Here is a 90,346-nt window from a genome sequence, read left to right on the forward strand (position 1 = left end):
CTAACTTGGGACCTGCATCGGGAGGACAAACGGTGACGATTACTGGTAGCAACTTTGTTGTTGGGGGTACGAGTGTTAGTTTTGCAGGCAGTCCCGGTACCAGCGTAAATGTGAGCAGCTCGACCCAATTGACAGTAGTAACTCCGGCAGGAACTCCAGGCTTTGCCAATGTGGTAGTTACGACGATAGGTGGTAGTGTAAGCAATACTAATGCATACACTTATCTATCTGCTGAAATTCCATCTAAGAAGCAAACACAGATGCAGACCACGGCAACGTATTTAGGGGGGGGGCTGCTGTGGTATCCGGTACGCTATTGTTAGTAAATACGAATAGTGTGGCTGGGCTCACTTCCCCTGTTGTGAGTCAATCCTCAGTTTCTGTTTCTTCCCTCTCAGGTAGCGTAAGAGGAGGAAATACAGTTAAGCTTAAAGGTAATTTTGGGGTACCTACGAGAGTTAGTTTCGGAGGCAAGGCAGCAAAGATTATTGGCAAGCCATCAACTGGTATAGTCACTGTAGTTACCCCGGCACATAGTCATGGTCCGGTAGACATAAAAATTACAACCAACAAGGGTATTGTTATTGCTCAAAAGGCGTTTATTTATAATCAATATGGGTAATCACTTTCTCTATGCCATTTTCTTAACTATAAATATGATGAGTTATTCATTATCAATGACTACGCCAGCTTGAATTAAAGTTGAGAAAAGTCATTTGTAAGGAATGAGCATAAATTTATATTAAGATTTAATTAATTTCTGCTTTAAAAGTTGTAGAATCGATAAAATACAATAAACATCAACTATCATTGTTTTAATGAAATCAAACCCCTTATTAAAAATTATTCTTGCCAGCGCATCTCCACGGCGCTTGCAAATTTTGCAAGAACACGGATTCATTGCTGAAGTGATGCCTGCTGATATTGAAGAGGTACTAAAAAAAGACGAGGAGGCTAAAGCGTATGTCACTCGGTTGGCTAAGGAAAAAGCTCAGGCTATCTTGGATCGAGCTGCAGTAAGTAGCGCGGATATGATTTTGGCAGCAGATACTACAGTGGCTTATCAGAATCATATTTTAGAAAAACCCCGCAATTACGAAGATGCGTATAGAATGTTACATATGCTTAGCGGTAATTCACATGAAGTTTATACGGGTTATGCTTTAATTTTCCTGCCAGAACAACAGTGGTACATTGATTATGTGACAACCAACATTACTTTTCACAATCTTACAGAGCAGCAAGTACACGATTATATTGACTCAGGGGATCCTTTCGATAAAGCTGGAGGTTATGGCATCCAGAAAGTGCGTGAGACATTTGTTAAAGAGATTAGAGGCTCTTATTACAATGTAATGGGTTTGCCTATTGAAGAAATTTTAAAAAAAATTACTCTTAGGTGCTCTTCTATTAATGCATAATACTGCTATTTATATTACGCTTCCATGGAATGATAAAGTAATTGCGTTGCAAAGATTGCTCCTCCACGAAAAAATGTGATTCCTGGTAAGTTTCCGGGTTAACGGGCAACTCCACTTGAGAGGACATGAATAATCTAAGGGAGTAGGGGAATGTTAGCTTGGCTGTATAATTTTCCAAATGTGTTAATTATTATTTTCTTTATTGCATTTATTGTTTCAATACTTATCTGCATACAAAGACTTGTAAAACGAGTGATACCTCGTGGAGATCGCGAACATGAGCCTATATTAAGGATTTTTGTAGGTTTGGCGGTTACTCTAACGTTCCTGCTGAGTTTTTCTATGAATCAAGTGATGAATTCTAACCAAAGAATTCAATTGATGATTTCTCAGGAGGCTTCGCAGCTGAATAATCTCGATAATTTATTGCTTCGATTGGGATATGCTGGAGTTCAAAAAATTCATCAGGATTTACTAGCCTATATTGAGTCTATCATTGAGGATGAATGGCCGGCTCTTAAAAACGGCATAGGGAGTGAGCGTACTAGGCGTTTGTATGCATCAGTTAGTGACGGGGTCTATTCATATGTCCCTCAAACCCCAAAAGAGCAAATACTTTATGAGCATGCTGTGCGATTAGTGGCTGATATTATGGATTCAAGGGATCAGAGAATTCAGAATGCCCAAATCACATTGAATCCGATTTTTTGGTTCACGATAAGCCTTGTATTGCTTGCAACTTTTTTTACAATTTCATTTATGACAAATGCATTATTTGATGCAGTTTTGTCTAGGACGTATGCTCTTGCAATGGCTTCATTAATCGCGCTTGTTTTTATTTTTGATAAGCCATTTAAAGACGATATCGTGAATTATAACCCTTTATACAAGGCGTTGCAGACAATGCGCGTACGTTAGTTGTTAGTTAGAAGTGGATGATTATTATGCAGATTAAACTGTGTAAATTAATTAAAAATATGGTTATCTGTTGTATGGCAACATTGGTTATTTCATGCAATGTCAGCAACCTTTCATCTAAAAAAACTGTCAAGATAGGCATTTTGCATTCCTTATCAGGAGTTATGGGGAATTCTGAGACAGCCTTGAAAGAAATGTTAATCATGGAAATCAATTTAATAAATCAGGCTGGAGGGATTTTAGGATACCAATTAGAGCCAGTAATTGAGAATCCAAAATCCGATTGGTCGTTATATGCTAAAAAAGCGAAAAAATTATTGTTACATGATAAAGTGGCAGTGATTTTCGGCTGTTGGACATCCGCTTCAAGAAAAGCAGTATTGCCTATTCTTGAGCAATATAATGGGTTGTTGTTCTATCCAGTTCAATACGAGGGGAATGAACAGTCAAATAATATTTTTTATACTGGTGCAACACCGAATCAGCAAGTAATCCCCGCGGTGGAATATTTAATGAGGGAGTCAGGAGGTACCACTAAGCAATGGATTTTGCTAGGAACGGATTATGTTTATCCTCGAACAACCAATAAAATAATCCGCAAGTTCTTAAATTCAAAAGGTATTGAAGATAAAGCAATAAAAGAAATTTATATTCCTTTTAAGTATATAGATTTTGATCCGATTATCGCTCAAATTAACTCATCTTTGCAGGAGGGCCCTACAGTAGTCATATCTACAATTAACGGCGAAGCAAATTTTTATTTTTACCGGGCATTAGATTATGAGTATTTAGAGACTGAGCCGCTTAGAGTAATGGCTTTTTCCGTAGGTGAAGAAGAATTTCGTGGCTATCACAATAAGTCTCTGATCAATGTGTTAACTGCATGGAGCTATTTTATGTCGCTTAAAAATCCCATGAATGAGGAGTGGATTAATCAGTGGACTAAATATTCTATTGCAAATCATTTACAAGGAGAGGACCATCCGTTAACTAACGATCCTATGGAGGCAACACGTACGGGAATTCGTATGTGGAAATCTGCTGTGGAAGAGGCTGGTACGTTTGACGTGGATGCTGTGAGAAAATCGATGATAGGTCAAAAGCAGATGACTCCGAGTGGATATATTGAAACGATGGAGGCTAATCATCATTTGGCTAAACCCGCGATGATTGGTATCCTGCAGCGCGATGGTCAATTCAAGGTAATCTGGCAATCAAAGTCTGTTATTCTGCCCCAACCGTGGTTTGATCTTAAATAGTAAAACCATTTTTCCTAATTAAATACAGAGCTTCATCAGTGATGTGCAAAATGGGTAAAAAAGGTCATTTTATGATCAAAAAACGATGTTTAGAAAAAAATTATTGATATAGCATTCGTTGCGTTTAGCAATTTTTTCATAGATTATCTATCTTTAAATTACATTCCTGAAAAATGAGTTTCTAAGATCATTGAAATGGTCGTCTAACGTTCAAGGAAGAGCTATGAATAGAATTACCCTAAGGCTTTTTTCAGGCTTAGCGTTTTTAACTCTGATCTTTTTGTCCGCATCTTGTGAAGAAAAGAGCTCTCAAACGACCATTCAACCTAGAGCAGTGAAGGCAATTCAGATAAGTAATGTGGATTCTTTTAATAAACGCAGTTTTCCTGGTCTTGCTAGAGCTTCCCAAGAGGTAAATTTGTCCTTTAATGTGGCTGGTACTTTAATTAAATTGCCTATTAAGATTGGTGATAAGATTACGAAGGGTAGTCTAATCGCGCAACTCGACCAAAAAGAATTTGAAGCAAAATTAAAGTCTGCTAAGGCTGAGTTGACTCGGGATAAACAAAATTTTGATCGCGCAAAGGAACTGGTTAAAGATGGTAATATTTCAAAATCAGACTATGACCTAGTGAAAGCAAAATGGGAAGTGTCACAAGCTAATTTGGATTTAGCAGAAAAAGCGATGGTGGACACGATAATAAATGCGCCATTTGATGGGCAAATTGCAAATCTTTATGTTGAAAATTATCAAACAGTTGCGAAGCAGCAAGTTATTGCACGATTGCTGGATACTTCTCAAATCGAGATGACCATTCAAATACCAGAAAATGCTATAAGCCTTATTCCCCAAGTAAAAAATATTATGGTTCAATTTGATTCTTTCCCGACTCATAATATACCAGCCGAGATTAAAGAAATCAGTAACGAAGCTTCCCCTGAGACCCGTACTTATCCAGTGACTATTATCATGCAACAACCTAAAGATATAGAAATCTTGCCTGGTATGGCAGGAAAAGTAAGCGGTCAAGTGGAGGGGAAAGACAGTATTAAAAATAAGCTTACAGTACCTGCTGAGGCGGTCTTTACTGAAGATACAAATAATAAAACATACGTTTGGATAGTGGATAATAATAAAGTCCATCGTCGTCAAATTACTATAGGTGAGTTGACTTCTACAGGAATATCGGTTCTTAGCGGGCTAACATCGGATGAATGGGTGGTTATTGCAGGAATACATAGTTTAAAAGAAGGGGAGTCAGTTATCATTTTAAATCAAAAGGCAAATTAACATGTCTCTAGCTGATTATGCAATTCAAAATAAGACAGTTACGGGATTTATGCTTTTGCTATTAACGGTGGCAGGACTGATTTGTTTCTTTGGTTTAGGACGTCTGGAAGACCCCGAGTTTACAGTAAAAACAGCGATTATTACCACCCATTATCCGGGAGCAAATGCCGAACAAGTTGAGTTAGAGGTTACCGATCTTATTGAGAAAAAAATCCAAGAAATGTCTGAGGTAAAGGATATATCTTCTATTTCCAGACCAGGATTATCCATCATTAAAGTGAATATCAAAAATGAATATTGGTCTGACCGGTTACCTCAAGTCTGGGATGCCTTAAGAAAAAAAATAAACGACATAAAAGACAGTCTACCTCCAGGTGTGCACCCTCCCATTGTGGGTGATGACTATGGCTATGTATTTGGCTTTTTACTGGCGGTGAGTTCGGATGGTTTTAGTTACGCAGAGCTTGAAAAATATACAAAACATTTGCAAAAAGAACTGAGTATTGTCCCTGGCGTGGCACGTGTTGATTTTTGGGGGGCGCAAGATAAAAGAATTTACTTAGAGATCACCGATGGCCAATTTTCCCAACTGGGAATCACCTTATCTGATTTGGAAAGTACTTTAAAACTACAAAATCAAGTGGTTAATGCGGGTTCTGTTGATTATCAATCACAACGAATGAGAATGGCCCCAACGGGAGAATTTAAAAGCGCTAATGAAATTGGCGAGCTTTCTATCATTCCACGCTTAAGATCAGCCGACAATCAAAAGAGTAATGAAATTATTCGAATTCGTGATTTTTTTAGCGTAAAAGAAGGGTACCTGGATCCACCACAACAATTAATGCGCTATTCAGGTCTTCCGGCCATTGGCTTGGCTTTAGCTCCACTCTCAGGGGTGAATGCTATTGATGTTGGTAATGCTATCAGCAAACGTATTGATCAAATTCAAGCGACCTTACCAAGAGGAATCGAAATTCATAAGATTTCTTGGCAATCGGACATTGTTACCGAATCCATTAATTCTTTTCTAATCAATTTATTGGAGGCAGTGTTAATTGTTCTTATAGTTTTAGCACTAACTATGGGGCTTAGAGCAGGGATAATAATTGGAGTTTCTGGGTTAATTTTAGCGATTCTTGGTACTTTCATTGTGATGAAAGTGTTGCATATTGACCTTCAACGCGTCTCATTAGGGGCATTAATTATTGCTATGGGGATGATGGTTGATAATGCTATTGTGGTCGTTGATGGATTTATCAGCCGATTACAGCAGGGGAGTTCTAGAGAAAAAGCTGCTGTTGAGGCTGCCAAAGTGTCAGCTTGGCCTCTGCTAGGTGCAACCATTGTGGCCTCTATGGCCTTTTTTCCAATCTTTGCTTCTACCTATGATACGGGTGAATACGCAGGAAGTTTATTCACAGTGATTGCAGTATCTCTAATTTTAAGTTGGATTTTATCTCAGACTGCAACACCACTGTTGTGTTTGTATTTTATTCCCTCACCTAAATCCAACGACATTAAGCAAGAAGAATATAGCAATCGATTTTATCAAAGCTATCGATCTATGTTAGAAACAATACTCCAGTATCGTCTTATATTTGTACTGTTGATGTGTGGATTATTAGCCCTTTCTATTTTTGGCTTTCGGTATGTCTCTATCATTTATTTTCCTGATTCTACGCGATTGCAGGTCATGATAGATTACTGGGCACCGGAAGGTACTCAAATTCAGACGGTCTCTTCTGATCTTAAAAAACTTGAAACAAAGCTATTAAAAGATCCAGGTGTAAGCAGTGTTAGCACCTTTATAGGTCAAGGTCCGCCACGTTTTTACTTGCCGGTGGAATCAGAGTTTCCTTACTCTTCTTACGCCCAACTCATTGTTAACGTAAAGGATATTAAAGATGTTGATCGTTTGGTGGCTACATTACCAGACTGGAGTAAAAAAACTTTTCCACAATCTTTGGTAAGGGTGAGAAAATATGCTGTAGGTGCTTTTAACAATTGGAAATTAGCCGCAAGATTTAGTGGTCCAGCCAATGCGGATCCGGCCATTTTACGTAATTTAGCTGATCAGGCTATGGCTATTTTAAAGGCCAATCCTAATGCCATTGATGTTAGAGCGGATTGGCGGGAGAGGATTTTGCAAATCGTTCCAGATTATCAACAGGAACGTGCTCGTTGGGCCGGTATTTCACGGCTTGATTTGGCTCAAACTTTAAGTCGTGCCAGTGATGGAATCCCTTTAGGTCTGTATCGTGAAGAAGATGATTTAATTCCCATCGTTTTACGACAGCCACAATCAGAGCGCAATGCTGCAGCCGTTGATTTACCTTTACTGCAAATCAACTCTCAATTTAGCACTAAAACAATCCCTGTTGCCCAAGTTGTTAGTGGCATTAATTTAGAATGGACTAATCCAATTATATGGCGATGGGATAGAAAGCGGGCTATAACCGTACAATGTTCTCCTTATCAGGTAACGGCGAGTACATTACGTAATAGTATCCTGCCTGAATTTGAGAAGATTAAATTACCCCCAGGTTATACTTTAACATGGGATGGTGAATACAAAAGCAGTAGAGAGTCCGCCGATGCATTAAAACCAGGGTTATTCCCAGCTGTCGTGATTATGCTGTTAATTATTGTCATGCTGTTCAATGCTTATCGACCTCCTATTATCATTATTACTGTCATCCCTTTTGCAATGATTGGTGTTACTGCTGGTTTATTAATAACAGGCGTTCCTTTTGGATTTATCGCGTTATTAGGGGCGATGAGCTTGTCAGGGATGATGATTAAAAATTCGGTCGTATTACTTGATCAAGTGAATCTTAATTTGGCTAATGGGCTGAAGCCTTATGATGCTGTTCTTTCAGCCTCTTTAAGCCGTTTGGCACCTGTTGTGAATGCAGCAGTAACGACTATTTTAGGTGTTATGCCTTTATTGCAAGATGTATTTTGGGTATCTTTAGCTGTCACTATTGTGTTTGGTCTAACCTTAGGCACAGCTTTGACTATGTTTTTAGTTCCTGTTTTTTATTGCATTCTGTATCGAATAAAAACGGAACAAGACACGAAAACAATTTCGCGTTAACCTACGATATGATATCCACTATCAATATAGATGGTATCGCCGGTAATATTTTTCGCATAGTCGCTTGCAAGAAAAACAACCATTGCCCCCACATCATCGATGTCCACTAATGTTTTAAGAGGGGATTTATTTTTAGCATCATTTAATAAATCATCAAATTTCCCAAGACCTGAAGCGGCCCTCGTTTTAAGAGGTCCAGGGGATAGTGCGATTACACGTATATTATGATCCCCAAGTTCTACCGCCATGTATCTCACAGATGCTTCAAGTGCCGCTTTTACAGGCCCCATGACATTGTAATTGGCAATTACTTTTTCTGCGCCATAAAAAGACATTGCAAATAAGGAGCCTCCAGCTTTCATTAGAGGTTTGGCAAGCTTGGCCATACGTATAAAGGAATGGCAGGAAACGTCCATAGCCAAGAGAAAACCTTCTTTTGAACAATCCACTACATCTCCTTGCAAGTCAGATTTAGGAGCAAAGGCAATAGAATGAATAACAATGTCTATTTTACCCCATTGCTGCTCTATGGCTGAGAAAACCTGATTCAAATCGTTATCAATGGTGACATCGCACGGCAGGTAAATCGAGGGTTTCAATTCTTCAGCAACTTTATCCACGAAGGGTTTTGCCTTGTCGTTTAAGTAGGTAATTGCCAAATCGGTACCTGCCGCTTTTAGCATAGATGCGCAGCCATAAGCTATCGAGCTGTCATTGGCAATCCCTATTACCAATGCTTTTTTTCCATTCAATAAAGTAGTATCCATAACTATTCCTAATTAATCAGATGGTAGCAATGATTTGCTATTATCCATTCCTCATCCGTGGGAATTGCATATATATCCACTAAACTTAAATCTGTGCTGATTTTATGGCTATTTTTCTTGTTTAAATGTGGATCTATTTGGATCCCTAACCACTGACTCTTATGACAGACAGATTCTCGAATTTGCCAAGAATTTTGACCTATACCGCCGGTAAATACTAACATATCAAGACCGCCTAAAACTGCCGTAAGAGCGCCTATTTCTCGTTGTATCCGATAAATGAATACATCTATGGCCTCCTTAGCTGCTTGGTTTTCGCTTGCTAATAACTGTTGCATATTTGAAGAAATTCCCGAAATACCGAGTAAACCGGATTGCTTGTATAGGACTGTTTGAACTTCAGCTGCAGACATTTTCTTAGATTTTAATAGGTATAAAATTACTCCAGGATCTAAATTTCCACAACGACTGCCCATAACGAGTCCATCTAATGCCGTAAACCCCATGGTACTATCGATAGATTGACCATTTTTTACAGCACACATACTCGCACCATTACCAAGATGAGCGATGATAATCCGACCATTGTATTTTTCCGTGTCCAATTCCTTTAAACGATGCATTATGTATTCATAAGACAAACCATGAAAACCATATCGTTTTACTCCCTCTAAGGACAAGGAGCGAGGAATACCGAAGGTATCTGCTTTGAATGGATGTGTTGTATGGAATGAAGTATCAAAGCAGGCAATCTGCTTCAGATGGGGGTATAGTTCTGAAATAATACTTATAGCTTCAAGATTATAAGGTTGGTGTAAAGGAGCAAACGGGATCAATTCTTTTAATCGTTCCACAACCTCATTTGAAATAATAACTGGGGTTTTAAAATTTTTTCCCCCATGAACGACGCGATGCCCGACGTATTCTATATCGAAGCCAAATTGGTTGTGTTTGAGTGAGGAGAAAAGTAGTTCGTAAAAAAAGTGATAATCTGTATCCTGATCAAACGCTCGTTTATTGAGTAACTGATTATGCTCATTAAATAATTTTAAAGAGGGTTTGATATGTATATTCTCCACCACCCCATGCAAGCGCTTCTTCAATAAGGAGGAGAAATCATAAACGGCAAATTTTATACTGGAAGATCCAGAGTTGATGACAATAATCTGTTTGCTGTCCATCGCTCAGAAAGAATTCCGTAATTGTATTAAAAATTATAGCTCAGCTTGTTGCGTAAAAATAATTGAAGATGTCCTATACTTTATAGACAGTAGGGGTTCTATAGGTTGCAGCAAATTAAGCGGGACCTTATCTGTTGCAAATCCAATGGATAGTCGTTCAAATAGGGAAGATGACTGCGATGACTGCAAAGGGACTTGATATTGATAAATTAGCAAAAAATTTTCTTCATAAATGCCAGTCTCTGCCTAAAATTCGTGTTGGTGTAGTGTTCCCTTGTACTAAGGATTCTCTTGATGGCGCCGTCGAAGCCGCAGAATTAGATTTAATTGACCCCGTTTTGATTGGTCCTAAAGTTGAGATTCAACGTATAGCAGACAAAAACAATATTGATATAAGTCCTTATGAAATTATAGATATTAGCCATAGTATCCATGCTGCAGAACACTCTGTGAAGTTAGTTCATGAAGAGAAAGTAGGTGCTTTAATGAAAGGAAGTCTTCACACTGATGAAATCATGCACGAGGTGATTCGAAAAGACGGCGGGTTACGAACAAACAGGCGTATTAGCCATATTTTTTTGATGGCTATCGAAAAATATCATAAACCCTTTATGGTCACGGATGCTGCTATCAATATAGCACCAGATTTACTCACCAAAAGAGATATCGTACAAAATGCGGTCGATCTTTTTCATGCCTTTAATCAAAAAACGACACCAAAGGTTGCTTTGTTATCAGCCGTAGAAACAGTAAATCCAGCTATGCCTTCTACCATTGACGCTGCTTGTTTAGCCAAAATGTCAGAGAGGGGGCAGATTAAAAATGCCATAGTGGATGGTCCATTTGCTTACGATAATGTTTTTAGTATGCATGCTGCTAAAACTAAAAATATTGAATCTCCTGTAATAGGTGATGTGGATATCTTTGTGGTTCCTAATTTAGAAGCAGGAAATATTTTAGCAAAGCAGCTTGTTTTAATTGGGGATGCTGTTTCAGCTGGTATCATTTTGGGAGCTACTGTGCCAGTTATTCTAACCAGTCGAGCGGATGGTATCCGCTCTCGGATTGGTTCATGCGCTGTGGCACTGTTAATGGCTAATGCTCAGAAAATGATGAGAGAAAAGAATGAGTATGATTCATTATAGAAATATACGCGAGATTACCGGCGATATTCTTAAAGTTTCGATACCCCATGTGGATGCCTCAGATTCGGTTATTGTCCCAAAGTTAGACGATTTGGCTTTAATCCATACAACGTCAGGAGAAAGCTTCCTGGCTCAAATTACTCGTCTGGAAGAGAATCTTGTTACTTTACAGGTATTTGGTAGTACGAAAGGTTTGTCTACTGACTCTTCTGTGAGTTTACTAGGTCACCCAATGAAAGTTAATTACTCGCCTAATATCTTAGGTCGAGTGTTTAATGGAGTAGGGCAAACTATCGATGGGGGACCAAAACTGGATGAAAATGATAATACATCGATTCATACGTCAACAGTTAATCCTACTCGGCGTACTTTAGCATCAAAAATGATTCGAACGAATATACCGATGATTGATATCTTCAATTGCCTGGTAGAAAGTCAAAAGATCCCTGTATTTTCAATCGCAGGAGAGCCCTATAACGAGCTGCTGGCGAAAATTGCTATTCAGGCGGATGCAGATATTATTGTGTTTGGAGGCATGGGCTTATTATTTGATGATTATTATGCTTTCCGTAAAACCTTCGAGGATCATGGGTCTATTGCTCGCACCATTATGTTTGTTAATCAAGCTTCTGATCCTATTTTAGAGCGTTTACTTATTCCGGATATGGCTTTGGCTGTTGCTGAAAAAATGGCAGTTGAAGAAGGAAAACGAGTTCTCGTATTACTGACTGATATGACAGCTTTTGCAGATGCTTTAAAAGAGGTTGGAATCGCGATGGAACGAGTTCCCTCAAACCGCGGCTATATGGGCGATTTGTATTCTCAATTAGCAAGGCGCTATGAGAAAGCTTGTGATTTCCAGGGGGCAGGTTCAGTTACGATTTTGTCGGTAACGACTATGCCGGGCAATGATCTCACCCATCCAGTCCCTGACAATACGGGATATATTACTGAAGGACAACTTTATTTACATTCCGGAACCATCGATCCCTTCGGCTCTTTATCTCGCTTGAAACAGCATGTTATAGGTAAGCAAACTCGAGATGATCATGGACAAATAATGAATGCCATGATTCGTTTTTATTCGGCAGCATGTGAGGCGGAGCAAAAGCAAGCTATGGCTTTTGAAATCTCAGAACTTGATGAGCGACTATTAAAATTTGGTCACTTATTTCGTGAGCGTTTTATGAATATTCAGGTTTCTCTGCCCCTAGAAAAAGCATTGGATTTGTGTTGGCAAACACTAAAGGAATGTTTTCGAGAAAATGAATTATTGATTAAAGACGAGTTAATCAGTAAGTATTTTAATTCTCAAGGACGAGGAGAAGAGACTTATGACCCAAGTCAAATTGAATAAGGCTTCTTTAAGTCTTAAGCAGAGGGATTTAAAAAACTATCAACGCTATTTGCCTTCTCTGGAATTAAAACGAAAAAAGTTATTGTCTGAACGTAATGTTTTAGATGAGCAAATCATTGCGCTTAAGGCAAAAAAAAATCAGCTACAAGATCACATTCAATCTAATTTTCCCATGGTTGCTGAAAGCATCAATCTTCTGAAGCAATTTATTCAAATTGAACATATTGATATTAGCGAAGAAAATATTGTAGGTGTGAAATTGCCTATCTTTAATTCTGTAAAATTTAAAATTGCAGATTATAGCTATTTAAATTCGCCTCACTGGTTTGATCCCTTTATTAATTCGATTTGTTCTCTTGTCGAGATTGATTTGCAAATTAACGTAGCATTATCCCGCTCGCAATTGCTGGCAAAATCGATTCAAACGGTTACGCAGAGGAAAAATTTATTTGAGAAAGTTTTAATTCCGACCACGGTAAAACATATTCGATTAATCCAGATTTTTTTAGCAGATAACGAACGTGCGGCTGTGGTTAGATCGAAACTTGCTAAAAAGAAGAGGCAATTAATGTGAGTATTGCATCATTCAAAAAAATCAGCGTTTTAGGATTGACTCGATGCAAAGAAGAGATACTGAATGCTTTGCAGGAATTAGGTTGCCTGCATTTAATTTCGGTGAAATCAGGGAAACCCAATTTAATTGCAGTATCGACAACTCTAGTTGATAACATAAAAAATGCTTTGCGCTATCTTAAAGATTCCCCTGAGCAAGGACGCCAACGTCTGATATGGAAAGATTTTAACGCTGAAGAATTAGTTAATAAGATTTTAAAGAATAAAAAAGCGATGCAGGAGTGTATGGATAGGCATGATTTTTTAGCAAATAGGATTCGTGAACTGTCGGAATGGGGGCATTTTGAGTTGGCTTCTGAGGATTTTAATGGAATTAAATTATGGTTTTATAAAATTAATCTTAAGGACCGATCGATTATTCCTGAAGATGTACCTGCTTTAGAACTTTATCGCAACCATCGTTTTATTTATTTGGTGATTCTTTCTAAAGAGGAGCCTAAGGAAGATACTGTTTCTCCATACCGGATTCACACGGGCTCGGTAGCTCTAAATTTCCTTCTTGATGAATTAGAAACCATTAAAGATCAAATGGAAGATCTAAAAGTTGAAAGACGGAATTTTACCCGATATCGATATTTATTGTCTCAGGAAGTTGCTCATTTTGTCGATCGAACACAATTTAAAAAAGCTTCTGACAAAACGCTTGATAAGAAGGAGTTCTTTTTATTGCAAGGATGGCTCCCTGATTCCAAACTGTCAGATATTCAACAATTTTGTGAAAGTAAGCAATTAGGTTTCAGTATTGAGGAGCCGCAGCAAGATGAGTTACCTCCTACCTTACTTGACTCTCCTTCAAAAGCAGGACAGGAGATAGTGAAATTTTATCAAACCCCCGGCTATCATTCATTAGATCCTTCAATCATTGTATTTTTTTCATTTTCTATCTTTTTCGCGATGATCCTGGCAGATGCCGGATATGGGATTATTTTAGGCCTCATGACGCTTTTGAGTTGGAGACGATTGGGTAAGAATAGCTCGTTTGCTTGGCTGAAATCTTTTCTGGTTAGTATTAGCGGTTTTTCCATAATTTATGGGGTGCTCATAGGGAGTTATTGGGGAGTACCACCTAAGCCTGGAAGCTTTTTATCTGCATTAAAGATCATAGATATCCATAATTTTAATGCCATGATGGCGCTTGTTCTTTGTATCGGTTGTTTTCACATCATGATTGCCAGCTTTATGAGAGCATGGTTTGTAAATAATGTTTATGAACGGATGCAAGCCATAGGTTTTATGCTGTTAATCATGACAGCTTTGCTGTTCAGTGTAGGAATAATCATATCCAATAGCCTTATAACTCGTTTTTCAATTGGTCTCTTTGCTATTAGCTTATTGATGATTATGTTTTTTGCTTCAAATGAGCGTGTTACTAATGGTCGCACATTCTTATTAAGAATCTTTCATGGATTAACAGCGTTAACTGAATTGCCATCACTTTTTGGAGATATTCTTAGTTATCTGCGATTATTTGCTTTGGGATTAGCAGGAGCCTCTCTAGCTCTTACATTTAATACGATGGCTCAAAATATTGCACAGTACAGTTGGGTGCTGGCGTTTATTGTTTTATTGCTTGGTCAAACCCTTAATTTCTTGTTGTGTTTATTGAGTGCTGTAATTCATGGTTTGCGATTGAATTATATTGAATTTTTTAAATGGTCCATAAAGGAAGATGGCTACAACTATCAGCCCTTTAAGAAAGAGGAGACTCCTCATGAATGAGCTCATAATAATGTTTGGATGGTTGGGAATATTCGCCCCTATGGCTCTTGCAACTATAGGGAGTATTTGGGGGTGTAGTATTGCTGGACAAGCCGCTATTGGTGTTATGTTAGATACAGATAGCAGTTACGGGAAATATATTGGGATTTCAGTTCTCCCTTCTTCCCAAGCGATTTATGGAATAGTGCTTATGTTTATTTTGAATAAGCCAGTAACTACAGCAATAGCTGGTGCCCAGTTTGGAATTGGATTTTTAAGCGGTATCGCTTTGATGATTTGTGCTATTCAACAGGGATATTGCTGTGCGAGTGCAATCAATGCTACTAAAAATAAACCTGAAATTTTTGGTTTGTCCATTGCTCCAGCAGCAATTGTGGAGGGTTTTGCCGTATTTATATTCGTGTTTGCTCTAGTTTTAAGTGCTGGATTAGGAGCTAATCATGGAGCTTAAACAAGATAAGTCTTCAGCTATTATTTCTCAAGGTATTGAAACTTTAATTGACCGCTTAAAGCAGGAAGGTGTGAATGCGGGCAAGGCGGAAGCAGAACAAATAATCAATGAAGCTCGATTAAAGGCGAATGAGTTATTAAATCGTGCTCAAGAACAATCCCAAATGTTACTGAATAAGGCTCATCAAGAAATACTCAATGAAAAGCAAGCTGCGGAAGATGCTTTGCAACTAGCTGCGCGTAATATGCGTCTTGAATTAAGGCAGAATTTGATGGATAGATTTGCGCAAGAAGTACAACGCATTGCTCATAAGGAGCTAAATAATGAAGAGTTAATACGTCAATTAATTTTTTTAATTGCAACAGATATCAAAGTACAAATGACAGCGTTTAAGGCTAAAAAAGTAGAAATTGAATTGCCAAAAACGGTACTGGATTTTGAAGAGATCAAAAAAAATCCGTCATTAATGGAAAAAGATCTTCTTAAAGAATTGGTTCAATCCATTACTCACCAAATGCTGAAAGCAGGGATGAGTGTGAAAGTGAATCAAACAGAACAGGTTGCTGGAATTAAAGTACATCTTATGGATGAGGAAATTGTTCTAGATATTACTGAGGAAGCGGTTAGCAAATTATTAATCAAGCACATGCAGCCACGATTTCGTGCTTTGCTGGAAGGGCTACTTAAATGACGACAAATTATTACATGGTGATTTCAAGTTTGCCGCGTATATTTCCTGATTACAAAGTGGAGAGTCCTCCCATTTCCAGGTTGCAACTTGAAAAAAGGCTTGGTTTGTTACCAATAGAAACACAGACACGGCTTTACGCGATTGAATCTTTAGTTTGGTCTAGCTGGTTTAACCCTTCTCAGTCTGTCGAAAAAACAAGAAAAGATTATCAACAACTCATGCAGATTAACTCAAGGGTTATCTGTAACCTCATCGTATGGTATTTTGATTTGCGAAGTATTGTGTCTGCGTTGAGAATGAAACATATTGGAAAAGCACCACCTGCAAATCCCAAAAACCATTGGATTACCCATTGGGATCAAAAACTCATTGAACATTGGAGTGAACCAGATTTAGGCCTGAAATTTGTTTACCCTTCGTTAATCAAAATGGCAGAGGATTTGGCCAGAAATGATACTCCGGCTGTTGAAGAATTTTTATTAAATTTTATATGGAAGTATTTATCTTCTATTGAGACTGGTCATTATTTTGATTTAGAAGCATTAATTATTTATTTGTTGCGGTGGGATATTGTTCAATACTGGTCAACATTTAGTACAACGAATATTCTTGAAAAGGTCAATGAATTATACCAGGCTTTGGTGAGTCCAAACCAATTTTCCGAGGCAATGGGGTTTAACGAGGGATCGTTGCTATGAAAGCTAATAACTCAAAAAATATCAAGGCTCAGGTAGTGGCTATACAGGAAGGTATTGTTCATGTCCAAAAATTAGGCAAAGAACCCCTTGTTAAGAATGGGATTATCTTTATTTGCCCTACAAAGAACCTTAATTCTACTTATCAAGAAAAAATAATGGCAGAAATATTACATGTGCGAGGAGATAGAGCCGTTGCCCAAGTATTTGAGGAAACTAGTGGTATTGCTATCGGAGATGTGGTTGAACTTACCAATGATCAGCTTTCAGTTAGTTTAGGTCCTGGGTTATTAGGGATGATCTATGATGGGCTGCAAAATCCGTTAGTAAATTTTGCTAGTAAATATGGCTATTTTTTACCTCGTGGGATTCAAGAAACAGCTCTTGACGTCAATAAAAAATGGTTGTTTTCAGCGCACGTAAAAGCTGGGGATATTGTCAATGGAGGTAGTACGCTAGGTGTGGTTCAGGAAGGTCGATTAACTCATAAAATTATGGTGCCTTTTGATATGGGCAACCAGATTAAAGTTGAATGGATACAAGAGGGGGCGCTCACTGTAGAGACAACAATTGCAAAGTTGCTTGACAAAAATAGCATCGCGCGAGAAATCAGTATGGTGCAGAAATGGCCTGTCAGATCGTCCATCGCTCAGGTGTTGACGGAAAAACGGTTGGCGCAACGGCTATATCCGTCACAGCCCATGATTACTACCTTAAGATTAATCGATACTTTTTTTCCTATTGCAAAAGGAGGAACCGCTTGTATTCCTGGGCCCTTTGGAGCGGGTAAAACTGTTTTGCAGAATTTAATAGCTCGTTATTCGGATGTTGATCTGGTGATTATTGTGGCTTGTGGGGAAAGGGCTGGTGAAGTTGTAGAAACCATAACAGAATTTCCTAAACTAATTGATCCAAAGCTTGGTGGTACTCTCATGGATAGAACCATCATCATATGTAATACGTCTTCAATGCCTGTAGCGGCTAGGGAAGCCTCTATTTATACAGGTATAACTTTGGGCGAATATTATCGACAAATGGGTTTTAATGTATTGCTCATTGCAGACTCTACCTCCCGCTGGGCGCAAGCGATGAGGGAAACTTCCGGACGTATGGAGGAAATCCCAGGAGAAGAAGGTTTTCCTGCTTACTTAGAAAGCAGTATACGAGGTTTGTATGAGCGTGCTGGTATTATTGATTGTATTGATAATTCAATCGGAAGTTTGACTATAGTAGGAACAGTATCACCCGCTGGGGGTAATTTTGAAGAGCCAGTCACACAAGCAACGTTAAGTGCCGTCAAAACTTTTCTTGGATTAAGTTATGACAGGGCATATAAACGATTTTATCCCGCAGTAGATCCTTTAATTTCCTGGTCACGTTATTTCGATCAACTTAAAACCTGGTTTGAGAAGAAACTTGAACCTGGTTGGGCCTCAAAGGTTGAGCAAGCAACCAAGCTTTTGCATCGAGGACAGGATATTTTTAATATGATGCAAGTGACGGGGGAAGAAGGGGTCACAATACAGGATTATATCACTTACCAAAAATCTCTCATGTTGGATATGACTTACCTGCAGCAAGATGCTTATGACCCTGTAGACGTTTCGGTGCCCATTGAAAGGCAAAAAGAACTATTTAATTTAATAATAAAAATTATTAATAAGGACTATGAGTTTAAGGATAAAGAAGCAGCTCGTGATTTCTTTATGAAATTGACAGGATTATTAAAAAATTTAAATTATTCCACTCTAAAGTCAAATAAATATTTAGAGTATTGTAATCAAATTAATGAGTTAACAAAACTAACCTTGCTAGACGAGAAAGCTACCTGAAACACTGCAATCACTACATACACACTTGCTTTGCTCTCTGTTTACAAAATTTAAATTGTGGTAGGGCAGCAAAACTTGCCACCCATGCTAGAAATGCCTTAGGGTTATTTCAACTGCTTTGCTCTTGGAGTAAGTATCCCCAGAAGTATGGCACATAAAAAGAGTGCGGGAACATCCCCTAAAAGATGCCCTATATGCTCAGGATAATAAAAAGCTTGCACAGCCATAATGCCGCCATGAACGATACTTGACCAAACTGTAAACCAAATAAGACTAAGATTTTCTAAAGGATTTCGTGCTGCGATTATTAAAAATATTCCTAGGGTTGCATAAATCCCGAGTATCATTTGCAAATAGAGTGAAACCCCAATCAAGTGCCAAGCCCATCCCTCAGGCCAATAAACTGTTAAAGGATAAATTCCAAAAATAAATATCAAACCTATAAGAACCAAAACAATCTTTAAAATCCTAATTCTGTGATCCAGTTTCATAAGTTCTCTCCATGAGCTGATTGAATATTAGATAATATCTATTAAAACCTATTTTGTTTAATTAAATTGGTGTTGTCGGGTCATAGACCCGAACTTTGAGTTTTATTGGCAGCTTTTTGTTGCACAATGCAATACCTTGATATGCTTACCTGTGGGGGTGTAGTAACTTGCAACGGGATTATTATTTATATCAAGTGCTAATGCACTATCTACACCTTGGGTCGTTGGGTCAACCGCAGTGATCACATTACCTGCTGTACATGTTGCATTGCCGCAATAAAGTATCGATAGGGTGCTACTTGTTCCAAAGCTCACAATAGGATTCCCTGTTGTACTATCAATTTTTATTGAGGGCTGTAATCCAACATTTGGTCCGGTTACAGGGGATGCAATGGTATTCCCTGAATTACATGCTGCATTGCCACAGTGCAGTACTTTTAATGCTGCATTTGCGGTATCCCAATAAGCAATCACGGGATTACCACTTGCGTCTAAAGTCACAGAGGTTGCGCGATGATCACCAGCTTGTGCGCCTGGATCCAGCACCGATAGCGAATTGTTTTGTGCGGTACAATTAGCATCACCGCAGTGCAGCAATTTCAATTGATTTTTATCTGCGCGAAAAAAACTAACAACTGGATACCCTGATGCATCAAGCACTAATGACACGCCACGCACATCAGCATTATCGGGATAAACTGGGAAGTCAGGCGACGCAATGCTATTGTTGGCTGAGCAATCTGCATCGCCACAGTGTACGATTCTTAATCCTTGATCAGATTGTCCAGCAGAGGCAATTACTGGATTACCAGAGGAATCAAGCGCCATAGATGAGGCACGTTTTGACAAGATATCTGGGGTATTAACTGGATTAACACCACTGCAATTTGCATTCGCACAATGCATTATTCGCATCACTTTAGCGCTAAAGTCATAAAAACTAATCACAGGATATCCATTAGTATCGATATCAAGAGATGTATCCCAGCCAACATTGGCGGTGGTGAGTGGGCTGGTAATTGAATTGCCTTGACTGCATGTTGTATCACCACAATGTAGCAATTTCAGGTCACCATTTGTTTCATCCCAATAACTAACTACGGGTCTGCCATTGGCATCTAATTTAATTGCACCATATCGACCAACATCTGTTGCTGTGTCGCCAACATAAATTGAATTTGGGCCACACATGGGGCTACCACAGCGCAATATTTTGAGATTTGCATTGGTACCATCGTAATAACTAACAACTGGATTACTGCTCGCATCAAGATTTAAAGAGGTGTATAGCCCCACATTTCCCGTACTATCTGGTACATTAATGATGTTGTTACTTGTGCAATTAGCATTGCCACAGCGTATGACGTTTAAACTCTGATTGGTCAAATCATAGTAACTAATTGTCGGTATGTTATTTGTATCAAGTGATAATGATGAATAATAACCAGCAATCCCATTACCAGTAATTGAGGTAATCGAATTACCCGATGAACAAATTGTATTACCACAATGTAATACTTTTAATTTACCGTTTGTTAAATCCAGATAACTCACTACGGGTCTTTGATTGCTATCTAGCTTTAATGATGGGTATCGACCCACATCACCAGCTGAGTCAACTGTTGTGATTGAATTGCCAGAATTACAAGCGCTATTTCCACAACGTAAAATCTTTAGCGAAGAATTCGTAAAATCAAAATAAGCAACTACTGGATTGCCAGCTGAATTCAATTTAATGGAGCTTTGCACCCCATTACTGCTAGTTGTATCTGGCTGTACAATTGTGTTACCAAGCGTACAAGATGCATTCCCACAATGTAGAATTTTCAATCTTCCGCTGGTTGCATCGTAATAACTGACAACAGGAAAATTATTCTTATCAATTGTAACTGAAGTATATGTGCCAACTGTTCCAGTATTATCCGGTGTTGCAATGGTATTACTCGCTGAACAAGAGTTATTACCGCAGTGTAATACTTTTAATGCTGAATTTGCCTCATCATAATAACTCACGACAGGCTTACCAGTACTATCAAGTACAATCGAGGTGTATTTACCAATGTTTGTTGCTGCATCAGGCGTTACAATTGAATTAAATTGGCTGCAATTACGTGTAAAGCAATGCGCCACCTTCAGTTTCTGTTCAGTTGCATCATAATAGCTGATTGTTGGAAAGCCCTGGGAATCCAATGCTATTGATGTATATTGGCCTGTTACGCCATCAACATCAACTGCAACAATCTGATTACCTATCGCAAAAGAAGTTGATGTAAAACCCAAGATGAAAAGAGAACCCAATGGAACAGCAACAAACCGCAAAATAGCACGCATCATACGCATAGATACCTTCCTGGATAAAGTTAAATGATTGAAATGAACTATTAGGGGATACTAATATATCACAGATAGGTAAATACTTTAGCTACCCTATCTTGTTGTTGCAGGCTATGGCTAGACGCAAGAATTTAAGTATAAATTTTTATGGTAGAGATGATATGACTTTGCGCTACATTAGATTAGGGATGGTAGGATCAGTCTCGTTATTTTTTAGTTTGGTGGCATTTAATAATCTAATAGATTCCACCAGTAACTTTCCTGCAGTACAACATGTATTGAGTATGGATACCACTTTCCAGGTTCCGGTATTGATGAAGCGTGCGATTACGAATCCATCTATTCAGCGTGGGGTTTACTATTTTATCACGGTTTGGGAGCTATTGGCGGCGCTTATTTGTTGGATTGGTTGTTTGCGACTTTTAATCAATATTAATGCCAGTGATGTTCAATTTAATAAGGCAAAAAATGTAGCGTTTATCGGTTTATTTTTAGGTTTTATGCTATACATGGTTGGTTTTATTATTATTGCCAGCGAATGGTTTTGTATGTGGCAATCACCCACTTGGAACGTGCAGGCAACAGCGGGTTTATTTGTAAGCTTGATTATGCTTGTGATGATTTTTCTAGGATTATCATAGTGTGCAAGGAACCACCAAATGTGCGAAATAGGCTTTCCTGGGTATTTTGGTGAGCCTGAGTAGAGAGATGCAATAAATGCTCACCAAGAGTAATATTTATTCCATATCTCCTATAACACAACAGCATTCTTAGCTAACCTTGATAGGAGGCATTATCTATTTCACTTGCTTTCTCCTAAAAGATACTTCATCGTTTATTCACAAGGCTCATCTAGAATAAAGGGATATCGAGATGCCAACACAAGAGTGGCCAGCCCATGATTATGCGATTGGTTCATATATTCAAGCAAGCATTGCAGATAATTATTTGAAATGTTTGGATATAAAACTAACAGATTATGTTTTGGACATTGGATGTGGCAATGGAGCATTCAGTCGTAAGATTTTGGATAAAATCCCGCAAGGTCACTTTTTAGGGATAGATGCATCGGAAAACATGCTGACATTGGCAAGACAAGAAATAACTGATTACCCTAATACTAAATTGCTGCAAGCGGATGTATTAACTATGCCATTTGTAAATCAATTTGACTACATCGTCTCATTTTGGTGCTTGCAATGGTGTGCTTTTGCTATAGAAAAAGCTTTTCTTAATATTTATAGGGCATTAAAAAACAATGGAAAAGTATTGTCTCTTTTCCCCTCAGGCGATGATCCTTTTATTACAAGCTACTATCGTGTGCAAGAGTCCGGACAATTCCCCATGCTTAATAATTTTAAGCCACCAGTGGATTATCGGCACTTCCAAAATTTAGAAGAAAAAATACGTACGCTTCCCTTTAAACACATTAAGTTTGAACGTCTAAAGCATCAAATGCTTTTACCTTCTTTGGACATCTTTCGTAAATTTGTTAATGGTATTGCTTTTTTTCAAGGTCAAGTACCTGATAAGCACATTGACAGTATCAATGAAGCTTTGGTAGCCACCTATGAGCAAGAATGCCAAGAGAAGTTTGCTGGTGAGTATTGGTTTACGTTGTCTGTTTATTTGTTTCGGGGTGAAAAATAATTTTTAATTGACTGTGTTGGAGCTATTTTTTTGATTTGCTTATTCGCCGAAATGTAAATAAATTTAAACAAAATGTTCTTAATAATTTCATATATGCTAAAATTATAAACATAAATTTTATTATATGCCCAGGTTATGGAAGATACGGTGTAACAAGGTAGAGTATGTTATGGCACCATCCTTATCTTTTTTTTCCCGAAAAGTACCCTCTAAGCAAGTCAGTGAGAGAAAGGGTAGATTTCTTAAAGCTAAAGAGCATGGGGCATACCAATTAGTAGTTGAAGACTATGAGCCAATTCTTCAGCATTACATAGAAAAATACGGCCTCGAAGATATTGCTGTTGTAATTAATGGCACAACTGAATTTGGTAGAAAAACTGTATCTGAGAATGCAGAAGAAATTCAAAAAAACATAGATTTATTTGAAAACGAAGATCTCCAATATGCCAATCTAGTTAGAAATTATTGGGTGCTGCCCTCAGCCACAGTTCCTGCACCCTTCTATTTAAATAAAGTCGATGATAAGAAAACAGATTTTTCACCCTATTATGAAGAATTATATAATGCTTTAAAGGACGATTTTTTAGATGAAAGAGGTCGTTTAAAAGAGTTAAGTCTAGAGCAGCTTAAAAGATTAAATCAAATTTGTTTACGTCTAAATTGTCGAGAAAAATTAGAAGAATATAGGGTTAAAATAGTTGAAGATCTAAATAATCGTAAGCAAAAAATATGTTTAACCAAAGAGCAGTCTTTAGAGGAAATAAAAAGGATACAAAAAAATTTAGGTGAAGATGAAAGTGTCATCTATTTTTTTACTAATAATGTGCGGACTGGACCTGCTCACTTTGAGTTTGTTCAAATTAAAAAAAATGAAATAATCAAACCAATCCATTGGTTTTTGCATAGCAGTAATATTATTGGTAAAAATGATCTCAACAATATTTTTATCCCAGATATATCTGATTTTATAAAGCCTTATATTAAGCCTCAATACTTACAGCCGCAAGTCGATGAGGTGAGTTGCGGAACATTGGGTATTTTATATTTAAAAGAGCTCTTAAAAAATAACTGTCGGCAATTAAACGACTTCACATTAAGTTTACCTATATACAAGATACATAATCGCGAGGTAAGTCAGGGTAATTTATTCTTCCCTTCACCACATGTTCTACGGTATTCCCAATCAAGTTTTTATAACGACGTTATTTTAGCTATGGTCAAACATGATCATGAGACAACCATTAAATTTAAAGACGCTAATTATAAAATAAAACCATTAAAGGTGATTTTAGAAGATTCAATTAAACTAGCGAAGGCCGACGGCAATATGGCTCTGGTGGCAGAAAATCAAAGGATACTTAAAAATTTGCCTGCATTTCGTGAAAAATGGCTAATGGAATATAAAACAGAAATACAAAAAAGAAAGGCCATGCAAGGAGAAAAATACAATTTATATCTAGCCTATTCCACGAAACGAATGCAGGCATTGGCACATCATCCAGAAGGATTACAAAAAGAACAAGCGAATGAACCTGATCTTATGACTGAAAAGGCGACAAAAAATGTCTCTCTTATAGAGCGCATTAAAAAAACTTTACAAATAACAGAGAAGAAAACGCCCCCTCGTTCCTATTTATTTCATCCGGAAGAGGCGATAACTAAGGTTGTTGATAACCCACTTTATGAGGGGGATAAGTTTCAAGAAAATCCATTCTATGAGCCTAAAAAATAAACTCTTATTTAGGGTTTATCACTTATAAATTTGCTCACTAATCTTGCATTTAGACTCTTCAAGTTAACCTGTTTGTTCCAAAAACAATATTTTGTTCTATTATTTATCACATGGGGTGAAAATTTATTTCTAAACTGGGACTGCGACTTGAGATAGCACAGTCAAAACGTCAATGGTTTTAGACAAAAAACATAATAAAAAAAACATAATAAAAAGTTGAGACCTATTTGACCAGTACAATGTCTGATAGGAGTTATATTATGTCCACTAATATGTCAGCGAAACTTGAGAGTGTGGTTTTGTTAATGAACCAACTGGGATTAGAAATTAGGGACATTGTCAAGCCAGGGAATAAACTTGAAAGTACTGAAGCGAGTACAAAATCATCGGCTCTTGCCTATTCACTAGCAGGTCTTTATTTAAATAAAAAATTTGATTCAAGTGATTTGATGTTCCCTAATAAAGCCAAGTTATATGGTGCAGCTGTAGCATTATATGGCGGTGGAGGGAATTGCGATCACTACTCTGCAATAACAGAATATTTGTTTTCAACTGTAGTAAAACCAAAGTTAACGGCTGTGGGGGTGAGCGTTATTGGATATTCTCGTATTGCTGATCTTTATGCGAAACATTCATTTTTTGCATTTAAGGTGTTTGATCTAGAAACACAGCAAGAAGAGGTTATTGTGTGTGATCCTTGGGCTATTAGGGATGATAAATCTGCCACAGCAGCCAACTTAGAAGAAAATTATGTATTTGGCAAAAAAAGCTGGCAGTTAGAAGGTTTGAATAGCTTAGAAGGCCTTGGTAATTTTGAAACAATAGCTCAATCTATTAATGCATTATATGACTTTGCTGCAAAAGTTGATGTTGAACTTCATCACAATTACCCAATTGAATACAGCCAAGCCGTTTCGAGTACTGGAGATGCAGTATTTTCTACCTATAGTAACGATGTATCCTTTTTAAAAAACTCTACTGAGGAAGCAATTTTACAAAAAACAAATCAAAGTTTACCTCATATATATGGCTTTTTTGGTGTCCAAGCACAATCCCAAAACCAAATTAATCAAGGTGATGATATGGAACACCAAGAGCAAATTGGAGAAATGGTGCAGGAAGAGCAAATTGAAGAAATGGTGCAGGAAGAGCAAATTGAAGAAATGGTGCAGGAAGAGAAAATTGAAGAAATGGAAAGTGAAGATAACATGGATCATGAAAATCGCCAAACTGGCATTCCCGGATAGAGTATGCGACTTGGAATGCACCTTCAAGGTAGATGAGTTATTCCGTTTTGACAAGTACCGGATGCTATGCCAGTCTTAATCTAAATGCGAGAGCCAATTTTGTTGGGAATTAACAAAATTAACTCAAGGACGACTCCTATGACAAAAATTCACGCCTATGCGGCCCATAAAAAATCCGATCAACTTTCACCTTACGACTATACCTTGGGAGAAATTGGTCAGGAACAGGTAGATATTAAGGTGGAGTCATGTGGTATTTGCCATTCAGATCTATCTATGATCGACAATGAGTGGGGTTTTAGTAGTTATCCTATTGTACCGGGTCATGAAGTAGTAGGTACTGTCATTGCAATAGGAAAGCGTGTTAAAAACTTAAAAGTTGGCCAGCGAGTTGGACTTGGATGGTTCAGCGGAAGTTGCATGTACTGCCATAGCTGTTTGCGTGGCGATCACAATCTTTGTGCTACAGCTGAGCAAACCATCGTAGGCAGGCATGGAGGATTTGCGAACATTGTACGCTGTAATTCCCTATGGGCTATTGTGTTGCCTGACAATTTGAACGCCGATAAAGCAGGCCCTTTGCTATGTGGTGGTATTACTGTCTTTAATCCAATTGTGCAGTTTAATATATGTCCCACTCAACGTGTAGGAGTGATTGGAATTGGTGGCTTAGGCCATATGGCGCTGCAATTTCTTAATAAATGGGGATGTGAAGTTACTGCGTTTTCATCTACTGCAGCTAAAGAGGCAGAAGCCAAGCGCATGGGGGCCCATTATGTTGTTAATAGTAATGACAGTAAAACGCTTCAGCAATTAGCAGGCAGATTTGATTTTATACTTAATACTGCTAATGCGAACCTTGATTGGCCCGCTTATATTAATATGCTTGCTCCAAGGGGAAGATTCCATACAGTGGGGGCTGTTCCAGACCCCATTGCGATCCCAGCTTTTTCTCTTATTCTTAGTCAGCGCAGTATATCAGGCTCACCGCTCGGAAGCCCGGCGACTATTCAGGATATGCTTGAGTTTTGTGTGCGCCATAACATCGAGCCATTGACAGAGCATTTTGCAATGAAGGATGTTAATAAGGCCCTTGATCACTTACGAGCTGGCAAAGCACGTTACCGTATCGTTTTAGACAATTAAGGAGGTAAATTCGTAATGAATTGAGGTAACCCTTGTCGGCTAATGTGCGCAATAAAGAAACATTATTGTGTGCTGAAAACACGTCTTTGATAAAAAAGGAGTTACTTAAGTCGAGAAATTACTGGTGGCATGTTGAAATTACAGCGTTTAAAAGGTATTCATTTCGACACATTACAGAGAGGATTGAGAAGTAAAGTTTATAAAAATATATCAGAGTCAAGACTGTTTTTTTATTATTTATTTGTTAATATGTTGGACCGCAGTTCTATTTTTTAATTCACCAAATAGCTTGTGGATATTTATTTTAATCAATTCATTATTATTTACTCATTTTTTCTGCACTGATTCTTTAATCCTTTACCGGGCAAAGACTTTTCCATATTTTATTTTGAAACGGTCTAATTTTTCTTATCCACAAAATCTGTGGATAACTCTGTGTATACCTTATCAAACACCTTAAAGATTTAATAGTTAGAGGGATGTTTATGAATTCTGCAAACATGGTTGTATGATTCACCACATAGACAGCTTAAACCTTCTCTCTCACCAAGGTAGCGCAACAAGCTTCAATATCAAGGAAGTCGTAGCGCAATTCTCATACTGCGTTTAAGATATAGGGATTACGCTTTGCGTCAATAATTTATAAGCTAAGGAGAGTTTGATGCGTCGCTTTGGAGTTTTAATTATTAGTGGGTTAATCTATTTTTTTGCCAATACTGGCGCATATGCTCAATTACCTGACAATTATCAGAATTTATCTGCGCAACAAAAGCAAGATTTATTATGGGAAGAAATTACCAAAAGTCACGAAATCGATCCCTTACCACAACTGGCTGGGAACAGTTTTAGGGAAGTGCTCCAAAAATTAAAAGGATTGTTTAATCTAGCACTTACTTTTAATCATATTAATGACGAATTGCCAGCAGGACGAGTGAAAATTATTCATGCGAATGGGGCAGTGGGTAAGATTGTATTTATTCCTGCGCCTAATCATCCGTTCACAGGCATTTATCGTACAGGTGGAATTGGTTTGGCGCGACTTTCTTTAGCTATTCCACCTGCGGATAATAATTACATACCAGGTATGGCTATTAAAATTCTAATCTCCCAACATCCGTCCCTAAATTTGCAAGTGATGAATTTGCTTGAGGGCCAAAAAGAGAACTGGAATTATTTTGCGAAGGACTTCTCAAACCAAGTACCGCATCCAACGAGCTGGACATTAAAAGCAATTGAGAAAATCTTTGAATGGACTCGTGATCCTGCCAATGAGCTCCCTTTGTGGCATTTAGCGGCATGGACTAGTGAAGGTAGGTTCGAAGGTATTCCCATATTTCCTGAACGAGTGTATTTCAGACCTAGTAGTTTGGTAAGAGATTTAATTCCTGAGGATTCTCGTGAAGATTTTAGAGTCTCATTTCTACAGATACCGATGGGACCCATGTATGAAGTGTACGGGGAATCCAAGGGTGTAGAATATCATATAGGGACACTAATGTTGGAAAGTGCTTTGTTGGCTTCAAATTACGGGGATCAAAAGTTATTTTTTCAACATCAACGATAAAAATTTAATTTTAAATTTTAATAAGGCATGTTCTTTCTCAGGGCTGCGATGGCGCAGCCTGATTCTCAACATAGCTGAGATTGGAGCTTTTGACTTGCATAATCAATAGTGATGATCTTTCTTGATTTTGTATTTTCTATTTCAACAGAATAACCGTGCTATACGGACATTGGCATTCGCGATTTTTTCCTTATCATAGAATACACAAGGCGTGTTACGTAATCCTTTTCTCATGAGGAGAGAGTTAACAATTTCACTCCCAAAGGGAGAATTGGGATCATTCCAATTGCTTTCATCGCCAATAAAGACTACGAGAGAGGGAGTAGCGCGCGTTACTTGCAACATGGCATCAAGAACTTTATCTGCGTTTGCGGATAATTGAAAGGTATCATTTTTCCCCCAAATCATAGGGACATGCCCACCAATTGTAATTTGGTTTTTTAGTTGAAAGACAATGGCCAAACAGGAGCTAACATTCGGTATAATAAGATTTTCTTGTCCTGTTGCGACACCAACGTAATCTCCACTAGCAGGCTCTTTTACTTCAACAATTTTTCTGAATAACTTCATTTTACATACACATAATTTTGTTAATTAATAGCTAAAATGGCAATCAGAACCTATTACTGATGCCATTAAATTAGAGTGAAGATTAAATTAAGAACATTAAGGTTATATTAAGAACTATTGAGATGAGAAAAAGGATTTCATGATAGTAGTAAACTTAATTCAATAAGTATTATAAATCGAGTCTTTAGTAAACCTTAATTTGTGATTTATGAATCAGCGCTAGATTTTAGGTAGAATATTGTTTAATTCACCGATTACTTCAGCATTTTCGTCTAACCAACCCATTTCTTTCATAACGGCTTGACTACGTTTGCCACTGCCTTGGTTGGAAGCCCCTTGAGCGTGGGAGACTAAGTCTTTTAAAGTCATGTTGTTATTTACATTACTTTTTGCAAAAAATGAATATAAACCACACCAAGCTGCTTTATCAGCTGCCAATTTTTTATTGTAGGCTAGTAAAAAATTGTTTTTCCATTCTTCTGGATTTACCTCGGATTTAACCTCTTCAACTACTGATTTTTTTATCTCTACCGAGAGCTCTCTGATTGAAGGGGCCTCTATCTCTGTTGGTAAATTTAAAGAAACAAATTTAGCTTCAAAATATGCAATAACAGATTTGTTTTCATATTTTTTAGCGGTCTCTATAATTTGAGCAATCGATTGTTGAGCTAAGGTGTTAGGATCATTATGCAATTCAAAAAATTGCTCAATTAAACTTAAATTGTCAGTTGAAATAGCAGACTCTATTAATAAAACAAAGTTGTCATCATTAAGCGAAGTAGTATCTAGTTTTATGTTTATTAGATGCTCACTTAAATACTTAGCTGCGGTATTTCTTGCATGCTCTAGAGCTGGATTTAAGAAATTATTATCATTTAAAGCGGCGAGTATATCTGTTTGAAGTTCCCTTACAAATTTAAACATATCACTTCGTTGATAACGCATTTGATGGATAACACAAGCAATGGAATTGGCGAGACGATATAATCCATTAGCGTCATCTCTATTTGGTTGACAGCCTGTTTTTAAATCATGTAATGTCGGCACCCTAGGGAGAGACACTCCATCAAAATCTCCAGCAACATCCCAAAACATATATCGAACAACTGGAGGCTCACTGGGATTAGTAGGTAATTCAAAGCAAAAATGCTGACTGTCATCAAGAGAAGGATTCAAAATAGTGATTGGCAATTGAAATGCTAAAGCAATTGCATATTCATTAATAATCTTTTTAAACATTGTTTGAACAAAAGTTTTATCCTTAAATTTTTCTCTCATAGCATTAAAATCAGGAGCTTTCCCAATAACTTTTTCATCGCCTTTTTGGTTAAAGATTACAATCGATTCTTCTTTGCAAAGACTTTCAAAGTCTTTCGTTAAAAGAACATTCATTGTTTGATCTATTTCCTGAATTTTAGCAGGGATAATTTGAAACTCTTGTGTTTTTAATCCTAAGGATTTTATTTGAGCCAGCAGAGATGTTTCCCTCTGAAGCAAGACATCCCAATGATAATCACTGCTCCATTTATTGGGGATAAAAATGCATTGATTTTGACTTTCAAGCTGAAAAACCTGCTTCTCGGAGCCACTCCCTATTTGTCGAAAATTAGTTCTCTTCAAAACTTGGTTATGTAGAATTAAAGTAGTCTCTGTATCTTCTTGAAAGAATCTTTTTAGCCATTCATCTATCATTGGTTATCTTGACAAGCAGGTGTGTCAATATTCTAACATAAAGGTTGATTATTAATCAACTTGTGCTTATTCATTACGTCCTGATTGTCTTTGTAGCTGTGATTAAATGGTGATTGCTTTGTGTGCAAATAGGTTTATCTTTTAGCTTCGATTGACTAGTTGCAGTACTTTCTCAAGGAAAACTGGCCCAGGATCATTTTTATCGGTTTGATAATTAGGATCTTGTTCCAGCCAAAGGGGGCTTTTTTGGAAATTTAAATACTCATTATGACCAATAATGTATTTAATTTCCGGGTATTTCTTTTTTAAATAACAAACTAAAAACGCATTGGCTTTGGTTTGTGCTTCAGTTAAATCATCTTCATTGTTAATTCCACCAATGTTTTCGATGCCTATTGCATAATGATTAAGGCCTATGACATGTCTTGCCATCCAAGTTTCGGGCATGAGTTGATAAATAGTTCCATCACGATCCACTACAAAATGACTGGATACATTTAAGTTACCAGGTAATTCTTTGATTCGCGGCGAATTCTTGGGAAAAGTAGGCGGGTTAAATACGCGAAAGGTTGCTTCGAAGGTGGGTATGCATGTCCAATGCAATACAACCATTCTAGGTTCGATTTCAATTGATTTGGAGTCAATCCCATAATGAGTTAACTGATATTGCTGTGTTAAAGCAATGCGTTCTTTATCAAATTGAATAGGTGCTTGATGGATTGCCTGAGGATTATGACAAGAAAATGCATGAACGAGAGAGCTTATAAAAAATATGGAGAATATAAAAATTTTCATACTATTTTTTTAGCACCATGAAATAAGCAGTAATATAATTGGGCAAATGGCGGGTTGCTTTATAAAAGTCCTCTCTCCCTGCATAGCTGCCTGTTAAATAATCAATCTGATACAAGTTATTTTGGAATGCGCCTCCAGTATCTGCGAAAATACCTGCTTTTGTCACCATTTTTCCCGTTTTATCAGGATATTGCACCATCAGTAATTTGCCCAGACCAAATTGCTCTAAGTCGGCTGCGAACGTTACTTCACTATTGACGGTGATTTTATGTTCTGCGTCCTTACCGTATCCTTTGATACCATCGACTTGTTTAAAATACCAGTAGCGCTCTTGTTTATAGGGATTTTTCGCCTTATCGTAAGGAATGTTATTGGTACGATGAACGTTAAATATTTTTAACTGATTATGATCGCCAAAATCTGCTACCACAGTTCCTTGCATTAATGCAGCCTCTAAATCGTCGCGATTTAAATAAGCTAAAACAGGAACATCTTTGTTGGTCAAGGCTCCTTTTAAGATAGCCTGCTTCCCATATTGGAAGCGAGTAAGTTTAGGTTTGGCATTCGCTTCTTCGAGTATCAAAGATTCTTCGTCTTTGGGAAGAGCATAAAGTGCAAAGGGGTAAGCTGCGGTTGGCTTCGTGAGGACTTTGGCACGATGGACGTAATATTTCGTCATTAAAATTTTATCTTTAGGCAAATTGGCAATAAGCGGTTTATTTGACCTAAGTGGTTTTGCCTGTTCAATGTCAGGATACCAACGGATGAAATCAAAGTGTTGTTTTACAAAGGCAGGATCATGCATTTCATGTTGATGTTGGCAAACAAATGTCAAGGTTGCTTTAATTCGAGCAAGAGGAACTTTAAATACTTTGCCGTCATGAATCACAAGAGGATCATAGCTACTACCTTTGTTTAAATATGCCAAGGTTTCTTTGGCTGTTGCGCACAAAGCAGGTCCATTAATCGCATAATCAGTCGAGGGTAGGGGGGGGGCAGGGACAAAACGAGGTGTAGCAATAGCTTGGATGCTAATTAGAAAACTGTAAAGGAAAAATTTTACTTTCATTGTCTGTAATTAAGATTTCTTTAAGAAGATAAGATAATACCATAATCAGACTAGCTAAAATCATAAAATTTAAAGTAGAGGACGCCTCTACAAGAGCGCTGTAAACAAACATTCTTATATGTGCAGGAAGAAAACATTGCTAATTGCAATATCTATGAATCCACCTATAACCTTTTAACTCTAGAAGTGTGCAGAGAGTTGTTAATTTGCAGAGTTAATATGAAGCTGATATAGTTGCCATTTTGATTATATTTGAATCATCTAGGTGGTAAAATGATAGATAAAGAGTCCTCTATAGAGACAATTTTTGCTGCACTAGCCAAGGATGTCAAGGTTCTTAATGAGGCAGCGGACGAGCTCAAAGGCGATCCAAAATTTATGCTTATGGCGGTCAAAGAAGATTTAAGAGCGCTTACATTTGCCACCCCTAAACTAAAAAAAGATCAAGAATTTATGCTTGCTGCGGTCCATATCAATGCCAGAGCGCTCTCGTTCGCTGATCCTGAGCTCACAGAAAAGCGAGAATTTATACTTGCGGCGGTAAAAGCAAATCCCCAAGCGGTTAAATCTGTGGTCTTAGTGCTCGCAAAGGTTAAAAACTCTGCAGCAAGCGAGCTCTTGAAAGATCCTGATTTTATGCTTGCTGCAGTAGCACAGGATATTATGTTGCTTATTCATGCAGCGGACGAGCTCAAAAAAGACCATCACTTTATGCTCGCTGCGGTCAAAGAACATTTCAGAGCGCTTGTACTTGCCGCCCCTAGTCTCAAGAAAGATCAAAAGTTTATGCTTGCTGTGATCCACATCAATGCCAGAGCGCTTTCGTTCGCTGACCCTGAGCTTACAGAAAAGCGAGAATTTATACTTGCGGCGGTAAAAACAAATCCCCAAGCGTTTGAATCTGTGATCTTAGTACTCGCAAAGGTTAGAAACTCTGCAGCAAGCGAGCTCTTGAAAGATCCTGATTTTATGCTTGCTGCAGTAACACAGGATATTACGTTGCTTGAGCATGTAGCGGACGAGCTCAAAAAAGATCAAGAATTTATGCTTGCTGTGGTCCATATCAATGCCAGAGCGCTTTCGTTCGCTGACCCTGAGCTCACAGAAAAGCGAGAATTTATACTTGCGGCGGTAAAAGCAAATCCCCAAGCGTTTGAGTCTGTGGTCTTCATGCTCGCAAAGGTTAAAAACTCTGCAGCGAGCGAGCTCTTGAAAGACCCCGAGTTTATGCTTGCTGCGATAAAAGTAAATTTCCAGGTTGCTGCACATCTAGATCGCGAGCTCAGAAAAGACTGTGAGTTTATGCTCGCTGCGGTACAAATAAATCTTAATGTGGCGTCCTTCGCAGATGAGGTGCTTAAAAAAGACCGTAAGTTTATGCTTTTTATGATAGAAAAGAATAGTAATTATCTTTGGGTCGCTAGTGATGAGCTCAGTGATGATCCTACTTTTATACTCGAAGCGGTTTCTTGTAATGGTCTCGCGTTACAAGATGCTGGTAATTTTATTAATGATCCCGATATAGTCTTTGCAGCGTTAAAAAACAATATTCATGCGCTTAAATATGCGGCAGACAGGTTTAAAAAAGACCCTAGGTTTATGCTTGCTGCAGTACAAATAAATGTTCATGCTCTTCAGTACGCAGCCCCTGAGCTTAAAAAAGATCGAGAATTTATGCTTGCTGCGGCAGGAAAAAATGTCCATGCGCTTGCCTATGATGATTCTGGACTCACAGCAGATCGAGAGGCTATGCTTAATATGGTAGCCAAAGATAGTTCCGCGCTTACTTATGCTGCTCCTGAGCTTCAAAATGATCCGGAATTTGTGTCCCTTGCAGTAAAAGATAATGGCATGATGCTTGTTGAGGTAGCTCAGATTGCAGCAACACAAAATCCTTTAGCGTTACCCCATGTTTCTGAAGAACTCCAAAAAAAGCCTGAAATTACATTGATAAGCAAAAACGTGGCACAGATTGATCAATGGTTTCAGGAACAATTACCAAAAAATCTTGATCTTAAGGCTCGAAAAAACGCTTATCTTGATCTTGTAGAACAACAAAGTAGACATTTAAGTCCGGGACAAAAGAAGGAGTTAGCGCTTTATATTTTAAATGAAAAAGAGCATTTTCTAAAAAAAGAAAGGCATTTTTTCCGTTTTCAATCCTATTCAATTCAAACCTTCTCAGTGCACCGGCTTGTTAAAACGCTTATGCAAGGGGAGGAACTCAGGAACGGTAAGACTGAAATTTATGATGAGGGTAAGGATAAAACTTATACCCTTTCTCGTCATAGTAGCAAGTAAAGTTGCACGTAATTCCCACAAATACATGCGCAGAATTTCGCTTGGGTAGTACTAAAACAGTATTCCTCAGTAGTAGGTTTTTCCTCCAAGCAAGTACTCTGATTAGAGCATTAAGTATTGGGAAGTACACACTTTCCCAATACTTGCTATTTTAAGGGGTTACCAGTTGTTGCGTTACAATAGCAAGGGCAGCGACAGCAGCAGCTTGCATCGTTTGACGACTTGGAAGATTTTCTTTAAAAAAATTATAGTAGCTAAATTCAGATACTGAAACGGAAGTATCCACATTCTCATTTACTTCTAAAGATGTCGTTTCGTCTTCAGAACATGTTTGCACGACTGCAGAAGTATTCTCTCCTTTGAGTTCTTCTTGTTGCTGTTGTAATTGCTGCTTATACTGCAGTATGGATTGTTCAAGCTTAATCTGACTTAGTTTTTCTTGGATGTGTTCATGTTCCATAATGGTTTCTTGCTGTTGTCTTTTCAATTCGATGTGATACGTTTCTACTGATTCGTAAAGAGCAATTTCTTCATTCAAGGCTTGTTCTGCCTTCACACATTGCTCATTGGCTTCTTTTAAGTTCTGAATTAATGGGATCTGATGAAACCATGAAAGTACCCAGTAATAGAGCTGCATAATACGAGAGGTATTGCGCCATTCATTGTTGAAACTTAGATAACGCTGAGTTGCCTGATGAAGTTCTATGAGTTTTTTTGAAAAAGAGTCAATTTTGGTATCTAATGCATTTTTTTTCTTTTTTAATTCAAGGAGTGAGCTTTCCAGATTCACAGTTTCATCAGCGATTATTGACTCACTGGTTTGATTAGAATCAATGGCATCATCGGAAGTAATGTGGAAAAGCTCCGTTACCCTGATTATATAATCCTTTGCTGTTTCATTGCTTTTCCTCAACAATTGGGATTCATCAAGGGTTATCTTCTGGCTTTTGCAGTAATTTTTAATTTCCGTGAGTAAGGCCATAGCTTGAAATTTTGTGGTTACTTTCTTTTCATTGACACCATTAATGACTATTTGCCTAAACCATGTAATCGAGCCTTGATAACTGACATTGTTATAATTTTTTAAGTGTTGATAGTAAATGATTGCAAAAATTAGGCTTTCTATATTGTTTATTTTTGGTAAATAAAAAGTATAATCTTTCCCGTTAGCATTAAATAATACATGATGTCCAAATAATTTGGCTTTTTCATGCAATTTGTTCACCACTTCCTTGATTTCGGTGATTCCTAATTTCTCTATTCCTAAGCCAATATCAATCAGTGTGTTCGCGGTAGTAAGTTGTTTGGTGTATTCTGTACTCTCAGGTGATGCCGGAAGATTATCAATACAGTCTTTAAAAAGTTGCCAATAGGTGGTCATTGAAATCATATTATTCCCTTAAAAATGATTAACATTTTTAATGTAAATTGCCTGTTTGAAAAAAGCTACTAAGAACTGAATGGATTGTCTAAGTTGTTTAAAGTATGAGCATTTTTGATGTGAAAAATAAGCGCCTAATTTGCAAAATAAAAATTTCAGGCTAAATATATTACAAAGAGGATATGGAATTTAACTCATGAAAAAATGGTCTGCTTTCTTCATTTCTTTAGCGATAATCATTCTTGCAGCTTATTATGTCATCGGGATTATTGTAAAGAATACGCTCGATAAAAATATAAATTCAATTCCTAAAAATTCTTTGATGGATGTCCATTTTGATAAATATAAACGTGGTTGGTTTTCTTCGCACGCGGTACTGATGTTCAAAATCCACATACCCGCCCAGAAGACTACCGATAAAAATGGTGCCACTAAAATGGAGCCACCAGTTGATTTAGATGTGGATATTCCTATCACTGTTAAACATGGTCCTGTCATTTTTACGAAGAATGGTATACGTTTTGGACTGGGTCAAGTTACAACTCGACCAGAAACCCATTACGGGGCGTTGGTAAATTATTTTAATCAAACAGTTGTAAACTATACTTTGCCATCTTTTTCTATGAGCGGTAATGGTGGACCTGAGGAGGGAGAATTCCAGTTAAATTGGCTTGGGCTAGGTGCATTGCTTAGCGTTTCTTCAAATCTGAGTGATATCGATGGCAATTTAAAGCTATATGGGTTCGATGGTTCTGCTAGTGGCACAGATTTTGAAGTTGGCAAAGTAATTTATCATCTTAAGTTAAAACGGCATCAGGATTGGTTATGGGTAGGGCGGTCACACTTTAAAATTTCTTCCGCTGCAATGAGTATTGGGGGGCAAAAGGTATTTGATCTTGTGGGATTTGATTTTAGAGTTGCTTCTGATGTTATTGAAGGGGCACTGAACTTTGACTGCACATTATCCTTACAAAGATTATTTGCTGATAATCAAACTTATGGACCAGGAGTTTTAAAGTTAAGTATCAAAAATCTTGATCCAGCTGTGATGGCCAAATTAAATCAGCAAGAGTTCAATATGATGCAAGAGGGTACTAATCCTGATTTGGCGATGCTTTCATTAATAGCCGAATTGCCTAAACTTCTTACTAAGGGACCTGTCTTAGAACTTTCTGAAATGACTTTAAATTTGCCAGATGGGAAAATTATGGGCCGCTTAAAGATATCTCTACCCAAAAACGAGGCCAATGATCCTGATCAAATCATGAAAAAAATGAGTGGTGAAGGTCAATTTAAAGTACCAATGACAGTAGTGAGAAACCTAATGATTGCGTCAATTAAAAGTGATCTCGATAAAAAGTCGCCATCCCCCGCACCAGAGCCTGTAACACCAGGAGACGTGGCGAATCCAACTGGCGTATCTGTGACAACTCCTGCCCCAATAGTCACTGATACTAATGCTGAGGCACAAAAACAAACGGAAACAATTTTACAAAATCTCGTCAATAAAGGATTTTTAAAAGTAGAAGGCAGTGATTATGTGCTTAATTTTACGTTGGAAAACCAACAATTACTTGTGAATGGACAGCCATTTAATCCTGCCATGTTGCAATGATTTTATTAAAATTACTACCGCGGGGGTTGAAAAGAAGCTATTTATGCACGACATAATAGGTATTCATAATGTCATGCTCTAAATAGTTCTTTTCAATTCGAGTAAATCCGGCTTTTCTGAGCATTTTTTCGGCGAGCTCCTCTCCCCATGCAGCCCCTAAACCTGCTCCATTCTGGGATAGTGAAACAGTCATACAATGGAGACATGAAATAGTGTAAATAAAGGGTGCAATAGGGTGATCCATATTTTTTTCAACATCGCTGGAAGTTTTAATATCTTGCATTAAAAAAACTCCCTGAGGCTTTAGAGCTCGATAAACGGCTTGCAAAACTTTTTCAGGTTGCGCTTGATCATGAATCACATCAAAACTGGTGATTAAGTCATATACTTCGACCTCATCCCAAGTAGATAGATCTTTTTGAGTAAATTGAATATTAGTTAAATTGTTCTCTTTGGCCATTAAATTAGCATTGATAATTGTTTCCTCACACAAATCAAAACCAAAAAACTGACTTTTGGGGAAGGTCTTGGCCATTAGAGTTAATGCGCGGCCATAGCCACAGCCAATATCCAATACTTTAATACCTTGTTCGAGTTGGGCCCTAAGGCCTTTGACTAATGGGAGAATTTTGTCGAGTAAGGCGAGATAAATAGTTTGATTGCTTTCTTCTGCCATAACCTCATGAAAACGCGAATAAGCTTCATAAGGAACGCCACCACCATTCACAAAGGAGTCAAGGATTAGTTCTTCAACATTCGCAAGGACAGGGATAAATTGTGCAATGACTGCAATATTATTGGGTGATGCCATGCGTGTTAGGAATGCAGCATGCTCAGGAGGCAAGAAGTAAGTTTTTTGCGATTCGTTGTATTCGAGTATTCGACCAACAACCAACGCTTTAAGCCACTCCCTCACATAACGCTCATTCAATCCCGCCTTTTGAGCAATTTCTTCACTACTTGCAAAAGACATCTGGCTCATTGTGTCAAAGAGTTTACTTCTGTGACCAATGGAAATCATTAAAGCCAAGGCAGCATGATTCATTGTAGACAATAAATTTTCGGCAAATTGCTCTGCTTTTATCTGATTAATGGAGTTCATCTTGATCTCGCTAATTAATATCCTTATGGAGGTAAAATTAGAACTTAAATCCTGTTTTTGCAAATTACTGCAGGGGTTAGTCATTTCTGAGTCAATAAAATTATTGACTTCTGCATTTGTATGAGGAGCATAGCACCATTCATCAGCAACAAGGGAAATAAAGCTGCCTTTCAGCTATTTTGCGTTAAAAAAAGGTCGCAAACGCTTTGCTGCAGCCCGTTGCTCTAATTCTTCGGAGGATTTATCCGCAAAATGGCCCAATGAGTAATGGGGGGATGGTTGGTAAAGAGATGGCATTAGATTGAGTACTTCTTCTGCTTTTTTAAAAAGAGAGCCAAAATTGTAATTTAGAGTCTGATTTTTATTAATTTTTTGATAAAGCAACTGGGCATTGGCAAGGCCGTGAAGAATAGCTTGATGAAACTGAGAAATTGGGCCTCTAATGGCTGCGATATGATCATGGATTGGGCCAATAGCTTCAAACTTCACAAGTTGCATTAAATTGCTTTCGAGTTTTCCTATTAAGCTTAGGAAATATTTTTGCTTTAAAATGAGGGTTTGCAGCTCTTTAATGATCAGATTGAATTTCCGATTTTTAGAGGGATTTTTTTTTAGTAGATAAGTTTCCTGTGCTTTTTGTTGACGTCGAGTAAGCCGTAATAAGGCATCTACTAATTGACTCAATGCATGTAGGATTTGTTTTAAATCATTATCGCCCAGGGCATACGATAAACGCTCAAGATTTATCTTAGCTGAGTGTTGCGGCTGGATGCCCAAGATATAAAGTAAATGATGATCCAGGTTAAGCAGAGAAACAAGCGCGTCTTCACAACTTAAGCGATACTCAAGAGTCAATTGCAAACTCCTGGCTATCTCTTCAACTACGAATGTATCCTCGTCGTCCAAGGAGATAGTGAGTATATTCTCCATAATTAATTGGCTTTCATTAAGGACTTCCCCCGCTTCATTCAGTAGGCTATTTACTATGTCGAAGTTTATATTATTCACTATCTTACCCTAGGATTAAATAATTTAGTAATTACTCATTATATTTTTAAGTCCCAATAATATAAAAATATTAACTGAATCTTATCCGTTGACGAAGTGGGACTTAATTGCATTAAGTTGTCATTAACAAAGTAGGGTGAGTTTTACAATAATTAAGGACAGTTTTTTTCGGCGATGTCAAGGTATTAAGTTTTCAGTTTTTCAATAGAAATTACCCACTCAGGTCCTGCATTCAGGTGATGTAGTTTTGCAAAATTCCCTTGGTTAGTGGCAATTGCTAAATTGAGAAGACTATTTAAATAAAGTAAATCAGAGCCCTTTGAGGCATCGCCAAAAGTATGGTGAAAAGAGATAATATTAGAGTATTTTTGCACTTGATTATGATAAATCTTAATTTGATAACGCTCATTATCCTTAATTCCAAAACTTTTGACTAAATTTTCATTAATATTTGTCCAAATATTCCCATATTGAGAGTCAAGAATCACGATTGTTCCGCGCAATATATTATTTTCTATCAAGGGTTTTTGATAAGCTAATTTTATAATCGGTTGCTTTAATATAGGGCCGACTTCTGCAAATGAGATTTTTCCAGACGCCAACTTGGCAGCAGTGTAGCCATACAAATCTCTGCCAAAAAAGGTATAGGAATGATTTGAACCGCTTAAGCGATGTTTGCTTTCATCAATTATCCTGATTTCCTTTATTCCAAAGACATCATCGATTAAAGTTAGGGTGCCATTATCAGGGGTGACGAAATATTGCCCATTATTGGTGAGAGCTACAACGGAACGTCTTTTAGTCCCTACCCCTGGGTCCACAACACTGACAAATACTGATTCTTTGGGCCAATAGGGTGCTGCTTGATAAAGGCGGTAAGCTGCTTCCCAAATATTATAGGCAGGAATCTCATGCGTTAAATCTGAAACAATAAGTGACTTATCAACGGAATAGATAACCCCTTTTACCTCACTGACAGCAGCATCTTTTTGACCAAAGTCACTTTGGAATATGACCATCCCAGATTTGGCAAAAGTGCTGGATGCAAGCAAGATAAACAAAGTGAGGCATTTTAAAAAATTCAGGGAGATCTGGCACATGATTAGGTTGCCTTATAAAAAGTTATAAGCAATCAGGAAACATATTATTTTTCATGTCAATTGTCTAGTTTATTGACATGGAATCTTCCGAAGGACAAAAGTTTCTAACTGAGCGAGATTTTTAAATCAGTTTTCGTTCTACTAAAAAATCATGCGCAACTTTTTGGGGACTTATTTTTTTAACATCGACCTGATAATTAAGATGTTGCATGGTTTTATTGTCGATTATTCCTAACAAGGGCTGTAATGCTTGAGCAATCTGTGGATATTTTTTTAAGGTTGAATTACGGATAATAGGAGCAGCATAATAGGGTGGATAAAAGTGCTTATCGTCTTTTAAGACGCGTAGTTGAAATTCGGCAATTCTGCCATCAGTTGTAAAGGCTTCAATGACTTGTACGTTCTTGTTTTGAATAGCTTGATAAACTAGATCCGGTTGCATTTGAACTATTTTTTTAAATTGAAAGCCATAAGTTCGAGTAAGGCCTGGCAAACCATCGGGGCGTTTGAGGAATTCTGCAGGTGTGGCAAGGGTAAGTTGGCTGGCAACTTGGTTAAGATCGCTCAAATTAACTAATTGATATTGTTGTGCAAATTGCTCTGTAACAGCTAAGGATTCTGAGTTATCGAATCCAAAAGGTGCCAACCATACTAAGTCATACTTTTTCAGGTAGGCTTGCTGGACAAACTCATAGGTCTGCTGTGGATTTTTAATTTGATTTTGTTTGAGTACAAGAAGATATGCAGTGCCAGTGTATTCAGGGTAAAGATCAACCTGACCAATAAGCAATGCATTCTGCAAAATAGTTGTTGTTCCAAGATTAAATTTTCGGACAATCTGCAAATCCGTTTTTGTCTCGAGAAGCTCTGCCATTAAGTAACCTAAGACATATTGTTCAGTAAAGTTTTTGGTACCTATTACGATGGAGTTTTTGGCATTATGGAGGGAAGATAATAAGTAATTAGTTATTATTGCTAGCAAAGTAGCGACCATAAGGCTCATTAGAATAACTTTAGTTTTCTTAAATCGCAGCGTTGTACGTTGTCGGCGAGAGAATAAATGAGTTAGGGTGGTAATTATGTAATCAGTAGTTAAAGCGAGTAAGGCAGTAGGGATAGCGCCTAATAAAATGAGATTGGGATCATTGAGTGATAACCCCTGAGTAATAAAATCTCCTAAGCCTCCAGCCCCTATAAAAGCCGCAATGGTAGTAATGCTTATGGTTAATGCCATTGAAATTCTAACACCTGTCATAATGATAGGTAGTGCTAAAGGAAGTTCAATAATGTATAGACGCTGCCAACGAGTAAACCCCAAACTATTCGCCACATGGAGATAAGTTGGAGAAACCTCTTTCACTCCTGTGTAGGTATTGCTTGTTATGGGTAATAGCGCATAGATAATAAGTGCGATTAAGGTTGGAGTTAACCCTATGCCCACAAAGGGGATTAAAAAACCAAGTAAAGCAATGCTGGGTATTGTTTGAAAAATGTTAGTCATGCCAAGGACAAAACTTTTTAATTTTGGTACTCGCGTGATAATAATGCCTAAACTAACCCCCAAAATGAGTGCGAGAAACATAGCCGAGAAAGAGATAGCAATATGCTCGATTAACTTAGTTTGCAATTCAGGTAGAGACGATTTGATGAAATCCCAGTAATCCATGGTCAGTTAATTGTCTTGTTGTGAAGTAATTGTTTAACAAACTCTGTTGCAGGATGGGCTAAAACCTCTTCCTTGGTACCAATTTGTTCAATGCAGCCTCTATGCATAATGGCAATTCTGTCCGCTAAGCGGAAGGCTTCATTAATATCATGTGTTACAAAGATAATTGTTTTTTTAAGCTTTTGTTTTAATTCAATAATTTCATTTTGTAATATTTCACGAGTAATGGCATCTAAGGCAGCAAAGGGTTCATCCATTAAAATATAATTAGGGTTGGTTGCCAGGGCACGGGCTACGCCGACGCGTTGTTGTTCTCCTCCTGATAATTCATCAGGATAGCGATTACAATATTTTTCTGGCTCGAGATTAACTAATTTTAACAGTTCATTAACTCGTTTGATGCGTTGTTCCTTAGGGATTTTCATCAACCTCATGATAATGGCTATGTTCTTAGCCACAGTTATGTGAGGAAATAAACCAATATGTTGAAATACAAATCCCATAGAGCGGCGCAACTGAACTTTGGGATATTCTTGTATTAATTTGCCATCAATTTCTATTAAACCTAGGGTGGGTTTTAGCGTATGATTAATTAATTTCAGCAGAGTTGACTTGCCTCCCCCGGATGAGCCTACTAATACCAATGTTTCACCATCTGTAATCGATAAGTTAATGTTTCTAACAGAATAAGACTCCTCTTTATCAAAGGATTTAGAGACATTATGAAAAGTGATCATTGCTATTACTTACATCCTTTGTAAAAAGGCAATTTTTTATCATACACTGGTTATTATAATGGCTCCAGGTTTTCCAACGTAGTAGGAATTAATTCGGAAACCGTGGGATGTATGTGGACTGCATCTCTAATGAGGGTATAGGGTTTATCAGCATACATGACATCCAGAATGGAGTGAATGATCTCGTCTGCATTGACGCCAAGTATTGCTGCACCAAGTATTTTTTGAGTCTCTGCGTTGACAAAAATCTTGATAAAGCCTCTCGGTTCACCTTTGATTATTGCGCGCTTGACTTGGGTCATGGGACGTTTGGCAACGAGTGCTTTAAAACCAGCTTTACGAATTTCAGCTTCAGTCATTCCGCATCGTCCCAGAGGGGGATCAATATAAAGTGCATAAGCCGTAATACGGTCAGTTACTTTACGCAGCACTCCATTGAGCAAATTATCTGCTACGATTTGATAATCATTGTAAGCGGTATGTGTAAAGGCACCGCGCCCATTACATTCTCCCAGAGCCCATACGTTAGCAGCAGTGGTTGCCAGGTTATCATCAACAACAATCATGCCTCGCTCGTCTATCTGAATATCAGTATTGTTCAACCCCAAATCAGCGGTATTAGCTTTACGACCAATGGCTATTAACACATGAGAGCCGGTAATGGTTTTTTTACCTTGTTCACAACCTAGATGAACTGTAATGCCCTCGGCTGCGGGCGAAAAGGATAAGCAATTTGTATTGAGATGCACAGTGATACCAGAGTCTTGCATAATTTCTAGCACAGTGTCGCAAACATCTTCATCTTCACGCGCAATAAGACGAGGTGCTTTTTCGATAATTGTCACTTGCGCACCAAAACGACGGAATACTTGAGCAAATTCAAGTCCAATATAACTGCCACCAATTACGATTAAATGCTGAGGCACAATATCCAATTGTAGAATGGAAGCGTTAGTCAAAAAGTCAATTTTTTCAAGGCCATCCATTGGCGGAACAAAAGCGCGGGCTCCCACATTAATGAAAATTTTATCGCCAGATAAATGGTTACCATTGACGGAGAGAGTCTGATTATCGATGAAGTGAGCATGGCCTTCATAGACAGTGATATTAGCAGTATTTTTCAGCCATTGTTCTACCCCATGGCTTGCTTTATTGACAATGGCATCTTTACGCGCTTTGACTTTCTTCATGTCAACTTTAATAGATCCATTAATTTCAATACCAAAATCTTCAGCATGTTGAGCATGGTGAGCAATCTCTGCGCTGGCAACTAAAGTTTTGGTAGGAATACAACCCGTATTAACGCAGCTGCCACCGAATTTATTTCTTTCAATGATAGCGACTTTAAGTCCTGCTTGAGCGAGGCGAACGGTGAGTGACGGTCCTGCTTGTCCTGTTCCTACGATGATCGCATCGAATTTTTGCACCATACTCTCCTTGTTGGCCAGTTATTCGATAGTAGAGAAAATCAATCGAACACTATAAACATAGCATAGTTATAGGATAGGGGGAGAATTTTTCCAAGATGAAGAAAGATGCCATCCTAATAAACAGTTAGGATGGCATTAGTGAAACTATTGTATACCGCTATACTTTGGTGCTTCAGGTGCTGCTTCCTCAGTCAAGTCTCCTTTTGCTAATTGATCGCGCATTTCTTTAAGTTCTGTTATGACTTTGGGTTCCGTATTGTAGAAACGCTCTTTGTTACTAGTGCCAAGACTAATAAATGCATTAGCAATCGATTTTAAACAGCTCTTGAATGCAGCCCATACAGTGGGTTCCTGAGCAAGGGCACTCTTTTGTGCATTATCAACTAATTTACTGAATTCATTTTTAAACTTAATCTGGTTATCATTATTCAGAGGATCATTGCTTAGATAATCGTTAGCTAACCCTTTAAGTGCCCCTAATAACTCTTCAGCAGCTTTATGTATATCGCGTTTTCTGCTGGAACCTTTATCTTGCTGAGCTTGAGTTGCGAGTTCATCGACAGTTGCTGAAAATGAAGCTACAGCATCCAACATTTTGTCCGCGGCGATAGCTATTTTCTTGCCCTTTTCTTCTGCTTGACGTTGCTTTTTTTCCTCCTCGGCGGTTTCCTTTTTAGCCTCTTTCTTCTTCTCTCCTACAGTCTCTTTCTTCTCTCCTACAGTCTCTTTCTTCTCTTCTGCAGTTTCTTTCTTCTCTTCTGCAGTTTCTTTCTTCTCTTCTACAGTTTCTTTCTTCTCTTCTACAGCTTTTTTTTGTTCTTCTTCAATTTTACGTTGTTTTTCTTGCTCTTCTGCATGACGTTTTTTCTCCTCTTCCTGACGTTGTTTCTCTTCTAGTTTTTTACGCTGGACTTCTTCCTGTTTTGCTTTTTGCTGCTGCTCTTCTTTAAAGCGGGTTTCTAGCTCTTGTAGTTGCTCGAATGCTGGCCGTAATTTATCATCTTTTAATGCTTTCATGGTCGTATAATCTTTATGACTTACCCCTGGGAGCTGACCAACTTTATTATGATAAGCCATCTGTGCTTCTTGTAATACTTGAATAGCTTCAGCAAACTGTCCTGTGTTTTTCAGCATTACAGCCTCGCTTCTTTTTGAAGCCATAGTCTTCTCAAGTTCTTGCAACTCTTTTAATGTGGTGGTCATGATGTTTTCCTATAAGATTATCTTGCTTTTAGTTTAGTCCTTTTAGCTTAAGGAAAACTGAACAAAGTAAAATTTTGTAGCATGATGAATAAAAAACATCCTTTTTTATTCAAGTTATTAATTAATAAATAAAATATTTTATACGTTCTGAACAACAAGATGCTGTTACCATTCGCTTTTCCTGTTTTAAGCCTTTGTAGACATAAAATCATGGCCATGAATCATAAAAAAACGAAATTTCTCACATGCTGTTTGGCTAGTTTGGGGATGGAGTAGGGGTTGTACCAAGAGTGGCGATGATTTGCATAATACCGAGATCGCCAGTTACCTTTCTACCTACCGTTAAGTGAATGTTGACTAATTGGGTGATTTTTTCTTTGCTATTTTGGTAAACGACCTTTAAGGGTAAGTTGATTTGCCATTGGTTGTCTGTGGCCTCGAGCAGTTTGGGTTGTCCCTCTAACTGGCTGCTCATTGTTAGTTTTTGAGTTTTAATTGCCTCGATGTTACCAGATCTATCCAAGGCAGCTTTAAATTCAAGCCAACCACTGTCTGTATAACAAGACTGTAACTGTTGCAGCTGGTTATCAATGGATTCACAGTTGAAGCTAAAGGATTGAAGAGCAGCCTGTTTTGTCCAATTTAAAACAAGCGTTTGATCAATAATTTTAGTTTCCGCAGGAATTCTGTAGTTACAATTGATAATTTCTGTTTGTTTTTGTTGCTCAGAGGTCAGGTATGGATTAACTTGAGCACTTGGAGGTTCTAGGGGTGCTTGTTCAGGTTGTTTTGTTTGTGTAGCTAATTGTTGATTGACGTCATTAGAAGCAACTTCTGTAAATGACGATGAGGCGGTTGTCGGTGAGAGTGAAGCAATACGTGGTGTAGCCATCTTTTCTAAATCATTGCTGATTTTCCAATCTACTGTGAAATTAATATTAAGCAGTTGAGTCACTTGGTTTTGGGCATTTTGATAAGAAACGCTTACAGGTAAAGTAATTTTCCCTCGATTATCATTATCTTGCCTATCATTCGCATCGCTCATGAGGGCCTGGAGCTTATTGACCGCAATGTTGTTTGATTTTTGTATGGTAGTCTGAATTTTTGCTAATTCTTGTTCTGTATACCATGCATTAAATTTTTCTACAGGGATATTCAGCATTGCAAAATCCGGATGCTGATTGGCAATCTTGTCTAACCAATTTAAAGTAAAAGCTTGCGCTAATTGTGTGTGTTTAAAGCTAGTTGCATTAGGTGGTTGCATTTTTTGAGTTAAAGCTGCTTGTTGCTTAGTGGGGCCTATGTCTACACTGCGGGAAGATAGCCTTGTGGATAATAATGATACCCAAAACGGTTGGACAATTTTATGTGCCGCATCACCTGCATCTATAGTTTTTTGTGCCAGAACGGAATAAATATTTTGAGCCATCTCCTCTATCGCTTTAAATTTTAGAGATAAAGGGGGAGTACGCGGTGTGGCAATCATTTGCATAATGGCCAGATCGCCTGTTATTTTCCGACCGACAGTTAAATAAATACTAAGAAAATGAACAACTCTTTCTTGATTGTTTTGATAAACCACTTTTAAGGGTAGAGTAATCTTCCATTGATCATCCAGGGTCTCAATGAGTTGTGCTGGTCCATCTGCTTGGCTGCTCACTGCCAGATTCTGAGTTTTAATGACTTCAATATTCCTTGATTTAAGCAATGCTGATTTAAATTGAGCCCAACCGTTTTCAGTATAACAGGCTTGTAATTGCTGTAATTGAGCATCGATAGAGGCTGAATGAAAATTGAAAGATTGAAGTGCGGCTTGTTCGGCCCAACTTAAAACAAGTGTTTGACTAACTGTGGTTTCCGCAGAAATTTTATAGTCACAATTAATGGGATTTGTTCGATTTTGAGGTTGAGATGGTAAATGCTGGGGAATTTGAGTATCTGATGAGACCTCGAGTGTAGAAATCGCTGGAGCTTGGAAAGCCTGCCCTTGAGTCCAGATTAAATGAAGTATTGCGCCATAGACTATATTTTTTTTCATGATGAAGTCCCTAATCAGCATATAACAATTTTGTGATAATAATGATTGTTAGTCCAGAGGTTTAGGTAATGTTCTATTACTAAAGATAGTATCAAAAATGAGTAAAAATTCAGAGCGTTATAAATAGTAGCTTGCTTACTTTCTCTATCTATGTGGAGTCTTAAGGGAAAGTTATTGAGAGAAGCCAACTAGTATTTTTTTAAGACGTTGTGCGTCGTGAGGTGCACGACATTTTTCATCATTATCGAAATAAAAATAGACAGCTTTTCCATTTTCTTGCCAATTAATAATTTTCTGAGCGTATTCTGCTAATTTATAGTCTTCGTAGGATCCTTGATAGCCTTCCTTATTTGGACCATGCATGCGAATGTAGATGAATTGACCGGTTACCACTTTAGGGGATTGATAAGTTTTATAATCATGAAAACAAAGTGTCATCTGATGGGTATTTAATAACTCGTAAAGTTCTTCACAAAACCAACTTTTGTGGCGGAATTCAAATGTATAAAGGTATTTTTGGGGTAAATTCTCAATAAAACTTCTTAAACATCCAATATCTAAAGGCCAATACGGAGGAAATTGAAATAAAATAGGTCCTAATTTTTCCTCAAAATGACTGAAAGATGTTAATAGCCGTTTCACACTTTCTGTCACATCATGTAATTTTTTTGTATGGGTGATATAGCGATTTGCTTTACAGGAGAAAATAAAATTTGCAGGAGTCAGTTCTAACCAGGTTTTTATATTTTTTTCTTTCGGTATTTGATAAAAACTATTATTAAGCTCTACGGTATCAAAGGTTGCAGCGTAGTAAGGTAATATGCAGTGAGCTTTTATTTTTTCCGGATAAAATTGACCAATCCACCCAGTATAGCTCCACCCGGAAGTTCCTATCCGACAATTGCTTCGCTGCATAAGATAACCATTATAGTATCCCTATTTTTAATATAGACAACTTGATTTGATTCAGACGCATCTTCGTTTTGCAGAATATTCTTAATAAAAATTACATTGACTTAATATTTCTATAAGACTGGAACGTTAAAATAGCGCCCGAGTTGCGCTTGGAAATTTGAGATGAAGAAAAGAAAGGGTCGCGGTTCTCAAAAAAATCCGGTAGGTACCAATCAGTCAGCAATGCCAACCAAGAAAACTGAAGCTGCTACAAATAATTCATTAAATCCTCCCGTGATTCCCCAACATGTTAAAGTCGCTAAAAAAATACATGAATTAGGTTATATTTATGCATTATATGGACTATTAGATGCAGAAGTAGTTGCTTATGGTAGCATCAGATATTTTTTTGATGTTCTCTTTGTCAATCAATCTTCTGGAAAATTAATTCATGATTGGCTACAGACTCCCTCAGGTTTGGCAATTGCGCTCGTAGAGTCCATCGCTTTTGCTAGCTTTTCAATGATTGCTAATACAAGTGACAATAAGGCGACTGGTGCATTCAAACAAGCTGCTGCGTCGTTTTGGCCTTATTGCCGTAATGCCGTTAGAGAGTTGAAGAAAACGAGTAGGGGGGTTGGTAATACATTAAAAATAGCCACTTTCTTTAAAGAGGTAAGCCTTGATTCGATGGTGATGCCACTTGGTCTGACTTTTGGAGCTGCATCTGTGTTAAACCGTGTGTGGTTTCAACGTATGGACAATCGACGAAGAGAGATGAAAGAGGGACTTAAGACACTTTATGAAGAAATCTCTGAACTTAAATTTGATTCCTCAATGCGCAGTAAACTTCAACAAGACCGAATTAATCTCCAAGGATATTACGAAAAAATACAATATCAATCTCAAACTGAGCAAAAATTTGCATATTTATCCGCCGCTTATACTGGGTTGATGGAGGGACTAGCTTTCTATGTGGGGATATTGACGTTTATTTCATTTACTTCTCCTGCGTTTATTCCCATGGCTACTTGCTGTATCGCCTTTGCGATAATATCTATTGCTACTCGTATTTATGAAGAGTATGAATATCAACGAAAATTTACAGTTGACAGTTTAATTATTAAGTTGCGCTTAAAACAAAAAGATATAGAAGCTTTAAATGCCTTAACAGCAGGTCAAATTGTGGGTGATAGTAATGAACAATATGAACGCATCTTTAAAGAGATTATTGAAATTAGTAATGCATTAGATGCAAAAGCTGTCTCTACTTTAAATAAGGTTCTTAAGAGTATGAAAGAAGGATTAAAGATTTATGCTTTCATCAACAAAATGATTTTTGGTGCAACGGTATTCCTCACTACGCTGCCAGCTTATTTGATAATCGGTAGTGTAGTAACTGGTGTCTTAATTCTATTAGGTATGACGCTTAAAGCGATCATTAAACAGCACTGCCTGCTAAAGAAAGAGGCTAATGGCCAATTACTCTTTACAGACGAGGGACAGCTTGCAGCGAGCCAGTTGGTAGAAAAGTTAATTCAGACTCATACTGCCGTTAGTACAACAAAGCCTTCTTCATTCCGTGCCTGGTTTGAAGTGACATGGAATTTTTTCTCAGGATTAGATAAGGGGCGAAAAAGCATGGGTTATCTACTTATGCTAACTTTTGCCGAGCTCAGTTTGCACGAAAATTACCAGGATTCTCCCCTCATGATAAAGCTCTCTGTAGGGCTTGGAATATTAAGTTCTCTTATTTTTTCTTTGCGAGTTTATGCGTTCAATTTTGGTGCAAACTTGCAAAAAGAACCGATACAATTGAATAAACATTCAAATGAGTATCAATTTGAAGAAATTCCCACGGGGAACGTGCCCCCACAAATCATCGTCTGAAATTGCTAAAACTATTCTATTGTCTTGTGCTGTTATATTTTTTGTTGCTAGCATTATTTTAAGCAAGAATAAGAGTGACTTTGGCAATTTTTTCAAAGGGTAATAAGGACGCATTAAAGGATGGTGGGCAATATTTTGGTGTGCCTTTACAAAATTATTTCGGTTGGTTCTTTGTCGTTTACATTATCTATCAAATTTTTGCGGCCTACATTGCCAAATGGGATGTAGTGGATAAAAGTAAACAAGCTATTTTTGCATCCAAAAATTTTTAGAGAGAAGCCGTTGCTATTTATGGCATACAAGGCTTAACGCAATTGGTTGACCCTTTTGGTGCTTCAGTTCGTCCAGAAATCTATGGTTCGATGGCTTTAGTCACTGTATTTACAATGATGTTCATAGTTTGATTGGGATTAATTAAAATTAACCAATCATATAGCGATTGTTGAGTAATATCGGCAAGTACAATGGAACTTCTTTGAATAAGTTTGTAAAGAAGTTCCATGATTGATTACAGTACTTACAACATATTATTAGTGTAATAGCTCTCGACTTCTGGTCCTTTTCCAACCTCATATTTGTCACCTGGTGTTTTTCCTGTGATGCCTTTATATAAGTCATCGCTAACACATCCTGCTCGATGTAATGACTCAATTGACAATGGCTGGCCTTTACTCAAAGAAGTGGGTAATGTAATGCCAAGGTTTTCTGTGGAGAAATCCTGCAAATTTTGTGCAAGAGAGCTACCAGTTTGTTTGGTGAAGACTCCCGTTAAGCCACTGCGAAGAATGCTACGGTATTCTTCTAACATAGCATCGATAGCCCTTTCGACTTTTCGCTCTGGTGAGAGGTTGCTGTTTTCAATATTATTTAATTTCTCAAGTAGTCTCTCTCCTTCCTCTCTTTTAGTGCCTGAAGTATTAATGGCTTGAGTTAGTTTTTCTTTAACATCCTGCCATTCGGGTATAGGGACAGAATTGTGAAGAATTCCTTGGACATTTTGCAGATTACGAAGCTCTGTCATTTTATTCTTATAGATATCACTGTTGTGCACTGCTCCTAATTTTTTTGAATACGTTTCATAGTCTTGTTGATAATCACGAAGTTTTTGTTGGTATTCACGCAATTCACGTTGATACTGCTCGTTGGGTTTATCTACTTCTCGATATTTATCTTCTTCAGGGCGGTTATCATCAACCCATGAAGAGGAAAGCCCTCCCTCAAACTCGACCCACTCGCGAGTTGTGCGTGAAGGCTCCTCTGGTCGCGGCGGTTCTGGGGGTAACATATGATGTAAGTCTCGCACAAGACTTGAGATATTGATCTGTAAATTTTGTTGTAGGGTAATAATATTACCAGGAACATTATCCATGTTAACGTGGTTTAGGGTAAGTAAGTCATTCAAACTAATAACGGTACCACCGACTAAAATTTTCATTTCGAAACTCTCCGTGTCAAGCTGTATATAAAGTATAGGCGTGAATGGGTGATTCATGGAGGCGTACGATTTGTGGACCCCGCGGGTCGATGCCGCGGGGCTTCGTATGAATAACGGGCTGTTTGATATCGGTAGGAAGGGTTATTTCACATAGACTTCTTGAGGTTGATCGAAATTGTAAATTAGGCCAAATCCTACTTGTGCCGTATTAGGTTTAATTCTGGTATCTTTCAAAACCATGCCAAAAGGTTCGAATACGCTGCTAGTCACGCTTTTATAATTAATTTGGCTATAGTCCATCATGAGAGTCCATTTGGGTGTAAAAGCATGTCTAATCCCTAAACCATAACGAATGCCGCTACGATTTTTTGTCATGCTGCGTATGGTTGGATCAGATTCAGAAATTTTTAACCGCCCATTAGCATATCCAATGCGACCATAAAAAAGAGTGTCGTTTGAAAGGAAATAGCCAGGTAATAGGCTGACGCCCGCACTGTGTTTAATAGTGAAATAAGTTTTCGAAAAATTCTGATGGATATATTCGTCATTAGTCAGCTGATATTTAACAGAGCTTAGGTTTCCATTTATTTCACCTGCCAAATAATATTGATTATGAGTCCAGCCATAACCTCCGAAAATAGACCCAAAAACACCAACTCCAGAAAAGTGATTTTTATCGACAACACTGAATATCCCTTGTCGATCATCTGAGCCTGAGGTTCCTGTGCGAACGACAAAAGCTTTTTGGCTAAAATGCGCACCTTCTGGGCCCACGCTTGCGCCCGCGTAAAAACCAGAAAAACAGGGGGGAGTTAGCAAAAAAGAAGTAATGCCAACTAGAAGTCCTTTCCTTAACATATTGGTCCTTAACAAATTTTTAGATTGTTGATTGTATTGAAGAGAAGGGGGTAGATCAATTCTTTTGCGATTAGTTATCCAAGGATTTAAGGTGGTTTTCTACCAGTTTCTAATTTCTTAATGGTGCATTCATTGTTGGAGTGTTGGTTTTCTCCAAAATTAACTCGGTTATTTCTGCGCTAAGCATATTTCGCAATACTTCTTTCTTCTCAAAGTTCAGAAAATTACTGCCAGCGAGAAGATGTTGATAAATCTCATGCTCGTCGCTAAACGTGCAGGTGCATAGTCCATTAATTTCCTGTAGTTTTTGACATATAGATAGCAAAGTCGGATTGTTCTCTTCAAGCGGTAAAAGATCATGAAACTCCTTTTCGAGAGCTTCTCTTGATGCATAGGTTGCTAGTAACAATAATGTATCAAAGACTTCGCGGCGATTGGTTTTTTCAACAGGGTCTTTTGTTTGTTCAAACAAATGATTGATCTCATTGATAAAGTCCTCATAGTTTTTCCTATACACAGCAATTTTTTCTTTAATTTTCTTCATAGCCTTACTCCTAGTAATGAGGTGATGCTTAAGAACAGGCAACCACCAGGATACCAATTTAGAGAAATTATTTTAATGTGGTTTCTGCACTAAATTTATTCTGCAACTGGGGTGTGGATGTAAGAATTTCAGCCACTAAAGTATCAATATTGTTATCATGCAATAGGCATTGTTTATGAACTTCCTTAAGGGTGCCACAGCGAGCATATAACAAAATCATGTTCAAGAGTTGCTTTTCCAGTCCTGTAGAGTCTTGTATTTTTTTCTCAAGTTGAACTGGATTCACAATATTCATGACAATCTTGCCATCTGTCCCCTTTGCCACTGTTAAACAAGGTTGGCTATTTTCATCATGAAGAACGATTTTATAATCAAAGTCCATGACAGCAAACAATGAGTCAATCTGAAATTCAGCCTTCTTCAATTTTGTAAAAAATAAACTGTCATCACTCTTAGCACTGACATTTACTCGTGCTTTATTAAAAAAAGAGGCAAGTCTTACTAGGGCACCTTTGTCTTTACTAATGGTTAGTGTTTTCTCCCCATGCGTATCGACTGTTGCTATTAAAGGAGGAATAGTGCCGCGTGTGATATTCGTATCATAGAGGGTGATTGTAGAATTGGGGGCACAATACTTAATGAGGTTGATACTGGCAGTTTTATGCATGTCTATCAAACTCGTTGTATTGATGTGTCGGCCTTTATCGGCGGACCCCGTATTTTCCTCCACTGCTCGATCGTAAGAGCGTTTAACAACCTGAGGCATATCGTCAAGACAGGCACAAACTATAATGGAATTATTATTACTTCCTATGAGCTCTCTGTGAGAGGGTTTGTAAGTCACTCCGTCAACAATGATATTGGGCCTTTCAAGTTTTTTGGATCTCATCCTATCTTCAACAAGTTCACTGATAAGAAATGCACTGTCTTGTGTTCGAATAAAAACCTGCTCAATCTCCTGACTTTCAAAATCTTGCGTATAAGGTCTACATATTCCACGGTAATCATCTGTAGCCAGGGAAACATAATCCTTTTTATCTTGCGAGCTAATATATTGGCTTGAAATAGTACTTTTACCGCTGGCTGCTGCCCCTAGAAAGACGAAATCACGATTGTCTTTAGGTAAATAAACCGTTTTTTTCTCAAGCTTATGTTCCAGAGCATAGTTCTCAAAATATTTATTAAGAAAATCTGACATTGCCCGATTGGTCGTCTGTTTTCTTACTTTGTTTTTTTCAATTTCCAAGCAGGAGGCCAGTTTGGTTTGATAATCCCAACTGTCTTCTTTCAGTGTTGGGTATATTTCTACCATTCGATGATTTGCTTTTTTCACACACTGACTATATACCCCCGATGTATCTAATACATCTAACGTTTGTGAAATTCTATGTTCAATCTCTGCAAGATCTACAAAATATTTGTCGTAAAAGGAGATAGAGAGTTTTTGTGCTAACTCATTAATTTCTTCGATATCGACACGATAATCCGTGATTAGTCTTGCGGCAATATGAAGTAAAAGAGCAGTTTGCATTTTAGGAACCAAGATATCAGTTAACCATTCAACTTTGGCTACTCTGGCATGCATTAATTGAGAGTTTATATCACCTGACATGAAACCCGGTTGTAAAATGCGATTATGATCTTCTTGTAATTTTCTTTCACGATCACTCCATCCTCCAAAATTCTTAAGGGTCAAAACATGCCTCATATTGTAATGTTTTTGAGCTTCAACTTTGACTTCAGCTAATCTGGTATGAATGTGCTTAAACGGGCTACTGGGAAGAGTCATAGTATCTTCCATTATCGGAGTTGTTTTCGTTTCAGGGGCAATTGTTTCCATGGACAATTTTTTATAGCCATCGGTGGTCAAGCCGCGCCTAATCCGTACACTGCCTAATTGTTTTGGAGACTCTGTTGGCGTGGGTTCAGTCGTATGAGATTGGAGAATTTTAAGCAGTGATTTTTGTTCATATAAATGTTGAGCAGGGGTTTTATTTTGCTTTGTTGGATTAGGTAATTTAACTGTATTTGCATAGTTTGGATTGTGTTTTACATTATAAAATTCAATTCCGGTTAATAGTATTTCTTTAGCAAAATCACTTACTCCATGAATTTCATCGGTTAAGTTCCCCGGGATCACGTCCAAGATCGTATTGTTTTTGTCATAAAGGATGGTCATAACATAATCGCTGGGATTAATATGGGTGTAGGCTATCTCGTTAAAATTATTTTTATCTAAGGGAGCCAAATAATATTGGGAGTGAAACGCATTTTTCCCGCGTAAAATATACATAATTTTGACGCCTTTATTGCCACCAAAGTGCATGGCAATGTCAAATTTGTCGGTAGCCGAGCGGGTTCCATCAACTCCTGAAGATGCAAAAACCGTAGCAGTCCCAGAACGAACTTCATGTTTTTTGATGTTATTTTCTTGTCCTATCAGCAAATGACTATCAGCAGAAAATTCGCCACGTCTCGTTAATTTTTGGGCGAGTGATTTGGTGGAATCCAATGCATCGGCAAAATACCCTCCGCGAAAAGAAACGGGAGCCTGGTGGAGATTTAAGTTATCATTTTCATAACTACGCAAAGTATAGTAATGGTGAGTATTGTTTTTCAGTTGAGTAGAAATATTTTCTTTAAGTTGCTCTCTAAGCAGTTTTGCAGGGACAATTGTTTTATTATTTTCATCAACTAATATTTGGCGAATATTTTTGTCATTTATGTCTCGTGCAACGGCAGTTTTTTGATCATTGACAAGATTGTTGATGAGCTCGACAAGATTTAGCTTCCAATATTTAGATGAATCATTCGAGTCAGCAACGTAATTAATGACTTTATCGCTGGTTGAATTAAATATTATTTTTCTAACAAACTCATAAAAATTACCGTAAGTACTTGGTAGAGTTTCACCAGGTTTGACCAGTGGTGTCTGAGCGTAATAATCTTTTAACCACTTTAAATGCTCAATCAAAGCACTTATTTTTTGATCTAATTCAGTATCTTTGGTACTAGGGTTGGCATCTAGAGATGCGACTAATTTAACTATCTCTGTCATTAAAGTAGAGACAGAGTTCACTTCTTTTTGAAATTCGATGTTATCTGGGAAAGGTTTTTTAGCTTGATTGACAAATGTTTCGAGCTCCTGATAGTAGCGATTACAGGCTCCTGTAACAATATGATCTTGCAATCTTTGTAAATTACCCAGTTGTAGCCAATGGTAAATGCTAAATTTGTAACCTTCATCTTTTACTAAATTAAATGAGGGCAGGTGAGATAGGAATAAATCATGATGAACTTCACCAAATAGATAATCCATTACCTTTGTCTTTAGAGAAAGTGTGCTATCTAGAGCCAAGTCAGTTGTGTGATTCCTTTGAGAGGTTATTTTTAGAATAGCTGGTAAGGCATTCTTTATTTCTTCCTCAGAGGTATTTTGGTCGAAGTCTAAATTTAACTGTGCAGGGGTAATTGAGTCAGTTATTGTTTGTCCATTAGGTGTTATTACACTGTAGTGAAGTTTGTTGTTAATGATTTGCACATAGAATTTGTTTTTTTCCAAAACCTCTTCCTCAAGAGATTTGAGAACTAGTTCATAGCTGATGGAACTGAAAAAAGTATCTAATGATTTTTTATTAATTTCTGCAGGAGGTGTGACTTTATTGGCTTCATTTCTGTTTTGGTTGAACTCGTGAGCTAATCTTTCAGTAAAAGATTTTAAAAACTTGTCATATAAAGGATTGCTGGCTAAAAAATCAATCAGTTGATGGTAGTCATCACTCTCTTTTACCTTGGTAAAGTTTGGAAAATTTTTGATTAATTTTTTCTGCTCGAGAAAGAAATTAGTGTAAATTCCATCAAATTTATCAAGACTGGTAATCCCCGCCAATTTTAAGGCTTCAACAGTGAGTTGGGCTGATTGTTTACCAGCGACATGTAGAGCAAGCTTTTGTGTAAATAAAGAATAGTCAGGATTAGTATAAAGAGTTTCTAAAATTTTGTTTAAGACTATTACATTATAGGTATCTGTGGAGCCAAGGCTCTCTATCACTTCTTTAGTGATAAAAACTCCAGTATTTTGCGTATCCTGAAGGATAACAAGGGCTACTTCTGGTGCTACATTGTCCCATTGGTAAGCCGTACCGTTCAACTCCTGGTAAGAATAGCTTGTTACTGACAATTCAATCGCGCTGCGTAAGGTACGGTGATATTGATGTCTTGGTATATCTGAGTCGTTTTTATCACCAAAACTAACACGCTTTTTGGTATATAAATTTGGCATTTAGCCTACCCATTTGGCCATAATAATATTGAATGATGTGTTAATATTTAGCACATTAAGATTAATATTTTATTAAGCAGGCTGTGTAAAAATATCGAAGCGAAAATTTAGTAAAGACAGCTATATCTTAGCTTGATTTTTTGGGGGTTGAAGTAAATATATGGTGCCACTGTAATCATCAGATAAATATAATTCGCCTGTATTTCCCTCAACAAGATGAACCGGTCTTCCAGTCACTCTCCCATTCCTTATAAAACCAATAATGAAGTCATGCTGCGTTATCTCACTATTCTCAAAATTTAAACTCACTACCTTGTAGCCGACTTTTACAGAACTGTTCCATGAGCCATGAAGGGCGACTAGTGCTTTTCCATAAAGAGGTGAGCTTGGATTTTTAATAAATGTAATGCCTAATGCAGCAACGTGTGCACCAAACTCGAAAACAGGGGATTGTGATTGTTTTATTATTGTCTCTTGGCCGGCGCCAAATTTAGGATCGGGAACTTGATTGCCATTGGCATAAGGCCATCCATAAAATTGATTCTCTTTAATCTTGTTGAGTTCGTCAGGAGGAAAGTGATCTCCTAGAAAATCGCGACCATTCTCCGTTGCATAAAGTTGACCATCTATGGGAGACCAGTCAAACCCCACTGAATTACGCAAACCTGTACTATAAATTGTTAATTGATTGTCTCCAGGTTTAAAGCGGCTAATGGTTGCTCTAAGAGGATTTTTTTCGATACAAACATTGCAGGATGAGCCAATAGAAATATAACCATAACCATCAGGACCAAATTTAATGGTTCTCGTCCAATGGCCTGCTTTATCGGGAATATTTTTTATGACTTGCTCATATCCCCCAATAGTGTGCCTCTCTTGAGCATTAAATTTAATGCGACCAATAGCATTTTCTTCTGCAATGTATAAATAGCCATCGAAGACATCCATGCTGTGAGGTTTGTTCAAGTTTGATAAAAGAAGTTTTCTTTGTTGTGGTTTTCCATAAGGTATCAATAAGACATTGCCTTTAAAGGGTTCCGTGACTATTAAATCACCTGATTCAGTAATATACATAAATCGGGGATTATCCAGACCTTGAACATAGGGTTTTAATTCGAAATTATTCGAAGAATGCAAACTTTCGCTGGCTTTTGTTTTTAAGAAAGGGAGAGAGCGACCTAATAGTTCGCCAGCTGAAATATTGATACCTAGAAGGGGTAGGCACCAATAAAATAACCCAGCACTCAAAATAATTAATGCCAAAACGTAAATGTATTTTTTCATTGTCTGTCCTTCAGGCAATGGTGTACAAGCTTAGCCAGGATAACGAATTTTTATCAAGTCTTTTTTTTATCATCCTGCACGCCAATAAGATCACAGAGGCCATAATTCTTTTCAATTTATCGTATTTTGTCGCTATTGTTTGAAAATGTTTAATTCTTGAGAAGACATTTTCAAACAAGTGCCGGTACTTGGCATTGCAAACTCGTTAAGGTAACTGTTTAGAGTTAAAGATGAGCGTTGAAGTAGCAATGCCATTATCAGCCTAAAGTGTTTATATAATGCTACAAGATAATATGCTATTTTTTTCAATTTCTTCTGGGGCATAAACCAATTCTAAATTCGGATGATTCTCAAGCGTATGGTTGATAAATTTAATGATACTTCCAACCTCAAGGGGATGTTCCTGTGGATATATACCTCTATAGTAATCTTCAAAAAGATCGGCAAGCGGATCCTCTCCTATATCACCAATCTCCCATTCAAACTGGATATGTTTTTGATATTGTTTACTTTCTTTAATTGTATTTAAAACCGCTAATAATTGGTCGATAGTTTTTAATTCAGATTTTGCCAATTTTAGGAAAGAAGGAATTGGATTTTCAAGTGCTTTAATATGAGCTTCCCTGGTTGCCATAGGAGGAGAACCAAATCTCTGAGGCATTGTTGTGCCATCTCCATTTAATTTACTTAATACTAAGCTTGGCGTAGATGCATCGAGAAACATATATAAACCCTTAAGTTCATTTCGTGAACTGCTAGGTGAGGCTCCTAAATATATGACTACCGGCGCAACAGGTTTTTTAGGTAATGCATCTATCTTCAGTGCTAATTCTTCAGGGAGAATCAAATTTGATGGGATAAATGTTGAAAAGCCTGCCAGAAATTTCCCCCAAGTCTTTCTGATTAAATCATCTACAGCAATAAATGTTTCTACATAGAGATTGGTTCGTATTATTTCTAAGCGTAAGACAGCAGCGTTATGAGTTAGTTGAACTACTTTTTTTACAATTTCATCATCGCTTGTACTAATACCATTTAAATTAACAAGTACAAAGTGATAACGGAAGTTTCCTAGATATTCTAACTGGCCATTTAAAGTTAAATTAATGATATTAATATCATTTTTTAACTGTTGGAATGCTTCCTCGAAAGCTTTTATCATTCGGGCAAGTTTCTCTGCATGGGACAATTTGAAAAATCGTTTGTTAACCTGTGATAAAGATTTTAAAGAGGGCATATCTAACAAAGGCTGCAATTGATTTATGAGCTCATCAGGAAGTCTCTCTATCATTATTTTATCCATCAAGACGTTATGTGGATCAACATGACATATTTTTATATTTCATGCAATCTATTTGATTTTTATGTGAAAAAATAGGAACTTTTTGCAATTCACGGAGGTAACCAATCAATCCACACGCCAAAGACCATAGAGGCCATAATTTCTTTTCAATTTATCGTATTTTGTCGCTATTGCATTGAAAATGCTTAATTCTTGCGAGGACATGTTCAAGCAAGTGCCGGTACTTGTATAAGCCTCAATTCATATCATCTATAAACTTTTTAAAAAAGACGATTAATAATAAAAGTATTTATCATTTGGTAAACAAAAAAAAATGAGCTAATTTTATATGAGATGGTAATAATTTTCTCGAATTCTGACTAAAAATTTGCTTCATAAAAAATAAGAAATTGATCACTTATCAATGCTATTAATCATGGAGGATTATCAGCATGAAAAAGATAACTAATTATGATCAATTTAAGAATATTCTTCCCTATACAAGTGAAATGTTTGGTGTCTATCAACCTCTTATAGGTTGGAAGTCAAAAAGGATATTGCGACGAATAGAAAAAACAAATCACTTACAAAATATTTTCTTAGTTGATCAATTAACAAAGCATTTCATCAGTGAAACATCCGTAGCAGAAGTTAATTTAAGAGGATGTGAGCTTGGGAATGTCCAATTTGACTTAGGTGAATTCTTACCTTCCGGAAAGTTACTTGGCCAAAGTTCCTTATTATTGCAAGAAATTCGCCGAAGGTTACAAAAAAAGCCTGCTAAAACTGAAGATGAGTGGCGACATTTTATTGCGGATAATGACTTAAAAGATATTCTTGCTGGTAATGTGTTCCCTGCTCTTTATCGAGGTGAGTTTAGGGAGAAATGTGAGGGACTAAGCCACTTAAGGCCTAATCCTGAAGAGCCGAATGAAGACTATTATCAACGCATTAATAAATTGAAAGAAGATCTTTATCAGCAGTTTATTGCAAAATTAAGATATGAGTCAGTGATTGCTAGAACTATTCTTGAATTAGTGAATAATCAAGCCGTATCGGCACTGAATAAAATTTTCTATTCTGACTTGTATTACAATAGCAAAGATGAGTTTTGGAAAACTGTTAAAAATTTTTCTGATGATTACAAAGATCCCTACCTAACTTTTGACCCTAAAAAAGATATTGACAATGTATCGCTATCGCCATTAGGTATCGTGCATTTATTCCGCCAGTATTTTTTTGAATTCGATACTTTTCTTGGAACACCTACAGGGCATGTTTGGTTGGCCCCAGGATCAACGGTGGAGTTAATTGAAATTAGCACACGCAGAACAATCACTGAAAAAATTTATGAAACTGCTTATGAATCAATTACTAAATCTGAGAAAAGTACAACTGAACAAGATGAAATCAGTGAGGCAGTCAAAGAGGACAATAAAAATGATTTAAAACTAGGGTTTTCAACGACAGTGAATCAGTCATGGGGAACAGGAAGTGTTTCGGCAACAGGCAGCTTAAACATGGATAGAACCCAGCAAACAGCAAGAGAAACGACGCATAAAAAAATGCGTGAACAAACGCAAAAACTCTCTTCTGAAATTCGCGAGAATTTTAAATCAACTTTTAAAACGATTACTGAAGAAACGAATACCTCGAGTAAACGCTACGTTCTTTCCAACACAACTCCTGAGCTTATTAATTATGAGTTGCGAAGAAAAATGCGCCAGGTTGGTGTGCAAGTACAAGATATTGGCAGCTTTTTATGTTGGGAAACCTTTGTTGATGAGCCTGGCGAAGATTTGGGATTGGCCAATTTAGTTCATATTGCTAAACCAGCTGATTTAATTCCTAAGCCGGTGATAACTGAAACGATACCTCCTGCTGATACTTCAGTTAATTTCACTACTCAAGCGGTATGGAATTTTGGTGATAATAGGAAATACAATGATCCAGTATTGGGTTTTGTCTTGCTAACAACCTTTCAAGTACCCCCGCCACCGGATGGATTTGAGTTGCAAAAATCAAACTACCCAAACGGCTATATCAATATCAGGTATGTTTCCCACACTGGTGAAGATTCTGAAAATCAGATTTATGCCTTTAATGGCAAATTTACTGCTGATTTCTCCCAAATTGAGATTGGTGTTATTACTGGCGGCGACGGAATAGAGTGGGATGAGCGTATTGACTTTGTTGTTGGTGGTACACTGAATTATACGCCAACGGCTGCAAAATTAGCCGAAATTAAGGCTAGTAATGACGCTAAGAAAGCAGCGGCTACAGAAATTGAGCTTGCGAATGCAGAGAAAATTAGACAGGCTTTTTTAGCAGCTGCTAAGGAGCGCATAGAATTAGCAAGCAATATCGGTAAACGTAAATATGAAGATTTAAGAGAAGAAGAGCGAATTATTGTTTATCGCAGACTGATTAAATCATTAATGACGGATATCCATTACCAGGTAAAAACCGAGCCTCGAACTTTGCATGTATTATCGGAGTTAATTAATTCGATTTTTGATGTCAACAAGATGCTCTATTTTGTTGCTCCTGAATGGTGGAAACCACGCAAAAAAAACAGCCAATATTTGGGTGTTGGGGATTTTCAAAGCCTTACAGCTGATTCGGTTAACTGGTCAGACAATGTGCCCCGAGAAGATAATTATTTAATAACGGATAAATCCCAACCTGCACCTATGGGAAGTTCACTTGGATGGCTTTTGCAATTGGATGGCGATAATTTACGCAATGCTTTCCTTAATGCTCCTTGGGTAAAAGCTGTTATCCCTATCCGCCCAGGCAAAGAGTTGGCCGCTATGAATTGGTTGAAAAATGTGAATGTTGAGGGCGCAGATGGATTAGATGCGGCTTACGCTGCCCCTCAAAGTGAACTTGATGAAATTAAAGCCAAGTTGTTGGCAATCGACCCGGCCGATGAGGTAGGTTCACACGCTCAGGTAACAATTAATGATGCGATTCGATTTTTGTGTACCCAAGTTTCGCAAAAGCACACGGAGTCTAATAAAACAGATCACTACCCGAAAGGGGCAGAGATTCATGACGATGATAAAGTTTCTGCAACACCCATTGATAAAGTCTATGAATATGGCTTTTATCCTTTGCAGGGAAGTTTTCGTTACAATCCGGAAGATCCTGATCCCAATAACCCTGATAAAAATTTTCAGGTTTTTGATCAATGGGTAGAAATCTTGCCAACTGACCAGGTTGTTCCAGTGAAAGTAGCCTACAATCCTCTCACGGGAAGGATGCTTCCACCCGTGTAATGGACCGCTCGCTTAATTAGCAAATAAGGAAGATTCGCTATGGGAGGAGGAGCAACACCACCGGCTGTTCGGCAAATGGATAATTATGGTAAGGAAGTCAGCGATGCTTTTGATAGTGCTGAGGCTGATTTTTTTGCGTCAGGAAAGCATTTTAAAACAGACGAAGTAATTAATTTAATCTCAACATCCGGTTATTTTAGAGTGGATTATTACGAAAACACCTCGCCACTTGATATCCACTATGTTGTTTTCTTCTTCAATAAAAAAAATTATGAAATGACGAAAAATCCTGAGGTATTCGAAGTACACGGCACACTTGCCAGGAAATATATAGAGCTTCATAGGAATTTGCCCAATATTACCAATTTCCCAATTGATAATGATCGTTTGCTTAAAACAGATAATGAGTATGTTATTTCTGTTGAGAATGAATGTGTGCTTGTATGGAGTCATGCAACCAATGGTGTGACACAGCGAAAATATAGTTCTTATAAGCCAAATAATGAGAATACGCTGGTTGCTTTTACCGAAGAATATTCCATTAGCGAGCCTGATTTGAATTTCAAAAATTGGAAAAATGCAACGTTACAAAATTTATCCGCAAGAGGAGTGGGCAGGCCAACACAAATTCTTCTTCATGAAACAGCAGGAATGGAAATGGGAACAGATGCTGCATTTAAGGTCCCAGCACATTTTTGCATTGCTAATGTCAAGGACAAAAAGGGTAACATTTTTCAAATGGTTGATATTGCTGCCAATGTTCCTCATGGTGAAATCACAAATAATAGAGCCATCGGCATTGAATTTGTTAATGCACCCTTTGATATCTGGAAACAAGTTCCCGATCCAAACAACCCAAAAAATTCAATCGATGAGATACCCAGGACAAAGTCTAATTTTGGTTTAAAAGACAGTACTAAAGGTATTTATCTCCAAGTGGAAAAAATAAGTATTCGCGATGCGACTATTAGTAAGCCAGTGCAATTTGTTCCGTTGGAGTTCTCTGAGACGCAAGAGAATGACTTCTTTGAAGTAAAGATACCTGAAGATAATTTATTGAATAAAACAGCATTGCTGGCTTTTAAAATTAACGGTAAAAATGTGGCTACCGCCAAAGATAAAGTGGTGACAATTCAATACTGCAAGCCAGTTAAATTTGAAAATTTAAAATACCTTGTTGAGCTTCTATACGATAATGAGTTAATTAAAGATGCCGATTTTGAAGACAGTGAATTTTGGAAATCTGTTTATTATGATCCGGAGCAAGACAAGACTTTTTATATCTATCAGCGTCTCTTCACCGAAGCTATCACTACAACTACGCAGGCAGGAAAAACGATTCGCAAAGTGACTATGCGTTTTATGATTGATCTTATTAGCCCAAGTATTTTTTCTCATGGACACATTGGACATCATGCCGATGGCTATTTACAGGGTTTATATTTATACCTAAGAATTGTTGAGGCGCTATCCGCAAAAGCGACATTACAAGCCATGGTATTTTTCCTAACTTCAGACAAGACAGATGCAGAAAAAATAGCACTTGAAATTACAGAGGAGATGACTGTGGTAAGGACTTCAGAAATTAATAGTGCAGGAGGGGAAAGCAACATTGATGTTAAATTTTCCATCCCTACAACCCCTACAGCGATTAAAATTATCAATTTTCTCGAGCTGGACATTGATGCTGTGAGAGCCAAGTTTCCGGGCATTTAATAACAAATAATGATAAAAGTGCTAGTAAAGAAACCCCTATCAAATAAAGGACCGGTGCTGTTACCCACCCTGTATAATAGATAAGCGTAAGTGATATAAATGGTGTCAATCCTCCAAAGATAGCAAAACCTAAGTTATAACTTACCGCAATTCCTGTGTAGCGAATTCTGGTGGGAAATAACTCACTCAATAGTCTAGGAATAGTGCCGGCAGAAAGACCTAGTAACAATGAACTTGCAAGCAATGCGACAAAGTAAAATTTGGGGTAATAAACATAAATAGCAAATATGGGGTAGGCTAATGAAATCGTGGCCAGAATGAGTATTAGTGTTAATTTTTTGGGGCTAACAATATCAGTCATATAACCAAAAAAAATACTTAGGCTAGAGCCTAAACTTATCGCTAAGGTACGTTCCCAAATGTAAGCATTGGCAGGTAAATGTAAGATTCCAGTGAAATAGGCAGGAATAAATAAAAAAAGCGAAGTCACAATTACTGCACAAAGAGCTGCCATGAATGCCCCTGCAAAGACATAAAGGAGCTGTTGTTTGAGGACGCTAACAATGGGGAATTTCTCAATTGTATTTTCAATGGCTAAAAATTGAGAGGACTCATGCAAATTTTTGCGTAATAAATAACTTAAAAATCCAAAAATACCTCCTAGGATAAAAGGTATTCTCCAGCCAAAAGAATGCATTTGAGCTTCGGAAAAGAAACTGACCATTGATGCATCGACGACTGAGCCTAAGACAATTCCACAAGTCAGTGCGCAAAAAATAATACCACAGGCTAGGCCTTTATAACGGGGAAGGGATTCGCTCACATAAGTAATTGCGCCCGGGATTTCTCCTCCGATAGAGAGGCCTTGAATGACTCGTAAACTAATAATTAAAAAAGGGGCGGCCATGCCAATTGCAGAATAAGAGGGCACAATTCCTATACCAAGGGTGGCAAATGCCATCATTAGTATTGAGATGGTAAAGGTAGCTTTACGACCAATACGATCTCCAAAATGGCCAAAAACAATCCCCCCTAAAGGTCTTACCAAATAGCCAATAGCAAAGGTTGCAAAAGTAATCATTAGTCCTGCAAGTTGATTTGCAGCTGGAAAAAACGCATTAGCAATATAGCTGGCAAATAAGGCAAAGATAATAAAATCATAAAACTCTAAAACACCGCCCAGGCTTGAAAGAATTAATAACTTACGTTGATCGTCCTGCACATGCACTCCCTATAAATAAATATCCTGACCATGCGAAATTGATGTTGTTATTTATAAAGTAATTATTGAATTCAAAGCAAGGCATATTTTGACTCATTTGAGATGATATGGGTAAATTTACCCATATCTAAAATTGATCAATTAATGTATTATTTGAACTTCAAGATTTAAGTTGGAACATTTTAAATGAAAAAAAATCACATTATGCATACCCTCATGAGTAAAAATCTGCATCGAGAAGCTGTACAAGTATTGAATTATGCTTTTATTGATGTATCTAAGGAAGCGGTAGCAAGCTTGATTAATAAATTGCAAGATCTACCCAGAGATACTGATGACAATGTAGTGGCAGATGTTATCGCCAGTTGGTACATCTCTTTACCAAAGGGTGATTTGGTGGGTTTTCCAATGACTGATAAAGAATATCAACAAACGAAAGCATCCAATATTGCTAGCATCATTAAAGGTGAATCCTCTGGAAAGGATCTAAAGGAAAAAGCTCTCCTAGATATAGGAGCTGGTGATTGCGCAATGACTTATTTGGTAAGCAAGGAATTAAGTATGGAAGCATGTGCAATTGATATAAAAACCGATATTGACTGGGGTGGGCAAACGAGCAGCGATAAGGTTGTTAAAAACGAGTACATGCAAAAACTCAGCAAGCAATATGTTTATGATGGCAGTGACTTACTTGGTGCTTTAGGTAATAAAAAATTTAAAGTGATTATGTTAAATCATTCCCTGCATCACTTTCCCTCTTTTGTCGCGCAACAAAATTGTTTCAGACAAATAGCCGAGTTATTAGAGAAGGACGGGGTCTTATTTTTATCTGAACACGATAATTGTTACAACGATGATGTTCTTGAGTTGTCGCATCTTTTATTAAATTTAAGGTATAGCCTCGATAAGTTTATTAAAAATACTCAGCCTAATCATAATACTCAGTGTTCTATAGACAATAAAAATGACCGGCCTACTATTCTCGATTTGAGAAAAGTTAAGCAAGAGTATACTGCAGCGATCGACATGGAAAAGTTTAAACAAGAATATGGTACCGCTAATTATTTTTCTAAAAATATAATTGACTACTTGGCAAAAAGATTTGGATTTCAGCCTATTACAGAACAAATACGTATGAAAGAAGACGTTTCTAAAACCATATTTTATTGTTTTAGAAAGGCTGCGACACCAAATCCCGCAAAAAGTCCTTCAGGGTTTTTTGATGATTCTCCTGAAGTTGTAAGTCGAGCAAGCAACAAAGAACAAACAACCTCGAAAAAGGAGAAATCTGATCTAAGAGCAACGCTCTAATGAATCTAAAGGTATAAGTTAATTCGAAGCTGCTTTGCAGCTCTCGAATTAATGAAGACCCCCAGCAATGTATATGCTCTCTCCAGTAATATAGCTAGCTTCTCCTGAAGCTAAGAATGCTACAACATTGGCTACTTCATTAACAGAACCTATTCTTGCCATGGGTGTAACAGCTATTCCAGCTCGCATATCTATTTAAGCCGGCAGCGATAGTTCCTTCAGTTTCAATCATACCTGGATTGATAGCGACGACACGTATCTTTCTCGGTGCAAATTCCTTAGCTTTATAGCATCAACGGCTGCCTTTGTGCCGCTGTAGACTGCTGAGTTGAGTGGAGTAAAGGTCGATGCACAAGAACTGAAATCAGCATGCAATTGCCTTGCCTTCTTTTTTAGTGATTTCACTAACGATCCGATCAGCTCCTTTGCTGGAACTATAATTTATAACTACAGAGGCTCCTTCCTCTGCCAATTTTAAAGCAATCCCACACCAATCCTTTAGATGCCCCTGTGACAATGGCTACTTTACCTGCCATTTTTTTGTCATTATTTTCTCCTGGTTAGCGTGGATTCTTGAAGCAGGGTAAATTGTGTGTCAATCTGAATTCATAGTAATCTATTACCCGTTTGGCTTAAATTTAGAAAATGCCTCATTAAGTTTGGCATAAAGATCCTGTAGTGGACTCGCCTTTTCTACGAGTTGATGAACTTTCTCAAGCTCAAACAAAACGGGGTATCCTTTTTCATACAAGGTAGACCAATATTTGAAACTCTTCTGCAAGTTTGGAAAATTTTCAGAAGTTGTCACCTCTGCCAGCTTTTTTGCTAATACATACATTGCTATGTCATCCTCTTGATGAGCCAAAATTTCCAAACGTTCAATATAACTTTGGGATAACTCTTGATTACCGGGTTTATATTTCTCCGCAATAGCTTCTTTTTCTAAACTAACAATACTCTTATTAAAAAAAGTCAGAATCCCAGAATGCTGTTTATAAAATTTAGAAGAGAATTTTTTCAATTCCCATTTTTCACGCTCTAACTCAGTATCAATATAGGCAGCAGAGTTCTCAAAAATAGTTATTCCAAGATTATGAGAGTTGATGGTTTTTTCTATTGTGGTTTTCCATTTTTCTAGCCCTGAGATTTGTATTTTTTTAAGTTGAGGCATTAGTTTTAGTAGTTGAACTACCTCGTCTTTCTTCAGATAGGCTAAGCCGAGATCGATGCTGGTTATTTTGGTCAGATCACCGCAATGACTTAAAATTAAAAGAGGGTTCGCATGTAAAGATAAATTTAGGTGACCATCCTTTACTTTGGGAACATGAAGCTTTTCCTCTGTTAGTACGTAGACTAAATTTCCTTCTTCTAATTGGCTGGGTTGATAGTGAGCATGCCATCCTATTTTTTTAGCATTTTTTCGGGTAATGAGTACTTCATTTTCCCCTCCCAAAACCATAATATCCACCACACGATAAGCTTGCTGAAAAACTTCCAATGCTTCCAACGTATTGTTGAGCACTAAGCGAGTGATTGATCCGCTAGCAGTAGCCGCAACCAAAAAATTCTTATTGGAATTTTGTTGTTCTACTTCTTTAACTATTTTTTCTAAAAAGTGAGCCTCCGCCAGACTAAATATGTAATTGGGAAATTTTAATTTTGCTGTCTCAATACTTTTATCATTGGGATCAATGCCTATAGCAATAACATTTTTGGGAATTGATAGCAGCATTTTTGCAGTTAACTCCAAACAGTCTCCTAATCCTGTTCCAATATCGACCACTATAACGTCAGTGTTTGATTGTTTCTGCATAAATGCAGAAACAATTTTGGCAATGGATTCTCTAATAATTTCATAATCTTTATGGGTTTTTTCATCATATATTTGCAAATTATCGAACTGTGAAACAATTAATGCAGGTACTCTAGGGCGTAAAAAAGCGGATTCTGGATAAACCTTTGCTTGCTCTAATAATGGCTTTAATTTTTTTAATTTTTCAGGTTCAAGCTTAAATAGAGCAACTAAACCATCCGTTCCCGTAATTTGCACAACACTACCGAGCGGTTGAGGAGGGTATTTATTAAAATCAGGTATAGTAAAAATATCGATTTTCTTAACTGTTGCATGCATTGACGATCTAACTGAATGAATCGTCATACCAGTACTATCATCAATTAGTTGATGTAAAAAAGAGTCGTCCTTATTGAGGGGATGAAGGCTTTCAATAATAGCGTTGATAAGCTCATCTATCTCTTTCATAGTAAACCCTAGGAAGGGGGGGGTACTTTAATTATAGGCGCCGTCAACTTGCTCAACATGAGCAGGAAAGACGTTTTTTCCAAAAATTTTAAGCGCAAAGCACCTGTGAGGCTAATCTCTATATACAGTCCTGCTGGGACGACCACTTTTTCGACCTCTTGCTCTTGCTGCTGACTCCGATGTTATATTCATAACTGATTGAGACAGAATTTAGCGATCAATTGGGAGCGGGTGGCGACTTTCAATTTTCGTTTTGCATTAATGATATGAGACTCAACTGTTCTTGAAGAAATAGACCACTTTTTTGCGATTTGTTTATCGGTGTAACCTTCAGTCATTAATAATACCGCTTGATATTCCCGCTGACTCAAAGTTTCAATAGCGGGGGATTTAGGTAGTTCAATACTAAAACCAATTAAGCCAATGATATTTTGCTCTTTATCAACTACAGGACATTTTTTACTTACAATATCAACGTAACTGCCTTCATGGCGTAAAATGCGCTCACGTAAAGTGAGCTCTTCAGAAGTTTCAAAGAGTAGTTGATCATTAAATTTCAGTTTGTCTGCATAATTATGCCAAGAAAAGTAATGATCTTGTTTGTTATAAATTTCATTGACTGACTGATATCCCGCGGATTTATGGATAAAAAAATCATTAGCCCATAGGTATTGGCTATGCAAATTTTTTATGAAAACGGCCATGCTTAAGTTTCTATAAGCGGCCAGTGGTAAGTTTTCTAGACATAATGCTGGTTTATGTGCAGGGGTTTTTTGTAGAGTGATACTATCCGTTACCATAGAGACTCCGGGGTAATCTGATTTTCGCATATTAGGTTAATTTTTTGGTAAACCAAAGTATTAGATCATCATCTAAAGTAACTTTTTTCCCTGGTTCAATGGATTTATAGTTATAAGTTATCCCTAATCCATCAGGAAGGTAGCCGCGCTTAATATAGAGCCTCTGTGCACTGCCGTAATCCCTATAAAGACCAACGCCAAGGCCTACAACAGGGCTGTGTTGCGATGCTTTCTTTTCTGCAATATCGAGCAATGCCGTAGCTATACCTTGGTAGCGATAGGGGGGGAGTACATTAAGATCCATAATTTCTGGAATATTTTGCTCTTTGAATGAAGGATATAAAGAGCTCCATTTCAAGGTAACATAGCCTGCAAACTGTTCTTCATAAAAGGCAAGCCACATTTGACGTTCCTGGTTGCTTTGTTCGCACCAATAAGTTTCAAAAGTGGAGTTTAATTTTGGCCAGTGATGTTTTGAAAATTGATCAACAATATTGGTTATGTCTGAGGAAAGAAAGGGGCGAATGATTATTTTTTCTTGGCTACGAGCCAGAGTTTCGGCCTTTCTAAATTCTTTACGCAAAAAATAAAAAGTAGAGTTTTTAAGGAAGCCACGTCTTGCGAATTCAACGCTGAATCCTAATTTTTTATAAAAATCAAGCGCTTCCCAATCCATGGTATTAACAGTAGCAAAAGTACATCCTTTTTCTTTGCCGTATTGCTCGGCTGCAAGCATAAGCTGTGTACCAAAACCTTGATGTCGTAGAGAATCATTAACCCAAAGTTGATCAATGTAAAGGCAACCGTATAAAGTGCTGCCATTACAACCGCCCATGATTTTCTTATCTTCATCGCGAATAAAAAATGCGAAAAAATCGAGAGGCTTAAAGCCTTTTTTCTGAGTGGCATTATGCATAATCGCATTACCAAGAATCTGAATATCGTTAGGACAAGGATTATTTTCAAAGGATAATTCATAGGTCATGGCCATATATTGTTCCTAATAATGCTGCTAGTAAAGATCAACGATTGTATCGATGAACTGCTGTGAATGATATTGCATAATTTTGTCTTAATAATCATTTTATATACTACAAGAAAATGGCTTAGATTTGAGGTTGATCATGCATTTAGTAGCGTATTTTTGTGGTACTGGTAATCCGGGAAATGATTTTCCAGGACAATATGATTATGTCAATCCTGAGCATGTTAAAACAATTTTTGTTAGAGGTTGTGAACAGCCTGAAGTTTGTAATAGCCAAATTTTTCCAGATTTAAAGGCATTTGCTAACCGATTTGTTAATGCATTATTTAAAAAAGGGACAGGGGACAATAAGGATCAATTAGAGATCTCACCGGATGATGATAAAATTTTAGAGGGTATTGGTATAAGATTAGATCGTTCCTCTGGTCTTGTAGATCTTAAAGGAAAGCCAATTGAGAGTATCACCTTATGTGGTTATAGCCGTGGGGCAGTGACTTGTTTTGAGGTTGCACGAGTATTAAATAAAATAGCCCCTCATATTCCGGTGGATATTGTTGCTGATCAACCAGTACCCGGCAACTGCTATCAAGGTCCCGGAACAAATGCGGGAAGCATTGCTGATTGCAGTGATCTGACAAATATAAGAAATGTTTCCGTTATATTAGGAGCTTACACGGGGGCAATGACTGAGTTTGATATCCACGTCAAGAAAAAAATGCCTGAAGATGGAGAGCTTAGTAAGTATAAAAATAGTTATATTTTTGTAGCTGAAGGTTACAGCTCTAATCTTTATTATGTTAATCAAGAAGGTAAAACCGAACAAGTAACATATATTCGACGAGATTTGTTTGCAACCTTTGAACAATTTGACATTGATCCAGAGGTTGAAAAAAAACATACACTTAATGGAACTTGTTTAGGCTGGTTCACAGACCATTATAAGCCCGAGGCGATGCGAGACAATATCTCTACCGTAGTTCATCGTGGATTTTTTTCACAAATTCTTCCTAAATTGCCAAGAACCACTAATCAGGAGCATATTATTATTCCGCGTGAAAGTCATCACCAGGTTCGCCCAAATGCTCCTGAAGGGCAAGAGCATATGCATATGAAAGTAGCTGAACTTCTTAATCGAAAAAATTCAGTGACGAAATATGATGAAAAAATAGAGTTGGTTTCAGATGAAGCTGTCAAGCGTAAAACAGACGAGGCTCGTGCCACCTATACTGCGAAAGTCAATGTACCTCCCGCTCCTTTTCCTCAAGTTAGTCAATTGCAAAGTTTTTTTGGATTAAACAAGCAGGATGCTTATCGTTATGTGGATAAATTACATCCTACCGCTAATCTTCGAAAAGGAATGATATTAGAAGAAGGTCAGACGTTGATTGATTGGTGGAAAAATCAAGATAGGAAGGCCTCTCGTTTCTCAACGCGATTAACTAAAGATTTGGTAGAAACAATCAAACAAACGCAAACTGATGATGTTGAAGCATTGAAGAAACTATTCGTTCAAGCAGATAAATGGTTAATTGCCAAGGAAAACAGTTCTACTTCGCGTTATTATCAGGTAGAGGCTCTGCGTAATAACATTTATCATCATCTAATTAATCAACATAATGTTGCCAAGGAAGACTTATTAGCACTTAACCGACAAACTCTGCATGAGACTGGATATTTCCTTAAGCATTGGACTGAAGGAAGTGCTGCTGCATCCTGGTTTAAAACGGATACAACTCGTCAGCTGGATAAAGCATTTGCAGAACATGCCAAAGTATCTCCGCACAATAAAGAAGCTGATGAAAAATTACTGGATGCTTTGGATACCTGGCTTGAGTTGAAAAAAGATTCTCAAAGTAGTCGTTATGATTTGGTGGTGGAGATGCGTGAGCATCTACAGGATGTGGTTGATAATGCCTACCGGGAAGAAATGGATGACACAGCAACTCTATCAAAATAGAAATGATGTCCTTGAGTTTTGCAATCAGGACATCATCTCTAAAGCTACTTAGTTATGTGGTTCTTTGATTGCCCTTTGTGAGAGATTTAAATACCTTGGGTATGACCTTTTCTATAAGATCTGTATCAAAATAGTTGGTTAAAAGGATGATGGTTAACTGCTCTTTAGGAAAATAATAATATTGTCCTTGAAACCCTGAGCTCATACCATTATGAGTTTGTGCCCATTCACCACTAATTTCTTCGCCATAAATCCCTAAACCATAATCATCTTTCATATGCAACATTTCTTTAAGCGAGGTTGGCGATAAAATAATCTTTTCTTTTAAGAGAGCTTGAATAAATTGATTTAGATCATTTACTGTGCTTATCATGCCGCTATCGCCCATGCCTAGACCATCATTCAGTGTTGTGACATCAGTGAGATGTTGATCCTCTAATTGATAGCCATGAGTTCGTAATTGATTCGTTACGTTGGATTCTGCTATCTCGATAAACGTATTTTTTAGATGAAGCGGGTCAAGGATTTTTTGTCTAATTGATGCTGCATAAGAATGTCCGGTTAATTTTTCAACAATGAGCTGCAGCAATAAATAATTGGTATTGCTGTATTCATAAGAGCTATCGGGGGCAAAATGGGGTTTTTCATTATAAACAATTTCAATACACAGTTGAGGAGTCCATTTTTTACCAACCATCTGACCAACGAGCTTACTGTAGGCATCGTAGTCCACGTAGTCAGGAATTCCACTTCGCATCTGCAATAATTGTCTAACAGTAACTTTCTTACCGTTAGGTAGGCGATTAATATCGATACTGTCAGGCAATAAATGAGCTATTTTTGCGTCAAGGGTTAGCTTGTTTTCTTCTACTAATTTTAAGATGGTGGTTGCGAGAAAAGTTTTGCTCATACTGGCAATACGGAAATTATTAGTGCCCTGCATGAGTTGATGATTTTTTTTGTCAGCTAAACCTACAGTAACAGTAATGGTGCCAATTTGAGGACTAGAAACCAGTAATACGGCTCCAGGTGTTAAGGAGTTGGCGAGCGCTTTGGCAAGTATATTCTGTAATTGAGTAGCAATGGGGGGCTTAGCGAAGGCTGCTGAGTTTAGTAAGGCAAAAAGAAAGAAAAGATTAATTAGGCTGGTTTTTAAATACCTCGAGGTATCCATATTGGTTTCCATCAAGCTTCATTGAAAGTCATTGGAAATAATATCAAATTTTGTAATTTGGCGATGCTAACTAATTTAATTGCCTTGCTTCAGTTCCTTCAATAACTGCCGCCGAAAGGATTGGTAATCGACCTCCAAAGCGTGCCTGATAGTGCCTTTATAGTGAGAGCGTGAGCGCTTTAGTTCTTTTTCGATTTTATGGGCCAAATTAGTTGGACGTTTTAGAGTGCCTGCAATTATTTTAGCAGCAATTTTTGCCTGATAGTCTGCGAGAGGCCAGATACAGCCTTGGGGTTGTACTAATCCGATAAAATATAAATTATCAAATTCCGGATGCATCATTTTGCGATAGAGCGGAATGTCTGTGGCTGTGCTGTATTCAATTAAGTTTTTATCAAAAAACGGGAAACTAGTTTGATAGCCAGTTGCATAAATGACAACATCAAAATCATCGCTACTGCCGTCGACAAAATGGACCGTGTTACCTTCAAAATATTCAATACCACGACGGGGTAAAACTTTCCCGTGCCTTATAAAATAAAGGAGCTCTGAGTTAATAGTCGGATGTATTTCTAAAGGCTTGCAGCTGGGTTTTTGTAAGCGATATTTAGGATAGCGTCCTTGGAGTAAACGCATTACATGTTTTGCTAAGAATTGCTTTAACCAAAGAGGCATCCATCTAATTTTTGAAAAGAGAACGTCTGTTGGTTTACCAAAAAGAAATTTGGGAAAAATATGCTGCCCTCTGCGCATGCTTATGCAAGTTTTTGGTGATACGCGAGCAGTTTCTACAGCAATGTCGCAGGCAGAGTTGCCACCGCCAACGACCAAAATTCTTTTATTTTTAAAGGGTTCTGCTTTTTTATATTGATGAGCATGCAGAAATTCCCCACTAAATTCACCTGGATAATCAGGAATGATAGGATCCCAGTGATGACCATTGGCTACGAGTACATAATCATAGATTGCTTCATATTCCCCGGTTTCGTCGCGATAGATAACCTGCCATTGGTTATTGGCTATTGGGTTGACTTGTTCTACTGTGGTATTAAATCTAATGAACCCACAAATACCAAAATGCCGCGCATAGGCTTCAAAGTAACTTAAGATTTGCCGGTGAGAAGGGTAGTCTGGGTAATCTGCAGGCATGGGAAAGTCTTCAAACTCTGAAAGCCCTTTAGAGCTAATAATATGCGTGGTTTCATAAACACTGGAGTGATTATTTTGCTCATCAAAAACCCAATTACCACCTAATCTGTGATGTTTTTCAAAGACAGTGAAATTAGTTAACCCCTGTTGGAGTAAATTCTTCGCGGCAGTAAGACCACATGGGCCTGCGCCAATGATACAAATTTTAGGTGAATGATTAGGTTGTGGTTTCATGTTAAAACATCTATTTGCTTATTACAGGTGGTTCTGATCTTCGCTTTTGTAATGGTCAGCCTCACGAAGTAGGCTATTGGCTGAGTCATTCCTCTCTAAGCTCTCTTTGTTTTTTGCTCGTTTAATTTGCCGTGGTTTTTATTGGTATGATTGATTACGGCAAGTACGTTTTCGAGCATTATTTTCTGGATTTCTTTATTCTTGTCAATGGTAAAATGATTGACATAAATATTTTTAAGTTGCGAAACATCAAAATTGTTAACATAAGTAAACTCAGGATCAATAGCTTTTATCTTAAGGCCACTAAACATAGGGACATAAGCAGGTTTATAGAGGTTGAGAACATATTTTACATTCGGAGGCACTCTGATAGGGGCAACGGCATCTACTGTAATTATAAGATCAACGGGTATATGCGCTTTATAAAGATTTTGTGCCACTTTTATCTGCTCATTAGCTCCCAATGAGTGACCAATTAAGATAATTGGTCCTTGGAATTCTTTAGATTTGCGGTGTTCGATAATATAGTCACTTAATTTATTTGCTTTGTACCAGATGGTGCTTGCTGTTCTTATGTTGTACTCATTATCAAGCGTGTTTTCCAAGCGATTCATCCCTCTACTAAAAATACCTCCCAAACCACGCATGGTGTACACTTGCCCCTTCTTATAGACTACTCCTTTTTTATTTTCATTAGGGGCTTGAGCTGCGAGATCCATGCATCCGTTAGCTACAATGCTGATACAAAATAAGTAAACAATTAATTTACAAGTTTTTAGAAAGTGTGGGGATTCCATGATTCAGGTGATTCTTTTTATTTAATTAAGTTCGATTTTACATAAATTTTTAGATAGGGTAAAACTCAGTATTTCCGTGAGTGATAAATAAAAATTACAAAAAGCACTTAAATTGTTAAAAAATATATTTTTATTTCTTGTTGTAAAGGAATTCATCAATGAAAAAAATATCTTTAGGGCGTTTCATCCCTTTGTTGATCTTAGTAATTCTCTTAGTATTATTTTTTTATTTTCGTCTAGATAGTTATTTAACTTTTGATGCTTTACAACAACATAGAACCTTACTATTGGCATGGACTAAAGAACATTATTTGTTAATGATGTTGAGTTTTATGGCAATTTATAGTCTAGCTGTTGCTATTTCTATTCCTGGTGCAGTTTTTTTAACACTGACAGGAGGTTTTCTGTTTGGTATTGTTTGGGGAACTATTTATGTTGTATTTAGCGCTACTATAGGTGCTACCTTGCTATTTTTTGCAGTGCGCACGGCACTTCATGACTGGTTGAGCCGACGAAATGAAATCTGGGTGGCTAAAATGCGTGAAGGCTTTCGGAAAAATTCTTTTTCCTATCTTCTAATTTTGAGATTAGTGCCTCTTTTTCCCTTCTGGATAGTTAATATTGTCCCAGGTCTTTTAAATGTTAAAACGAAAACTTTTATTTTGGCTACCTTTATTGGCATCATTCCTGGTTCATTAATTTATGTTATGGTTGGGAATGGCTTAGGCCATGTATTTGATAAAAATGAGAAACCTGATTTAGCAATTATTTTTACGCCAGAAATTATACTGCCTTTAATTGGCTTAGCTTTATTGACATTAATCCCTGTCATTTATCGTTGGTCTAGCAAGGATAACCATGAAAGAAAAAGTTAAATGTGATTTGGCTATTCTGGGAGCAGGGGCTGGAGGATTAAGCTTGGCTGCAGGTGCTTCGCAGTTGGGTGCTAACGTTGTTTTAATTCAAGAAGGACCAATGGGAGGGGATTGTCTCAATTATGGTTGTATTCCCTCTAAGTCCTTGCTTGCAGCGGCGAAATGCTATTGGCAAGCTCATCATTCGGAAAAATTAGGTACGGTAATTCAGGAAAGCAAACTCGATTTTAAAGCAGTAATGGGACATGTACATGGGGTTATTAATACTATTGCTGTGCATGATTCGATTGAACGATTCCAAAAGCTTGGTGTGCGGGTTATTCAAGCTATGGGAAAATTTGTTGATAAATCGACTTTAATAGCTGGTGATTGCCTTATTCAAGCTAAAAAAATTGTCATTGCTACTGGCTCATCTCCAGCTATTCCTCCTATTAAAGGCATCGAAGAAGTTAACTATTATACCAATGAAACTATTTTTAATTTAGAAACATTACCAAGGCATTTGCTAATCATTGGTGGTGGGCCAATTGGCTGCGAGCTGGCACAGGCTTTTTCTATGTTGGGAGCTAAAGTTACCCTATTTGAAGGGGCTCATATTTTAAGTCAAGATGACCCAGAGTGTGTGCAGACAGTACGCGAATCCATGCAAAAAACTGGAGTGACCATTCTTGAAGAAATACAAATTACCCAACTTGATAAAGATGCTGATAATGAGATTGAACTTAGTGCCAAACAGAATGAGCAACTCTTACAATTTAGTGGTTCTCATCTCTTAGTGGCGACAGGAAGAATGCCTAATATCAAAGACTTGGCTTGTGAAAAAGCAGGTGTGACTTACAATAAAAAAGGAATTTGTATCGATAAGCGATTACGCACTGCTAACAAAAGAATATTTGCAATGGGTGATGTAACAGGACATTTACAATTTACTCATGTGGCCAATTATCATGCGAGTGTAGTTTTGCGCAATATTTTATTTAAATTACCTAGCAAAGCGAATCATGCCATAACCCCTTGGGTAACCTATACAGCGCCTGAACTAGCACATGTCGGGAAAACGGAAGCTGAATGCCATGCCTGTTCTCTTGATTACACCATTTTAAAAATTGAATACCAAGATAATGATAGAGCGCAAACGGAAAGGGAAACAGCAGGATTTATTAAATTAATAATTAATAAAAAAGGAAAGCCTCTAGGGGTTAGCATTGTAGGGCATTTAGCAGGCGAGCTTCTTTTGCCTTGGGTGCAACTTATAAGGGAAGGCAAAAGCTTGCGTTCGTTCACAGATGTCATGGTGGCATATCCTACACTAAGCGAGCTCAACAAACGAATTGCCAGTGAATTCTATATGCCTAAATTATTTTCATCAAAAGTTAAGATGTTGGTAAGACTACTGTCTTATTTTTAAAAGGATAAAACATGCTTGAGCAATCAATTCGTCCATTTTATCAAACTCTTTTAGTTGAGCCGTTGGTTAAATGTATTGGGCACCGTATCAAACCATTACAAGTCACTTTATTTGCAGGAATCTTAGGTTTGCTCTTTATTCCCGCAATACTTTTAAATCATACTATGGTTGCAATTATTTTATTATTGGCTTCCGGATATTGTGATACATTGGATGGTACCTTAGCTCGGTTTCAAAAGAATACAAGTCCGCTTGGTACGGCTATTGATATTGTTATGGATAGATTAGTCGAGTTCAGTGTTATTTTGGGATTATATTTAGTTGCGCCGCATGTTCGTGCGCTAGCAGTAATTCTAATGCTAGGAAGTATGCTAATTTGCATCACTAGTTTTTTGGTTGTAGGAATTTTTACCCCTAACGAATCGAATAAAAGTTTCCACTATAGCCCCGGATTAATGGAGCGAGCTGAGGCTTTTGGATTTTTTATTGTGATGGTATGGTATCCGCATTATTTTAATGGGTTAGCTTTTCTCTTTACCTTGCTGGTGACTCTGACAGCTCTGATTCGGATAAAGCAGTTTGCAGCCTGTTCGTTTTAATTGAACCTCAGTTCAAAGGAGTAAGGGAAGTAATTCTATATTTGCGCTATTTACGAACTACAATTTCTTTAGAGATTCTTTTTAACTTCCAGGGATGGTGAGCTGAGAGGTAGGAGATGAAAATTTTTAATTGTTTACTCTGTATAATGATTCTATTCCTTGGCAATAGCACAATGGCGGCCAATTTTGATAAAACCAAGCGTTTAGGTGAGTTGACTCCTTTACAGTATCAAGTCACTCAAAAGTCTGCAACAGAGAAACCTTTTGATAATCCCTATTGGAATAATAAAGAAGAGGGAATTTATGTCGATATTGTCTCTGGAGAACCGTTGTTCAGCTCCACAGATAAATATGATTCGGGCACCGGTTGGCCAAGCTTTAGTAAACCTATTGATAATCAATTTATCGTACTAAAAGAAGATAGAAAATTCTTTTTTATTGTAAGGACTGAAGTACGCTCAAGAATAGCTGACTCTCATTTGGGGCATGTCTTTAAAGATGGCCCATATCCTACTGGGTTACGTTATTGTATGAATTCTGCGGCCCTAAGATTTATTCCCAAAAAAGATCTGGAAAAGGAGGGTTACGGTCAGTATTTGAGGCTTTTTAAGAAAACCCCCAGCCCATAGGTATTAAAAAATGTTAATTACCAAGGACTTAGCGTTCAACATTGAAAATTGTATAAGGCAAAGTCATCTTCAATTTACTAATCAACATCCGTTGGGTGCTGTATTGACAATAGGTAGCGGCGCTGCTTTTTTTTCTGGCGGGGATTCCTTTTTTTCTCAGGTGGTTGGTTGGGGATTTGAGACGAATGGCATGGCATTCACCTCAGAAATTGAGGCGATTGAAGAATTTTACCGCTCAAAGCATTATCAACAAGTTGACATAGAGCTATGTCCTTTAGTGGGGAATGCTATTGCTAGTCGATTAAGCAATCGAGGGTATTTGGTTTCTGAGATGAACAATATCTCGATGCTTGATTTAGAGTCCTTTAAGGGAAAATTAGAAGATAGCGCCTGTGTTGTACGGCAAGTAAGTCATAATCAATTGCGAGATTGGGCGCATTGCGTTGCTTTAGGATTTGAATACCCAAAAGCATCAGAGCAATTTTATCTTTACGCAAAAACAAAGGGTGTAACACCGTTTGGCGCCTATGTTAATAATGAGTTAGCTGCGGGCGGTACAATTGCTATTCACGATGGCTTATGTGATCTTGGAATTACCAGCACGCTACCTCACTATCGTGGTCGCGGATTACAGAAAGCGCTCCTATATAAACGTCTTGAGTACGCAATTCAATCTGGCGCAAAGATCGCATCAGTAACTACTGAACCTGGTTCAATTTCTGATTTGAATATACAAAAAATGGGATTTCAAATTGCCTATACTAGAATAAAATTTAGCTTTTCATTAAAGGAATAGGTTATGCCAAGTAGGCCAGTTTTAAAAATGGGCAATCGACAATTGGTAATGCCTTCGGAACCTTTGGATAATTTCGCGAAGCTTGGGAGAGCATATCCGGGGCTTAATGAGCTACTTGAGGATATGCTTGCAACGATGGAGGAAAAAGGTGGTGTGGGTATTGCTGCTCCTCAAATAGGTTGTAACAAGCAAGTTATCATGTTTGGCTTTGAGAAAAGTCGTCGTTACCCGAATGAAAAACCTGTACCCTTCACGATATTAATTAATCCTGTTATAAAAATTTTATCCAATGAGATGAATGACGGTTGGGAAGGTTGTCTTAGTGTTCCTGGTTTAAGAGGGTTAGTTTCTCGTTTCAATAAAATTGAATACAGCGGTTTTGATCCGGAAGGCAAACAAATAAACCGTATTGTTGAAGGATTTCATGCAAGAATTCTGCAACACGAATGCGATCATCTCGATGGTATTCTATTTCCACAGCGACTAAAGGATTTACGATTTTTTGGCTTTGAAGATGAATTGCATTTATAGTTTCTACCAAACAGGGTGAAACTATAAAAATCATTGTGGGCTATAATAAATTTAGTTACCTTGGTGTGAAGGTATAATTATGCCGAAAGCACGACTACCCTATCATTTCGCCAAAATTTTCACTGATGAAATATGGCGCTTTTATATTGATTATTATCGCCAAAGTACGAAGGAGGGAACACAAAAGGGTTCGCTATTATTTGATGTAGAAGAGCCTGGTTATATGGCTGCAATGATGAAAGCTCATCAGTTAATGAATGAAACCCTTTCTGAAAAACTCACGCCCAACCTAATTCTTAGACTTTACAAGGCTGCTTTGGAGGGGGTTAGTAAAACCAATTTAACAGACTTTGATCGTTTTGACCGCTTTCGATCAGACAGCGTTAGTGGTTTTTGGTTAAAAATGAATACTTCCGATGAGAATGAGGGGAATGTCTCAAATGAAGGTTTGCGTGAATTTTTAGAGGAAATGATCGCCAATAACAATGAAAATAAATTCGAGATTTGGGACGACAGTAACAAAGATATACTTGAAAAGGCCTTATTATCCTACAAAGAAAGCGCCAATAAGCAACAAGGATTGGAAGATGCCTTGTCTTTTCTGGAAGATAAAATTAAAAATAGGAAGTGTAAGTTTGTGTCACCAAACATGACACATCAAACTATTGAGAAAAAAATTAATCAGTACATTCACCAGTATGAATCTAAACTGAAGAAATTGTCAGATAATGAGGAAAAATTAGAGGTTATTATTGAGTTAATTCAAAAAATTGAACGTTTACATCCTTTTATAGATGGAAATTGTCGTACCTTAGTGATGCTTGTTTTAAATAGGGAATTAATCAGGAATGGATTTATGCCCACAATGCAATGGAATCCCAATCGCTTTGACTTTTTTTCAAGGGAGCAATTACGCACAGAAATTATAAATGGTTGGGAATATTCAAAAAAATATCAATCTGAGATAGCGAATTTAAATTCTTATAAAGTGCTATATGAATACGTGGATAAATTATACCAACTTTCCGATAAAAGTTTATTTCATAAACAAGAAACGGCAACGAAGGCAAGAAATCTGGATAAATTATTAGGTGAGCTTAAAACTAAATCACCCAAAGAAGGTAGCGATTTCATTCAAGAAAACTGGACAAAATTTAAGAGCAGTAGGGGGGTGATTACCCGGATTTTTAGATTAGAAACCACTACCGAAGGCTTATTAAAAAATTTAATGAATGATGTTCAAGAAGTACCAGTGACGAAGCCTTCTATTGGTTTGCATTTGCAGTAGAAATAATTGGTATGTTATTGAGCTGAAAATAATTACGGGGCTAATCTATTTTAACGTTTCTTAATATTTAAGTAAGAATTAGAAAATCTCATTAAATTAAAATCAGATCCAGAGGCGCAAGCGAAATTATTAGGTCGAGAATTAATAGAAGCAGCCTCACACATAGCCCCGGGACAGGAAATGTAATAGTCTCACTTGTTTCTTGGATACACCCTGATAAATGCTTTGGCTATATCTTGAGTGAGGTGAGTTAAATTATTATTCATACTAATGACAAGTTTTTCTACGTCTGTGGGTAATACTTTTATCCGATAGTAAGAGTCGCCTTTTTTGATAAGTTCTTCGTCATGATAAATGAGATACTCCGCACGTATTATGCTATTACCATTAAAATCAATTTCAAACTGAGAGATGCCTACCTGTAAGTGATAATTAGGCTTGAATTTCGAGTCCCAAGGTGCATTCTCTACGATTGCTCCAGGCAATAGTGTTGAAAGATTAGTCTCTATTACGCGAGCTATGTTTTTGTCCAAGGCTTCAGCCCATTGGTGGTACTCTTCAAGTTCTAAACGATTGGGGGTGCAGTGAATCATTAATTGAGGTTTTTCAATATGAGCAGGCGTATTAACCTCATCAATGCCTATTCGTAAATAAGAATAAGGATGGCCAGCGCTTTTTTGAGGAGGCAAGGGGTTTAATAGATACATTTGAGCATCTTTGCTGCGCCCACAAGCGATAAGTAAAAGGCTAATTAACCCTATTAAACTGAATTGAATGATTCTCACCGTTTACCTCGCAGAATGGACTCAGGATATCGAGATAAATAATCCGTTAAATTTTGCGTGGAATAAGCAGCATTACCAATCTGTTTCAAAGTTTGATTGAGGTAAGCTGCCACCGTTGGTACATTTTGATTTAAGCTGATGGCTAATTTATCAAGACTCTCTGCCATTATTCGAGCAGATACAATAGTATCACGCACGTCTTTTGAGCGTACTAATTCACTAATGTCTTCCAATGTTTTCTTGGCGGCGTTTAACGCCTCGTCTATCGATGTATATTTTTCAACGGTATTTCTGGTAGGAAAGATAGGGTAGCCACGGTAATAAGTTTGTTTGAATGGGCGTTGGGAAGTAGATTGCACCAGTTCTACTTCAGCAACTCCTGATATTAAATTAGGTTTAGTAATATTAGCGACATAGCCATTATTAATTAAAAGATGGATAGGATCCTGGGTAAAACCGAACCTCTTTTCTACGAAAAATTGAACATAAACTGGAATTCGCACCTGAGTTTTTGCTTTATTTTCGGTGATTTCAATATTTTTGACTTCACCGATTTTAACGCCTCGATAAGTAACGGGTGCTGCCGGCCCAAGCCCTTTAAGTGAACCCTTAAAAAACATTACAAAAGTTTGCACTTGGGCACGTTTGTATTCTTCATAAAAAAAGGCTGCGCCAAGAAGCATCAAACAGATTGCTCCAATAACAAAAACACCGACTAAAGTATAAAATCGTTCGTGACGCATGCCTTTCCCTAGGTAGTAAAAGTAATATACATACTGGCTATTACTAACCAGAATGAACCGCGACTCAAAATCCGAGAAACGGCTTTTCTTAAGGATATATCTCTAACTGCTGCTTCATAATAATAATAGCCAGCGGCTAAACTCACAATGGTACATAAAATTAAAGTCTTAAAAGCAGAGTAGATAAGATCATATATAGTCACCGAACTTGCGACATGACTGAGAAATTCATGATTGGTGACATTGAGCATATAGTGGAATGAAATATAAAAACTGACAAAAATGATCGTTACTGCGTATATGTATAAAAGTAAAACAGTGATGTTTAATCCCGTAATAATGGGCCATACATGTTCCAGGATAATAGCTTCTGGGCTTTGACCAAGTCGTTTAATTCTTGTGTTAATTAGATGTAAGGCCGCCTGTATGCACATAATAAAACCAAGCAATAAAGGAAGCACTTCATGTGTTAAGACATTTTGTGCGATAGGTAAGGCCTTTTGGCTTAAATGAAAGGGATTAAGAAGATAAAAAGTGGTTTGAGCAAATGACATACCAAGTAAGCAGCTAATAACAATAATGGGAATAACAAGTTTTGCACCTGCATAGTAGAGAATTTCCACCATGTTAAACCAGGATATCGATAATTCACCAAATAAAACATCTTTTAAGCTATGAAACAAATGGCCCAAAAAACGGACAATAAGTACTAATGAATTGATAAACTTAGCTACGTGAAGGCCAAAGCGGCGAAAGGCATACATATTAGTCCTTTAGAAAATCACGATAATTGGAGACATCGTTTTTCTTGGTATTTAATCCATCTCAGAGCAAGCCTTTATTTCTAAGATAAATAATGAGGGAGAATACCATGTTGATGGTTTGATTTACAGCACTAGGTGATTGATGCTGTTAGTAATAGGATATACAGGCTCACTTTAATCTCTTGAAACAATAACTACACATAACTTTCTTATGTAATTAAAATTTGTGCAATTTAATAAAGGCTTAAGCTTTTTCTGGCAATATGCACACCATTTCATTCATCGCGTTGAGTTAATAGCTTATGAATTTTCTAGATACTGCCAACCTGTTTATTCCCGGCTATCCATTGCTTTCTGAAGCTGTAAGGAAGCAATTTGAAGATTCTAATGCTGGATTTAAGTTTGTTGGTGCGATTAAGGAAACGCAAGAAGCAATTGTAGCTTTCAGAAGCTCTGTTTCCTGGTGGCAACTGATTTTTATCGGGGTTGAGGGCGAGTTAGAGAAACAAAAGGAAAAATTTAAGTCCGATAAAGTTCAGCTTATTGCGCAAATAGAAACGAGTGAAGAATACAAAACAGTCATTGCTGAAATAATTCGTACTCTTCTCCCTGAGATTTGTCCTGATTATGAATTCTTAAACCCCGAAGACCAATTCTTATTGGCAAAAGCGCCATTTTCGCAGGCTTTATATGCTTTGATTAATTGCGATCAGCAAATTGCTCAAATAAGCGAAGAATTTGGGGTTAAGGATGATTGGTACCGAATGCAACACCTCGAAGATCATAGACAAGAACTAGAGGAGCTATATCAAAAAAAAGACATGATAATTAAAGATTGGCAGGAGCAATTTGCTAATCGTGATGAGCTAAGTACCTTAAAAGTGCGTATCGCTGAGGAAAAAAAGAAGGAACGGGATAAGGAAATTAAAATACGGCTAGTTGAGCTTGCTGACGAGACACAGAAGCTAGCAGAGTTTTTTCCTTTGTTAAAGACTGATCCTTTAACGCTAGCTGAGTTTCAGAAACAATATTTTGATGCGCTTCAAAACGAGAATGCTGATCTTCTCAATGTTGAAGAAAATGAACTCGCTATCTTTATATTCCATCATTTGCAGCAAGCGACAAAGAGTCATTTTGAATATGTTGAGCTCCATTCGTTTAATTTGAAACAAGCAAAGTTATTTGCTCAGCGTATTCTTATTGCATTTCATCAGAAAAAAGATTTAGAGAGCGATACGTGGTTTGCTGAGTATCAAAAGCAATTAACCCAAAAATTACATGCTAAGTTATTACTAATCAATAACAGAGAGTCGCTACCTGAGACACCGGAGAAACAGGAATTATTAGGCTCTCTCTCCTCACTTTTTGGGCTCGATAAAACTGTTGAGAGAACCAAAGAATTTTTAAATAAATTAGCTGATGCGCATGCATTTATTCAGGCTACAGGGTTTTCAACGCAAAATGAGAGCTCCTTTTTAGCGATCCTCGATATTTATAATTACGGACGAGCTGCAGACCAAATTACAGAAACAAAAGCAATTTTGGCAAGTTTGTTTCGACCTTTTTATCCGCTTTATGAAGAATATCGAGATATTGCTCTATATGAAAAAAATGTTTACTTAAAAATTATAAGAACCGTAATGCCTATGTTAGTTGTAGCTGGTTTTGTTACTTTAGTGGCTGCACTACTTGCTCCGCTTCTTATTCCTGAGTTGGCGTTCTCAGTCGTTTTAATCCCCACGTTATTTCTTGGATTAGCATTCGCAACGAAATACGTCACGCTCAAAAATGACCTCTATAAATTACTGCGGGAAAATTATTACGGTGGGGTGTTTGAAATTCCAGAGTTTCAAACAAATATACGCATGTTTACTATTTTCAAAAATGAAGGTACAGCCTTAGCTGTTAGAAATTTTTATATCCAAGAGATACAACGTTGTGATGAAATCGACGCCGCTTACCAAGCAGGAGCGCAAGAAGGGACTTTGAGTGAAGAAGAAATTAAACTAAAGAAAGCAAACTTACTAAAACGGCATACGTTATGTCTTGAATGGTATGATATTCATAGTAATGTCGCTTTAGGGTGTGAAAAGGTTCCCCAGCTTGTGATAGCACGTTTGGAAGAAGTAAAAGGTCGTGAATACACGGCACTTAGAGAAGCTTTACAAGCGAACTTCCCTGAGCTACAAAAGGCTGTTGCAAAAATGGTCAGAGAGTTAAAAACTACTTTTGCTCAGAAGGAAAGCCCTGTTGAAAGTATAGCTCCACCGCGAGCAGCAATTTCTGGAGGCATCAATGGAAACCATTCGCCAAGATTGTTTAAACCCAGCAAGTTATTAGCACATAAGTTGCAAGCAGAAAAACTGGATGCGATTGCTGCAACAATAAGAGTATGCTGATTAGTGCAACTAATTTATCATGAGTCGTTTAAATTCATGGAGAGGAAGTAGTGAGTGAAAAAGACTTGGTGGTAATAACGGGGTTTAAAGCGGTAGGAGAAGACGAACGGGGTATTACGAAAGAGTTTTCTATTACTAAAGGTCAGAGTGATTTTATCTTTATAACGCGAAAAAAAGACACAATTTCTGGAAATAACTACCATTTAGGCATTGCCAGTTCAATAAATCCAAAACGATTTGTTCTATTAGCGGGTACCATGGAATTATCTTATCGTAAAGTCGGTAGTCATGAGAAAATTTCGCAGGTTATAGAAGCTCCCTGCATTATTTCAATCAAACCTCAGGTCATTCACGCAGTTAGAGCCGTAACTGATGTTATGCTCCTGGAATGTAATTCAATTGCCGATATTCAAAATGACAACATAAAAGAAATGGTATAGGGCTATTAAGGAAGGCTCAAATTTGGCATTTCTGTTGAAGCAGGGGGCGGAGGAGAGTTAAAATTTTTGCGTTCGGTAACGGGCAAGAAAATAGCGAGGGAATGGGTTGATATTGGTTGAGTTGGATTATTTTTCGAAGCTTGGTTGTCTATGTCAGTTTGAGTAACTAATTGAGATAGCGCTTGAGAGACTTCTAATTGCGGTTCGTGACTGCGTTGGTATTCTATTTCTTTCTCTCTTAATGCAGTTTGTAACTGGCTTCTTGTTTTTTCTTCATTAAATTTTACTAGCCAATGTTTAAGTCCAGATACCAACATAATGGCAGCAAGAGAGCAAAGTGTAACAACGAGTCCGCCAGGAACAAAACACCATGCGGCCATAATACCGAGTAATATAATTGAGGTGCCCAGATTGATGAATAAGGCATTTTTATGTCTACTAAAACCATAGAGCTGACGAATATAAGCTTGCTGTGCGAGTAAAGGAGAGGACGCATCAATGATTGAGTGATGGCGAAATCTAATATGGTCGTGCACTAAACTGACTATTTCTTTAACTACGTCTACAGCAGAGGCAATGACAAATAAACCAGCTACTAGCGGTGTCATAGGAGCAGCTGCTTGAATCCAAAAACTATAGGCAGCTATATTCAAAAGCGTATTTGCTATAAGAAAAGCATTATCGCGCATGCGTTCGATTAACGTTTTTTTTGCATCTACATGATTTTGGTAAAAATAAAAAAAAGTACGTAGAACCGTATAACCAAGACCCAAAATAGGCAAGCCAATCACTGAAGTTAGCAATCCGTCTATAGATTCTACAAGCGGGGCAAAATAGGGCAAAGTCAATAAAGAAAGCAATAAAACTACTACGGAGCTACCACCTATTAGCAGTTTTAATTTGCTAGGCGCAGTTTTTTTATCAATTATTTCAAGTAAATAGGAAATTTGAGGATGTTGCTCACGATTTAATCTTAGCAATAAATTATAAGTAGTTAGATTTAAATATTCTGTCCAGGACTCGGAAGGAATACAGAGGTCTTGGAGGATTATTTTAACTTTGTTAGTGAGCTCTGGGTCAGAATTAATAATGGTCTCATGATAATTAGTTCGCAGCTGATTCAAATGCTGATTGTAATACTGGAGATGAGCTTTTAATTCCTTCGGGTCTCCACCTCTTAAATAAGCATCAAAATGGACAAGATCATTAATTAAGGTATTCAATTTTAAAGGAAGGTCCTTTCAATTTGTTATGTGCATTATAAATGAACAAACTTAATGAATTATTAAGACCTTCTCAATTGTGGGTATTTATCCTTTGTACGGGACAAAAATTTCTGAAAAGATAGATAGGAAGCAAAGCTAAGAAATAACTCGCTGATTTTAAATGTATTTCATATAATC

75 protein-coding genes and 2 pseudogenes are annotated in these 90,346 nt (G+C 37.5%); 38 read left to right on the forward strand and 39 right to left on the reverse strand.

Features of this window, described 5'->3' with window-relative positions; genetic code table 11:
* From Lbru_RS06555 to Lbru_RS06585, 7 genes are all read left to right on the forward strand, one after another.
* A partial coding sequence (locus tag Lbru_RS06555) for an IPT/TIG domain-containing protein (protein ID WP_169792344.1) occupies positions 1 to 323 on the forward strand: 323 nt, incomplete at its 5' end.
* Positions 299 to 622 carry an IPT/TIG domain-containing protein gene (locus tag Lbru_RS06560; protein WP_157061494.1) on the forward strand — a complete coding sequence of 108 codons (324 nt, stop codon included), beginning with the start codon at positions 299 to 301 and terminating at the stop codon, positions 620 to 622. The genes Lbru_RS06555 and Lbru_RS06560, both read left to right, overlap by 25 nt.
* Positions 623 to 818: 196 nt before the next feature.
* Complete coding sequence (locus tag Lbru_RS06565; RefSeq protein ID WP_058441395.1) at positions 819 to 1,421, forward strand: Maf family protein; 603 nt, start codon at positions 819 to 821, stop codon at positions 1,419 to 1,421.
* A 150-nt stretch (positions 1,422 to 1,571) separates the two neighbouring features.
* Positions 1,572 to 2,339, forward strand: a complete 768-nt coding sequence (locus Lbru_RS06570) for a bestrophin-like domain (RefSeq protein ID WP_058441396.1) — start codon at positions 1,572 to 1,574, stop codon at positions 2,337 to 2,339.
* Between the two features lie 26 nt (positions 2,340 to 2,365).
* Positions 2,366 to 3,598: a transporter substrate-binding protein gene (locus tag Lbru_RS06575; protein ID WP_131793630.1), complete on the forward strand. Its 1,233-nt coding sequence runs from the start codon at positions 2,366 to 2,368 to the stop codon at positions 3,596 to 3,598.
* 223 nt (positions 3,599 to 3,821) lie between these two features.
* Complete coding sequence (locus tag Lbru_RS06580) at positions 3,822 to 4,889, forward strand: efflux RND transporter periplasmic adaptor subunit (RefSeq protein WP_058441397.1); 1,068 nt, start codon at positions 3,822 to 3,824, stop codon at positions 4,887 to 4,889.
* A 1-nt stretch (position 4,890) separates the two neighbouring features.
* Positions 4,891 to 7,989, forward strand: a complete 3,099-nt coding sequence (locus tag Lbru_RS06585) for an efflux RND transporter permease subunit (RefSeq protein WP_058441398.1) — start codon at positions 4,891 to 4,893, stop codon at positions 7,987 to 7,989.
* On the opposite strand, the gene fabI is transcribed toward Lbru_RS06585, so the two are convergent.
* Both fabI and Lbru_RS06595 read right to left on the reverse strand, forming a co-directional pair.
* Entirely contained in the window at positions 7,986 to 8,756 is a 771-nt protein-coding gene (gene fabI, locus Lbru_RS06590) for an enoyl-ACP reductase FabI (RefSeq protein WP_058441399.1), read from the reverse strand. The two genes, Lbru_RS06585 and fabI, sit on opposite strands and share 4 nt — an antisense overlap.
* Before the next feature lie 8 nt (positions 8,757 to 8,764).
* Entirely contained in the window at positions 8,765 to 9,937 is a 1,173-nt protein-coding gene (locus Lbru_RS06595) for an acetate/propionate family kinase (protein WP_058441400.1), read from the reverse strand.
* Between the two features lie 179 nt (positions 9,938 to 10,116).
* Between Lbru_RS06595 and Lbru_RS06600 the strand changes: the two genes are divergently transcribed.
* Genes Lbru_RS06600 through Lbru_RS06635 form a run of 8 tightly spaced genes read left to right on the forward strand, consistent with a single transcriptional unit; the run spans position 10,117 to position 18,460 of the window.
* Entirely contained in the window at positions 10,117 to 11,082 is a 966-nt protein-coding gene (locus Lbru_RS06600) for a bifunctional enoyl-CoA hydratase/phosphate acetyltransferase (RefSeq protein WP_083500851.1), read from the forward strand.
* Positions 11,063 to 12,439 (forward strand): V-type ATP synthase subunit B, encoded by a 1,377-nt coding sequence (locus Lbru_RS06605; protein WP_058441402.1) that lies wholly within the window; start codon positions 11,063 to 11,065, stop codon positions 12,437 to 12,439. The genes Lbru_RS06600 and Lbru_RS06605 overlap by 20 nt, the downstream gene beginning before the upstream one ends.
* A complete protein-coding gene (locus tag Lbru_RS06610) occupies positions 12,417 to 13,013 on the forward strand; it encodes a V-type ATP synthase subunit D (protein ID WP_058441403.1) in 597 nt (198 codons plus the stop codon). Before Lbru_RS06605 ends, Lbru_RS06610 begins: the two co-directional genes overlap by 23 nt.
* Positions 13,010 to 14,791 carry a V-type ATP synthase subunit I gene (locus Lbru_RS06615; protein WP_058441404.1) on the forward strand — a complete coding sequence of 594 codons (1,782 nt, stop codon included), beginning with the start codon at positions 13,010 to 13,012 and terminating at the stop codon, positions 14,789 to 14,791. The genes Lbru_RS06610 and Lbru_RS06615 overlap by 4 nt, the downstream gene beginning before the upstream one ends.
* Positions 14,784 to 15,242, forward strand: a complete 459-nt coding sequence (locus Lbru_RS06620; protein ID WP_058441405.1) for an ATP synthase subunit C — start codon at positions 14,784 to 14,786, stop codon at positions 15,240 to 15,242. Before Lbru_RS06615 ends, Lbru_RS06620 begins: the two co-directional genes overlap by 8 nt.
* A complete protein-coding gene (locus Lbru_RS06625; RefSeq protein WP_058441406.1) occupies positions 15,232 to 15,933 on the forward strand; it encodes a hypothetical protein in 702 nt (233 codons plus the stop codon). The genes Lbru_RS06620 and Lbru_RS06625 overlap by 11 nt, the downstream gene beginning before the upstream one ends.
* Positions 15,930 to 16,631: a hypothetical protein gene (locus Lbru_RS06630; RefSeq protein WP_058441407.1), complete on the forward strand. Its 702-nt coding sequence runs from the start codon at positions 15,930 to 15,932 to the stop codon at positions 16,629 to 16,631. Before Lbru_RS06625 ends, Lbru_RS06630 begins: the two co-directional genes overlap by 4 nt.
* A complete protein-coding gene (locus Lbru_RS06635) occupies positions 16,628 to 18,460 on the forward strand; it encodes a V-type ATP synthase subunit A (protein WP_058441408.1) in 1,833 nt (610 codons plus the stop codon). Before Lbru_RS06630 ends, Lbru_RS06635 begins: the two co-directional genes overlap by 4 nt.
* A gap of 104 nt (positions 18,461 to 18,564) precedes the next feature.
* On the opposite strand, the gene Lbru_RS06640 is transcribed toward Lbru_RS06635, so the two are convergent.
* Together Lbru_RS06640 and Lbru_RS06645 are read right to left on the reverse strand one after the other, a co-directional pair.
* Complete coding sequence (locus Lbru_RS06640; protein ID WP_058441409.1) at positions 18,565 to 18,951, reverse strand: DUF6632 domain-containing protein; 387 nt, start codon at positions 18,949 to 18,951, stop codon at positions 18,565 to 18,567.
* Positions 18,952 to 19,053: 102 nt separating this feature from the next.
* Positions 19,054 to 21,291 (reverse strand): hypothetical protein, encoded by a 2,238-nt coding sequence (locus Lbru_RS06645; protein ID WP_058441410.1) that lies wholly within the window; start codon positions 21,289 to 21,291, stop codon positions 19,054 to 19,056.
* A 155-nt stretch (positions 21,292 to 21,446) separates the two neighbouring features.
* Between Lbru_RS06645 and Lbru_RS06650 the strand changes: the two genes are divergently transcribed.
* The 6 genes from Lbru_RS06650 to Lbru_RS06675 all read left to right on the forward strand — a co-directional run bounded on the left by Lbru_RS06650 (position 21,447) and on the right by Lbru_RS06675 (position 28,624).
* Positions 21,447 to 21,926, forward strand: a complete 480-nt coding sequence (locus tag Lbru_RS06650) for a DUF2165 family protein (protein WP_058441411.1) — start codon at positions 21,447 to 21,449, stop codon at positions 21,924 to 21,926.
* 232 nt (positions 21,927 to 22,158) lie between these two features.
* On the forward strand, positions 22,159 to 22,935 hold the full coding sequence (locus tag Lbru_RS06655) for a class I SAM-dependent methyltransferase (protein ID WP_058441412.1): 777 nt from the start codon (positions 22,159 to 22,161) through the stop codon (positions 22,933 to 22,935).
* A 169-nt stretch (positions 22,936 to 23,104) separates the two neighbouring features.
* Positions 23,105 to 24,667 (forward strand): hypothetical protein, encoded by a 1,563-nt coding sequence (locus Lbru_RS06660; protein WP_058441413.1) that lies wholly within the window; start codon positions 23,105 to 23,107, stop codon positions 24,665 to 24,667.
* A gap of 299 nt (positions 24,668 to 24,966) precedes the next feature.
* Positions 24,967 to 25,914: a hypothetical protein gene (locus Lbru_RS06665; RefSeq protein ID WP_157061495.1), complete on the forward strand. Its 948-nt coding sequence runs from the start codon at positions 24,967 to 24,969 to the stop codon at positions 25,912 to 25,914.
* Between the two features lie 138 nt (positions 25,915 to 26,052).
* A complete protein-coding gene (ahr, locus tag Lbru_RS06670) occupies positions 26,053 to 27,060 on the forward strand; it encodes an NADPH-dependent aldehyde reductase Ahr (protein WP_058441415.1) in 1,008 nt (335 codons plus the stop codon).
* 661 nt (positions 27,061 to 27,721) lie between these two features.
* Positions 27,722 to 28,624, forward strand: a complete 903-nt coding sequence (locus Lbru_RS06675) for a hypothetical protein (RefSeq protein WP_058441416.1) — start codon at positions 27,722 to 27,724, stop codon at positions 28,622 to 28,624.
* Positions 28,625 to 28,765: 141 nt separating this feature from the next.
* Here Lbru_RS06675 and Lbru_RS06680 read toward each other — a convergent pair whose 3' ends face one another.
* The 4 genes from Lbru_RS06680 to Lbru_RS06695 form a co-directional block, all read right to left on the reverse strand.
* Positions 28,766 to 29,194 (reverse strand): hypothetical protein, encoded by a 429-nt coding sequence (locus tag Lbru_RS06680; protein ID WP_058441417.1) that lies wholly within the window; start codon positions 29,192 to 29,194, stop codon positions 28,766 to 28,768.
* Positions 29,195 to 29,413: 219 nt separating this feature from the next.
* Positions 29,414 to 30,886 (reverse strand): hypothetical protein, encoded by a 1,473-nt coding sequence (locus Lbru_RS06685; protein ID WP_058441418.1) that lies wholly within the window; start codon positions 30,884 to 30,886, stop codon positions 29,414 to 29,416.
* Between the two features lie 141 nt (positions 30,887 to 31,027).
* Positions 31,028 to 31,681 (reverse strand): peptidoglycan recognition protein family protein, encoded by a 654-nt coding sequence (locus Lbru_RS06690; RefSeq protein WP_058441419.1) that lies wholly within the window; start codon positions 31,679 to 31,681, stop codon positions 31,028 to 31,030.
* 1 nt (position 31,682) lies between these two features.
* On the reverse strand, positions 31,683 to 32,750 hold the full coding sequence (locus tag Lbru_RS06695; protein WP_058441420.1) for a hypothetical protein: 1,068 nt from the start codon (positions 32,748 to 32,750) through the stop codon (positions 31,683 to 31,685).
* Between the two features lie 273 nt (positions 32,751 to 33,023).
* On the opposite strand from Lbru_RS06695, the gene Lbru_RS06700 reads away from it, so the two are divergent.
* Positions 33,024 to 35,051, forward strand: coding sequence for a DUF4116 domain-containing protein (locus Lbru_RS06700; RefSeq protein WP_058441421.1), 2,028 nt, complete (start codon positions 33,024 to 33,026; stop codon positions 35,049 to 35,051).
* 151 nt (positions 35,052 to 35,202) lie between these two features.
* Here the strand turns inward: Lbru_RS06700 and Lbru_RS06705 are convergent, their stop codons facing one another.
* On the reverse strand, positions 35,203 to 36,441 hold the full coding sequence (locus Lbru_RS06705) for a hypothetical protein (protein WP_058441422.1): 1,239 nt from the start codon (positions 36,439 to 36,441) through the stop codon (positions 35,203 to 35,205).
* A 187-nt stretch (positions 36,442 to 36,628) separates the two neighbouring features.
* On the opposite strand from Lbru_RS06705, the gene Lbru_RS06710 reads away from it, so the two are divergent.
* Positions 36,629 to 38,047, forward strand: coding sequence for a YdgA family protein (locus Lbru_RS06710; protein ID WP_058441423.1), 1,419 nt, complete (start codon positions 36,629 to 36,631; stop codon positions 38,045 to 38,047).
* 37 nt (positions 38,048 to 38,084) lie between these two features.
* Here the strand turns inward: Lbru_RS06710 and Lbru_RS06715 are convergent, their stop codons facing one another.
* The 9 genes from Lbru_RS06715 to Lbru_RS06755 all read right to left on the reverse strand — a co-directional run bounded on the left by Lbru_RS06715 (position 38,085) and on the right by Lbru_RS06755 (position 49,246).
* Positions 38,085 to 39,149 (reverse strand): class I SAM-dependent methyltransferase, encoded by a 1,065-nt coding sequence (locus tag Lbru_RS06715; protein WP_058441424.1) that lies wholly within the window; start codon positions 39,147 to 39,149, stop codon positions 38,085 to 38,087.
* Positions 39,150 to 39,323: 174 nt separating this feature from the next.
* Complete coding sequence (locus Lbru_RS06720) at positions 39,324 to 40,157, reverse strand: hypothetical protein (protein WP_058441425.1); 834 nt, start codon at positions 40,155 to 40,157, stop codon at positions 39,324 to 39,326.
* A 185-nt stretch (positions 40,158 to 40,342) separates the two neighbouring features.
* Complete coding sequence (locus Lbru_RS06725; protein WP_058441426.1) at positions 40,343 to 41,257, reverse strand: SAM hydrolase/SAM-dependent halogenase family protein; 915 nt, start codon at positions 41,255 to 41,257, stop codon at positions 40,343 to 40,345.
* A 121-nt stretch (positions 41,258 to 41,378) separates the two neighbouring features.
* Positions 41,379 to 42,923, reverse strand: a complete 1,545-nt coding sequence (locus Lbru_RS06730) for a glycine betaine ABC transporter substrate-binding protein (RefSeq protein WP_058441427.1) — start codon at positions 42,921 to 42,923, stop codon at positions 41,379 to 41,381.
* A 2-nt stretch (positions 42,924 to 42,925) separates the two neighbouring features.
* A complete protein-coding gene (locus tag Lbru_RS06735) occupies positions 42,926 to 43,660 on the reverse strand; it encodes an ABC transporter ATP-binding protein (RefSeq protein ID WP_058441428.1) in 735 nt (244 codons plus the stop codon).
* A gap of 53 nt (positions 43,661 to 43,713) precedes the next feature.
* Positions 43,714 to 45,090 carry an FAD-containing oxidoreductase gene (locus tag Lbru_RS06740; protein ID WP_058441429.1) on the reverse strand — a complete coding sequence of 459 codons (1,377 nt, stop codon included), beginning with the start codon at positions 45,088 to 45,090 and terminating at the stop codon, positions 43,714 to 43,716.
* A gap of 144 nt (positions 45,091 to 45,234) precedes the next feature.
* Positions 45,235 to 46,293 (reverse strand): hypothetical protein, encoded by a 1,059-nt coding sequence (locus Lbru_RS06745; RefSeq protein WP_058441430.1) that lies wholly within the window; start codon positions 46,291 to 46,293, stop codon positions 45,235 to 45,237.
* A gap of 256 nt (positions 46,294 to 46,549) precedes the next feature.
* Positions 46,550 to 48,331, reverse strand: coding sequence for a DotI/IcmL family type IV secretion protein (locus tag Lbru_RS17755; protein WP_058441431.1), 1,782 nt, complete (start codon positions 48,329 to 48,331; stop codon positions 46,550 to 46,552).
* A gap of 171 nt (positions 48,332 to 48,502) precedes the next feature.
* Entirely contained in the window at positions 48,503 to 49,246 is a 744-nt protein-coding gene (locus Lbru_RS06755) for a DUF72 domain-containing protein (RefSeq protein WP_058441432.1), read from the reverse strand.
* Between the two features lie 162 nt (positions 49,247 to 49,408).
* Between Lbru_RS06755 and Lbru_RS06760 the strand changes: the two genes are divergently transcribed.
* Both Lbru_RS06760 and Lbru_RS06765 read left to right on the forward strand, forming a co-directional pair.
* Positions 49,409 to 51,115: a hypothetical protein gene (locus Lbru_RS06760; protein WP_058441433.1), complete on the forward strand. Its 1,707-nt coding sequence runs from the start codon at positions 49,409 to 49,411 to the stop codon at positions 51,113 to 51,115.
* 80 nt (positions 51,116 to 51,195) lie between these two features.
* Positions 51,196 to 51,387 (forward strand): carotenoid biosynthesis protein, encoded by a 192-nt coding sequence (locus tag Lbru_RS06765; RefSeq protein ID WP_162262393.1) that lies wholly within the window; start codon positions 51,196 to 51,198, stop codon positions 51,385 to 51,387.
* Positions 51,388 to 51,467: 80 nt separating this feature from the next.
* Here Lbru_RS06765 and Lbru_RS17145 read toward each other — a convergent pair whose 3' ends face one another.
* The 9 genes and pseudogenes from Lbru_RS17145 to Lbru_RS18050 form a co-directional block, all read right to left on the reverse strand.
* Positions 51,468 to 51,617, reverse strand: a complete 150-nt coding sequence (locus tag Lbru_RS17145) for a hypothetical protein (RefSeq protein ID WP_157061496.1) — start codon at positions 51,615 to 51,617, stop codon at positions 51,468 to 51,470.
* A 15-nt stretch (positions 51,618 to 51,632) separates the two neighbouring features.
* Positions 51,633 to 52,550, reverse strand: a complete 918-nt coding sequence (locus tag Lbru_RS06770; protein WP_058441435.1) for a hypothetical protein — start codon at positions 52,548 to 52,550, stop codon at positions 51,633 to 51,635.
* A 141-nt stretch (positions 52,551 to 52,691) separates the two neighbouring features.
* On the reverse strand, positions 52,692 to 53,408 hold the full coding sequence (locus Lbru_RS06775; protein WP_058441436.1) for an outer membrane protein: 717 nt from the start codon (positions 53,406 to 53,408) through the stop codon (positions 52,692 to 52,694).
* Between the two features lie 109 nt (positions 53,409 to 53,517).
* A complete protein-coding gene (locus Lbru_RS06780; RefSeq protein WP_058441437.1) occupies positions 53,518 to 53,952 on the reverse strand; it encodes a hypothetical protein in 435 nt (144 codons plus the stop codon).
* Between the two features lie 67 nt (positions 53,953 to 54,019).
* The gene (locus Lbru_RS06785; protein ID WP_058441438.1) at positions 54,020 to 58,234 is read right to left on the reverse strand and encodes a zeta toxin family protein; all 4,215 of its coding nucleotides are present in this window, start codon (positions 58,232 to 58,234) and stop codon (positions 54,020 to 54,022) included.
* A gap of 120 nt (positions 58,235 to 58,354) precedes the next feature.
* Positions 58,355 to 59,518 carry a PQQ-dependent sugar dehydrogenase gene (locus Lbru_RS06790; RefSeq protein WP_058441439.1) on the reverse strand — a complete coding sequence of 388 codons (1,164 nt, stop codon included), beginning with the start codon at positions 59,516 to 59,518 and terminating at the stop codon, positions 58,355 to 58,357.
* 10 nt (positions 59,519 to 59,528) lie between these two features.
* Positions 59,529 to 59,708: pseudogene (locus Lbru_RS17760) on the reverse strand (hypothetical protein); the annotation flags it as partial.
* Between the two features lie 81 nt (positions 59,709 to 59,789).
* Positions 59,790 to 60,809, reverse strand: a complete 1,020-nt coding sequence (locus tag Lbru_RS06795) for an F-box protein (RefSeq protein ID WP_058441440.1) — start codon at positions 60,807 to 60,809, stop codon at positions 59,790 to 59,792.
* A 147-nt stretch (positions 60,810 to 60,956) separates the two neighbouring features.
* Positions 60,957 to 61,053, reverse strand: a pseudogene (locus Lbru_RS18050) (IS5/IS1182 family transposase); the annotation flags it as partial.
* Positions 61,054 to 61,252: 199 nt separating this feature from the next.
* Between Lbru_RS18050 and Lbru_RS06800 the strand changes: the two are divergent.
* Together Lbru_RS06800 and Lbru_RS06805 are read left to right on the forward strand one after the other, a co-directional pair.
* On the forward strand, positions 61,253 to 64,081 hold the full coding sequence (locus tag Lbru_RS06800; protein WP_058441441.1) for a hypothetical protein: 2,829 nt from the start codon (positions 61,253 to 61,255) through the stop codon (positions 64,079 to 64,081).
* Between the two features lie 39 nt (positions 64,082 to 64,120).
* Positions 64,121 to 65,797, forward strand: coding sequence for a peptidoglycan recognition protein family protein (locus Lbru_RS06805; protein ID WP_058441442.1), 1,677 nt, complete (start codon positions 64,121 to 64,123; stop codon positions 65,795 to 65,797).
* On the opposite strand, the gene Lbru_RS06810 is transcribed toward Lbru_RS06805, so the two are convergent.
* Positions 65,742 to 67,019, reverse strand: coding sequence for an MFS transporter (locus Lbru_RS06810; protein ID WP_058441443.1), 1,278 nt, complete (start codon positions 67,017 to 67,019; stop codon positions 65,742 to 65,744). The two genes, Lbru_RS06805 and Lbru_RS06810, sit on opposite strands and share 56 nt — an antisense overlap.
* 186 nt (positions 67,020 to 67,205) lie before the next feature.
* Between Lbru_RS06810 and Lbru_RS06815 the strand changes: the two genes are divergently transcribed.
* A complete protein-coding gene (locus tag Lbru_RS06815; RefSeq protein WP_058441444.1) occupies positions 67,206 to 68,330 on the forward strand; it encodes a methyltransferase domain-containing protein in 1,125 nt (374 codons plus the stop codon).
* A 48-nt stretch (positions 68,331 to 68,378) separates the two neighbouring features.
* Here Lbru_RS06815 and Lbru_RS18055 read toward each other — a convergent pair whose 3' ends face one another.
* The 4 genes from Lbru_RS18055 to Lbru_RS16805 all read right to left on the reverse strand — a co-directional run bounded on the left by Lbru_RS18055 (position 68,379) and on the right by Lbru_RS16805 (position 72,381).
* Positions 68,379 to 68,519, reverse strand: coding sequence for an SDR family oxidoreductase (locus Lbru_RS18055; protein WP_157061497.1), 141 nt, complete (start codon positions 68,517 to 68,519; stop codon positions 68,379 to 68,381).
* A 430-nt stretch (positions 68,520 to 68,949) separates the two neighbouring features.
* A complete protein-coding gene (locus tag Lbru_RS06820) occupies positions 68,950 to 70,590 on the reverse strand; it encodes a hypothetical protein (RefSeq protein ID WP_058441445.1) in 1,641 nt (546 codons plus the stop codon).
* 188 nt (positions 70,591 to 70,778) lie between these two features.
* Positions 70,779 to 71,390, reverse strand: a complete 612-nt coding sequence (locus tag Lbru_RS06825) for a helix-turn-helix domain-containing protein (RefSeq protein WP_058441446.1) — start codon at positions 71,388 to 71,390, stop codon at positions 70,779 to 70,781.
* A gap of 31 nt (positions 71,391 to 71,421) precedes the next feature.
* Entirely contained in the window at positions 71,422 to 72,381 is a 960-nt protein-coding gene (locus tag Lbru_RS16805) for a GNAT family N-acetyltransferase (protein ID WP_238583837.1), read from the reverse strand.
* 133 nt (positions 72,382 to 72,514) lie between these two features.
* Here Lbru_RS16805 and Lbru_RS06835 point away from each other — a divergent pair, with 133 nt between their 5' ends.
* Positions 72,515 to 74,332, forward strand: coding sequence for a hypothetical protein (locus Lbru_RS06835; RefSeq protein ID WP_058441447.1), 1,818 nt, complete (start codon positions 72,515 to 72,517; stop codon positions 74,330 to 74,332).
* A gap of 52 nt (positions 74,333 to 74,384) precedes the next feature.
* On the opposite strand, the gene Lbru_RS06840 is transcribed toward Lbru_RS06835, so the two are convergent.
* The 3 genes from Lbru_RS06840 to Lbru_RS06850 all read right to left on the reverse strand — a co-directional run bounded on the left by Lbru_RS06840 (position 74,385) and on the right by Lbru_RS06850 (position 77,608).
* On the reverse strand, positions 74,385 to 75,506 hold the full coding sequence (locus Lbru_RS06840) for a serine hydrolase domain-containing protein (RefSeq protein ID WP_058441448.1): 1,122 nt from the start codon (positions 75,504 to 75,506) through the stop codon (positions 74,385 to 74,387).
* Positions 75,507 to 75,581: 75 nt separating this feature from the next.
* A complete protein-coding gene (locus Lbru_RS06845) occupies positions 75,582 to 76,889 on the reverse strand; it encodes a flavin-containing monooxygenase (protein ID WP_058441449.1) in 1,308 nt (435 codons plus the stop codon).
* Positions 76,890 to 76,984: 95 nt separating this feature from the next.
* Positions 76,985 to 77,608, reverse strand: coding sequence for a hypothetical protein (locus tag Lbru_RS06850; protein WP_131793609.1), 624 nt, complete (start codon positions 77,606 to 77,608; stop codon positions 76,985 to 76,987).
* Positions 77,609 to 77,844: 236 nt separating this feature from the next.
* On the opposite strand from Lbru_RS06850, the gene Lbru_RS17765 reads away from it, so the two are divergent.
* The 7 genes from Lbru_RS17765 to Lbru_RS06885 all read left to right on the forward strand — a co-directional run bounded on the left by Lbru_RS17765 (position 77,845) and on the right by Lbru_RS06885 (position 83,812).
* Positions 77,845 to 78,561, forward strand: a complete 717-nt coding sequence (locus tag Lbru_RS17765; RefSeq protein ID WP_065235436.1) for a TVP38/TMEM64 family protein — start codon at positions 77,845 to 77,847, stop codon at positions 78,559 to 78,561.
* Positions 78,545 to 79,969, forward strand: coding sequence for a dihydrolipoyl dehydrogenase family protein (locus Lbru_RS06860; protein WP_058441451.1), 1,425 nt, complete (start codon positions 78,545 to 78,547; stop codon positions 79,967 to 79,969). The genes Lbru_RS17765 and Lbru_RS06860 overlap by 17 nt, the downstream gene beginning before the upstream one ends.
* A gap of 11 nt (positions 79,970 to 79,980) precedes the next feature.
* Positions 79,981 to 80,568 carry a CDP-alcohol phosphatidyltransferase family protein gene (locus tag Lbru_RS06865; protein ID WP_058441452.1) on the forward strand — a complete coding sequence of 196 codons (588 nt, stop codon included), beginning with the start codon at positions 79,981 to 79,983 and terminating at the stop codon, positions 80,566 to 80,568.
* A gap of 173 nt (positions 80,569 to 80,741) precedes the next feature.
* Positions 80,742 to 81,197, forward strand: coding sequence for a peptide-methionine (R)-S-oxide reductase MsrB (gene msrB / locus Lbru_RS06870; protein ID WP_083500853.1), 456 nt, complete (start codon positions 80,742 to 80,744; stop codon positions 81,195 to 81,197).
* 10 nt (positions 81,198 to 81,207) lie between these two features.
* Entirely contained in the window at positions 81,208 to 81,993 is a 786-nt protein-coding gene (locus Lbru_RS06875) for a GNAT family N-acetyltransferase (protein ID WP_058441454.1), read from the forward strand.
* Positions 81,994 to 81,996: 3 nt separating this feature from the next.
* Positions 81,997 to 82,524, forward strand: a complete 528-nt coding sequence (gene def / locus Lbru_RS06880) for a peptide deformylase (protein WP_058441455.1) — start codon at positions 81,997 to 81,999, stop codon at positions 82,522 to 82,524.
* 79 nt (positions 82,525 to 82,603) lie between these two features.
* Positions 82,604 to 83,812, forward strand: a complete 1,209-nt coding sequence (locus tag Lbru_RS06885) for a Fic family protein (protein ID WP_058441456.1) — start codon at positions 82,604 to 82,606, stop codon at positions 83,810 to 83,812.
* A 191-nt stretch (positions 83,813 to 84,003) separates the two neighbouring features.
* Here Lbru_RS06885 and Lbru_RS06890 read toward each other — a convergent pair whose 3' ends face one another.
* The 3 genes from Lbru_RS06890 to Lbru_RS06900 are packed head-to-tail and all read right to left on the reverse strand — an operon-like array spanning position 84,004 to position 86,104.
* Positions 84,004 to 84,597: a PqiC family protein gene (locus tag Lbru_RS06890; protein ID WP_238583838.1), complete on the reverse strand. Its 594-nt coding sequence runs from the start codon at positions 84,595 to 84,597 to the stop codon at positions 84,004 to 84,006.
* On the reverse strand, positions 84,594 to 85,340 hold the full coding sequence (locus Lbru_RS06895; protein ID WP_238583839.1) for an MlaD family protein: 747 nt from the start codon (positions 85,338 to 85,340) through the stop codon (positions 84,594 to 84,596). Before Lbru_RS06895 ends, Lbru_RS06890 begins: the two co-directional genes overlap by 4 nt.
* Before the next feature lie 8 nt (positions 85,341 to 85,348).
* Complete coding sequence (locus Lbru_RS06900; protein ID WP_058441457.1) at positions 85,349 to 86,104, reverse strand: ABC transporter permease; 756 nt, start codon at positions 86,102 to 86,104, stop codon at positions 85,349 to 85,351.
* A gap of 302 nt (positions 86,105 to 86,406) precedes the next feature.
* On the opposite strand from Lbru_RS06900, the gene Lbru_RS06905 reads away from it, so the two are divergent.
* On the forward strand, positions 86,407 to 88,503 hold the full coding sequence (locus Lbru_RS06905) for a hypothetical protein (RefSeq protein ID WP_058441458.1): 2,097 nt from the start codon (positions 86,407 to 86,409) through the stop codon (positions 88,501 to 88,503).
* A 50-nt stretch (positions 88,504 to 88,553) separates the two neighbouring features.
* A complete protein-coding gene (locus tag Lbru_RS06910; protein WP_058441459.1) occupies positions 88,554 to 88,943 on the forward strand; it encodes a polysaccharide biosynthesis C-terminal domain-containing protein in 390 nt (129 codons plus the stop codon).
* A 5-nt stretch (positions 88,944 to 88,948) separates the two neighbouring features.
* Here the strand turns inward: Lbru_RS06910 and Lbru_RS06915 are convergent, their stop codons facing one another.
* Complete coding sequence (locus tag Lbru_RS06915) at positions 88,949 to 90,166, reverse strand: hypothetical protein (RefSeq protein ID WP_058441460.1); 1,218 nt, start codon at positions 90,164 to 90,166, stop codon at positions 88,949 to 88,951.
* Positions 90,167 to 90,346 lie beyond the last annotated feature (180 nt).

The organism is Legionella brunensis, assembly GCF_001467025.1.
Taxonomy (GTDB): domain Bacteria; phylum Pseudomonadota; class Gammaproteobacteria; order Legionellales; family Legionellaceae; genus Tatlockia; species Tatlockia brunensis.

Bases quoted from the DNA above. Each gene is read 5' to 3' on its own strand.
- Lbru_RS06630 (WP_058441407.1), top strand. From the start codon at position 15,930: ATGACGACAAATTATTACATGGTGATTTCAAGTTTGCCGCGTATATTT.
- Lbru_RS06865 (WP_058441452.1), top strand. From the start codon at position 79,981: ATGCTTGAGCAATCAATTCGTCCATTTTATCAAACTCTTTTAGTTGAG.
- Lbru_RS06635 (WP_058441408.1), top strand. From the start codon at position 16,628: ATGAAAGCTAATAACTCAAAAAATATCAAGGCTCAGGTAGTGGCTATA.
- Lbru_RS06815 (WP_058441444.1), top strand. From the start codon at position 67,206: ATGAAAAAAAATCACATTATGCATACCCTCATGAGTAAAAATCTGCAT.
- Lbru_RS06820 (WP_058441445.1), bottom strand. From the start codon at position 70,590: ATGAAAGAGATAGATGAGCTTATCAACGCTATTATTGAAAGCCTTCAT.
- Lbru_RS06580 (WP_058441397.1), top strand. From the start codon at position 3,822: ATGAATAGAATTACCCTAAGGCTTTTTTCAGGCTTAGCGTTTTTAACT.
- Lbru_RS06690 (WP_058441419.1), bottom strand. From the start codon at position 31,681: ATGAAAATTTTTATATTCTCCATATTTTTTATAAGCTCTCTCGTTCAT.
- Lbru_RS06650 (WP_058441411.1), top strand. From the start codon at position 21,447: ATGACTTTGCGCTACATTAGATTAGGGATGGTAGGATCAGTCTCGTTA.
- Lbru_RS06695 (WP_058441420.1), bottom strand. From the start codon at position 32,750: ATGAAAGTAAAATTTTTCCTTTACAGTTTTCTAATTAGCATCCAAGCT.
- Lbru_RS06625 (WP_058441406.1), top strand. From the start codon at position 15,232: ATGGAGCTTAAACAAGATAAGTCTTCAGCTATTATTTCTCAAGGTATT.
- Lbru_RS06770 (WP_058441435.1), bottom strand. From the start codon at position 52,550: ATGAAAATTTTAGTCGGTGGTACCGTTATTAGTTTGAATGACTTACTT.
- Lbru_RS06730 (WP_058441427.1), bottom strand. From the start codon at position 42,923: ATGGATTACTGGGATTTCATCAAATCGTCTCTACCTGAATTGCAAACT.
- Lbru_RS06655 (WP_058441412.1), top strand. From the start codon at position 22,159: ATGCCAACACAAGAGTGGCCAGCCCATGATTATGCGATTGGTTCATAT.
- ahr (WP_058441415.1), top strand. From the start codon at position 26,053: ATGACAAAAATTCACGCCTATGCGGCCCATAAAAAATCCGATCAACTT.
- Lbru_RS06840 (WP_058441448.1), bottom strand. From the start codon at position 75,506: ATGGATACCTCGAGGTATTTAAAAACCAGCCTAATTAATCTTTTCTTT.
- Lbru_RS06585 (WP_058441398.1), top strand. From the start codon at position 4,891: ATGTCTCTAGCTGATTATGCAATTCAAAATAAGACAGTTACGGGATTT.
- Lbru_RS06895 (WP_238583839.1), bottom strand. From the start codon at position 85,340: ATGCGTCACGAACGATTTTATACTTTAGTCGGTGTTTTTGTTATTGGA.
- Lbru_RS06860 (WP_058441451.1), top strand. From the start codon at position 78,545: ATGAAAGAAAAAGTTAAATGTGATTTGGCTATTCTGGGAGCAGGGGCT.
- Lbru_RS06900 (WP_058441457.1), bottom strand. From the start codon at position 86,104: ATGTATGCCTTTCGCCGCTTTGGCCTTCACGTAGCTAAGTTTATCAAT.
- Lbru_RS06700 (WP_058441421.1), top strand. From the start codon at position 33,024: ATGATAGATAAAGAGTCCTCTATAGAGACAATTTTTGCTGCACTAGCC.
- Lbru_RS06725 (WP_058441426.1), bottom strand. From the start codon at position 41,257: ATGTGCCAGATCTCCCTGAATTTTTTAAAATGCCTCACTTTGTTTATC.
- Lbru_RS06715 (WP_058441424.1), bottom strand. From the start codon at position 39,149: ATGAACTCCATTAATCAGATAAAAGCAGAGCAATTTGCCGAAAATTTA.
- Lbru_RS06570 (WP_058441396.1), top strand. From the start codon at position 1,572: ATGTTAGCTTGGCTGTATAATTTTCCAAATGTGTTAATTATTATTTTC.
- Lbru_RS06575 (WP_131793630.1), top strand. From the start codon at position 2,366: ATGCAGATTAAACTGTGTAAATTAATTAAAAATATGGTTATCTGTTGT.
- Lbru_RS06760 (WP_058441433.1), top strand. From the start codon at position 49,409: ATGAAGAAAAGAAAGGGTCGCGGTTCTCAAAAAAATCCGGTAGGTACC.
- Lbru_RS06845 (WP_058441449.1), bottom strand. From the start codon at position 76,889: ATGAAACCACAACCTAATCATTCACCTAAAATTTGTATCATTGGCGCA.
- Lbru_RS17765 (WP_065235436.1), top strand. From the start codon at position 77,845: ATGAAAAAAATATCTTTAGGGCGTTTCATCCCTTTGTTGATCTTAGTA.
- Lbru_RS06565 (WP_058441395.1), top strand. From the start codon at position 819: ATGAAATCAAACCCCTTATTAAAAATTATTCTTGCCAGCGCATCTCCA.
- Lbru_RS06680 (WP_058441417.1), bottom strand. From the start codon at position 29,194: ATGAAGTTATTCAGAAAAATTGTTGAAGTAAAAGAGCCTGCTAGTGGA.
- Lbru_RS06805 (WP_058441442.1), top strand. From the start codon at position 64,121: ATGGGAGGAGGAGCAACACCACCGGCTGTTCGGCAAATGGATAATTAT.
- Lbru_RS06790 (WP_058441439.1), bottom strand. From the start codon at position 59,518: ATGAAAAAATACATTTACGTTTTGGCATTAATTATTTTGAGTGCTGGG.
- Lbru_RS06740 (WP_058441429.1), bottom strand. From the start codon at position 45,090: ATGGTGCAAAAATTCGATGCGATCATCGTAGGAACAGGACAAGCAGGA.
- Lbru_RS17755 (WP_058441431.1), bottom strand. From the start codon at position 48,331: ATGAAAAAAAATATAGTCTATGGCGCAATACTTCATTTAATCTGGACT.
- Lbru_RS06905 (WP_058441458.1), top strand. From the start codon at position 86,407: ATGAATTTTCTAGATACTGCCAACCTGTTTATTCCCGGCTATCCATTG.
- msrB (WP_083500853.1), top strand. From the start codon at position 80,742: ATGGCGGCCAATTTTGATAAAACCAAGCGTTTAGGTGAGTTGACTCCT.
- Lbru_RS06785 (WP_058441438.1), bottom strand. From the start codon at position 58,234: ATGCCAAATTTATATACCAAAAAGCGTGTTAGTTTTGGTGATAAAAAC.
- Lbru_RS06640 (WP_058441409.1), bottom strand. From the start codon at position 18,951: ATGAAACTGGATCACAGAATTAGGATTTTAAAGATTGTTTTGGTTCTT.
- Lbru_RS06745 (WP_058441430.1), bottom strand. From the start codon at position 46,293: ATGACCACCACATTAAAAGAGTTGCAAGAACTTGAGAAGACTATGGCT.
- Lbru_RS18055 (WP_157061497.1), bottom strand. From the start codon at position 68,519: ATGCGAGCTGGAATAGCTGTTACACCCATGGCAAGAATAGGTTCTGTT.
- Lbru_RS16805 (WP_238583837.1), bottom strand. From the start codon at position 72,381: ATGGCCATGACCTATGAATTATCCTTTGAAAATAATCCTTGTCCTAAC.
- Lbru_RS17145 (WP_157061496.1), bottom strand. From the start codon at position 51,617: ATGGAACTTCTTTACAAACTTATTCAAAGAAGTTCCATTGTACTTGCC.
- Lbru_RS06710 (WP_058441423.1), top strand. From the start codon at position 36,629: ATGAAAAAATGGTCTGCTTTCTTCATTTCTTTAGCGATAATCATTCTT.
- Lbru_RS06610 (WP_058441403.1), top strand. From the start codon at position 12,417: ATGACCCAAGTCAAATTGAATAAGGCTTCTTTAAGTCTTAAGCAGAGG.
- Lbru_RS06825 (WP_058441446.1), bottom strand. From the start codon at position 71,390: ATGGTAACGGATAGTATCACTCTACAAAAAACCCCTGCACATAAACCA.
- Lbru_RS06685 (WP_058441418.1), bottom strand. From the start codon at position 30,886: ATGATAGATGAATGGCTAAAAAGATTCTTTCAAGAAGATACAGAGACT.
- Lbru_RS06755 (WP_058441432.1), bottom strand. From the start codon at position 49,246: ATGCAGCGAAGCAATTGTCGGATAGGAACTTCCGGGTGGAGCTATACT.
- Lbru_RS06675 (WP_058441416.1), top strand. From the start codon at position 27,722: ATGCGTCGCTTTGGAGTTTTAATTATTAGTGGGTTAATCTATTTTTTT.
- Lbru_RS06875 (WP_058441454.1), top strand. From the start codon at position 81,208: ATGTTAATTACCAAGGACTTAGCGTTCAACATTGAAAATTGTATAAGG.
- Lbru_RS06620 (WP_058441405.1), top strand. From the start codon at position 14,784: ATGAATGAGCTCATAATAATGTTTGGATGGTTGGGAATATTCGCCCCT.
- Lbru_RS06660 (WP_058441413.1), top strand. From the start codon at position 23,105: ATGGCACCATCCTTATCTTTTTTTTCCCGAAAAGTACCCTCTAAGCAA.
- Lbru_RS06885 (WP_058441456.1), top strand. From the start codon at position 82,604: ATGCCGAAAGCACGACTACCCTATCATTTCGCCAAAATTTTCACTGAT.
- Lbru_RS06850 (WP_131793609.1), bottom strand. From the start codon at position 77,608: ATGGATCTCGCAGCTCAAGCCCCTAATGAAAATAAAAAAGGAGTAGTC.
- Lbru_RS06735 (WP_058441428.1), bottom strand. From the start codon at position 43,660: ATGATCACTTTTCATAATGTCTCTAAATCCTTTGATAAAGAGGAGTCT.
- Lbru_RS06800 (WP_058441441.1), top strand. From the start codon at position 61,253: ATGAAAAAGATAACTAATTATGATCAATTTAAGAATATTCTTCCCTAT.
- Lbru_RS06595 (WP_058441400.1), bottom strand. From the start codon at position 9,937: ATGGACAGCAAACAGATTATTGTCATCAACTCTGGATCTTCCAGTATA.
- def (WP_058441455.1), top strand. From the start codon at position 81,997: ATGCCAAGTAGGCCAGTTTTAAAAATGGGCAATCGACAATTGGTAATG.
- Lbru_RS06795 (WP_058441440.1), bottom strand. From the start codon at position 60,809: ATGATAGAGAGACTTCCTGATGAGCTCATAAATCAATTGCAGCCTTTG.
- Lbru_RS06780 (WP_058441437.1), bottom strand. From the start codon at position 53,952: ATGAAGAAAATTAAAGAAAAAATTGCTGTGTATAGGAAAAACTATGAG.
- Lbru_RS06705 (WP_058441422.1), bottom strand. From the start codon at position 36,441: ATGATTTCAATGACCACCTATTGGCAACTTTTTAAAGACTGTATTGAT.
- Lbru_RS06835 (WP_058441447.1), top strand. From the start codon at position 72,515: ATGCATTTAGTAGCGTATTTTTGTGGTACTGGTAATCCGGGAAATGAT.
- fabI (WP_058441399.1), bottom strand. From the start codon at position 8,756: ATGGATACTACTTTATTGAATGGAAAAAAAGCATTGGTAATAGGGATT.
- Lbru_RS06645 (WP_058441410.1), bottom strand. From the start codon at position 21,291: ATGCGTATGATGCGTGCTATTTTGCGGTTTGTTGCTGTTCCATTGGGT.
- Lbru_RS06775 (WP_058441436.1), bottom strand. From the start codon at position 53,408: ATGTTAAGGAAAGGACTTCTAGTTGGCATTACTTCTTTTTTGCTAACT.
- Lbru_RS06605 (WP_058441402.1), top strand. From the start codon at position 11,063: ATGAGTATGATTCATTATAGAAATATACGCGAGATTACCGGCGATATT.
- Lbru_RS06600 (WP_083500851.1), top strand. From the start codon at position 10,117: ATGACTGCAAAGGGACTTGATATTGATAAATTAGCAAAAAATTTTCTT.